Source organism: Noviherbaspirillum aridicola, assembly GCF_019656455.1.
GTDB classification, from domain to species: Bacteria; Pseudomonadota; Gammaproteobacteria; order Burkholderiales; family Burkholderiaceae_D; genus Noviherbaspirillum; species Noviherbaspirillum aridicola.
The window spans coordinates 1-113,584 of record NZ_BPMK01000006.1 but is presented as its reverse complement, the minus strand read 5'-3'; the positions used below and the strand labels follow the sequence as shown (position 1 = coordinate 113,584).

Annotated in this window: 99 protein-coding genes, 3 tRNA genes and 1 pseudogene (1 of these 103 cut by a window edge); 37 read left to right on the top strand and 66 right to left on the bottom strand. The window is 64.4% G+C overall.

Features of this window, described 5'->3' with window-relative positions; genetic code table 11:
• The 11 genes from NCCP691_RS08030 to NCCP691_RS07980 all read right to left on the bottom strand — a co-directional run.
• On the bottom strand, nucleotides 1–2,024 hold the 5' portion of the coding sequence (locus NCCP691_RS08030) for a 3-hydroxyacyl-CoA dehydrogenase NAD-binding domain-containing protein (RefSeq protein WP_220807741.1). The gene continues 55 nt to the left of window position 1, outside the view; only the first 2,024 of its 2,079 coding nucleotides appear in the window; its start codon is at nucleotides 2,022–2,024; the stop codon falls past the left edge of the window.
• A 149-nt stretch (nucleotides 2,025–2,173) separates the two neighbouring features.
• Nucleotides 2,174–2,839 carry a Crp/Fnr family transcriptional regulator gene (locus tag NCCP691_RS08025; RefSeq protein WP_220807740.1) on the bottom strand — a complete coding sequence of 222 codons (666 nt, stop codon included), beginning with the start codon at nucleotides 2,837–2,839 and terminating at the stop codon, nucleotides 2,174–2,176.
• 348 nt (nucleotides 2,840–3,187) lie between these two features.
• Nucleotides 3,188–5,458 (bottom strand): hypothetical protein, encoded by a 2,271-nt coding sequence (locus NCCP691_RS08020; RefSeq protein ID WP_220807739.1) that lies wholly within the window; start codon nucleotides 5,456–5,458, stop codon nucleotides 3,188–3,190.
• A 182-nt stretch (nucleotides 5,459–5,640) separates the two neighbouring features.
• Nucleotides 5,641–6,222, bottom strand: coding sequence for a cytochrome c3 family protein (locus NCCP691_RS08015; protein ID WP_220807738.1), 582 nt, complete (start codon nucleotides 6,220–6,222; stop codon nucleotides 5,641–5,643).
• A gap of 7 nt (nucleotides 6,223–6,229) precedes the next feature.
• Complete coding sequence (locus NCCP691_RS08010; protein WP_220807737.1) at nucleotides 6,230–6,688, bottom strand: nitrate reductase cytochrome c-type subunit; 459 nt, start codon at nucleotides 6,686–6,688, stop codon at nucleotides 6,230–6,232.
• Nucleotides 6,689–6,698: 10 nt separating this feature from the next.
• The gene (napA, locus tag NCCP691_RS08005; RefSeq protein WP_220807736.1) at nucleotides 6,699–9,194 is read right to left on the bottom strand and encodes a nitrate reductase catalytic subunit NapA; all 2,496 of its coding nucleotides are present in this window, start codon (nucleotides 9,192–9,194) and stop codon (nucleotides 6,699–6,701) included.
• A complete protein-coding gene (locus tag NCCP691_RS08000; RefSeq protein WP_220807735.1) occupies nucleotides 9,191–9,460 on the bottom strand; it encodes a chaperone NapD in 270 nt (89 codons plus the stop codon). Before NCCP691_RS08000 ends, napA begins: the two co-directional genes overlap by 4 nt.
• A gap of 8 nt (nucleotides 9,461–9,468) precedes the next feature.
• Complete coding sequence (napE, locus tag NCCP691_RS07995) at nucleotides 9,469–9,630, bottom strand: periplasmic nitrate reductase, NapE protein (RefSeq protein WP_220807734.1); 162 nt, start codon at nucleotides 9,628–9,630, stop codon at nucleotides 9,469–9,471.
• A 337-nt stretch (nucleotides 9,631–9,967) separates the two neighbouring features.
• Complete coding sequence (locus tag NCCP691_RS07990; RefSeq protein ID WP_220807733.1) at nucleotides 9,968–11,188, bottom strand: osmoprotectant NAGGN system M42 family peptidase; 1,221 nt, start codon at nucleotides 11,186–11,188, stop codon at nucleotides 9,968–9,970.
• Between the two features lie 32 nt (nucleotides 11,189–11,220).
• Entirely contained in the window at nucleotides 11,221–12,969 is a 1,749-nt protein-coding gene (gene ngg / locus NCCP691_RS07985; RefSeq protein WP_238482356.1) for an N-acetylglutaminylglutamine synthetase, read from the bottom strand.
• 53 nt (nucleotides 12,970–13,022) lie between these two features.
• Nucleotides 13,023–14,747 carry an N-acetylglutaminylglutamine amidotransferase gene (locus NCCP691_RS07980; RefSeq protein ID WP_238482371.1) on the bottom strand — a complete coding sequence of 575 codons (1,725 nt, stop codon included), beginning with the start codon at nucleotides 14,745–14,747 and terminating at the stop codon, nucleotides 13,023–13,025.
• Between the two features lie 265 nt (nucleotides 14,748–15,012).
• Here NCCP691_RS07980 and NCCP691_RS07975 point away from each other — a divergent pair, with 265 nt between their 5' ends.
• The gene (locus NCCP691_RS07975; protein ID WP_220807731.1) at nucleotides 15,013–16,083 is read left to right on the top strand and encodes a zinc-binding metallopeptidase family protein; all 1,071 of its coding nucleotides are present in this window, start codon (nucleotides 15,013–15,015) and stop codon (nucleotides 16,081–16,083) included.
• Between the two features lie 69 nt (nucleotides 16,084–16,152).
• Nucleotides 16,153–16,533, top strand: a complete 381-nt coding sequence (locus NCCP691_RS07970) for a hypothetical protein (RefSeq protein WP_220807730.1) — start codon at nucleotides 16,153–16,155, stop codon at nucleotides 16,531–16,533.
• A gap of 4 nt (nucleotides 16,534–16,537) precedes the next feature.
• Here NCCP691_RS07970 and NCCP691_RS07965 read toward each other — a convergent pair whose 3' ends face one another.
• The 3 genes from NCCP691_RS07965 to NCCP691_RS07955 form a co-directional block, all read right to left on the bottom strand.
• Nucleotides 16,538–17,074, bottom strand: coding sequence for a hypothetical protein (locus NCCP691_RS07965; protein ID WP_220807729.1), 537 nt, complete (start codon nucleotides 17,072–17,074; stop codon nucleotides 16,538–16,540).
• 21 nt (nucleotides 17,075–17,095) lie between these two features.
• Nucleotides 17,096–19,069 carry a helicase-related protein gene (locus NCCP691_RS07960; protein WP_220807728.1) on the bottom strand — a complete coding sequence of 658 codons (1,974 nt, stop codon included), beginning with the start codon at nucleotides 19,067–19,069 and terminating at the stop codon, nucleotides 17,096–17,098.
• A gap of 117 nt (nucleotides 19,070–19,186) precedes the next feature.
• Complete coding sequence (locus tag NCCP691_RS07955) at nucleotides 19,187–20,266, bottom strand: TRAP transporter substrate-binding protein (RefSeq protein ID WP_220807727.1); 1,080 nt, start codon at nucleotides 20,264–20,266, stop codon at nucleotides 19,187–19,189.
• Nucleotides 20,267–20,607: 341 nt separating this feature from the next.
• On the opposite strand from NCCP691_RS07955, the gene NCCP691_RS07950 reads away from it, so the two are divergent.
• The gene (locus NCCP691_RS07950) at nucleotides 20,608–21,948 is read left to right on the top strand and encodes a dicarboxylate/amino acid:cation symporter (protein WP_220807726.1); all 1,341 of its coding nucleotides are present in this window, start codon (nucleotides 20,608–20,610) and stop codon (nucleotides 21,946–21,948) included.
• A 60-nt stretch (nucleotides 21,949–22,008) separates the two neighbouring features.
• Here the strand turns inward: NCCP691_RS07950 and pmbA are convergent, their stop codons facing one another.
• On the bottom strand, nucleotides 22,009–23,373 hold the full coding sequence (gene pmbA, locus NCCP691_RS07945; protein ID WP_220807725.1) for a metalloprotease PmbA: 1,365 nt from the start codon (nucleotides 23,371–23,373) through the stop codon (nucleotides 22,009–22,011).
• A gap of 69 nt (nucleotides 23,374–23,442) precedes the next feature.
• On the opposite strand from pmbA, the gene yjgA reads away from it, so the two are divergent.
• Genes yjgA through NCCP691_RS07930 form a run of 3 tightly spaced genes read left to right on the top strand, consistent with a single transcriptional unit; the run spans nucleotide 23,443 to nucleotide 25,335 of the window.
• A complete protein-coding gene (yjgA, locus tag NCCP691_RS07940) occupies nucleotides 23,443–24,036 on the top strand; it encodes a ribosome biogenesis factor YjgA (protein WP_220807724.1) in 594 nt (197 codons plus the stop codon).
• A complete protein-coding gene (gene mog, locus NCCP691_RS07935) occupies nucleotides 24,014–24,667 on the top strand; it encodes a molybdopterin adenylyltransferase (RefSeq protein ID WP_220807863.1) in 654 nt (217 codons plus the stop codon). Before yjgA ends, mog begins: the two co-directional genes overlap by 23 nt.
• Nucleotides 24,664–25,335 (top strand): alpha/beta hydrolase, encoded by a 672-nt coding sequence (locus NCCP691_RS07930; RefSeq protein WP_220807723.1) that lies wholly within the window; start codon nucleotides 24,664–24,666, stop codon nucleotides 25,333–25,335. Before mog ends, NCCP691_RS07930 begins: the two co-directional genes overlap by 4 nt.
• Nucleotides 25,336–25,350: 15 nt before the next feature.
• On the opposite strand, the gene purU is transcribed toward NCCP691_RS07930, so the two are convergent.
• Nucleotides 25,351–26,220: a formyltetrahydrofolate deformylase gene (purU, locus tag NCCP691_RS07925; RefSeq protein WP_220807722.1), complete on the bottom strand. Its 870-nt coding sequence runs from the start codon at nucleotides 26,218–26,220 to the stop codon at nucleotides 25,351–25,353.
• A gap of 187 nt (nucleotides 26,221–26,407) precedes the next feature.
• The gene (locus NCCP691_RS07920) at nucleotides 26,408–26,929 is read right to left on the bottom strand and encodes a bactofilin family protein (protein WP_238482355.1); all 522 of its coding nucleotides are present in this window, start codon (nucleotides 26,927–26,929) and stop codon (nucleotides 26,408–26,410) included.
• A gap of 267 nt (nucleotides 26,930–27,196) precedes the next feature.
• On the opposite strand from NCCP691_RS07920, the gene NCCP691_RS07915 reads away from it, so the two are divergent.
• From NCCP691_RS07915 to NCCP691_RS07905, 3 genes are all read left to right on the top strand, one after another.
• Nucleotides 27,197–28,228: an NADP-dependent oxidoreductase gene (locus NCCP691_RS07915; protein ID WP_220807721.1), complete on the top strand. Its 1,032-nt coding sequence runs from the start codon at nucleotides 27,197–27,199 to the stop codon at nucleotides 28,226–28,228.
• A gap of 126 nt (nucleotides 28,229–28,354) precedes the next feature.
• Complete coding sequence (locus tag NCCP691_RS07910; RefSeq protein WP_220807720.1) at nucleotides 28,355–29,449, top strand: YjgN family protein; 1,095 nt, start codon at nucleotides 28,355–28,357, stop codon at nucleotides 29,447–29,449.
• Between the two features lie 4 nt (nucleotides 29,450–29,453).
• Nucleotides 29,454–30,443, top strand: coding sequence for a M48 family metallopeptidase (locus NCCP691_RS07905; protein ID WP_220807719.1), 990 nt, complete (start codon nucleotides 29,454–29,456; stop codon nucleotides 30,441–30,443).
• A gap of 11 nt (nucleotides 30,444–30,454) precedes the next feature.
• Here the strand turns inward: NCCP691_RS07905 and NCCP691_RS07900 are convergent, their stop codons facing one another.
• From NCCP691_RS07900 to NCCP691_RS07890, 3 genes are all read right to left on the bottom strand, one after another.
• On the bottom strand, nucleotides 30,455–30,820 hold the full coding sequence (locus tag NCCP691_RS07900; RefSeq protein ID WP_220807718.1) for a hypothetical protein: 366 nt from the start codon (nucleotides 30,818–30,820) through the stop codon (nucleotides 30,455–30,457).
• A 94-nt stretch (nucleotides 30,821–30,914) separates the two neighbouring features.
• Nucleotides 30,915–32,009 carry a GGDEF domain-containing protein gene (locus NCCP691_RS07895; protein ID WP_220807717.1) on the bottom strand — a complete coding sequence of 365 codons (1,095 nt, stop codon included), beginning with the start codon at nucleotides 32,007–32,009 and terminating at the stop codon, nucleotides 30,915–30,917.
• Between the two features lie 303 nt (nucleotides 32,010–32,312).
• Nucleotides 32,313–32,711 carry a response regulator gene (locus NCCP691_RS07890; protein WP_220807716.1) on the bottom strand — a complete coding sequence of 133 codons (399 nt, stop codon included), beginning with the start codon at nucleotides 32,709–32,711 and terminating at the stop codon, nucleotides 32,313–32,315.
• 196 nt (nucleotides 32,712–32,907) lie between these two features.
• On the opposite strand from NCCP691_RS07890, the gene NCCP691_RS07885 reads away from it, so the two are divergent.
• Nucleotides 32,908–33,366, top strand: coding sequence for an Hsp20 family protein (locus NCCP691_RS07885; RefSeq protein ID WP_220807715.1), 459 nt, complete (start codon nucleotides 32,908–32,910; stop codon nucleotides 33,364–33,366).
• 52 nt (nucleotides 33,367–33,418) lie between these two features.
• On the opposite strand, the gene NCCP691_RS07880 is transcribed toward NCCP691_RS07885, so the two are convergent.
• The 12 genes from NCCP691_RS07880 to NCCP691_RS07825 form a co-directional block, all read right to left on the bottom strand.
• Nucleotides 33,419–34,231, bottom strand: a complete 813-nt coding sequence (locus NCCP691_RS07880; protein ID WP_220807714.1) for an alpha/beta hydrolase family protein — start codon at nucleotides 34,229–34,231, stop codon at nucleotides 33,419–33,421.
• A complete protein-coding gene (locus NCCP691_RS07875; protein ID WP_220807713.1) occupies nucleotides 34,218–35,342 on the bottom strand; it encodes a DUF3182 family protein in 1,125 nt (374 codons plus the stop codon). The genes NCCP691_RS07880 and NCCP691_RS07875 overlap by 14 nt, the downstream gene beginning before the upstream one ends.
• Nucleotides 35,343–35,432: 90 nt before the next feature.
• On the bottom strand, nucleotides 35,433–36,008 hold the full coding sequence (locus tag NCCP691_RS07870; RefSeq protein ID WP_220807712.1) for a gamma carbonic anhydrase family protein: 576 nt from the start codon (nucleotides 36,006–36,008) through the stop codon (nucleotides 35,433–35,435).
• 59 nt (nucleotides 36,009–36,067) lie between these two features.
• A complete protein-coding gene (locus NCCP691_RS07865; RefSeq protein ID WP_220807861.1) occupies nucleotides 36,068–36,760 on the bottom strand; it encodes an ABC transporter ATP-binding protein in 693 nt (230 codons plus the stop codon).
• An 88-nt stretch (nucleotides 36,761–36,848) separates the two neighbouring features.
• On the bottom strand, nucleotides 36,849–37,619 hold the full coding sequence (locus NCCP691_RS07860; protein WP_220807711.1) for an ABC transporter ATP-binding protein: 771 nt from the start codon (nucleotides 37,617–37,619) through the stop codon (nucleotides 36,849–36,851).
• Nucleotides 37,616–38,920, bottom strand: a complete 1,305-nt coding sequence (locus NCCP691_RS07855; protein WP_220807710.1) for a branched-chain amino acid ABC transporter permease — start codon at nucleotides 38,918–38,920, stop codon at nucleotides 37,616–37,618. Before NCCP691_RS07855 ends, NCCP691_RS07860 begins: the two co-directional genes overlap by 4 nt.
• Before the next feature lie 4 nt (nucleotides 38,921–38,924).
• Entirely contained in the window at nucleotides 38,925–39,872 is a 948-nt protein-coding gene (locus NCCP691_RS07850; protein ID WP_220807709.1) for a branched-chain amino acid ABC transporter permease, read from the bottom strand.
• Nucleotides 39,873–39,975: 103 nt separating this feature from the next.
• Nucleotides 39,976–41,169, bottom strand: coding sequence for a branched-chain amino acid ABC transporter substrate-binding protein (locus tag NCCP691_RS07845; protein WP_373870336.1), 1,194 nt, complete (start codon nucleotides 41,167–41,169; stop codon nucleotides 39,976–39,978).
• A 319-nt stretch (nucleotides 41,170–41,488) separates the two neighbouring features.
• A complete protein-coding gene (locus NCCP691_RS07840; RefSeq protein WP_220807860.1) occupies nucleotides 41,489–42,736 on the bottom strand; it encodes a branched-chain amino acid ABC transporter substrate-binding protein in 1,248 nt (415 codons plus the stop codon).
• Between the two features lie 76 nt (nucleotides 42,737–42,812).
• Nucleotides 42,813–44,465: a 3-(methylthio)propionyl-CoA ligase gene (locus tag NCCP691_RS07835; protein ID WP_220807707.1), complete on the bottom strand. Its 1,653-nt coding sequence runs from the start codon at nucleotides 44,463–44,465 to the stop codon at nucleotides 42,813–42,815.
• 147 nt (nucleotides 44,466–44,612) lie between these two features.
• On the bottom strand, nucleotides 44,613–45,200 hold the full coding sequence (locus NCCP691_RS07830; RefSeq protein WP_220807706.1) for an HD domain-containing protein: 588 nt from the start codon (nucleotides 45,198–45,200) through the stop codon (nucleotides 44,613–44,615).
• Nucleotides 45,201–45,225: 25 nt separating this feature from the next.
• Complete coding sequence (locus tag NCCP691_RS07825) at nucleotides 45,226–46,002, bottom strand: class II aldolase/adducin family protein (protein WP_238482354.1); 777 nt, start codon at nucleotides 46,000–46,002, stop codon at nucleotides 45,226–45,228.
• A 115-nt stretch (nucleotides 46,003–46,117) separates the two neighbouring features.
• Between NCCP691_RS07825 and NCCP691_RS07820 the strand changes: the two genes are divergently transcribed.
• The 6 genes from NCCP691_RS07820 to NCCP691_RS07795 are packed head-to-tail and all read left to right on the top strand — an operon-like array spanning nucleotide 46,118 to nucleotide 50,492.
• On the top strand, nucleotides 46,118–46,870 hold the full coding sequence (locus NCCP691_RS07820) for a Crp/Fnr family transcriptional regulator (protein ID WP_220807705.1): 753 nt from the start codon (nucleotides 46,118–46,120) through the stop codon (nucleotides 46,868–46,870).
• Nucleotides 46,867–48,372 carry a protein adenylyltransferase SelO gene (locus tag NCCP691_RS07815; protein ID WP_220807704.1) on the top strand — a complete coding sequence of 502 codons (1,506 nt, stop codon included), beginning with the start codon at nucleotides 46,867–46,869 and terminating at the stop codon, nucleotides 48,370–48,372. The genes NCCP691_RS07820 and NCCP691_RS07815 overlap by 4 nt, the downstream gene beginning before the upstream one ends.
• Nucleotides 48,369–48,764, top strand: a complete 396-nt coding sequence (msrB, locus tag NCCP691_RS07810; protein ID WP_220807703.1) for a peptide-methionine (R)-S-oxide reductase MsrB — start codon at nucleotides 48,369–48,371, stop codon at nucleotides 48,762–48,764. Before NCCP691_RS07815 ends, msrB begins: the two co-directional genes overlap by 4 nt.
• A 21-nt stretch (nucleotides 48,765–48,785) precedes the next feature.
• Nucleotides 48,786–49,406 (top strand): septation protein A, encoded by a 621-nt coding sequence (locus tag NCCP691_RS07805; RefSeq protein WP_220807702.1) that lies wholly within the window; start codon nucleotides 48,786–48,788, stop codon nucleotides 49,404–49,406.
• On the top strand, nucleotides 49,403–49,675 hold the full coding sequence (locus tag NCCP691_RS07800; protein WP_220807701.1) for a BolA family protein: 273 nt from the start codon (nucleotides 49,403–49,405) through the stop codon (nucleotides 49,673–49,675). Before NCCP691_RS07805 ends, NCCP691_RS07800 begins: the two co-directional genes overlap by 4 nt.
• A 40-nt stretch (nucleotides 49,676–49,715) precedes the next feature.
• Nucleotides 49,716–50,492, top strand: a complete 777-nt coding sequence (locus tag NCCP691_RS07795; protein WP_220807700.1) for a peptidylprolyl isomerase — start codon at nucleotides 49,716–49,718, stop codon at nucleotides 50,490–50,492.
• A 310-nt stretch (nucleotides 50,493–50,802) separates the two neighbouring features.
• On the opposite strand, the gene purL is transcribed toward NCCP691_RS07795, so the two are convergent.
• On the bottom strand, nucleotides 50,803–54,822 hold the full coding sequence (purL, locus tag NCCP691_RS07790; protein WP_220807699.1) for a phosphoribosylformylglycinamidine synthase: 4,020 nt from the start codon (nucleotides 54,820–54,822) through the stop codon (nucleotides 50,803–50,805).
• 205 nt (nucleotides 54,823–55,027) lie between these two features.
• On the opposite strand from purL, the gene NCCP691_RS07785 reads away from it, so the two are divergent.
• The 4 genes from NCCP691_RS07785 to NCCP691_RS07770 all read left to right on the top strand — a co-directional run bounded on the left by NCCP691_RS07785 (nucleotide 55,028) and on the right by NCCP691_RS07770 (nucleotide 60,499).
• Nucleotides 55,028–56,341: an amidase gene (locus NCCP691_RS07785; protein ID WP_220807698.1), complete on the top strand. Its 1,314-nt coding sequence runs from the start codon at nucleotides 55,028–55,030 to the stop codon at nucleotides 56,339–56,341.
• Nucleotides 56,342–56,554: 213 nt separating this feature from the next.
• On the top strand, nucleotides 56,555–57,805 hold the full coding sequence (locus NCCP691_RS07780) for a D-amino acid dehydrogenase (RefSeq protein ID WP_220807697.1): 1,251 nt from the start codon (nucleotides 56,555–56,557) through the stop codon (nucleotides 57,803–57,805).
• Nucleotides 57,798–58,907, top strand: a complete 1,110-nt coding sequence (locus NCCP691_RS07775; RefSeq protein WP_220807696.1) for an NAD(P)/FAD-dependent oxidoreductase — start codon at nucleotides 57,798–57,800, stop codon at nucleotides 58,905–58,907. Before NCCP691_RS07780 ends, NCCP691_RS07775 begins: the two co-directional genes overlap by 8 nt.
• A 59-nt stretch (nucleotides 58,908–58,966) precedes the next feature.
• Nucleotides 58,967–60,499: an NAD(P)H-hydrate dehydratase gene (locus NCCP691_RS07770; RefSeq protein WP_220807695.1), complete on the top strand. Its 1,533-nt coding sequence runs from the start codon at nucleotides 58,967–58,969 to the stop codon at nucleotides 60,497–60,499.
• Here the strand turns inward: NCCP691_RS07770 and NCCP691_RS07765 are convergent.
• Nucleotides 60,450–61,151, bottom strand: a complete 702-nt coding sequence (locus NCCP691_RS07765; RefSeq protein WP_220807694.1) for an ABC transporter ATP-binding protein — start codon at nucleotides 61,149–61,151, stop codon at nucleotides 60,450–60,452. The genes NCCP691_RS07770 and NCCP691_RS07765 overlap by 50 nt on opposite strands.
• On the opposite strand from NCCP691_RS07765, the gene NCCP691_RS07760 reads away from it, so the two are divergent.
• Nucleotides 61,150–61,806, top strand: a complete 657-nt coding sequence (locus NCCP691_RS07760) for an arylesterase (protein WP_274387227.1) — start codon at nucleotides 61,150–61,152, stop codon at nucleotides 61,804–61,806. The genes NCCP691_RS07765 and NCCP691_RS07760 overlap by 2 nt on opposite strands.
• Nucleotides 61,807–61,848: 42 nt before the next feature.
• Here the strand turns inward: NCCP691_RS07760 and NCCP691_RS07755 are convergent, their stop codons facing one another.
• The 10 genes from NCCP691_RS07755 to NCCP691_RS07710 form a co-directional block, all read right to left on the bottom strand.
• Complete coding sequence (locus NCCP691_RS07755) at nucleotides 61,849–63,768, bottom strand: SurA N-terminal domain-containing protein (protein WP_220807693.1); 1,920 nt, start codon at nucleotides 63,766–63,768, stop codon at nucleotides 61,849–61,851.
• Nucleotides 63,769–63,912: 144 nt separating this feature from the next.
• Nucleotides 63,913–63,989, bottom strand: a tRNA-Asp gene (locus NCCP691_RS07750).
• A 28-nt stretch (nucleotides 63,990–64,017) separates the two neighbouring features.
• A tRNA-Val gene (locus NCCP691_RS07745) sits at nucleotides 64,018–64,093 on the bottom strand.
• A 173-nt stretch (nucleotides 64,094–64,266) separates the two neighbouring features.
• Nucleotides 64,267–66,603, bottom strand: a complete 2,337-nt coding sequence (lon, locus tag NCCP691_RS07740; protein WP_373870335.1) for an endopeptidase La — start codon at nucleotides 66,601–66,603, stop codon at nucleotides 64,267–64,269.
• A 307-nt stretch (nucleotides 66,604–66,910) separates the two neighbouring features.
• Nucleotides 66,911–68,179 carry an ATP-dependent Clp protease ATP-binding subunit ClpX gene (clpX, locus tag NCCP691_RS07735; protein ID WP_220807691.1) on the bottom strand — a complete coding sequence of 423 codons (1,269 nt, stop codon included), beginning with the start codon at nucleotides 68,177–68,179 and terminating at the stop codon, nucleotides 66,911–66,913.
• Between the two features lie 160 nt (nucleotides 68,180–68,339).
• The gene (gene clpP / locus NCCP691_RS07730; RefSeq protein ID WP_274387226.1) at nucleotides 68,340–68,966 is read right to left on the bottom strand and encodes an ATP-dependent Clp endopeptidase proteolytic subunit ClpP; all 627 of its coding nucleotides are present in this window, start codon (nucleotides 68,964–68,966) and stop codon (nucleotides 68,340–68,342) included.
• 32 nt (nucleotides 68,967–68,998) lie between these two features.
• Entirely contained in the window at nucleotides 68,999–70,342 is a 1,344-nt protein-coding gene (gene tig, locus NCCP691_RS07725; protein ID WP_220807689.1) for a trigger factor, read from the bottom strand.
• 28 nt (nucleotides 70,343–70,370) lie between these two features.
• Nucleotides 70,371–70,457 (bottom strand) — tRNA-Leu (locus NCCP691_RS07720).
• A gap of 180 nt (nucleotides 70,458–70,637) precedes the next feature.
• Nucleotides 70,638–73,742: an efflux RND transporter permease subunit gene (locus NCCP691_RS07715; protein WP_220807688.1), complete on the bottom strand. Its 3,105-nt coding sequence runs from the start codon at nucleotides 73,740–73,742 to the stop codon at nucleotides 70,638–70,640.
• Nucleotides 73,739–74,869 (bottom strand): efflux RND transporter periplasmic adaptor subunit, encoded by a 1,131-nt coding sequence (locus NCCP691_RS07710; protein WP_238482353.1) that lies wholly within the window; start codon nucleotides 74,867–74,869, stop codon nucleotides 73,739–73,741. Before NCCP691_RS07710 ends, NCCP691_RS07715 begins: the two co-directional genes overlap by 4 nt.
• 132 nt (nucleotides 74,870–75,001) lie before the next feature.
• Between NCCP691_RS07710 and hpnC the strand changes: the two genes are divergently transcribed.
• From hpnC to hpnE, 3 genes are read left to right on the top strand one after another with little or no spacing between them, the layout of a single operon-like run.
• Entirely contained in the window at nucleotides 75,002–75,844 is an 843-nt protein-coding gene (hpnC, locus tag NCCP691_RS07705; RefSeq protein WP_220807686.1) for a squalene synthase HpnC, read from the top strand.
• A 35-nt stretch (nucleotides 75,845–75,879) separates the two neighbouring features.
• Entirely contained in the window at nucleotides 75,880–76,713 is an 834-nt protein-coding gene (hpnD, locus tag NCCP691_RS07700) for a presqualene diphosphate synthase HpnD (protein ID WP_220807685.1), read from the top strand.
• Nucleotides 76,713–78,020 carry a hydroxysqualene dehydroxylase HpnE gene (gene hpnE / locus NCCP691_RS07695; RefSeq protein WP_220807684.1) on the top strand — a complete coding sequence of 436 codons (1,308 nt, stop codon included), beginning with the start codon at nucleotides 76,713–76,715 and terminating at the stop codon, nucleotides 78,018–78,020. The genes hpnD and hpnE overlap by 1 nt, the downstream gene beginning before the upstream one ends.
• Before the next feature lie 15 nt (nucleotides 78,021–78,035).
• Here hpnE and radA read toward each other — a convergent pair whose 3' ends face one another.
• Both radA and alr read right to left on the bottom strand, forming a co-directional pair.
• Nucleotides 78,036–79,406 carry a DNA repair protein RadA gene (radA, locus tag NCCP691_RS07690; protein ID WP_220807683.1) on the bottom strand — a complete coding sequence of 457 codons (1,371 nt, stop codon included), beginning with the start codon at nucleotides 79,404–79,406 and terminating at the stop codon, nucleotides 78,036–78,038.
• Nucleotides 79,407–79,431: 25 nt separating this feature from the next.
• Nucleotides 79,432–80,508, bottom strand: coding sequence for an alanine racemase (gene alr / locus NCCP691_RS07685; RefSeq protein ID WP_220807682.1), 1,077 nt, complete (start codon nucleotides 80,506–80,508; stop codon nucleotides 79,432–79,434).
• Between alr and NCCP691_RS07680 the strand changes: the two genes are divergently transcribed.
• Together NCCP691_RS07680 and lplT are read left to right on the top strand one after the other, a co-directional pair.
• The gene (locus NCCP691_RS07680; protein WP_220807875.1) at nucleotides 80,483–80,638 is read left to right on the top strand and encodes a hypothetical protein; all 156 of its coding nucleotides are present in this window, start codon (nucleotides 80,483–80,485) and stop codon (nucleotides 80,636–80,638) included. The genes alr and NCCP691_RS07680 overlap by 26 nt on opposite strands.
• A 27-nt stretch (nucleotides 80,639–80,665) precedes the next feature.
• Nucleotides 80,666–81,928: a lysophospholipid transporter LplT gene (lplT, locus tag NCCP691_RS07675; protein WP_220807681.1), complete on the top strand. Its 1,263-nt coding sequence runs from the start codon at nucleotides 80,666–80,668 to the stop codon at nucleotides 81,926–81,928.
• On the opposite strand, the gene NCCP691_RS07670 is transcribed toward lplT, so the two are convergent.
• The 4 genes and pseudogenes from NCCP691_RS07670 to tsaB all read right to left on the bottom strand — a co-directional run bounded on the left by NCCP691_RS07670 (nucleotide 81,929) and on the right by tsaB (nucleotide 84,786).
• Nucleotides 81,929–82,882: a DUF1853 family protein gene (locus tag NCCP691_RS07670; RefSeq protein WP_220807680.1), complete on the bottom strand. Its 954-nt coding sequence runs from the start codon at nucleotides 82,880–82,882 to the stop codon at nucleotides 81,929–81,931. It abuts the gene before it with no gap.
• Nucleotides 82,866–83,504 (bottom strand): annotated as a pseudogene (locus tag NCCP691_RS07665) (uracil-DNA glycosylase); the annotation flags it as partial. The pseudogene NCCP691_RS07665 and the gene NCCP691_RS07670, both read right to left, overlap by 17 nt.
• Nucleotides 83,505–83,608: 104 nt before the next feature.
• Nucleotides 83,609–84,100, bottom strand: a complete 492-nt coding sequence (gene rimI / locus NCCP691_RS07660) for a ribosomal protein S18-alanine N-acetyltransferase (protein ID WP_238482352.1) — start codon at nucleotides 84,098–84,100, stop codon at nucleotides 83,609–83,611.
• Nucleotides 84,097–84,786, bottom strand: a complete 690-nt coding sequence (gene tsaB / locus NCCP691_RS07655; RefSeq protein WP_220807678.1) for a tRNA (adenosine(37)-N6)-threonylcarbamoyltransferase complex dimerization subunit type 1 TsaB — start codon at nucleotides 84,784–84,786, stop codon at nucleotides 84,097–84,099. Before tsaB ends, rimI begins: the two co-directional genes overlap by 4 nt.
• Before the next feature lie 78 nt (nucleotides 84,787–84,864).
• Here tsaB and NCCP691_RS07650 point away from each other — a divergent pair, with 78 nt between their 5' ends.
• Entirely contained in the window at nucleotides 84,865–85,062 is a 198-nt protein-coding gene (locus tag NCCP691_RS07650) for a YjfB family protein (RefSeq protein ID WP_220807677.1), read from the top strand.
• A 70-nt stretch (nucleotides 85,063–85,132) separates the two neighbouring features.
• Nucleotides 85,133–85,561, top strand: a complete 429-nt coding sequence (locus NCCP691_RS07645) for a thioredoxin family protein (protein ID WP_220807676.1) — start codon at nucleotides 85,133–85,135, stop codon at nucleotides 85,559–85,561.
• Here the strand turns inward: NCCP691_RS07645 and NCCP691_RS07640 are convergent, their stop codons facing one another.
• Entirely contained in the window at nucleotides 85,562–86,320 is a 759-nt protein-coding gene (locus NCCP691_RS07640; protein ID WP_220807675.1) for a sulfite exporter TauE/SafE family protein, read from the bottom strand.
• Nucleotides 86,317–87,006, bottom strand: a complete 690-nt coding sequence (locus NCCP691_RS07635; protein ID WP_220807674.1) for a haloacid dehalogenase type II — start codon at nucleotides 87,004–87,006, stop codon at nucleotides 86,317–86,319. The genes NCCP691_RS07640 and NCCP691_RS07635 overlap by 4 nt, the downstream gene beginning before the upstream one ends.
• 108 nt (nucleotides 87,007–87,114) lie before the next feature.
• On the opposite strand from NCCP691_RS07635, the gene NCCP691_RS07630 reads away from it, so the two are divergent.
• Nucleotides 87,115–88,017 (top strand): LysR family transcriptional regulator, encoded by a 903-nt coding sequence (locus tag NCCP691_RS07630; RefSeq protein WP_220807673.1) that lies wholly within the window; start codon nucleotides 87,115–87,117, stop codon nucleotides 88,015–88,017.
• 81 nt (nucleotides 88,018–88,098) lie between these two features.
• Complete coding sequence (locus NCCP691_RS07625; protein WP_220807672.1) at nucleotides 88,099–90,012, top strand: hypothetical protein; 1,914 nt, start codon at nucleotides 88,099–88,101, stop codon at nucleotides 90,010–90,012.
• A gap of 90 nt (nucleotides 90,013–90,102) precedes the next feature.
• Here NCCP691_RS07625 and NCCP691_RS07620 read toward each other — a convergent pair whose 3' ends face one another.
• Together NCCP691_RS07620 and NCCP691_RS07615 are read right to left on the bottom strand one after the other, a co-directional pair.
• A complete protein-coding gene (locus tag NCCP691_RS07620) occupies nucleotides 90,103–90,480 on the bottom strand; it encodes an STAS/SEC14 domain-containing protein (protein WP_220807671.1) in 378 nt (125 codons plus the stop codon).
• A gap of 220 nt (nucleotides 90,481–90,700) precedes the next feature.
• Nucleotides 90,701–90,904 carry a cold-shock protein gene (locus NCCP691_RS07615; protein ID WP_220807670.1) on the bottom strand — a complete coding sequence of 68 codons (204 nt, stop codon included), beginning with the start codon at nucleotides 90,902–90,904 and terminating at the stop codon, nucleotides 90,701–90,703.
• Nucleotides 90,905–91,159: 255 nt separating this feature from the next.
• On the opposite strand from NCCP691_RS07615, the gene NCCP691_RS07610 reads away from it, so the two are divergent.
• On the top strand, nucleotides 91,160–92,863 hold the full coding sequence (locus NCCP691_RS07610; RefSeq protein WP_220807669.1) for a RecQ family ATP-dependent DNA helicase: 1,704 nt from the start codon (nucleotides 91,160–91,162) through the stop codon (nucleotides 92,861–92,863).
• On the opposite strand, the gene NCCP691_RS07605 is transcribed toward NCCP691_RS07610, so the two are convergent.
• The 3 genes from NCCP691_RS07605 to NCCP691_RS07595 form a co-directional block, all read right to left on the bottom strand.
• Nucleotides 92,845–94,563 (bottom strand): diguanylate cyclase, encoded by a 1,719-nt coding sequence (locus tag NCCP691_RS07605; protein ID WP_220807668.1) that lies wholly within the window; start codon nucleotides 94,561–94,563, stop codon nucleotides 92,845–92,847. The two genes, NCCP691_RS07610 and NCCP691_RS07605, sit on opposite strands and share 19 nt — an antisense overlap.
• A 205-nt stretch (nucleotides 94,564–94,768) precedes the next feature.
• Complete coding sequence (locus tag NCCP691_RS07600) at nucleotides 94,769–95,470, bottom strand: hypothetical protein (protein WP_220807667.1); 702 nt, start codon at nucleotides 95,468–95,470, stop codon at nucleotides 94,769–94,771.
• A gap of 73 nt (nucleotides 95,471–95,543) precedes the next feature.
• Nucleotides 95,544–96,437: an endonuclease gene (locus tag NCCP691_RS07595; RefSeq protein WP_220807666.1), complete on the bottom strand. Its 894-nt coding sequence runs from the start codon at nucleotides 96,435–96,437 to the stop codon at nucleotides 95,544–95,546.
• A 174-nt stretch (nucleotides 96,438–96,611) separates the two neighbouring features.
• Between NCCP691_RS07595 and imuA the strand changes: the two genes are divergently transcribed.
• The 4 genes from imuA (at nucleotide 96,612) to NCCP691_RS07575 (ending at nucleotide 99,915) form a co-directional block, all read left to right on the top strand.
• Nucleotides 96,612–97,361 (top strand): translesion DNA synthesis-associated protein ImuA, encoded by a 750-nt coding sequence (gene imuA, locus NCCP691_RS07590; protein ID WP_220807665.1) that lies wholly within the window; start codon nucleotides 96,612–96,614, stop codon nucleotides 97,359–97,361.
• A complete protein-coding gene (locus NCCP691_RS07585) occupies nucleotides 97,294–98,754 on the top strand; it encodes a Y-family DNA polymerase (protein ID WP_220807664.1) in 1,461 nt (486 codons plus the stop codon). The genes imuA and NCCP691_RS07585 overlap by 68 nt, the downstream gene beginning before the upstream one ends.
• A gap of 199 nt (nucleotides 98,755–98,953) precedes the next feature.
• The gene (locus tag NCCP691_RS07580; RefSeq protein ID WP_220807663.1) at nucleotides 98,954–99,262 is read left to right on the top strand and encodes a DUF2471 family protein; all 309 of its coding nucleotides are present in this window, start codon (nucleotides 98,954–98,956) and stop codon (nucleotides 99,260–99,262) included.
• A gap of 101 nt (nucleotides 99,263–99,363) precedes the next feature.
• On the top strand, nucleotides 99,364–99,915 hold the full coding sequence (locus NCCP691_RS07575) for a hypothetical protein (RefSeq protein WP_220807662.1): 552 nt from the start codon (nucleotides 99,364–99,366) through the stop codon (nucleotides 99,913–99,915).
• Nucleotides 99,916–99,963: 48 nt separating this feature from the next.
• Here the strand turns inward: NCCP691_RS07575 and NCCP691_RS21515 are convergent, their stop codons facing one another.
• A complete protein-coding gene (locus NCCP691_RS21515; RefSeq protein WP_220807661.1) occupies nucleotides 99,964–101,865 on the bottom strand; it encodes a HupA family protein in 1,902 nt (633 codons plus the stop codon).
• A 202-nt stretch (nucleotides 101,866–102,067) separates the two neighbouring features.
• Between NCCP691_RS21515 and NCCP691_RS07565 the strand changes: the two genes are divergently transcribed.
• Together NCCP691_RS07565 and NCCP691_RS07560 are read left to right on the top strand one after the other, a co-directional pair.
• The gene (locus tag NCCP691_RS07565; protein WP_220807660.1) at nucleotides 102,068–105,205 is read left to right on the top strand and encodes an error-prone DNA polymerase; all 3,138 of its coding nucleotides are present in this window, start codon (nucleotides 102,068–102,070) and stop codon (nucleotides 105,203–105,205) included.
• A 102-nt stretch (nucleotides 105,206–105,307) separates the two neighbouring features.
• Entirely contained in the window at nucleotides 105,308–105,955 is a 648-nt protein-coding gene (locus tag NCCP691_RS07560) for a HugZ family pyridoxamine 5'-phosphate oxidase (RefSeq protein ID WP_220807659.1), read from the top strand.
• A 34-nt stretch (nucleotides 105,956–105,989) separates the two neighbouring features.
• On the opposite strand, the gene NCCP691_RS07555 is transcribed toward NCCP691_RS07560, so the two are convergent.
• The 8 genes from NCCP691_RS07555 to NCCP691_RS07520 all read right to left on the bottom strand — a co-directional run.
• On the bottom strand, nucleotides 105,990–107,105 hold the full coding sequence (locus NCCP691_RS07555; RefSeq protein WP_220807658.1) for an alpha-hydroxy acid oxidase: 1,116 nt from the start codon (nucleotides 107,103–107,105) through the stop codon (nucleotides 105,990–105,992).
• On the bottom strand, nucleotides 107,102–107,791 hold the full coding sequence (locus tag NCCP691_RS07550) for a Fe2+-dependent dioxygenase (protein ID WP_220807657.1): 690 nt from the start codon (nucleotides 107,789–107,791) through the stop codon (nucleotides 107,102–107,104). Before NCCP691_RS07550 ends, NCCP691_RS07555 begins: the two co-directional genes overlap by 4 nt.
• Before the next feature lie 7 nt (nucleotides 107,792–107,798).
• Nucleotides 107,799–110,087, bottom strand: coding sequence for a TonB-dependent receptor (locus tag NCCP691_RS07545; RefSeq protein ID WP_309295111.1), 2,289 nt, complete (start codon nucleotides 110,085–110,087; stop codon nucleotides 107,799–107,801).
• Between the two features lie 107 nt (nucleotides 110,088–110,194).
• Nucleotides 110,195–111,235, bottom strand: a complete 1,041-nt coding sequence (locus NCCP691_RS07540) for a Fe(3+) ABC transporter substrate-binding protein (protein ID WP_220807656.1) — start codon at nucleotides 111,233–111,235, stop codon at nucleotides 110,195–110,197.
• A 35-nt stretch (nucleotides 111,236–111,270) separates the two neighbouring features.
• Nucleotides 111,271–111,687: an ExbD/TolR family protein gene (locus tag NCCP691_RS07535; RefSeq protein ID WP_220807655.1), complete on the bottom strand. Its 417-nt coding sequence runs from the start codon at nucleotides 111,685–111,687 to the stop codon at nucleotides 111,271–111,273.
• On the bottom strand, nucleotides 111,684–112,418 hold the full coding sequence (locus NCCP691_RS07530; RefSeq protein WP_220807654.1) for a MotA/TolQ/ExbB proton channel family protein: 735 nt from the start codon (nucleotides 112,416–112,418) through the stop codon (nucleotides 111,684–111,686). The genes NCCP691_RS07535 and NCCP691_RS07530 overlap by 4 nt, the downstream gene beginning before the upstream one ends.
• 23 nt (nucleotides 112,419–112,441) lie before the next feature.
• Nucleotides 112,442–113,134: an energy transducer TonB gene (locus NCCP691_RS21510; protein WP_220807653.1), complete on the bottom strand. Its 693-nt coding sequence runs from the start codon at nucleotides 113,132–113,134 to the stop codon at nucleotides 112,442–112,444.
• 309 nt (nucleotides 113,135–113,443) lie between these two features.
• Nucleotides 113,444–113,584, bottom strand: a 141-nt coding sequence (locus tag NCCP691_RS07520) for a uroporphyrinogen decarboxylase family protein (RefSeq protein ID WP_274387229.1), incomplete at its 5' end; no start/stop codon positions are given.

Sequence of the window (113,584 nt, the reverse complement as noted above, 5' to 3'; positions counted from 1 at the left end):
CACGCCTCGCCGTGACGGCCGCGCGCGAACTTCTCCATCGTCATCACGACGTTCTGCAGGCCGACGGTATCGGCGTAGAACATCGGGCCGCCGCGGAACAGCGGGAAGCCGTAGCCGGTCAGGTAGACCATGTCGATGTCGGAGGCGCGCTGCGCGATGCCTTCCTCGAGGATGTAGGCGCCCTCATTGACGAGCGCGAACACCAGACGCTGGACGATCTCCTCGTCGCTGATCTTGCGGCGCTCGATGCCGAGATCGGCCGAGTGCTTGATGATCATGTCGTTGACCACCTGCGACGGATAGGGCTTGCGGTCGCCCGGCTTGTAGTCGTACCAGCCGGCAGAGGTCTTCTGGCCGAAACGGCCCATTTCGCACAGCAGGTCGGCGGTCTTGGAATAGGTGACTTCGGGCTTTTCCACGTAGCGGCGCTTGCGGATGTACCAGCCGATATCGTTGCCGGCGAGGTCGCCCATGCGGAACGGACCCATCGCGAAGCCGAACTTCTCGATCGCCTTGTCGACCTGCTCCGGCAGTGCGCCCTCTTCCAGCAGGAAGCCGGCCTGGCGGCTGTACTGCTCGATCATGCGGTTGCCGATGAAGCCGTCGCAGACGCCCGAGACGACGCCGGTCTTCTTGATCTTCTTGGCCAGTGCCAGCGAGGTCGCCAGCACGTCCTTGCCGGTCTTCTCGCCGCGCACGATTTCCAGCAGCTTCATCACGTTGGCGGGGCTGAAGAAGTGCAGACCGATGACGTCCTGCGGGCGCTTGGTGAAGGAGGCGATCTTGTTGACGTCGAGCGTGGAGGTGTTGGACGCCAGGATCGCGCCCTGCTTCATCACCTCGTCCAGCTTCTTGAAGACCTGCTCCTTGACGCCCATGTCCTCGAACACCGCCTCCACGACGATGTCGGCCTGGCCGATATCCTCGTAGGACAGGGTGCCGGTGATCAGGCCGACGCGCTGGTCGAACTTCTCCTGGGTCAGCTTGCCCTTCTTCAGGGTGTTTTCATAGTTCTTGCGGATGGTCGCCAGACCCTTGTCGAGCGCTTCCTGCTTCATCTCGAGGATCTTGACCGGGATGCCGGCGTTGGCAAAGTTCATCGCGATGCCGCCGCCCATGGTGCCGGCGCCGATCACGGCCGCGCTCTTGATCGCGCGCAGCGGGGTATCCTCGGGCACGTCCGGCACCTTGCTGGCGGCGCGCTCGCCAAAGAAGGCATGGCGCAGCGCCTTGGACTCGGTGGTCTGGACCAGCTCGACGAACAGTTCACGCTCGTACTTGATGCCGTCGTCGAACTTCATCGTCACCGCGGCGCCCACGGCATCCACGCACTTGAGCGGTGCCGGGAACGGGCCTGCCATGGCCTTGACGGTATTGCGGGAGAACTGCAGGAAGGCTTCGTAGTTCGGATAGTCGATCTTGATATCGCGCACGCGCGGCAGCGGACGCACGTCGGCGACTTTCGCGGCCAGGGCCAGCGCGGCCTCCAGCACATCGCCCTCCACCACTTCATTGAACAGCGCGGTCTTGGCCAGCTTTTCCGCCGGGACCGGCGTGCCGGAGACGATCATGTTCAGGCCGAACTCCAGGCCCACCACGCGCGGCAGGCGCTGCGTGCCGCCGGCGCCGGGCAGGATGCCGAGCTTCACTTCGGGCAGCGCGATCTGTGCGCCTTTTTGCGCGACGCGGTAGTTGCAGCCGAGGGCCAGTTCCAGGCCGCCGCCCATGCACACGCTGTGGATCGCCGCGATGACGGGCTTGTCCGAGTTTTCCACCACATTGATCACGGTGTGCAGGGTCGGCTCCTGCATCGCCTTCGGCGTGTTGAATTCCTTGATGTCGGCGCCGCCGGAGAATGCCTTGCCGGCGCCGGTGATCACCACCGCCCTGACTGCGCTGTCGCCCAGCGCCTTCTTCATGCCTTCCACGATGGCGCTGCGCGTGGCGTGGCCGAGGCCGTTCACCGGCGGGTTGTTGAGCGTGATGACGGCGACCGCGCCGTTGACCTTGTATTCGGCAGTCATATCTCTTCCTTGTGTGATGGTTGTCTCTACGGGGGGATCCGGATACGTTTTATATTTTTGGAACGGCTACTATACCGCATAAAAAGCACGGTCGTGTTTTTTTCGGGCAAAAAAAACGGGCACCCGGCCCGAACTCCTGCTGCCGCGATTCAGCCGGACACCGCTGCTCGCCGCGTGCCGCCGCTTGCCCGGGCCATGATGGGACTCACCGCCACGCGCGTCGCCCCGACCATCCTCGCGATCTCCGCGTTATTGAGCCACTTCTCCGCGTCGAGACCGATTTCCCGGCATTCGCGCAGCAGTGCCCTCACCCGCCCTTCCACGTTGCCGCGCATGAGTTCTATCCTGCGCTCGGCGTCGACCTGGCGCTGCGAAATCCTGCGGGCGACGGCAAGCGCGAAAGCCGCGTTCCTTCCCATGCAGGAAAGGAAGTGTTCGCGCGGGAGCATGATGAGCTGGCACGGCGTGACCGCCAGGCTCGACGTGCTGTTGGCCGTATTCCTGACCACGCCCGATTCGTTCACCAGATCGCCCGGGCCGAGCAAGGCGACCATGACTTCGGGCCGCGCACGCATCCGGCGCTCCGGGCGGACACCGCCCGGCGGGGGAAGCTGATGCGGCCCCGATCGCACCGATTTCACGAAACCGGAGATCAGGAAAGCGATTGCATCGGACTCGCCGTTCTGGGCGGCGATGAGTTCGCCGGGCATGCATGAGCGCCAGGTCGCCACCCGCAGCAGGTCATGGAGTTCCGGTTCCGGCAGGTCGGCGAGCGGCGGTATCGCGCGCAGGGTGATGAGCTGAGGCAGTGGCATGCGTGGGTGCGGCAAGAGAAAAGCGGGCGGTTGCGGATGGCCGGGCCGCCCACGGGGCGGCGGTCATTCAGTGCCGTACAAGCTTAGCGCGGGTGTTGCTCCGGTGCAAGGCCGGAAAGGAAACGGAAACGCCTGGACGAACGGAAGCGGCCGTTCAATGATGCTTCGACTACGCCGAAAGGCAAGTTGTACCTGCACGCCTACCCGCCTCCCGCGCGCGTCATCCATTCCCGCAAAGTGGGCCGTCCGCCGCGTGCGTCCGGCGCTGCCCGCTGCGCCCCTCGTAATAGTCCCTGGAGAGGGACAACGACGGAAAGAAACGGCCCGGCAGCCCTTCGGCCTCGACGATCACATACGCGCCGCACCCGCCGACGACTGTCCGGCACCTGTCAACTGCTCGATGAGCGACTCGAACCAGGCCCGGTTGCGCGAGTTTATCGGACCGAACAGGCTGTCGTGGCCGCCGGCGGCGAATTCAGCCTGAGCCCTATCGATGGCCACCGATTTTCCTTTGTCCAGAGCAGCGAGACACCGCTGGACCGCATCCAGGTACGCCTGCCGTTGTGCGGCGGGTTGTTCCAGCAACCGGGCCGCGGCTTGGGAGGGACTGGGGCGCCTTTGCGGTTGCTGCTGCTGTCTCAGTCGGGCGCCGACGAGCGCGGAGAGTCGCGTGTAGTTGACGGCGCAGCTCGGGTCGAAATATCCGAACCGATCGCCGTATTGCTGGTTGAAGCGATCCCGGGCTTGCCCCTCCGCTGGTTTGCCCAGGCTCAGGCGGCATTCGTCAAGATGGCTCAGGAAGCTATTCAGTTCGGACCGGGGCATGCGTCCCAGATCCTGCAGTACCTCGCCCAGGGTACGCGTGCTCACTTTGGATTGCCTTTCCCTCTGTGCATAGGAACGCATTTCGTTGCACCGCTGCAGATAATCGCCGGCGCGGTCGGGATCGAATTCAATGGCGAATCGGGACGCATATTTTGTGTTGAATGCGATCTCTGCTTCCACCGCTTCCGGGAGTCCGAATTGCACGCCCGACGCCGCCGCCTGAAGCAGGTTTGCAAATTCCTCGATCTCGTCGGGCCACCAGTTCAGACGCCGCATTTCGGATAGCACATGACCCATCGCCTGCCCTCTTTCGCCAATGAACTTCCCCAGTCCGTCGTGCAAGGCCCTGTACACGGGGACGTCGTTCCGATCGAACTCGCCCCAGTCGAACTCTTCCTGAAGTCTGCTCGTCAATGCCTCCCACTCCGTACTGTCGGCGCCCAGGCGGCTATGCAGCGTAAGCAGATCGCCAAGGACGGCATGAAAGTCGATGACTTTATACAGAGGCCATCCGCGGCGGGTAATCGCGTCCATGTCCGATCTCGCCCGTTCATTCGGGGCAGACACCGCAATCCGGCTTGCGTCGATTTCCTGGCTAAGTTTTGTGAATTCGGCTCGGCGGTTTTCATCCCATGGCCCGAGTTTCTCTGCAAAGTGTTTGCCGAATTCCGCCGCCGCCGACCACTCGCCCAGTGGCTCGTCCGGATTTCGGATTTTGACCAGGGAAACCAGGATATTCCTCAGACTTTTCAGTTGCGCAGTCGACAAGCCAATGCTCCGGAGTTCTTCAAGCGTGACCGGCGGACGCTGCCCGGATGCGGTCCGCACACTTTCCAGGGTTTGCGTCAGCCATCCTCGCGCGCGGGATGTGCCTGGCGCAGCCGAGGGAAGATCAGGCCGCTTATCCAGATGAGCGTTCATCGCTTGCAGCAACTCCTTGAAATACGGTACGGTCTCCTCGTTGAACGACCGCCCGATATCATTCTCAAACGTCTCTTCCAGCTTCGCGATAGCCCCAAGGAATTTATCCGGGTGGCCATTAAGGGCATCCAGACACAGGGAAATCGTGGCGGCACATTCCGCAATCCATGCATTGCCCTTGCTGCGGGCCAGCCCCGCGACTGTCTGCGCCAGGCGCGGCTGAGAGCTCGCTGCGGGAGACGCCTGGATGGCGCGCGAAAACCTGCCTCTGCCCACAGAGGCAGGCGGCGGCGTAGCGGCCCGGGCAGACACCGGAAGGGCAGCCCTGACCCGATTCTGGCTGTCCATATCGAGAGAGTCGTTATGCCGGTTGATCAGCGCCAGTGCCGTGCCGGCAACCCCTTCACCATGCCGTGCGCGCAAGTGATCCAGGTTGGATGCAAGGAGAGTGAGTACGTCGCGCAGGGTACTTGCCTGCATGTTCGCACCGGGCGCCGCGAGGCACCGCTCCAGGTGCTCCAGCGAACGCTGTGACCTGCTCGACTTCTCGAGCAGCACCGCGGCCTGGGCGAGCGCCAGCGGCCGCAACTGGTTGCCTATCCTTTGAATATGCCCGTGGTGCGATCGGCGCTGCCAGAAGTGGCTGCGGGGATTCCGGATCCCCAGGTATTCCCTGAAGTTTTCGCTATGGTTGACGAGCGCGCCGAAGCTGTTGCGCTGCTCCGCCTCCGGGAGCGAGAGCAGATGCTGATGCAGAAGGGCGGGATCGGGCCGCTCTCTCTCCAGTCTGCGGGCATGCGCGGATGCGCCGCCTCCGCCGCCCGGGCGGAAGTGCGTGATTGTGGAAAACGCAGCGGATATTCGATTGACCATGTCACCCCCTCGAGACGGAACGTTTGCTTGAAGCCTGCGCCGGCGGTGTCGTGCGCCGCAGTCCGCTTGAGTCGTTCAGGGAGTCGTCACGGTTCCAGGCGTCGCTCGTGTCGACGGGCACAAAAGAGAACGGCGCCCGAAGGCGCCGTTCATCGTGATACACCGGTCAGTCGTTGGAACCGCTACTTCACCCCGGACATGTCCGGCAGCTGGTGCGCAATCCCCTTGTGGCAGTCGATACAGGTCTTTTCCCCGTTCGCCAGATAGGTCGAATGGGCATCCGCCGCGCGCTTGCTCTGGCGGGTGAAGTCCATCGACTCGAACTGGTGGCAGTTGCGGCATTCCAGCGAGTTGTTCGCCTTCAGTCGCTGCCATTCGTGCTGCGCCAGGGTCAGGCGGTGTTCCTCGAACTTCTCGCGGGTGTCGATGGTGCCGAAGATCTTGCCCCAGACTTCCTTCGAAGCCTGCATCTTGCGGGCCATCTTGTCGGTCCAGTTGTGCGGCACGTGGCAGTCCGAGCAGATCGCACGCACGCCGCTACGGTTGCTGTAGTGGATGGTGCCCTGCAGTTCCTGGAACACGTTGTCGCGCATTTCATGACAGCCGGTGCAGAACTTCTCGGTGTTGGTCGCTTCCATGGCGGTGTTGAATCCACCCCAGAAGACGATGCCCGCGACGAACGCGCCGATCGTGAGGAAGCCGAGGCTGAGATGCGCGCTCGGCCGCCGCAGGATCTGCCAGTAACGCTTAAGTATGCCTAGCATGACGGCCTCACTTTTTCTTCGGTTGTGCAGCGGGCTTGTTCAGCATGGCATCGACATCGACGAAGTCATTGCCGACGAGCGGCTTGAGATCGGCCTGCGGCACGTGGCACTGCATGCAGAAGTAGCGGCGCGGCGACAGCTCGGCCAGGAAATTGCCATCCCGGTCCTGGAAGTGCGTGACGCTGATCATCGGCGCCTGGCTCTCCTGGGTGCGGGTACGTGCGTGGCACATCATGCACTTGTTGGCATTCTTGTCGAGCTGGTAGCCATCCACCTTGTGGGGGACAACCGGCGGCTGCATCGCGTAGTTGCGGGCGCGGCGCACGTCGCTGTTGTCGGTGTTGGCCATCGCCGGCGGCTGCGTGGTCTGATCCAGCGGAACCGGGCCACGCATGCTGTCCACGAAGTCGGCGGCGCACAACCAGGCCGGAAGCAGGAACAGCAGGCACATCAGCAGTTTTCTCATGTCGTTCTCCTTAAAACTTGCGAATGCGGACTGCGCACTTCTTGAAGTCCGTCTGGAACGAGATCGGATCGGTCGCGTCCAGGGTTAATTTGTTGATCAGCTGGCTGGCGTCGAAGAACGGCACGTACACCAGTCCGCGCGGCGGCTTGTTGCGGCCGCGGGTTTCGACACGGCTCCGGATCGATCCGCGACGGGAAGCGATCTCGATCATGTCGCCGCGACGCGCGCCGAGGGCCTTGGCATCCTCCGGGTGCATGTAGCAGACGGCGTTGGGCACGGCGCGGTACAGCTCCGGCACGCGGCGCGTCATGGTGCCGGTGTGCCAGTGCTCGAGCACGCGGCCGGTCGACAGCCAGAACGGGTATTCCTGATCCGGCGACTCCGCCGGCGGCTCGTACGGCAGCGCGAAGATCACCGCCTTGCCGTCCGGATGGCCGTAGAACTCGAAGCCGGCACCCGGTTTGACGTACGGGTCCGCGCCCTCGCGGTAGCGCCACTTGGTTTCCTTGCCGTCGACCACCGGCCAGCGCAGGCCGCGCGTCTGGTGATAGGTATCGAACGGCGCCAGGTCGTGGCCGTGGCCGCGGCCGAACTGCGCATACTCTTCGAACAGGCCCTTCTGGATGTAGTAGCCGAAGGCCTTGGCTTCGTTGTTCTCGTAGCCGGCCTCGATGTCCGACAGCGGGAACTTGTCGACCACGCCGTTCTTGAACAGCAGGTCATACATGGTCTTGCCGCGGTATTGCGGCGCCTTGTCCAGCAGCTCCTTGCTCCAGATTTCTTCCATCTTGAAGCGCTTGGAGAATTCGGCGAGCTGCCACAGATCGGAACGCGACTCGCCCGGCGCCTGCACCAGCTGATGCCAGAACTGGGTGCGGCGTTCGGCGTTGCCGTAGGCGCCTTCCTTCTCCACCCACATCGCGGTCGGCAGGATCAGGTCGGCCGCCAGCGTGGTCGCGGTCGGGTACGGATCGGACACGACCACGAAGCTGGCCGGGTTGCGGTAGCCGGGCAGGATTTCCTGCATGACGTTGGGGCCGGCCTGGACGTTGTTGTTGCACATGATCCAGAAGGCGTTGAGCTTGCCGTCCTTGAGCATGCGCGACTGCACGGTCGCGTGGAAGCCGGGCTTTTCCGGGATCGTGCCTTCCGGCAGTTGCCAGATCTTCTCCGCGATCGCGCGATGCTTCGGGTTGGCGACCATCATGTCTGCCGGCAGGCGGTGCGAGAAGGTGCCGACCTCACGCGCGGTGCCGCAGGCGGACGGCTGGCCGGTCAGCGAGAACGGGCTGTTGCCGGGGGTGGAGATCTTCCCGGTCAGCAGGTGCAGGTTGTACAGCAGGTTGCTGCACCAGACGCCGCGGGTATGCTGGTTGAAGCCCATGGTGAAGAAGGACGTGACCTTGACCTTGGGATCGGCATACATCTCGGCCAGTTTGCGCAGCTTGTCCTTCGGCACGCCGGAGAGCTTGGAGGCGTACTCTTCGTCGTAGGTGCTGACGAACTTGGCGAACTCGTCGAAGCTGATCGGCTTGCTGCCGCCCGCTTCGGCCACGTTCTTGGCGACCTTCTGCAGCGGATGGTCGGGACGCAGGCCATAGCCGATGTCGGTGTTGCCGACGACGAAGCGGGTGTGCTTGCTGACGAAGTCCTTGTTGACCTTGTTGTTCTTGATGATGTAGTTCGCGATGTAGTTCAGGATCGCGAGGTCGCTCTGCGGCTTGAAGATGATCGGCAGGTCGGCCAGTTCGAAGCTGCGGTGTTCGTACACCGACAGCACCGAGACCTTCACGCCCGGGCTGGACAGCTTGCGGTCGGTGATGCGGGTCCACAGGATCGGGTGCATCTCGGCCATGTTGGAGCCCCAGAGGACGAAGGCGTCGGCGGCCTCGATATCCTCGTAGCAGCCCATCGGCTCGTCGGCGCCGAAGGTGCGCATGAAGCCGGCGACGGCAGAGGCCATGCAGTGGCGCGCATTCGGGTCGATGTTGTTGGAGCGGAAGCCGGCCTTGAACATCTTGGCGGCGGCATAGCCTTCCCAGATCGTCCACTGGCCGGAGCCGAACATGCCGACGCCGGTCGGTCCCTTCTCGCGCAGGGTCTTCTTGAACTGGGCGGCCATGGTATCGAAGGCGGCGTCCCAGGAGACCGGGGTGAATTCGCCGTTCTTGTCGTACTTGCCGTCCTTCATGCGCAGCAGCGGCTTGGTCAGGCGGTCCTGGCCATACATGATCTTGGACAGGAAATAGCCCTTGACGCAGTTGATGCCGCGGTTGACTTCGGCGTTGACGTCGCCGTGGGTGGCGACCACCTTGCCATCCTTGACGCCGACGTTGACGCCGCATCCCACGCCGCAGAAGCGGCACGGCGCTTTCGACCACTTGAGCTGGGTCTTGGACGCATCGGTGATCACGTTCGAGGCCAGTGCCTCGACCGGTACGCCGACCGAGGTGGCGGCGGTGACAGCGGCAGTCTGCTTGATGAAGTCGCGTCTGGTAATAGTCATTGCTGGACTTCCTGTTCCAGGGCGGAGGCGAGCTCCGCGTGTTGATAAACGAGCACCACGTCGGCGACGCCGGGCAAGGCCCGTATCGCGTCCATGATGTCGAGGGTTTTCTTGGTGCTTTCGGTTTCGAGGGTGACGATCAGCTTGCCGTCGGCCTCCCCGTGGATGTCGGCGCCGGGGACTGCCTCGATGCAGGAGCGCACGGACAGGCGCTCGGCCGGCAGCACGTAGACGACGACGCTGGCGATGTGGATTTCCGCTTCCATGTCGGACCTCAGCCTCCCGGCAGGCGGCCGGTCAGCAGCTGGAACATCCACACCAGGAAGCCGTAGCCTCCCACGGTGCCAACCGCCAGGATCGGGGCGGTGACGACGGTCAGGAACAGAAAGGCGCGCAATTCCTGTTTCTTCGTCGGGGCCGCAGTCTCTTGTTTCATGCTTGCTCCATGATTTTTCGGGCAAAAAACCACCCTGCACGCAGTGCGCATGCATCCTCGGCTCGTTTGGGGGAGTCCGGCGGGTGGGTCGTCTACTTCTGGTGTTCCGCCTCCGGGCGCGGGGTCTGGCAGATCGTCAGTCGCCGCGGTTGGGAGAGAGTATTTGTCGCTCAGTAAGAAGATGCGCCCATGCTAGCGGAGGGGGCTTTAACGCAACCTTGATGTAAATCAAGTAGTCCAGAACGGTGCATTCGCCCTGCAAAAGTGCAAAGACGAAAAAACAAAATGCCGCACGGGCGTGCGGCATTCTCGCGACATCGGGGACGTTGCCGCCTGCTCAGGCGGCTGGTTCGCCGGGCTGGTCGGCATCCCTGCCCTGCACGAGTTCGCTCGGATCGGGACGGGGAAGATCGACGCGCTGCAGCTGGTCGGCATCGAGCTGGTGCGAAAACTGGTCGACCGAATCGAGACGGTCGTGCCGGTCCTCGGGCAAGGTCGGGCCGCTCTGGATGTAAAGCGTGAGCAGCTCGGCAAGGTTCACCAGCACCGACAGCTTCGTGCGCTCGTAGCCGTGCGAGGCATCCGCGCCGAAGCAGAGCAAGGCGGTCCGCACATCATGACCGGCGCTGACGGCTGCCCCGGCATCGGAGTGATAGAAGCGGAACACATCGCGCTGACAGGGGATGCCGTGCTCTGAGCACAGCCTGAGGAGCCGGCGCGTCAGGTGATAGTCGTGAGGACCGGCGGAATCCATCAGCGGAATGGTGACGCCCTCTTCCCTGGCGCCCTGCCCCGATGCCACCGGGCCGATGTCGATGCCGATCACCTCGCTGACCATGCTTTCGATGACGGCGCGGGCGCCCGAGCCGACTTCCTCGGTCAGGGTGAAGACGATGTGGCAGTCCATCGGCACCGGCACACCGGAATCCACCACGGCCTTGGCGGCCGCCAGCATCGCGGCGACGCCGGCCTTGTCGTCCAGGTGGCGGGATACGACATAGCCGTTGTCGAGCATCTCCGGGCTGGCGTCGAAGGCGACGAAATCGCCGATCTGTATGTTGAGCGCGCGCGCATCCGCCGCGCTGCGGATGTCTTCGTCGATGCGCAGCTCCAGCTGGTCCCAGTTGACCGGCTGGCTGTCAATCGCTTCGTTGTAGACATGGCCGGATGCCAGCAAGGGCAGGACCGAGCCGCGATAGCGGCCGTTTTCGGTGAACAGGGTGACACGCCCGCCCTCGGCCCATCGGCTCGACCAGGTGCCGATCGGCTGCAGGGCGAGGCGGCCGTCTTCCTTGATCTCGCGCACCATCGCACCGAGGGTATCGAGGTGCGCGACCAGCGCGCAGGCAGGGCTGTTCTTGCGCCGCTCGGGCATGTTCCGCCGCAGCACGGCGCGGATGGTCCCGCGCCGGGTGAGCTGATAATCGATGCCCAGGCTGTTCAGCTGGCGCCCGGTGTAGTGGACGATTTCGTCGGTCAGGCCTGCCGGGCTGGGGATGGCGAGCAGCTCCAGCATCACGGTCTTCAGATAATCGGCATCGATCGGGAGTTTTTTCATCTCCCGCTCGGGCCATGCATAACGCGCGCGCATCAGCCCACCGCCGCCGTCGCAGGGAACAGCAGATCGACGAAGCGCTGCGCCGTCGGCTGCGGTTCATGGTTGGCGAGGCCCGGGCGCTCGTTGGCCTCGATCATCACGTAGTCGGGCGACGACGGCGATTCCACCAGCAGGTCGAGCCCGACCACCGGTATGCGCAGCGCACGGGCCGCGGTTTCGGCCACTTCGCGCAGCGTCGGATGCAATTCCTCCGTGACGTCGTGAATGGTGCCGCCGGTATGCAGGTTCGCGGTCTTGCGCACCTTGACCGCCTGGCCGTTGTCGAGCACCGAGTCGTAGCTCAGGCCCTGCTCGGCGAGGCAGCGCTCGGTCTCGGCGTCCACCGGAATGCGGCTTTCGCCGCCGGTCGCCGCGGCCCGCCGCGCGCTCTGCTTCTCGATCAGCTGCGCAACCGTGGACGTGCCGTCGCCGACGATTTCGGCGGGCTTGCGCAGCGCCGCGGCGACCACCTTGTAGCCGATGACGACGATGCGCAGATCCTGGCCGCTGCAGAACTCTTCGATCACCACGTGGCCGCCCTGCTCGGCGGCGCGCCGGATCGCCTGCTGCAGATGCTCCTCGCTGCGCACATCCACGCTGATGCCCTTGCCCTGTTCGCCGAGCGCCGGCTTGACCACGACCGATCCGCAGTCCTGCAGGAAGGCGCTATCCGCTTCCGGATCGCCCGCCGTCTGCTGGCGCGGCACGCGTACGCCGATCGACGCCAGGCGGCGCGAGGTCAGCACCTTGTCCTGGCACCAGGTCATCGCGACGCCTCCGGTCAGCTCGGTGAGCGACTCGCGGCACAGCATCTCGTGTCCGGCGTGGCGCAGCTTGAAAATGCCTGCCGCCGCGTCGACGACTTCCACGCTGATGCCGCGACGCCGCGCCTCATCGACAATGATGCGGGCATAGGGATTGAGGCCGGAGAGGTCGCCTTCCTCGATGAAGAGCTTTTCGTTGATCGCGTTCTTGTTCTTGACGACGAAGCCCGGCACCTGCTCGAAGCCCAGCTTCTGATAAAGGCTGATCGCCGGCTCGTTGCTGGCCAGGACGGACAGTTCCATGAAGCGCCGGCCGCGATCGGCAAACAGCGCCGTCAGGTGCGTAACCAGCGCCTGGCCGGCGCCGTAGAGACCGGTCTGCGGATCGACCACCAGGCACCACAGGCTGCTGCCCCCTTCCGGATCGCCGAAGGCTTCGGTATGGTCGACGCCCATCGCCGAGCCGATGATATCGCCGCTGCGCTCATCCTCCGCGACCAGGTATACGACGCCGGCGAGATGGCGCTGACGCCAGACCACCTGCGGATCGACCGGCACCATGCCGCGCATCTTGTAGAGACGGTTGATGGCGGCGATATCGGCACGGGTGGTGAGCGGGCGGACCACCACGCCCGGCGCCGGACTTTCCTGCGGTGCATCGTCGAGCCGGCGCCGGAAGATCAGCGACGGGTCGAGGAACAGCCGCGACGGCGCTTCCGCGAGCACCAGCTGGGGTGCATCCACATGCAGCGCGATGTCGCGCTTGCCGGCTTCTTCCTGCTGCAGCGTCTGAGCGAGCAGCTGCGGCGATTCGAATGAAGGACCGAACAGCAGCCTTCCCCAGCCGCATTCGATGATCGCGTTCGGGCGGCAGGCCCCGCCGGCCTCGTGGTCGCCGGCGTCTCCCACTGCGTGGTCCATGTACGGCGGACGCGCGCCCTGGGCCACGCTTGCCGTTTCGTGTGGGCTAAGATTCATGTCTCGTTTCCTGTAATTGATGAAATCCGTGCTGTCGCTCACATGCCGGAGCGCTACAGACCGTGGGTCTGCAGCCAGGACTCGAGCAGCGCGATCTGCCAGATCTTGGAGCCGCGCAGCGGCGTGATGTGGCTGTCCGGGTTTTCCAGCATGCGGTCGATCTCCTCGCGGCGGAACAGGCCTCGCTCCCGGGCCTTCTGCGAATCGAGCGCGCCGCGCACATAGTCGAGGAAGTCGCCGCGGAGGTACTTGAGCGCGGGCACCGGGAAATAGCCTTTCGGCCGGTCGATCACCGCGGCCGGGATCACCTTGCGCGCGGCTTCCTTGAGCACATGCTTGCCACCCTCGGCGACCTTGTTTCGCGCCGGGATGCGGGCGGCGAGTTCGACCAGCTCATGATCGAGGAAAGGCACGCGGGCTTCGAGGCCGAAGGCCATGGTCATGTTGTCGACCCGCTTGACCGGGTCGTCGACCAGCATCACGGTGGTGTCGAGGCGCATCGCGCGATCGATCACGCTGTCGGCGCCCGGTTGCGCGAAATGCGCGGCGACGAAATGGCCGCTCGCGTCCTCGAGCCGGATGTCGGGACTGAGCAGCGACAGCATTTCTTCATGGCTGCGGTCGAAGAAGACCTTGCGATAGGCCTCGACGCCCTGGGCGGGGTCTTTCACGTCGGTCAGCGGCGGATACCAGTGATAGCCGCCGAAGACTTCGTCCGCCCCCTGCCCGCTCTGGACCACGCGGCTGTGCCGCGAGACGGCCTGCGACAGCAGGTAAAAGGCCACGCAGTCGTGACTGACCATGGGCTCGGCCATCGCTTCGATGGCGTCGGGCAAGGCGCGCAGCAGATCGGTCGCGGGGATGTGCAGCTTTTCGTGGATCGTCCCGTAGTGCCGGGCCACCAGGTCGGAGTAATGGAATTCGTCGCCCGCCTCGCTGTCGACCGCTTCGAAGCCGATCGAATAGGTGCGCAGGTCACGCGTACCGGCGTCGGAGAGCAGCCCGGTGATCAGGCTGGAGTCGAGACCGCCGGACAGCAGCACCCCGACCGGCACGTCCGCCACCAGGCGACGCTTGACCGACAGCTTGAGCGAGGCGAGCACCTCGTCCTTCCAGTCCTCGAAGCTGCGCTTTTCATCGTCTTCGCTGCGCTTGAACTCGAGTGTCCACCACTGGCGGATCTTGCATTCGCCGTCAGGGTGCACGGTCATGTAACTGCCCGGCGGCAGCTTGCGCACGCCGCGCAGGATGGTATGCGGCGCGGGCACGACCGCGTGGAAGCTCAGGTAGTAATGCAGGGCCTCGAGATCGAGCGAGGTGTCGAGCCCGCCGCCGTGCAGCAGCGCCGGCAACGCCGACGCGAAATGCATGCGCTCGGTATTGATCGTGTAGTACAGCGGCTTGATGCCGAGCCGGTCCCGCGCGAGGTAGGTGACCCCGCTGTCGCGCTCCCACAGCGCGAACGCGAACATGCCGTAGAACCGGTCGAGCGCCGCGGGACCCCACGCGTGCCACGCCTTGATGATGACTTCGGTGTCGCCGGTGGAGCTGAACTGGTAGCCCTTGGCGGCCAGCTCCTCCCGCAACTCATGGTGGTTGTAGATCGCACCGTTGAAAACGATGCCCATGCCGAGCTGGTTGTCGACGAATGGCTGATGAGCGCGCTGGCTCAGGTCCATGATGCTGAGACGACGATGGCCGAAACAACGGGATCCGAGACTGAACACGCCCTCACCGTCCGGGCCTCGGCGGGACTGTGCCTCGGCCATGTCGGCCACGGCGCGTACATCCGCAAACTTCTTGTCGAAGCGAATTTCTCCGGCTATGCCGCACATAAGGGGAAGTTCTCCAGGAAAGTAAAACTGAAACGGGCTTGGACGCCGCTTATAGAATTTTCAATTTGGTAGAGAGCAAAAAAGGGGCGTTGGTTCCCCGTATTGGTGCCGCGCATCCGGTTCCGGCGCTGCAGCGGATCAACATTTGGAACGAAAGCCCCGGCCGCGGCATCCACTCGTGCATGCGTGCGGCATGCAAGGGCGAGTAATGAAAACGTTTCACTGCGATAAATGCGGACAGCTGGTTTTCTTCGAGAATGTTCTTTGCGAGAACTGCGGCGCGACGCTCGGCTACCAGCCCGAGCACCACGCGATCAGCAGCTTCGAAGCGACGGGCGACGGACTGTGGCGCAGCCTCAATCCGGCCAACGAGGGACGGCTATACAAGCAGTGCATCAATTACTCGCGCGAAGCCGTGTGCAACTGGATGCTGCCGGCCGAGTCGGCCAGCGAACTCTGCGCATCCTGCCAGCTCACCCATGTGATCCCCGCGCTGTCGACCGAGAAGAACAAGCTGTTCTGGCGCCGCCTCGAAGCCGCCAAGCGGCGCCTGCTATATACGCTGTGGGATCTCGGCATACAGCCCACGCCCAAGGTCGACGATCCGGACAGCGGCCTGGCATTCGAATTCCTCGAAGACGTGCCAGGCCACCGCGTGATGACCGGCCATGCGAACGGCCTCATCACGCTCAATATCGCCGAGGCGGATCCTTCATTCCGCGAAAAGACGCGCGAACAGATGGGCGAACCCTACCGCACCCTGCTCGGGCATTTCCGGCATGAGAGCGGGCATTACTATTTCGACCGCCTGGTTGCGGAGAGCGAATGGATCACGCCGTTCCGGGAGCTGTTCGGCGATGAGCGGGCCGACTATGGCGAAGCGTTGAAGCTGCATTACGAGAACGGCGCGCCGGAGGATTTCAACAGCCGCTTCATCAGCGCTTACGCGAGTTCGCATCCCTGGGAGGACTGGGCGGAGTGCTGGGCGCACTATCTGCACATGCTCGATACGCTCGACACCGCCTATGCCTGCGGCATGGTACTGCGGCCCCACAAGGCCGGCGAGCCGGAGCTGACGATCGAGGCCAGGCCTACGCGCCTGCCTTCGTTCGACGACATCATGTCGGACTGGTTTTCACTCACCTACGTGCTCAACAGTCTCAACCGCAGCGTCGGCATGCCCGATCCCTATCCCTTCACATTATCGACGCCGGTGATCGACAAGCTGCGCTTCGTGCATCGGGTGGTGCGCCACGCGGGCGGGCATCCGGCCGATTGACGCATCATTCCGGGGAATCTGTCGCTCGTCTGTCTGTCTCATCATGGTGCATCCGGCGAGACGACAGCAATGACCCACACCCTGAGGCCGAGGCGGCCTCCCGCATACGATCCCAATCTTTTGTTCGATGAACTCCTGCGCAGGCTGCAACTCGAGGACGACGACGCCCTCGCGCAGCGGCTTCATATCGGCCGCGACATCCTGTTCCGCATCCGGCGCGGTGAGGTCGGCCTCGGCGCGGCGCTGCTGATCCGCGTCAGCGAGCGCTGCGCGATCCCCGTGGCCGAACTGCGCCGCATGGCGGGCGACCGCCGCGCGGAGTTCAGGCTGGAGGAAGGCCGCGGCGCGGGCGGCAGGACACCTCAGCCCACGCGAGCCGGGGCAAGGCGGGAACAGACCGGCCTGATCAGGGACGACCCCGGGCTGCCGGCCAACGTGCAATGGACCTGAGTCCTCAGCCCTCCGCGGTCTCGAAAATCTCGGCCGCGCGGATCGCATCCCTCACGTCCGGGTACTTGTTCTGATAGATCGCCACCTGGGCGTCATAGGCTTCGCGTCCGATATGGTTGCCGAGCTGGCGCGACACTGCTTCGGCCAGCTGATTGCTCAATGAGGGCGACAGCAGCACGCTGCGCATGCCGCGCACCACACCGGAGGCGCGGTCGACGAGGACGATCCGCAGGCGCATGCGCTGGTCGACGTTGAGCACCGGGTCGCTCGGACGGGTCTCGGGCGGATACAGGAAGGCGTGGAACTGGGCGTCGCCCATCAGATGCTCGCCGATCTTCCACGGCACGACGGCGACATCCTCCGAGTGCAGCAGGCCGATCTCGCACGGCGCGCTGTCGAATTCGCGCACCGCTTCATCGGGCAGGCCCGAGAAGAACAGCCGCAGTTCCGGCCCGGCCTTGGAAAACTCGAACTGCGCGCCGTCCTCATGGTGCATGTTCCCGGTCCATCGCTGTCCCACCTTCAGGTCTGCCACATCCATTGTCGTTCTCCCGTGATGGTTTCAGGCCGCCCGCCGGCCCCCGCGCTTGCGCGTCGCCGCGTTCTGCGAACGCAGTATGCTGTCGATGTGTTCGGATGCCTCCCGCGCGAGATGCTGCGCCTGCTCGCCGTCCGGGAAAAATTCCGGCATCCGGTAGCCGAGCCAGGCATAGGCGGAATACAGCTTGCAGCTGTCTTCCACATCCTGCAGCGTCTGCCGGTACGGCGGCACGGATACCTGGTCGAGGCGTGAAGGATGCTTGCGCGCGACCGCCCGCGCCCATTTCTCCCAGCCCGCCTGCAGGACAGGGATGCGCGAGGAGATCGGCACCAGCGACAGCGTGAATTTCTCTTCCAGGGTGAGCGGCAGCGTGTCGAGCCACAGCGCGCGCTCTGCCTGGTCTTCCGTGATGCGGGGAATGAAGAAGCCGTCCGGGGTATCGATGTTGTGTTCGAAGCGCTTGAGCAGCCTGGCCAGCGACTGTTCTCCGGTGACCGAGGAAATCCGGTTCAGGTGCGCCATCGTCGGCGCCACCGGAAAGCCCTGCGACGGCACCGGCGGCACTTTCTCACGCAGCAGCGAGCGCAGCACATGATGCGTCTGGTCGTCGTAGCCCGCGACGAATCCCTCTTCGTGCACGCCGAAGCGGCCCGCGCGGCCAGCGATCTGCTTGGCCAGCGCCGGCGACAGCTCTTCCTCCTCGACGCCGTTGTATTTGACGGAGGTCGTCAGCACGACGCGCTCGATCGGCAGGTTCAGTCCCATCGCGATGGCGTCGGTGCCCACCACGATGTCGGCGCTGCGGTCGCGAAAGCGCGCGGCCTGCGCGCGGCGCACTTCCGGCGACAGGTTGCCGTAGACGGTGGCGACCGAATGGCCGCTCTCGGTGATGAGGTCGCGCCACATCAGCACATCGCGGCGGGAAAACGCGATCACCGCATCGCCCCGGCGCAGGTTGCGCAGCTTACGCACCGGCGATGGCTCCATGGTGAGCGGCGCCTTGCGCGACAGCACGCGCAATTCCAGCGGACAGCCGAGACGCCGCGCCAGCGCCTCGACCGCGCGCCGCGCTTCGGGCGCGCCGACGAGATAGACGACATCCGCCGGCGCGCCGCAGACCGCCGCCGTCCATGCCGATCCGCGCTCGCGGTCGCCGAGCATCTGGATCTCGTCGATGACGGCGACCGACACCCGCCTTCCCGGGTCCATCATTTCCACCGTGCTGGCGACATGCGTGGCGCCCTCCATCAGGCGGCGCTCTTCGCCGGTGACCAGGCTCACCCGCAGCGGCTCGCCGTCCTTCTCCACCGCCGCCAGCCGCTCGTAGTTCTCCAGCGCGAGCAGACGCAGGGGCGCGAGATAGAGCCCGCTCGGCGCCGCCGCCAACGCCTCCATCGCCTCGTGCGTCTTGCCGGAATTGGTCGGGCCGAGCAGCGCGATGAAGCGACGCGGCAGCCGCCGCGCGAGCTCGAAGGAATCCGGATACTCGGCCAGGTTGATGCTCTGCTTCGTACGCGCCGCATTCGCCGCGTCCTGCGCGCGCTCCACCGCATGCGCCAGCCGGTCCGAGACGCGGTCGAATACCTGGGGCGCGGGCAGTACCGACTCGGCATTCGCGAGCGCGGCGAGCAAGGGGGCGGGATCGACGCCATGGTCCTCCGCCCGGGAGATGAGATCGCCCGCGAAGGCGGCGACGGAGCGCCGCATCGCCTCCGCCGATTCGGCCCCAACCCGCTCGCGGACCAGCTGCAGCTGTTTCTCCGGGCCGAGATTGCGCCACTTGGACGTCTTGGCCAGCACACCGTCTCCAGGTATCAGCGCATAGGGAATGCGGTAGGGGCCGAGCTGGATCTCGTCGGAGAAGCGCACCATCACCCTGCCCTCGAGCTTGTCGAGGGACGCGCCGTGGCGGGCAAGATAGTCGGAGGGAGCCGTGTCATCGGGAGCGCTTTCGCCTGCCGTCCCGGCCGATTCGAGGGGATGTTGTTCTGTCATCTTGGGTGTCAATTTCCCTATTAGGCGCGGAGCGGGGGCGGCGGTTCCGTCATGCGCAGGCGAAAAAAAACCCGCAGCGAGCTGCGGGTTTCCTCGGCCCCTGCGGGCAATGCGCAATTACTTGCGGCTGATCATGAAGTTCTGCAGCGGCACTTCGGCCACGGAGAACCACTGGTTCTGGTCCTGGCGGAAGCGCTTCCACGGTTCGTAAATCTTCTTGAACTTGGCGTTCTTCGCGGCTTCTTCTTCCATCACCTTCACGGTCGCCTTCCAGCAGGCTTCCATGATTTCCTTCGGGAACTGGCGCAGCTTGACGCCGTTCTTGAGGAGACGCGCCAGCGCGGCCGGGTTGCGGGCGTCGTATTCAGCCTGCATCGTCACGTGCGACTCGTAGGAAGCGGCTTCGATCGCGGCCTGATATTCCTTCGGCAGCTTTTCCCATTCCTTGATGCCGACATAGAACGACACTTGCAGGCCGGCTTCCCACCAGCCCGGGGTGTAGTAGAACGGAGCGACCTTGTTGAAGCCCAGCTTCTCGTCGTCATACGGACCGATCCACTCGGCTGCGTCGATGGTGCCCTTTTCCAGCGCCGGGTAGATGTCGCCGCCGGCGATCTGCTGCGGCACCACGCCCAGTTCCTGCAGCACGCGGCCGGCGAAGCCGCCGACGCGCATCTTCAGGCCCTGCAGGTCCTGCACCGACTTGAGCTCCTTGCGGAACCAGCCGCCCATCTGAGCGCCGGTATTCCCGCCCAGGAAGTTGACGATGCCGTAGTCCTTGAAGAACTCGCGGGTCAGCGCCTTGCCGCCGCCCTGATCCCACCAGGCGGTCTGCTGGCGGGAGTTCAGGCCGAAGGGCACCACGCCGTCGAATGCGAACGTCGGATCCTTGCCGAAATAGTAGTAGGACGCGCTGTGGCCCATTTCCACGGTGCCGGCCTGGACGGCGTCCATGACCTGCAGTGCCGGGACGATTTCGCCGCCCGCGAACACGCGGATGTTGAACTTGCCGCCGGTGAGCGCTGCGACGCGCTGGGAAAGGGTTTCAGCTGCGCCGTAGATGGTGTCGAGCGACTTCGGGAAGCTCGACGCCAGGCGCCAGTTGATCGTGGGCTGGCTCTGAGCCAGGGCGGGCGCCGCGACGGCGCCTGCGCCTGCCGCAACGGCAGCCTTCTTGATAAACGAACGACGTTCCATTTCGTCTCCTGAGGATAGGCAATAGGGATTGTTGTTGGTGCACGGTTTGTTTTACCGCTCTGCGGATAATCGCGCGAGCCGATTCTAGGAGGGGGCTTGGCAGTCAGCAACAGAAAAACGCGGCCCGCGTAGCAGCGCTTAAGTGGAAATACGTAGGCGAATCGGCGCTCATACGAGCAGACGCATATAAGCCCGTGATAGAAGAAGTGCAACTCCCCTGATCAACAACAGGACGATTTGCACGCTGTTATTGCTCCTCGGATGTCCACAATTGCATGACACCATCGCCGGCCCGAGAATCCCGTCCTTCGCCCGACGGCATCATCTCACGGAGGAGCAACATGGCTAGCAAACCGATCTGGAAATCCCTGTATGTGCAGGTGATCACCGCGATCGTCATCGGCGTCCTGCTCGGACACTTCTATCCCTCGCTCGGCGCTGACATGAAGCCGCTCGGCGACGGCTTCATCAAACTGATCAAGATGATCATCGCGCCGATCATCTTCTGTACCGTCGTGCTCGGCATCGCCGGCATGGAGGACATGAAGAAGGTCGGCAAGACCGGCGGCCTGGCCCTGCTCTATTTCGAGATCGTCAGCACCCTCGCGCTCGTCATCGGCCTGCTGATCGTGAACCTGGTGCAGCCCGGCGCGGGCATGCATATCGACCCCAACAGCCTCGACACCAAGAGCATCGCCGCCTATACCGGACCGGGCAAGATGCAATCGACCACCGATTTCCTGCTCAATGTCATTCCCAGCAGCGCGATCGACGCCTTTGCCAAGGGCGACATCCTGCAGGTGCTGCTGTTCTCTGTCCTGTTCGGCTTCGCGCTGCACAAGTTCGGCGGGCGCGGCACGCTGGTATTCGACATGATCGAGAAAACCTCGCACGTGCTGTTCAGCATCGTCGGCATCATCATGAAGCTCGCTCCCATCGGCGCGTTCGGCGCGATGGCCTTCACCATCGGCAAGTACGGGGTCGAAAGCCTGCTGTCCCTCGGCAAGCTGATGGGCACCTTTTACCTGACCTGCCTCGTCTTCATTTTCGTCGTGCTGGGAACGATTTCGCTGCTGCACGGCTTCTCGATCTGGAAATTCATCAAGTACATCCGCGAAGAGCTGCTGATCGTGCTCGGCACCTCGTCGTCGGAGTCGGTGCTGCCGCGCATGATGGCCAAGCTCGAGAACCTCGGCGTGCGCAAGTCGGTGGTGGGCCTGGTGATCCCGACCGGCTATTCGTTCAACCTCGACGGCACCTCGATTTACCTGACCATGGCGGCGGTATTCATCGCGCAGGCAACCGACACCCCGATGTCGCTGACCCAGCAGCTGACCCTGCTTGCCGTGCTGCTGCTCACCTCCAAGGGGGCCGCCGGCATTACCGGCAGCGGCTTCATCGTGCTGGCGGCGACGCTGTCCGCGGTCGGCGGCGTGCCGGTCGCCGGCCTTGCGCTCATCCTCGGCATCGACCGTTTCATGTCGGAAGCCCGCGCACTGACCAACCTCATCGGCAATGGCGTGGCGACCGTGGTGGTGGGCAGGTGGACCGGCGACCTCGACCTCGAGCGCATGCGCCAGCATCTCAACAACGAGATCACGGCCGAGGCGGACGAGCCCGAGGCGGTGCTCGACCAGAGTGAGGCGCACATGCCGGTGAACGCGCAACGGCAGGCCGGCTGACCGGCTCCTCAAACGAAACAGCCCGCATCGCGCGGGCTGTTTTTTTATCTGGAGGGGCGCTCAGTTGCCCGCGACGGTCATGTTCTCGATGAGCACCGACCCGACCACCTTGGTGCCGCGCACCACCGTATCCGTGCCCACGCCGACGATCTGGCGGAACATCTCCTTCAGATTGCCGGCGATGGTGATTTCCTCGACCGGATACTGGATCTCGCCATTCTCGACCCAATAGCCCGACGCGCCGCGCGAGTAATCGCCGGTCACATAGTTGACGCCCTGCCCCATCAGTTCCGTGACGAGCAGCCCCGTGTCGAGCTTGCGCAGCATCGCGCTGAAGTCGTCGCCGGGCGCGGTCAGCAGCGAGGTCAGCGCGAGATTGTGCGAACCGCCCGCATTGCCGGTCGTCTTCATGCCGAGCTTGCGCGCGGAATAGCTGGACAGGAAGTAGCCCTGCACCAGGCCGTCGCGCACCACTTCCCGGCGCGAGGTGCGAACGCCCTCTTCATCGAACGGCGAGGAACCGACCGCGCCTGGCACATGCGGATCCTCCAGCACCTGGATATGCGGCGCGAACACCTGCTTGCCGAGCGAATCGACCAGGAAGGAGGATTTGCGGTAAAGCACCCCGCCCGACACCGCCTGCACGAAGCTGCCGAGCAGGCCCGCGGCGAGCGGCGCCTCGAACAGGACCGGACACTTGCGGGTGCCGAGCTTGCGGGCGTTGAGCCTGGCCAGCGCGCGTTCGGCGGCGTAGCGGCCCACTGCTTCGGGATCGGCGAGGCGCCTGGCGTCACGGGCGGAGGTATACCAGTCGTCGCGCTGCATGTTGCCGCCGCGTCCCGCGATCGGCGCCACCGACAGCGTATGGCGGGAATACGGGTAGCCGCCGCAGAATCCCCGGGTATTGGCCAGCACGAAATGCGATTGCTCCGAATAGACGCTCGCGCCCTCGCTGTTGGTGATGCGGCGGTCGACCGCGAAGGCAGCGTCCTCGCAGCGCTTCGCCAGCGCGACGGCGTCCTCGGTGGTGATGTCCCAAGGGTAGCAGAGCTGCAGGTCGCGCGGCTCCATCTCCAGCATGTCGGCATCCGGCAGACCGGCGCAGTCGTCCTCCGCCGTGAAGCGCGCGATGTTGTATGCCGCGTCGACCGTGTCCCTGAGCGAACGATCCGAGAAATCGGAGGTGCTGGCCGCGCCGCGGCGGATGTGGCGTTCCGCACCGAGATGGATGCTGACCGAAATGCCCTTGTCGCGGTTCTGCTCGATAGTCTCGATCTTCCCCTTGCGTACCGTCACCGCGAGCCCGCTGCCCTCGCTGATTTCGACGACCGCGTCGGCCGCCCCCTTTTCCTTGGCGTAACGCAGCACATCCTGTGCGATCTGCTGCAACTGTTCCTGGCTGTGGGTGAAGACGGGCTCGCTCATCTGCTGTTCTTGGTATTGATTCAAAACGGTTATCATAGCAGTCGTTTACAAGAGAGCATTGGTTTCATCATGGTTAATCCCAACAGGGGCAGCGGCGGCGTCGGTTTCAGCTCCGCCGAATTCGAGCAGAAGTACGATCGGCCGTCCAAGTCGCAGCTCAAGCGCGAGATGACCGCGCTGCAGGAACTCGGCGAGCAGCTCGTGGCGCAGCCCAAGGACCGCGTGATGCGTGTGCCGATGCCGGAAGACGTGCGCGAGGTCATCCTCGAGTGCCAGAAGATCCGGGATCACGAAGGCCGCCGCCGGCAGATGCAGTTCGTCGGCAAGAAGATGCGCACGCTGGACGAGGAGGAAATCGCCGCGATCCAGAAGATGCTCGACAGCTGGAAAGGCGCTTCCAAGGCCGAAACCGCCGCCATGCATGCGCTGGAACGCTGGCGCGAGAAGCTGCTGGCCTCCGATGCCGCCCTGACCGACCTCAAGGCGGACCACCCGCAGGTCGATGTCCAGCAGCTGCGTACCCTGATCCGCAACGCCCGCAAGGAACAGGCGGAGAACAAGCCGCCCAAGGCCTACCGGGAAATCTTTCAGATCCTCAAGCAACTGCAATCCGCGCCCTCCCGGGAGTCGGACGATGAGCATGACGAAACCGAAGAAGAATAATCCCGACGAATTGCTGATCGGCCTGGTGTCGATCTCCGACCGCGCGTCCAGCGGGGTCTACGAAGACCAGGGCATTCCGGCGCTGCGCGACTGGTTCGGCGCCGCCCTGTCGAGCCCCTGGACCATGGTGACGCGGCTGATCCCCGACGAGCAGGCGCAGATCGAGCGCACGCTGATCGAACTGGTCGACGAGGCCGGCTGCGACCTCGTCCTGACCACCGGCGGCACCGGTCCCTCCCGCCGCGACGTCACGCCCGAGGCCACGCTCGCGGTCGCCACCAAGCCGATGCCCGGCTTCGGCGAACAGATGCGGCAGATCAGCCTGCGCTTCGTACCGACCGCGATCCTGTCGCGCCAGGTCGCCGTGATTCGCGAAACGCCCGACCATGCCGCATTGATCATGAACCTTCCCGGCCAGCCGAAATCCATCAGGGAGACGCTGGAAGGTTTGAAGGACGCGGACGGAAAGCAGCTGGTGCCCGGAATATTCGCGGCCGTCCCGTATTGCATCGACCTGATCGGCGGTCCCTACATCGAAACCAACGAGGCGGTGTGCAAGGCATTCAGACCGAAGTCGGCCATACGCCCGAAGCCGGTCAGCCCGCCCGCCGCGCCGACAGACCAGGCATGAGCAATCCCCTACTCGACACCATTGAAAAAGAAACCGGGCCGAATCCGACAGCAGCCGTCATCTGGCTTCACGGGCTGGGCGCCGACGGCGGCGATTTCGTACCCATCGTCCCCGAACTCGACCTGACCGGTTGCGGCCCGATCCGGTTCGTCTTCCCGCATGCGCCGACAATGCCGGTCACGATCAACAATGGCTACGTGATGCGCGCGTGGTATGACATCATCGGCATCGACCTGGGCCGCAGGGAAGACGAAGCCGGACTTCGCAAGTCCCAGGCGCTGGTGGAGGCGCTGATCGCGAAGGAAAAGGCGCGCGGGATTCCGGCGTCGCGCATCGTGCTCGCCGGGTTTTCACAAGGCTGTGCGATGACGCTGCAAACGGGCCTGCGCCATGCCGAAAAACTGGCGGGACTGCTTTGCCTGTCCGGCTATCTGCCCATCCATGCCAGCGTGGAAGCCGAACGCCATTCGGCCAATCATGAGACCCCCATCTTCCTCGCCCACGGCCGCAGCGATCCGGTGGTTCCGGTGAGGCTAGCCGAGATGTCGCGCGACCACCTGCTTTCGCTCGGTTACCAGGTCGAGTGGCACGAGTACGCGATGCCGCACTCGGTCTGCCCCGAAGAGGTCGCCGACATCAGCCGCTGGCTCCAGCGCGTGCTGGGGTGAGCGGCTTGTCCAGCCTTACTTGAACACCACGGTCTTGTGCCCGTTGAGCAGGATGCGATGCTCGACGAACCACTTGACCGCGCGTGCCAGCACCACGCACTCCACGTCACGCCCGATCGCGGTCAGCGTCTCCGGGTCCATCGCATGGTCGACACGCTCGACGTCCTGCTCGATGATCGGCCCCTCATCCAGATCGCCGGTGACGAAATGCGCGGTGGCGCCGATCAGCTTGACGCCCCGTTCATGCGCCTGGTAGTAGGGCTTGGCGCCCTTGAAGCTGGGCAGGAATGAATGATGGATGTTGATGGCGCGACCCCTGAGCGCTTCGCACATCTGGGGCGACAGGATCTGCATGTAGCGGGCCAGCACGACGAGATCGATGTCGTTGGACCTGACGATCTCGAGCACGCGCTCTTCCTGCGCCCGCTTCTGCTCGAGCGAGGCGCCCGCCGCCAGCGGCAGATGATGGAACGGAATGTTGTAGCTCGCGGAGAGCTGGTAGAAATCGGTGTGGTTGGACACGATCGCCGAAATCTCGACCGGCAGCAGGCCGGTCTTGTAGCGGAACAGCAGGTCGTTCAGGCAATGCCCGATCTTCGACACCATCAACAGCACGCGTGGCTTCTTGCGCGCGTCATGCAGCTGGGCATCCATTTTCAGCTCCTGCGCCACCTCGGCGAAATCGGCCCGCAGCGCGGCATCGCTGACGGCCGCGTCCTCCGCGGCGAAGTGCACGCGCATGAAGAAGAGCTGCGACTGCGCGTCGCCGAACTGCGCGGAATCGATGATGTTGCAGCCGTGCTCGGCAAGAAAGCCCGAGACGCGATGGACGATGCCGCGATGATCGGGACAGGAAAGGGTCAGGATGTATTCCGGGTGCGTCATGAGATCTGGTATTTGGCGCAAGATAAAAGTCCGCTATTCTCGCACGGCTTGACGTGAACGCAAGACGAGCACGCCAGTGGTGCCCCGGAACGGGGACGACAAGAGAAAAAACCCGATCCGCTTTCGCGAACCGGGTTTACCGCAGCACGTGGGCTGCGAAGCCAAACGATGAATCAGTCGAGGTGAATCAGCCGACCTTGGCGACCGACAGGCCCTGGCCCTTGGCGGCGGTACCGACCTGGATGTCGCCGGAGAGCTGGCCGCCTTCCTCGATCACGACCTTGCCGTAACGGACCTTGCCCGATACCTTGCCGGTCGCGAAGATGATGAGCTTCTGGCGGACGGTGAGTTCGCCGTCGAACTCGCCATGGATCTCGGCGATGTCGACTTCGGCGGAACCCTTGAATGCGCCGGATTCGGCGATCTGGATGACGCGGGAGTTGATGGTGGCTTCGACGCGACCTTCGACAACCAGCGTGTCGCAATCGGTGATCTCAACACCCTTGAGCTTGATATTCGGCCCGACGATCAGCTTGCTGCCGCCTTCGTTGGTGCTGGCCATGCTTTCCGGGGTGCCCGTCGAACCGGTACCGGCGCCGGTCGACAAGCTCTTCGAAAAGCCGCCTGCCGTGCCGCCCGGGACGATGCCGCTGGTCGTGTTGAGGGAATTTCCCTGGTTGTCGCGCTTGCCAAAGAGCGATTCTCGCATGTGATCTCCTGAAAATGATCAGAGTGATGGAACGAACGGTTTCAGTGTCTTCGAGACGAACGGGCAACGGGCACGAATCGGAAACGAGCAAACACCTGAACACGCGATGCAACGAGCATTTATTGAACCGCTGCAACGTCGCGGTTCAGCTTTGTTGCTGGACGCCATAAAAAGTTCAAAGGAATCGAAAATTGTTACAAACCAACAAAAGAGCACGCTCGTTCTTTTCTGTGTATAGTGACGACTCCACAAAACCAGGAGACACGCATGAGCCAGGCCCCCGCCATCAACCACCAGGTGCGACTCGCCGCCCGCCCCGTCGGGCTGCCTCGCCAGAGCGACTGGAGATTCACGTCCGAGCCCGTGCGGGAGCCGGCCGAGGGTGAAGTCCTGATCAAGAATCTCTATCTGTCGCTGGACCCCGCCATGCGCGGCTGGATGAATGAAGGCCGCTCCTATATCCGCCCGGTCGCGATCGACGAAGTCATGCGCGCCGGCGGCATTGGCCGGGTGATTGCATCGACATCGCCGCGTTTTGCGGTCGGCGACCATGTCAGCGGCACCCTCGGCGTGCAGGAGTACTGGACCGGAAAGGCGGACGACCGCGAAGCCGCGCTGCACAAGGTCGATCCTGCGCTGCCCCTGCCGAAGTACCTGAATGCGCTCGGCATGCCGGGCATGACCGCCTACTTCGGCCTGCTGGATATCGGACAGCCCAAGCCTGGCGAGACGGTGGTCGTATCGGGCGCCGCCGGCGCGGTCGGGCAGACTGTCGGCCAGGTCGCCAAGCACAAGGGCTGCCGCGTGGTCGGCATCGCGGGCGGCAAGGAAAAATGCGATTTCGTCGTCAACGAACTGGGTTTCGACGCCTGCATCGATTATAAGAACGGCTCGGTGCGCGAAGGACTGAAGCAGCATTGCCCGAAGGGCGTGGACATTTATTTCGACAATGTCGGCGGCGACATCCTGGACGACGTGCTGGCCAAGCTCGCGATGAAGGCCCGCATCATCATCTGCGGCGCCATTTCCCAGTACAACAACACCACCCCGGTGAAAGGACCCGCCAATTACCTGTCGCTGCTGGTTAACCGCGCGCGTATGGAGGGCATGGTCGTGTTCGACTATGCCGACCGCTACCACGTGGCGATGGCCGAGATGGCCGGCTGGATGAAGGAAGGCAGCTTCAGGTCCCGCGAAGACATCGTCCGGGGGCTCGACAAATTCCCTGAGGCGCTGCTCATGCTTTTCGAAGGCAAGAATTTCGGCAAGCTGGTGCTGCAGGTCGCCGACGAGACCTGAGTCGTCCGGTCAGAAGAAGGCACGGTTCGCTGTGCCTTTTTTGCATTCGCGCCACCCATGGATTGACTAGGAGGCAATTGTTTGCCAATCTTGCATGTTGTCAGATAGTCATGCAAGGGAAAAGCCATGGGGCGAATGAATGATTTCGAGGCACCGACCACTGTCCTCTACATCGAAGAGTCCGGCTGCCACGACGAGAGGCTGGTTTTCACCGCCAGCGGCGCCGAGTATTTCCGTATCTGGATCGTCAACCTGCTGCTGACCGTCGCCACCCTGGGCATCTACTCGGCGTGGGCCAAGGTGCGCCGGCTGCGTTATTTCTACGGCAGCACGCGCCTCGCCCGCTGCGGTTTCGATTATCACGGATCCCCCGGGGCCATTCTCCGCGGCCGCATCGTCGCCCTGCTTTTCTTCGGCGCCTACAACATCTCCTGGAGCGTCTCGTCCTCCGCCGCCGTGCTCATGCTGGGGGTCATTGCGGCCCTGATGCCATGGCTGATCTGGAAGAGCCTGCAGTTCAAGCTGTACAACAGCAGCTATCGCGGCATCCGTTTCGGCTGCGGCGGCCGCCCCGGTCGGGTCTATTTCGTCTATCTGCTGCTGCCTCTGCTCTCGCTGTGCACCCTGCATCTGCTGACGCCGTTCACGCACCAGCGGATCAAGAAATTCCAGCACGAGGAAAGCCGCTACGGCGCCACCTATTTCAGCTTCCACGCGGGGCCCGCCGGTTTCTACAAGGCCTACGCACTTGGCAGCGTCGCTGCAGTCGCCGGCGCGCTGCTGATTGCACTGGCTTTCTCCGGCATGTTTTCCGACATTTCAGACGCCGGCGGACTGAAGCAGGCTGGCGGTGCGACACAGGGCACATTCCTGCTTTTCATCGCCGCCAACTACCTCTGGTTGCAGCTGCTGATCACCATCTGCAGCACCCAGATCCAGAACCTCATCTGGAACAAAACCCGTCTCGGCGGACATCAGTTCCGATGCGATCTCAAGCCGTGGAAGACGGCGTGGATCACGCTGAGCAATCTCGCGGGCGTGCTGCTGACGCTCGGACTCTTTCTGCCGTTCGCGCAGGTGCGCATGCTGAAGTACCGGATCGAGGCCATCACCTTCATCCCGGCAGGCAGTCTCGACGGCTTCATCGAAACCACGCAGGGCATCGTCTCGGCCGCCGGCGAAGGCGCATCCGACATGCTCGACTTCGATCTTTCACTGTAATTCGATGCGCGTGCCCGCCTTCTATTTCGACGGCAAGACCTCGCGCCGTCATGTCGTCACGCTGCAGATGACGGCAGATGCCGTCCTGCTCGAGGGCGAGGTTGAGCGCCGCTATCCGCTCGACGCGGTGACGCTGTCGGAAGCCTCGCGCAGCATGCCGCGCCGGCTGAGCTTCCCCGACGGGGCCAGCCTGGAAATACTCGACAACCGGGCCTTCATCAGGCTCCTGGAGGACAGTGGCCGTCCGGAGCCGCTCGTGGTGCGCATGTATCAGAGCTGGCGGGGAACCGTGCTAGCGCTGGCGATGACGGTGGCCCTGCTCGTGGCGGGGCATCAGTACGCGCTGCCACTGCTGGCCGCGCAGCTCGCCCATGCGGTTCCCGCCTCGGTCGAGCAGCGGCTCGCCCGCGACACGCTGGCCCTGCTCGATCAGAACCTGTTCGGCCCGACCGAGCTCGCGCCGGAGCGGCAGGCCGAGCTGCGCCGGCGCTTTGCCAGCCTCGCCATGCCGGAGCGGAAGGAATTGAACGTCGAGCTTCTCTTTCGCAAGAGCCGCGCCGGACCCAACGCGTTCGCACTGCCCGCGGGCCGCATCGTGCTGACGGATCAGCTGGTTGAGCGCATCGAGAATGACGAAGCGCTGGTGGCTGTGATGGCGCATGAGCTCGGGCATGTCGCGCAACGGCATCTGCTGCGTCGGCTGATTCACGTGACCAGCACGGGCGCGGCAATGACGGTGCTTTTCGGGGATTTCTCTGCCCTCGCCGCCAACCTGCCGACGGTCTTGCTCGATCTGAAATATTCGAGGGAGGTGGAGCTGGAAGCCGACGATTACGCGGTCCGGCTGCTGCGGCTCAACGGCATCGGCCCGGACGCGCTGGCATCCGCCCTGCGCTCGCTCGAAGCGTCAGCGGACCATGCTTCGGAAACCACCGGCTATCTTTCCACGCATCCGGCGCTGGCCGAGCGTATTGCCCGGCTGAGCGCGCACTAGAGACGGGACGCTCAGCGCATCGGGCGGCACTGACGAAGCTCGCAGCGCGCCAGAAAGACGCGGCCGTCGTCGCACTGCATGCGGTAGACCTCGACCGGTCCTTTCTCAGTGATCAGGCCGGCGGCGGGGCCGGAGCAGCCGGCGCCGCGCGCCAGCTTTTCGACGGTGGCCGACGACGTGCCGGGCCTGAAGGGCAGCTTTTCCACCGCCACCGTGCCGGTCTCGTCGGTCACGCTCACGACGTTGCCATGCCTGGCCCGCTTGTGCGTGTCGGCACGCTCTGCTCTTGCCGGCTCGTTTGCCACGGGCGCATTGCTTGCGCACGCGACGAGCCAGAGCGACGCAAGGCAGACGGGGATCGAAAGGATACGCTTCATGGCGACGGGCTCCGGTTGGCACATTTTCAAACGCGGCAAGTGTATCCCGAGTGGCGCGGATAGGCAAAAGCGCGACGGTTCGCTCCCCGCGCGCTCAGGCCATGAGTGCGCCTGATACGCGCTGGTCGAAGGAACTGCGGAACTGGTTCTTGCCGGCGCGCTTGGCTTCGTACATCAACCGGTCGGTCGTTTCGAGCAGCGCATCCAGGCTGATGGCGGATAGCGGATGGATGCCGATGCTGGCCGTGACCCGGACATCCGGGGAGCCTTCCACGCGTATGCCCTCGATGGCTTGCAACAGCTTGGCCGCCAGCCATTCCGCGTCGCCTGCGTCGCTGATGTTGCAGGCGATGATGCCGAACTCGTCGCCGCCGATGCGGGCGACCTTATCGGAGGCGCGCAGCGACTGCTGCAGACAGCGGGTGACAGCCCTCAGTACCGCATCCCCGCCAGCGTGGCCGCCAGCGTCGTTCACCGCCTTGAATCCATCCAGGTCCAGCAGCATCAGCACCGCGGCGGCCTGGCCCTGCCGGCATTTCTCAGCCTGTTCCTCCAGTGCGGCGAGGAAGCCGGCGCGATTGAGCACGCCGGTGAGGGAGTCGGTCTTGGACGCGAGTTCGAAGGCGGCGGCGCGGCGCTGTATGTCCTTGCGCCCGCGGGCGATGTGCTCGGCCAGCAGCGCGGCATGCCAGGGCAGCAGAACGGTGGCCAGTATGATTCCGGCCGCGATCAGCGGCAACGACTGCCAGAACGGCGAGGTGGAGAAGGCAATCGTCAGCAGCGCCGCCGCGTAGGCCGAGGCAGCCTTGGCGTAAAACGTGCCGCCGATCAGACCGCACCCGAGCGAGACCGCGATCGGCGCCCAGAAGATCGGGGCAATCAGTTCACCGTCCAGCCACAGAGCGAAGGCCAGCAAGGTCTGGTCAAGGAAAATCGCGGTGCGCATCCGCGTCTTGAGGCGCAGCAGCGGAAGCCGTACCACGGCGATCCAGACAGCGGCGTAAGCCAGGTAAAGCGCGACCAGTGCGATCAGTTCCGTACCGATCGACCGCTTGCCCCAGACGTGGAAGACCAGCAGATAAAACGCGAACAGCGAGGCCATGCACAACCGGTAGACGACGAGTCCCATCTCGAGACCGGAACGCGAGGGCTCGAGCTTCGCCGGATTCATGTAGACGGTAGGACGCATGCGGCTCCTGTAGGCAGGCTACTGACGGCATACTCCCCAAAGAGAGAGAGGAGTTGCTGTAAGGCAAATTCTATGCGCGATCGACATTTTACGCCTCCCATAAAATGGGGAAAGCCCCGGGGTGGAGCAGCGTGTCGGCGTAGATTCAGGCCACAGGAATGCCGGCGCAGCGCTTCCCCCGGCACCGGGGTCGTCCGCCCTGCCTTGATTTTGATCAGCGGAATTTTTTCCTTTCGAATCAGCGAGATCCGTAACGATCCCGCCGCTTGTCCACAGGATTGCGCACAGCTTGTGTGGGCAAGCTCATCCCTTGCGTCTGGCGATGATCTTGTCGATTTTTTCCTTCAGGGTGTTGGCGTTGAAGGGTTTGACGATATAGCCGTCCGCGCCTGCCTGGGCAGCCGCGATGATGTTCTCCTTCTTGGCTTCCGCGGTCACCATCAGCACAGGCAAGTGCTTCAGGCGTTCGTGCTCGCGAATCTTCTGCAGCATGGTCAGGCCGTCCATGTTCGGCATGTTCCAGTCGGTGACAACGAAGTTGGGGGGCACCAGCGCATCGGACGCGGTCAGAATCTTCAGTGCGTTGAAGCCGTCGTCGGCCTCGCTGATCTTGCTGAAGCCGATATCGCGCAGCAGGTTGGAGACGATACGCCGCATCGTCGAGAAATCGTCGACGACGAGAAAATGGAAATCGTTTTGCATAGGGCTCGTTGATAATGATGCAACGCCGGACTTTGCACCCGGACAGGTCCCTCAGAACCCGGCACGGAGAAAAAGTTCTGCGGGAGCAATATCGGGCAGCCCTTGAAAACGCCGTGCCCCACTCCTATATCCGGATCAGCGGATGCTCAACGAGGTCCGCTACCAACCTTTATCGCTTGATTGTGAGGATATAGACATGCGTGAATATGATTTCAGCCCCCTTTACCGTTCCGCCATCGGATTCGACCGCCTGGCCACCCTGTTCGACCAGGCCCTGCGTACCGACGGACAGCCGAGCTACCCGCCGTACAACATCGAACTCGTAGGCGAGGACAAATACCTGATCACGATGGCCGTCGCCGGCTTCGACCGCTCCGAACTCGAGATCGAGACCGAGCGCGACCAGCTGAAGGTCGTCGGACGCAAGCAGAAGGACGAAGCCAAGCGGACCTTCCTGCATCGCGGCATCGCCGCCCGCGACTTCGAACATCGCTTCCAGCTGGCGGATCATGTCCGCGTGGTCGGGGCACGTCTCGACAACGGCCTGCTCAACATCGATCTGATCCGTGAGATCCCGGAAGCGCTCAAGCCGCGCAAGATCGAAATCGGCGGCAAGGCCGACAACGTGCAGCTGCTGCAGCGCGACGCCGCCTGATCGGTATCGCCGCCATCGACGCCGGTCGCGTTTCGACGCCGCCGGCGTTTTTTCATGCCGCCGTCGGCGGCGCCTCGGGCAGTGCGGTGCCGGGCATGGTCGCTGCCTGGGTGAGGTTGGCCCGCCCTTCCCGCTCGCCGAACACCATCTCGGTGAACCAGTTCACCAGCAGCGCCGTGTACGCCCGCTGGCCCGCCTCGTCGGTGAGACCATGGTCGGCACCCTTGATCACGCGATAGGTCAGCGAGCGCGGCTTGACGCAGGCTTCGAGGTAGTTGGAGATGACGGCGTGCGGGATCACCTTGTCGCATTCCGACTCGACGACCAGCACGTCGCCTTCGAAGGCGGCGCAGGCGCGCAGCGCGCGGTTGTCGCTCGCCTGCACCAGGGACTGGCGATAGGCGGCCAGGTCCTGATCCTTGTGCAGCTGCAGCTTGGGCGTCTCCCAGTTGTTGTCCATGTACAGCGCCGGCACGCGCAGGGCCAGCCATTTCACCGGCCGCAGCGTGGTCAGTATCGCCGCCAGATAACCGCCGTAGCTGCTGCCGACCACGGCGATCGAGTCCCGGTCCACGTTGCGCTGCCCGGCCAGCCTGTCGTAGGCGGCGAGCACGTCGTGCAGGTTGTTCTCGCGCGACACCGTGTCTTTCAGCGGTTCCGTTCCCGCATGCCCACGAAGATCGAAGGTCAGGCAGACGCAGCCGAGCGCGGCGATCTCCCTCGCGCGCGCGATGTATTGGTCCTGGCTGCCGTTCCATCCGTGCACGAACAGCACGCCCGGCAGCAAGGTGCCCGGCGTGACGATCGTGCCTTCGATGCTTTCTCCGTCAACCGCTATCCGAATCCTGTCGTCATGAATGTGCATCGATACTCAACCTCGTGTACTTGGCAAGCGCTCCCACCTGCTCATCCTGACCGCGGTAATACACCACCGCATCGTCCGGCACGGCCTGACCGTCGCCGTACACTTCCACCGTCGAGGCGCGCACCGTCCGCAGTGCGGGGTCGGCCCTGAACGCCTCCAGCGCGGCGATTTCGGCGCCGCTTGCGCCGCCGGCGCGCCATGACTGCTCGAGCACGCCCGAGCGCCACACCCCTTCGCAATCCCGCCCCTGCGCGATGTCGTAGTTGCTGCGCGAGACGATCATGCCGGCGAAGCACTTTAATGCCGCCTCGTGATAGACATGCGCCTGACGCACGGCGAGCGCGATCTCGGAAGGCAGGTCCAGCCCGAGCAGCGTGTCGTAGCCGCCGCGGACGACGACCAGATCCGAGCCGCCGTAGACCTGCTCGCCGGCGTTGTTGCGGGTGAGCCGCTGGTTGCCGTAATAGCTGGCGAGCTGATCGCCGATCCTGACCTGGCCGACGCTCAGCGTCTGCACATCGTTGAGATTGCGTTCGAGGACCACGCCGCCGGCAAAGCCCCCCGCCGCCGCAACGGCCTGCAATTGCTCCTCGAGCTGCGCGGCGTCGCGGGCGACCGTCTGCCCGGCGCCGCCGATGCCGTCCGCCAGCTTGATCCGCACCGCGCCGTGCTGGAGCAGCGCGCTGCCGGCCAAGCTGGCATCGGCGAGGCTGAACGCCGATATCCCGGGCAGAACCACATCGGCGACGGATGCCGCGAAATCCCCGCACCAGCCGTCCGGAGCCTCCGCATCGTCCCCCGCCAGCGGATGGGTAATGGTCTTGGTCGCCACATGGGCAAAAGGTACGACGCCGCCGAACAGATCATGTTCCCCGCGAATGCCGAGCGACTGCGCCCGGGCAAGCGAGGTGATCGTATCGCCGGGTACAAAGTACACGGGGCAGCCATAATTGCACGCCGGGTCGTAGCGGCCCGCGAACGCCCATTCTTTCAGGTCGGCGATGCGCCGCGCCAATGTCTGCTGCGCCGCGCTCTCGTGACCCGTTTCACGGCCGTCGCCCTTGTTCGGCAGGATGACGACCGCGCCTTGCTTCCGGGTGGAATTGCTCATGATGCTTGCCTCCGCACTGGCTGATGCCGGCCCGACTACGGGCCGCTTTACCGGACGGCAAAGCAAGCAAGTTGTGCACCACTGCGCAGATCAGGGTTCGAGCAGATCCTGCAGGCGCTGCATCTCCGCCATCACCTCGGCGGGGAAGCCCGCGGCGTCCCACGCGCGATGATTGCCCTCTGCGTAAGCGAGCGCGTTGCGGTAATACATGTAGGCATTGATGCGGTTGCGCACGAAATTGTTCTGGGTCCGCGTCACCCTGCCCGGCGCGCCCATCACGATGGAGTTCGGCGGAATGATCGTGCCTTCCTTCAGGAAGGTGTGACCGGCGATGATGCTGTTGTCGCCGATCTCGCAGCCGTCCATGATGGTCGAGCCGATGCCGATCAGGCAGTTGTCGCCGATGGTGCAGCCGTGGATGGTGCAGTGATGAGTGATCGAGCAGTGGCTGCCGATCAGCGTCGGCGTGCGATCGCCGATGTGCAGCATGACGAAATCCTGGATATTGGTGAATTCGCCGATGCGGATTTCCTTGTGCTCCGCGCGGGCGACGACATTGATCCAGATGGAGGCATTGCGTCCCACGTGCACCCGGCCGTAAAGGTGGGCGCTGTCGTGGATATAGGCCGGGTTGTCGAGGACGACGTCGGGTCCCAGGACGGGCATGCTGGCATCTCCTTGAAAATGCGGACGGCCTTTCGCGGAAAGCCGTCCGGGAAGAGGGATCAGACTTCGAGCCACTCCTTGCGGATGGCGGCATTGGCGCGCAGATCCTGCGGCGTGCCCTCGAACACGATGCTGCCGTGCCCCATCACATAGACCCGCTGGGAGATCTCGAGTGCGATCGCCAGTTTCTGCTCGACCAGCAGCACCGAGATGCCCCGGTTCTTCAGCTCGTTGAGATACTGGGCGACCTGCTCCACGATCTTCGGCGCCAGGCCTTCGGTCGGCTCGTCGATCATGATCAGGTCGGGATCGCCCATGAGCGTGCGGCACAGGGTCAGCATCTGCTGCTCGCCGCCGGACAGCACGCCCGCGGCCGTGTGCTGGCGCTCCTTCAGGCGCGGGAACATCTGGTACATGTCGGCCATACTCCAGCGCGACTTCTTGCCCTTCTTTTCGCCCAGCAGCAGATTCTGCTCGACGGTCAGGGTCGGGAAGATCTCCCGGTTTTCCGGCACGTAGCCGAGACCGCGATGCGCGATCTCGAAGGACTTCAGGCCGGTGATCTCCTGTCCCTTGAACCTGATCGAGCCCTTGACCTCGACCTGGCCGATGGTCGCCTTGACCGTGGTCGAGCGCCCTACCCCGTTGCGGCCGAGCAGGCTGACGATCTCACCCTCGCCCACGTTGAGGTCGACGCCGTGCAGCACATGGCTCTTGCCATAGAACGCGTGCAGATCCTTGATTTCCAACAGTGCCAATTTGTGTCTCCTGATTGGTGATGCCGCCTCCGCGATCCGGCTGGCAGGCCGGACCGGTTATTCGGCAGCAAGGCATGCCTTGCTAAGCTGCCGCTTCAGCCGCCGGTGCGTGACCACCGAGATATGCTTCCTGAACCCGCTGATTGCCGCGGATGTTGGCCGGCGTGTCGCAGGCGATGACCTCGCCGTACACCACCACCGCGATCTTGTCGGCCAGGCCGAACACCACGCTCATGTCGTGCTCCACCATCAGCAGCGTCTTGCCCACCGTGACCTTGCGGATCAGCTCCACCGCGGCGTCGGATTCGGAACGGCTCATGCCGGCGGTCGGCTCGTCGAGCAGGATGACGTCGCAGCCGCCGGCGATGGTGATGCCGATCTCCAGCGCGCGCTGCTCGGCGTAGGTCAGGAGTCCGGCCTGGGTGTCGCGGCGGCGCTTGAGGCCGATCTGCTCCATCACCGATTCGGCCCGCTCGTGCGCGTCCTTCAGGCCGTTGAGGCGATGCCAGAACGAATACTTGTAGCCGAGCGACCAGAGCACCGCGCAGCGCAGGTTTTCATACACCGAGAGGCGGTGGAAGATATTGGTGATCTGGAAGCTGCGCGACAGCCCGCGGCGATTGATCTCGAAGGGCTTGAGGCCCTTGATGCTTTCGCCGTTGAGCCGGATGTCTCCCGACGATACCGGGAAGCGGCCGGAGATCAGATTGAACAGCGTGGACTTGCCGGCGCCGTTCGGACCGATGATCGCAAAGCGCTCGCCCCTGGGTACTTTCAGGTTGGCGCCGCGGATGATCTCCGACTTGCCGAAGCTCTTGCGGACGTCGATGAGTTCGAGGGAATACTGGCTCATGCTGCCGCCTTTCTGATCAATTCTTCGATTTCGGTGTTCACCTCGCCCCAGACTTTCGAGAAGCCGCGCTGCGTCATGCGGAACAGCCAGCCGCCGACAGCCAGCAGGCCGAGCGCGATCGCCCAGGCGGTGGGCCGGGCGGTGTCGACCATGGTGCCGAAGAGCTTCATCTCGGTGCCATTGGCCGATTCCAGCGTCAGGTGATACAGCATCTCGATACACATGATGGTGCCGACCAGTGCGATCAGCGCCGCCAGACAGACCTTCCACATCGCCGGCCACACGCGCGCGAACTTGCCGTACTTGGCCACCCGCAGGTTGAGCATGATGATGCTGGCGATGCCGCCGGGCGCATACATCACGATCATGATGAAGAAGACGCCGAGGTAGAGCTGCCAGGCCTTGGTGAAATCGGACAGCATCACCGTCAGGAACACGCCGATGATGGAGCCGATCATCGGCCCGAAGAAGAAGCCCACGCCGCCGATGAAGGTGAACAGCAGCACCGCGCCGGAGCGCACCGCCGACACGTTTTCCGCAGTCACGATCTCGAAGTTGATCGCGCCCAGGCCGCCGGAGATGCCGGCGAAGAAGCCGGACAGGATCAGCGTCAGGTAGCGCGCCCACTGGGTGTCATAGCCGATGAACTCGACCCGCTCGGGGTTGTCGCGCACGGCGTTGATGATGCGGCCCAGCGGCGTATGGGCGAATGCATACATGCCCACGGTGCTGATGAACAGCCAGAACGCGATCAGGTAGTACACCTGGACCTGCGGGCCGAAGGTGATGCCCATGAAGGGCTCGCCGTAGACCCGGTTGGTCGAGATGCCGCCCTCGCCGCCGAAGAACTCGGGGAACATCAGCGAGCAGGCAAACACCAGTTCCACGATGCCCAGCGTGATCATGGCAAAGGTGGTGCCCGACTTCTTGGTCGTCACATAGCCGAACAGCATGCCGAAGAACATGCCGGCGACGCCGCCGACGAGCGGAATCAGCGTGACCGGCATCCACATGCTGCCCGCCGATGCCAGGTTCATCGCATGGATGGCGAAGAACGCGCCGAGGCCGGAATAGACGGCATGGCCGAAGGACAGCATGCCGCCCTGCCCGAGCAGCATGTTGTAGGACAGCGCGAAGATCGCCACCGTGCCGATCTGCGACAGGATGGAGAGCGAGGCGCCCTTGTTGAAGATCAGCGGCGCCACGATCAGGATCGCCGCATAGAGGCCCCAGATGATCCAGCGTCCGAGGTTGATCGGCTTGTAGCGCAGGGTCGAGCCCGTCATCGTCATGGTATTCATCGTTTCAGCCCTCACGCGTTCCCATCAGGCCGCGCGGCCTGAAGATCAGAATCAATACCAGCAGCAGGTACGGCAGAATCGGTGCCACCTGCGAAATCGTCAGCTTCAGCACCGGATAGCCGAAGGTCTCCGGCGTGACCGTGGCGCCGAAGGAGGTGAACAGCGTCGCGATGGAATGGTCGAGCGCCACCGCGAAGGTCTGCAGGATGCCGATCAGCAGCGAGGCGATCAGCGCGCCGGCGAGCGAGCCCATGCCGCCGACCACCACCACCACGAAGATGATGCTTCCCACCGTCGCCGCCATGCCCGGCTCGGTCACGAAGGCATTGCCGCCGATGACGCCCGCCAGGCCCGCCAGCGCGCAACCGCCGCCGAACACCAGCATGAACACGCGCGGCACGTTGTGGCCGAGCGCCTCGACCATGTCGGGATGCGTCAGCGCCGCCTGGATCACAAGGCCGATGCGGGTCTTGGTCAGCACCAGGAAGATGGCCACCAGCATCAGGATCGCGATCAGCATCATGAAGCCGCGATAGGTGGGGAAAGTCGTGGTGAACAGGGTGAACAGCGGCCCGTCGAGTTCCGCCGGGATCGCATACGGCACTGCGGCGCGGCCCCAGATCAGCTGCACGATTTCGACCAGTACATAGGACAGGCCGAAGGTGAACAGCAGTTCGGGGATGTGCCCGTACTTGTGCAGGGTGCGCAGGCCGTAGCGCTCGACCATGGCACCGATCACGCCGACCAGCAGCGGCGCGATCACCAGGGCCGGCCAGAAGCCGATCTTGGTGCTGACCGCGTAGGCGAAGTAGGCGCCGAGCATGTAGAAACTGGCGTGCGCGAAATTGAGCACGCCCATCATGCTCAGGATCAGCGTCAGGCCCGACGACAGCATGAACAGCAGGAGCCCGTAGCTCAGGCCGTTCAGCAAGGTGATTAAAGTAAACTCCACGAGGCTATCCCTATTCCAATTTTCTTTACGACCGTACTATTTTTCGTCCGAAAAAAGGCAGCGTACCGCGAAGGCCCCGGCACGCCGCCTGTTCTGCGCCGGTTCAGCCGCCGGACGGCCGCTTCATCTGGCAGGACGTCGGTTGGGCCGACACGTATGTGTCGAGCTTGACGTCGGTCTTCCACCCGTAGCCGGTGTTTTCCTGGTCATACTTCACATCCTTGCCGTTGACCTTGGTCCAGGTGCTGATGTAAAGCGGTTGCTGCAGCTGGTGGTCCTGCTTGCGCATCTCCACTTCGCCGTTGAGGCTCTGGAACTTCATGCCTTCCATGGCGAACGCAACCTTGACCGGGTCGGTGGATTTGGCCTGCTTGAACGCATTGCTCAGCATCTGCAGACCGGTATAGGTCGCCATCGTGTAGTAGTCGTCGTTGTACTTCTGCTTGAAGCCCTCGACGATTTCCTTGCCGACGAATTTCTCGTTGTTGGCGTTCCAGTATCCGACCGACTTCACCCGCCCTTCGCCCGATGCGCCCATGGCGGTCGGCACGCCGGTGGTGGCGGCATAGTAGGTGTAGAAATTCGCGTCCAGGTTGGCTTCGCGCGCCGCCTTGATCAACAGCGCCAGGTCGGCCCCCCAGTTGCCGGTGATGACGGTGTCGGCGCCCGACGCCCTGATCTTGGCGACGTACGGCGAGAAGTCCTTGACCTGTCCGATCGGATGCAGGTCGTCGCCGACGATCTGCACATCGGGACGCTTGCGCTTGAGGTATTCCTTGGCGGCGCGGGTGACCTGATGGCCGAACGCATAGTTCTGGCCGATGATGTAGACCTTCTTGACGTTCTGGTCCTTGGCCATGTGGGTCGTCATGGCCTCCATCTTCTGGTCCGAGTTGGCGTCGATACGGAAGTGCCAGAAGCTGCACTTGCTGTTGGTCATGTCGGGATCGACCGCCGCATAGTTGATGTAGACGATCTCCTTGCCGGGATTGCGTTCGTTGTGCTTGTTGACCGCATCCATCAGCGCGAGGCCGGCACCGGAACCGTTACCCTGGAGGATGTAGCGGTAACCCTGGTCGATCACGGTCTTGAGCACCGACAGCGATTCCTGCGGGCTGGCCTTGTTGTCGAAGCCGACGACTTCAAAGGTATGCTCGCCAGCCCATTTTTCGGCATTGGCCTTGGCGGCGATGAATTGCCAGCTCTTGAGGATGTTCTGTCCCACGGGCGCAAATGGACCGGACAGCGGATCGATGAACGCGATCTTGACGTTCTCCGCATGCGATGCAAGCGGCATCGCGAACGCGGCGGCCAGGGAAAGCGGGATGATGAGGGGTTTGAATTGAGTAGCCATTTGTCTCTTCCTTATAGGTGTAGTGTTTCTACAGCATAGCTATGGTTAAACCCGGTGTAAAGCATCCGGAACTCAGCTGGAATCAAGCATGGCGTGTCCCTTTTTCGCGTTGGTCGATCGGACGTGTCGGTTCGATTTTGCGGCGCGCCGCACATGCGGACGTGGTGCAGGCCCCGTTGCGGGAGCCTGCGCCTTCATGTGCGAAAACCGCTTCATTGCGGGGAATGAGGACGCGGCAGCGCTGCCGCGTCTGGGTTGACGATCAGGACGGACGCGCCGGACGCTTCATCTGGCACGAGGTCGGCTGCGTCGCCACGTAGCTTTCGATCTTCTGATCGTTGCTCCAGCCGTAGCCGGTGTTCTCCTGGTCGTACTTGATCTTCTTGCCGTCGACCTTGGTCCAGGTGGAGATGTACAGCGGCTGCTGCAGCTGATGATCGGCGGCGCGCATCTCGACGTCGCCATTGATCGCCTTGACCTTCATGCCTTCCATCGCGAACGCGATCTTCACCGGGTCGGCGGTGTTGCCGTCCTTGGCCGCCTTCGACACCATCTGGATCACGGTGTAGATGTCGCTGACGTAGAAGTCGTCGTTGTACTTCTTCTTGAAGGCTTCGACGATTTCCTTGCCGGCGAAGGTCTCGTTGTTCGGAATCCAGTAGGCGATCTGCTTGACGTTGCCCGCCACCGCGCCGCCCATCGCGGTCGGCACGCCCGAGGTGCCGCCGTAGTAGGTGTAGAACTTGGCGCCCAGGCCCGCATCCTTGGCCGCCTTCACCAGCAGCGCCAGGTCCGCGCCCCAGTTGCCGGTAATGACGCTGTCGGCGCCCGATGCCTTGATCTTGGCGATGTAGGGCGCGAAGTCCTTCACTGTGGCGATCGGATGCAGGTCGTCGCCGACGATCTGGATGTCGGGGCGCTTGCGCTTGAGATATTCCTTCGCGGCGCGGGTGACCTGGTGGCCGTGCGCATAGTTCTGGCCGATGATGTAGACCTTCTTGATCGACTCGTCCTTGGCCATGTAGGTGGTCAGCGCCTCCATCTTCATGTCGGAGTTGGCGTCGAAGCGGAAGTGCCAGAAGCTGCACTTGCTGTTGGTGAGGTCGGGGTCGATCGCCGAATAGTTGAGGAAGACGATTTCCTTGCCCGGATTGCGCTCATTGTGCTTGTTGACCGCGTCCACCAGCGCCAGCGCCACGCCCGAGCCGTTGCCCTGGGCGATGAAGCGGTAGCCCTGGTCGATCACGGTCTTGAGCTGGTTGAGGGATTCCTGCGGGCTGCCCTTGCCGTCGAAGGCCTGGACTTCAAGGGTGTGGTTGCCGGCCCACTTCTGCTGGTTCGCCATCTCGGTGAACATGCGGAAGGTGTTGAGCTGGTTCTGGCCGATCGGCGCGAACGGGCCCGACATCGTTTCGATCATCGCGATCTTGATGGTGTCCGCGAAGGCCGAAGGCGCCGCGAATGCGGCGGCCACGGCTGCGCTCAAAACGAAGGGGCGAAGCGTCTTCATCATTTGTCTCTTCCTGTCTCTCGGTTTGGTTTTCTGAAACGAGCCTTTGCGGCTTCTGTTTTGCTACGTCAAGCTATCATGCGGTGGGCAGTTTGTACTCCTTGAATTGTTCGCGTATGCGATTTTTCAACACCTTTCCGGTGGCGCCGATCGGCAGCGCATCGACGAAGGTGACGTCGTCCGGCGTCCACCACTTCGCGATCTTGCCGTCATAGAACTTGATCAGTTCTTCCTTGCTCACCTCGACGCCGGGCTTCCTGACCACCACCAGCAGCGGGCGCTCATCCCACTTCGGATGGAAGACGCCGATGCAGGCGGCCTGCTGCACGGCCGGGTGGGCCATGGCGATGTTTTCCAGGTCGATGGTGCCGATCCACTCGCCGCCGGACTTGATCACATCCTTGCTGCGGTCGGTGATCTGCATGTAGCCGTCGGCGTCGATAGTGGCGACGTCGCCGGTGGGGAACCAGCCGTCCTGCAGCACGTCGCCGCCTTCGCTCTTGAAGTAGCTGCTGATGATCCAGGGACCCTTGACCAGCAGGTTGCCGTAGGTCTTGCCGTCCCACGGCAGTTCCTTGCCGTCGTCGCCGACGATCTTCATGTCGACGCCGTAGATGGCGTGGCCCTGCTTCTCCAGGATGGCCTGCTGCTTCTCGGCGGGCAGGTTCAGGTGATGCGCCTGCAGCGTGCAGGCGGTGCCCAGCGGCGACATCTCCGTCATGCCCCAGGCGTGCACCACTTCCACGTTGTACTTCTCGCGGAAGGTCTTCATCATCGCCGGCGGACAGGCCGAGCCGCCGATGACGGTGCGCTTGAAGGTCGAGAACTGCAGGTTGTTCTGGCCGACATGGGTGAGCAGGCCGAGCCAGACGGTCGGCACGCCGGCGGAAAAGGTCACCTTCTCCTGTTCGAACAGTTCATAGATCGACTTGCCGTCCAGGTTGGGGCCGGGGAACACCATCTTGGCGCCGGTCAGCGGCACCGAATACGGCAGGCCCCAGGCATTGACGTGGAACATCGGCACCACCGGCAGCACGGCGTCGCGCGAGGACACGTTGAGTGCGTCCGGCATCGCCGATGCATAGGAATGCAACACGGTCGAGCGGTGCGAATACAGCGCGCCCTTCGGATTGCCGGTCGTGCCCGAGGTGTAGCACAGGCTGGAGGCGGAATTCTCGTCGAACAGCGGCCACTCGTAGACGTCGGAACTCTTCTCGATGAGCTCCTCGTAGCACATCAGGTTCGGAATCTTGCTCTCGGCCGGCATGCGGTCGCGGTCGCACATCATGACGAAACCCTTGACCGTCTTGCAGTGGGCGGCGAACGCCTCCACCAGCGGCAGGAAGGTCATGTCGAAGAACAGGTACTGGTCTTCGGCATGGTTGACGATGTAGGCGATCTGCTCGGGATGCAGGCGCGGATTGATGGTATGCATCACGGCGCCCGAACCGGAGATCGCGTAGTACAGCTCGAGGTGGCGGTAGCCGTTCCAGGCAAGCGTGGCGACACGGTCGCCCATCTTCACGCCCAGGCCGGCAAGCGCGTTGGCCATCTGGCGGGAACGCCTGTGGCAGTCGCGATAGGTATAGCGGTGAATGTCGCCTTCAACGCGGCGGGATACGATTTCGTTGGCGCCGTAATAGCGGTCGGCATGCTTGATGATGCTGGAGATGAGCAGGGGCTGGCTCATCATCTGGCCCATGAGTGGGCTCTTGGGGTAGTCCGACATCCTGTCTCCTGCTTGTTGTGGTTGCGATGGGACCGCTGGCGCCCGCTGTGAACGGGCGCCAGGAACAAGCGTGATTTTTGAACGACCGTGCTAATGCGTCAACGACTTTCGATTGTGCGGCGCATCAATCCCGTTTGCGGGAATTTTTTATTCGGATACCGCCTTGTAGATGGTGTTTTTCGGCCTTGCCATTACGCGTCGCAGCATCGGCTCGAAAAAGGACAGCGGCAGCGTGTCGTAATCCGGATCGAAGGCCGGCGCGTCGTACTTCTCGCAAAACTCCAGGGTGCGGTCGTAGATCGCCTGCCCCGCGAACTGGTCCCGAAGGTTGCGGTTCATGCCGAGGTGATGGAAGAAGTAATAGCCCTGGAAGATGCCGTGCTTCTCCACCATCTGGTGGTTTTCCGCGCTCACGAAAGGCTTGAGGATGGCGGCGGCGATGTCGGGATGATTGAAGCTGCCGAGCGTGTCGCCGATGTCGTGCAGCAGCGCGCAGATCACATATTCCTCGTCCTTGCCGTCCCGCCAGGCGCGGGTGGCCGTCTGCAGGCTGTGGGTCAGGCGGTCGACCGGGAAGCCCCCGCAGTCGCCGTCGAGCAGGCGCAGGTGCGCCAGCACGCGATCCGGCAGATTCGCCGCATAGGCCTTGAATTCGGCGCCGATGATCTGCCAGTCCTCGGCGGTGCTGTCCTGCATGTCGCGAAAGCTCGCGCGCGGATGGTCGAGTGTATCCATGTTCTTGTGTGTCTCCGGTTCGGTATCAGGTACGGTAGGAAGGATCCTTGCGGTCCAGCCGGCGCAGCAGGCCGGGCCAGGCGAGCATGCCGCCGGCCGACTTCGTGACCGTCCTGGCCTGGGCCTGCGCGGTGTCGAGGATGGTGGACGGGATGCGGATCAGTTCCCCTCCCCCCGCCTGGGCGCGCACCTGGATCATGCAGGCCGCCTCGAAGACATACATGTTGACGAAGGCATCGGCGATGGTCTTGCCCAGCGTGAGCAGGCCGTGGTTGCGCAGCATCAGGTAATTCTTGTTGCCGAGGTCGGCGACCAACCGCGGCTTTTCATCGTCGCGCAGGGCCACGCCCTCGTAGTCGTGATACGCAAGGCTGGAGCACACGAAAATCGACTGCTGCGAAATCGGCAGCAGGCCTTCCTTCTGGGCCGACACCGCGACACCGTTGACGCTGTGGATGTGCAGCACGCACTGGGCGTCGTGGCGATGGGCGTGGATCGCCGAATGGATGGTGAAACCGGCCGGATTGACCGGATACGGCGACTCGTCGAGCTTGTTGCCGTTGATGTCGATCTTCACCAGCGAGGAAGCGGTGATTTCATCGAACATCAGGCCATACGGGTTGATCAGGAATTGATCCTCGGTGCCGGGCACGCGTGCGGTGATATGGGTGAAGATCAGGTCGTCCCAGCCGAAATCGGCGACGAGACGGTAGCAGGCGGCAAGATCGACACGGGCCTGCCATTCTTCCGGAGAAACCCGGTCTTGCATCGACGCAAAATTCAACTTCTCGGGCGCGTTCATATGGTGTCTCCTCATCTCTGTCAAAATAGGCGCGCGCTGCGCCTGCGCATGGCGGCGCGCGCATGCAGTATCTTCGCAGAGCCGCCTGCCTGACTGTCAACTACTTTACATTCGCATGCAGAACCGCATCAACGACGCGATCGACAAGTCCGCCCTGCTTCGCGCTTCCTGGCTGTCCGGATTTCCCGATGCTGTGGTGGCCGAGGCCGCCGGATGCGGCGTGCTGCGTTCCGTCGAAGACGGCGGTCTGATCCACGCGCGCGGCGCCGATGCGGACGGCTTCTACACGATCGCGCGCGGCGCGGTACGCTTTTCGCGGGCCACGGCCGCGGGGCAGTCGACGGTGATCGCGGTACTCGACGCGCCCGCGGCCTTCGGCGAAATCTCGCTGTTCGACGGCCTTCCGCGTACGCACGACGCGCACGCGTCGGGGCCGACGACCCTGCTGTTTCATGCGAGGACGGATTTCCGCCGCCTGCTGCGGACGCATCCGGCGGTCTCCGAACGTTTCGCGCGCATGCTCAGCCTTCGCCTGCGCGCCACCTTCGACATGGTCGAGGAAGCGGCCACCGCGCCGCTCGGACAGCGGCTGGCCCGACGGCTGCTCGAACTCGCGCATCTCAAGCCGTCGGCAATGAACGCGGCCACCGACAGGCACGGACGGGACGTACCGCTGACCCAGGAAGAACTCGGCCAATTGCTGGGCAAGTCGCGCCAGAGCATTTCCAGGCTCCTGCAGCAGTGGGAACAAAACGGATTGATACAGACCAAATATGGCCGTATCTCCATTCGGCGCGCGGCCGACCTCGGCGCGATCGCCTACCCCGAACGCGGCACGCTCTTGCCGCCAGAAAAGGAAGCCTCATGAATGCCCCGGAACGTACGCCGCCCCTGGCCGGCGCCGACAGCCTCGCCTTCGAAAACTCTTTCGCGGGCCTGCCGTCGGAATTCTTTACCCGGCTCCAGCCGACGCCGGTGCCGGCGCCCTACCTGGTCGGCGCCAGTCCGGGGGCGGCCGCGCTGATCGGGCTTGATCCCGCCGATCTCGCGCGCACGGAAGCGGTGGAGGCATTCTCCGGCAACCGCATCCTGCCCGGCTCGCAGCCGTTGTCGGCGGTGTATTCGGGCCACCAGTTCGGCGTCTGGGCGGGCCAGCTCGGCGACGGCCGCGCGATCCTCCTCGGCGACGTTCCGGCGCGGGACGCCGCGCCGGCCGGCCGGCTCGAGCTGCAGCTCAAGGGTGCCGGCCTCACCCCTTATTCCCGCATGGGCGACGGCCGCGCGGTGCTGCGCTCGTCGATCCGGGAATTTCTGTGCTCGGAAGCGATGGCCGCGCTCGGCATCCCGACCTCGCGCGCGCTGTGCGTAACCGGTTCGGACATGCCGGTGCGGCGCGAAACCATCGAAACCGCGGCGATCTGCACCCGCATGGCGCCGAGCTGGGTGCGCTTCGGCTCCTTCGAACACTGGTTCTACAACGACCGCGGGCAGGAGCTGAAAATCCTGGCCGACTACGTGATCGACCGCTTCTATCCCGAACTCGCGGGCGAGTCCAACCGCTACCAGGCGCTGCTGCGCGAAGTCACCCGCCGTACCGCGGAACTGATGGCGCAATGGCAGTCGGTGGGTTTCATGCACGGCGTGATGAACACGGACAATATGTCGATACTCGGACTGACCATCGACTATGGCCCGTTCGGCTTCATGGAGGCCTTCGACGCCCGCCACATCTGCAATCACAGCGACCATGCCGGCCGCTACGCTTATCATATGCAGCCGAAGATCGGGCAGTGGAACTGCTTCGCGCTCGGCCAGGCCCTGCTGCCGCTGATAGGCGAAGTGGACGACGCGCAGGTGGCGCTCGATGCCTACGGCGCGGTGTACAGTGCGAAGTTCGAAGCGCTGATGCGCGCTAAGCTGGGCCTGCGGACGCGGGAAGAGGCTGACGCGGGGCTGATCGATGCCCTGTACACGCTGCTGCAGGCCAACCACCCGGACTTCACCGCTTTCTTCCGCCGCCTCGGTGGCTTGAAGGTGGAGGACCCGGCGGCCGACGCGCCGCTGCGCGACATGTTCATCGACCGTGCCGGCTTCGACGCGTGGGCGGTACAGTATCGGGAGCGGCTGCGCCGGGAGAATTCCGACGACGCGGCACGGCGCACCGCGATGGACGCGGTCAACCCGAAGTACGTGCTGCGCAACTACCTCGCCCAGCAGGCGATCGAGAAGGCGCAGACCGGGGATTTTTCAGAAGTGGCGCAACTGCTTTCCGTGCTCGAGCGGCCGTTCGACGAGCAGCCGGAAAACGAGCGCTACGCCGACCTGCCGCCCGACTGGGCCAACGATCTTGAAGTGAGCTGCTCATCATGACCGAAAAAGTGACCAAGACCGACGCCGAATGGCGCGCCCAGCTCGACCCGCTGGCATACCAGGTGACCCGCCAGGCCGCGACCGAACGCGCATTCACCGGGCGTTACTGGGATCACCACGAGCATGGCATCTATACCTGCGTCTGCTGCGACACGCCGCTGTTCGAATCGGATGCCAAGTTCGACTCGGGCTGCGGCTGGCCGAGCTACTTCCGGCCGCTGGATCCGGACAAGGTTGCCGAACGCATAGACCGGAGTCATGGCATGATACGCACCGAAATCCTGTGCAAGGTCTGCGACGCGCACCTGGGCCATGTTTTCCCCGATGGCCCGCCGCCGACCGGACTGCGCTACTGCATCAATTCCGCCGCGCTGCGGTTCGAACCTACCTGACACACGAGGGCATGCCGCCAGATGAAGTTCCTGTTTGATCTCTTCCCCGTCATCCTCTTCTTCGCCGTCTTCAAGTGGGGCGAAGGCAATCCCGACGCCGCCCAGGGCCTGGTGCAGCAGTATCTGTCCGCCCTCGTATCGGGCAGCGGCGGCACGCTCGCCCAGGCGCCGATCATGCTGGCTACCGCGGTGGCGATCCTGGCCACCTTTGCACAGGTCGGCTGGCTTATCCTGCGCCGCAAGAAGGTCGACAACATGCTGTGGGTCTCGCTGGCGATCATCACCATCTTCGGCGGCGCGACCATCTACTTCCACAATGAAACCTTCATCAAGTGGAAGCCGACCATGCTGTACTGGTGCTTCGGCGCCGCACTGCTGGTGGCGCAGGCTTTCATGGGCAAGAACCTGATCCGGATGATGATGGAGAAGCAGGTTGCCCTGCCCGATCCGGTCTGGCAGCGGCTCAACCTGTCCTGGGCCGCTTTCTTCGGCGCCATGGGCGCCATCAATCTGATCGTCGCCTACAGCTTTTCCACCGCCTTCTGGGTCAACTTCAAGCTGTTCGGCTTTACCGCGCTGATGCTGGCCTTCATCGTCGGCCAGAGCCTGTTCCTCTCGAAGCATGTGAAGGACCAGCAATGAACGCACGCGTCGACAGGATCCGCGCACGGCTGGCCGACAGCTTCTCGCCGCTCGCCTGCGAGCTGGAAGACGAATCCCATCTTCATGCCGGCCACGCCGGTGCGGCTTCCGGCGCCGGTCACTTCCGGTTACGCATTGTTTCCGACCGTTTCGCAGGCCTGAACCGGATAGCGCGGCATCGACTGGTGTATGATTCGCTGCGCGACATGATGACCAGCGAGATTCACGCGCTCAACATCATCGCCCTTGCGCCGTCCGAAGTGGAGTGACGGCGCCGGTTTGATAACCCAACCTCTGTAGGAACAGACAATGACTTTGAAACCCGCTCGCCTGGTGATGCTGCTTGTCGCTGCCGTCGCGCTGCCTTCCATGGCCCAGAACCTCGCCGTCGTCAACGGCAAGCCTGTCCCCTCTTCCCGCGCGGATGTGATGATCAAGCAGCTGACGGCACAGGGTCAGCCCGATTCCCCGCAGTTGCGCGACATGGTCAAGCAGGAGCTGATCAACCGTGAAATCCTGATCCAGGAAGCCGACAAGCTGGGTCTGAGCAATTCGGCCGAAGTCAAGAATCAGGTTGAAATCGCCCGCCAGTCGATCGCCATCCGCGCGCTGGTGCAGGACTACCTGAAGAAGAACCCGGTCAAGGACAGCGAGATCCAGGCCGAGTACGACAAGTTCAAGGCCCAGGCCGGCGACAAGGAATACCATGCGCGCCACATCCTGGTCGAGAAGGAAGAAGACGCCAAGGCGATCATCGCCAAGCTCAAGGGCGGCGCCAAGTTCGAAGAGCTCGCCAAGCAGTCCAAGGATCCGGGTTCCGCGGCCAACGGCGGCGACCTCGACTGGGCTTCCCCGGCATCCTTCGTCAAGCCGTTCTCCGACGCCATGGTCGCGCTGCAGAAGGGCCAGTTCACCGAGAACCCGGTCAAGACCCAGTACGGCTTCCACGTGATCCGTCTGGACGATGTGCGCGCTGCCAAGCTGCCCAGCCTGGAAGAAGTCAAGCCGCAGATCGCGGACTCGCTGCAGCAGAAGAAGCTGCAGGCCTATCAGGAAGACCTGCGCAAGAAGGCCAAGATCCAGTAATCCCGGACCGGGCATTGCGAGAGAGGCGCTTCATTCGAAGCGCCTTTTTTTTCGCGCGGCTTGCAACGTGAGTCTGTTTTCTCCGGACAAACGGCGCCGGGCCGGCAGGGACGCCGGCCCTACTCGGGCCGAGCCGGTAGACCCGGCACGGAGACCATCCCACTCAAGCCGGCAGGGCCGCGTCCCTGCCGGCCCAAACGACGGCGGTCCGGAGAACGGTTAACGCAGCCGCAGCCGAACGCAGCGCCGCTTGTACCACCACCGCCAGGCCGGCACGGAGGCCGGCCCTACCCCGGCCGCAACCCTATCCTTATCCCACCCACTTGCGGGCATTGCGGAACATGCGCATCCAGGGCGAGAACTCGCCCCAGCCGTCCGGATGCCAGGAATGCTGCACCGTACGGAACACGCGCTCCGCATGCGGCATCAGCACCGTGAAGCGGCCGTCGGGCGTGGTGACCGAGGTAATGCCCTGCGGCGAGCCGTTCGGGTTGTACGGATAGGTCTCGGTCGCCTGGCCGCGGTTGTCGATCCAGCGCATCGCCACCATCGCTTCCCGGATGTCGCCGGTCTGCGAAAAGTCCGCAAAGCCTTCGCCGTGGGCGACCGCAATCGGACTCTGGGTGCCGGCCATGCCCTGGAAGAAGATGGACGGCGAGTCGGCCACTTCCACCATCGCGAAGCGCGCTTCGAACTGCTCGGACTTGTTGCGGGTGAACTTGGGCCAGGCATGAGCGCCGGGGATGATGGACTTCAGATTGCTCATCATCTGGCAGCCGTTGCAGATGCCGAGCGCGAAGGTATCGCCGCGATTGAAGAAGCCGGCGAACTGCTCCGCCAGCCGGGCGTTGAAGAGGATGGTCTTGGCCCAGCCCTCGCCCGCGCCGAGCACGTCGCCATAGGAGAACCCGCCGACTGCGATGAAACCCTTGAAGTCGTCGAGCCGCGCGCGGCCGGCGATCAGGTCGCTCATGTGCACGTCGACCGCGGTGAAGCCGGCGCGATGCATGACATAGGCGGTCTCGACATGCGAGTTCACACCCTGCTCGCGCAGGATCGCGACGCGCGGACGCACGCCGGTGGCGATGAAGGGAGCGGCGATGTCGACCTGCGGATCGAAGCTGAGCTTCGGCGACAGGCCGGGATCGGCCGTATCGAGGATGCGGTCGTACTCGGCATCCGCGCAGGCAGGATTGTCGCGCAGTCGCGCGATGCGCCAGCTGGTTTCGCTCCACAGGCGCTGAAGCTCGGCGCGCGGCTGGCTGTAGATGACCTTGGCGTCGCGCGTAAACTCGATGGCGTCGCGATCGTTGAGCTTGCCGATGATGTGGCTGCAGGCGCCGAGGTTGTAGGAACGCAGCACCGTCATCACGTCCGACTTGTGCTCGGCGCGCACCTGGATCACCGCGCCGAGTTCTTCGCTGAACAGGGCGCGCAGCGTCATCTCGTTGCGGCGCTCGGCGACCTGGCTTGCCCAGTTCTTGGAATCGCCCCAGTCCGACGCGTGCTCGCCTTCCATCGTCAGGATGTCGAGGTTGACCGAGATGCCGGCGCGGCCGGCGAATGACATTTCGCACAGGGTGGCGAACAGGCCGCCATCGGAGCGGTCGTGATAGGCGAGCAGCTTGCGCTCGATATTGAGCTGCTGGATCGCGCTAAAGAAGGCCTTCAGGTCTTCGGCGCTGTCCACGTCCGGCACTTCATTGCCGATCTGCTGCATGACCTGGGTCAGCGCCGACGCGCCCATCCGGTTCTTGCCGCGGCCGAGGTCGATGAGGATCAGCGCGGTGTCGCCGGCATCCTTGCGCAGCTGCGGCGTGAGCGACAGGCGCACGTCCTGCACCGGGGCGAAGGCGGACACGATCAGGGACACCGGCGAGGTCACTTCCTTGCTGCCCTCCGCATCCTTCCAGGTGGTGCGCATCGACAGCGAATCCTTGCCGACCGGGATGCTCACGCCGAGCGCCGGGCAGAGTTCCATGCCGACCGCCCTGACGGTGTCGAACAGCGCCGCGTCCTGGCCCGGCTGGCCGCAGGCCGCCATCCAGTTCGCCGACAGCTTGATGTCGCCGATGTCGGTGATCGGCGCGGCGGCGATATTGGTGATCGCCTCGCCCACCGCCATGCGGCCGGAAGCCGGCGCGTCGATCACCGCCAGCGGCGTCCGCTCGCCCATTGCCATCGCCTCGCCCCGGTAGCCCTCGAAGCTCATGGCGGTGACCGCGCAGTCCGCCACCGGCACCTGCCAGGGGCCGACCATCTGGTCGCGCACCGTGGTGGCGCCGACGGTACGGTCGCCGATGGTGATCAGGAAGGACTTGTCGGCCACGGTCGGCAGGCGCAGCACGCGCTGCGCGACCTCGGCCAGCTCCATGCCGGTCAGGTCCACCGCGGGGAATGCATTCTTCACGCGCTGCACGTCGCGGTGCATCTTCGGCGGCTTGCCGAGAAGGACGTCCATGGGCATGTCGACCGGGCTGTTGCCGTGCTCGGGATCGATCACCTTCAGCTGGCGTTCCTCGGTGGCGGTGCCGACGACAGCGAACGGGCAGCGCTCGCGTTCGCAAAGATACTGGAACAGCGGCAGGCTCTCGGGCGCGATCGCGAGCACATAGCGCTCCTGCGACTCGTTGCTCCAGATTTCCTTCGGCGCCATGCCGCTTTCCTCCAGCGGCACCTTGCGCAGGTCGAATATCGCGCCGCGACCGGCGTCATTGGTGATTTCGGGGAAGGCGTTCGACAGGCCGCCGGCACCGACGTCATGGATCGAGAGGATGGGATTCTCCCCGCCCATCGCCCAGCATGCGTTGATGACTTCCTGCGCGCGCCGCTCCATCTCGGGATTGCCGCGCTGGACGGAATCGAAGTCGAGATCGGCGGTGTTGGTGCCGGTCGCCATCGAGGAGGCCGCACCGCCGCCCATGCCGATGCGCATGCCCGGACCGCCGAGCTGGATCAGCAGGCTGCCCACCGGCAGGTCGTGCTTGCTCGTGTGGTCGGCAGAGATGTTGCCCAGGCCGCCGGCGATCATGATCGGCTTGTGGTAGCCCCTGACCGTGCCGCCGACGTTTTGCTCATAGGTTCGGAAATAGCCGCCGAGATTCGGACGGCCGAATTCATTGTTGAACGCGGCGCCGCCGATCGGACCGTCGATCATGATCTGCAGCGGCGATGCGATGCGCTCCGGCTTGCCGTAGATGCCGCCCTGCGCATGCGGGTCGCGCTCGGCGGTCGGCTGGGCGGCGTCGCGCGCGTTTTCCCAGGGCTGCACCGCGTGGGTGATCATCAGGTTGGACACGGTGAAGCCGGTGAGGCCTGCCTTGGGCCTGGCGCCGCGCCCGGTCGCGCCCTCGTCGCGGATTTCGCCGCCGGCGCCGGTGGACGCCCCGGGGAAAGGCGAAATCGCGGTCGGATGGTTGTGCGTCTCGACCTTCATCAGGATGTGGGTCAGCTCTTCGGACGCTTCATAGACATTGCCCGCGGCCGCGCCGCGCGGATAGAAGCGGCTGACCGTGGCGCCCTCGATCACCGAGGCGTTGTCCTTGTACGCGACCACCGTGCCCTTGGGGTTGAGCTGGTGGGTGTTCTTGATCATCGCGAACAGCGACTTGTCCTGCTTTTCGCCGTCGACCGTCCATTCGGCGTTGAAAATCTTGTGGCGGCAGTGTTCGCTGTTGGCCTGGGCGAACATCATCAGCTCGACGTCGGTCGGGTTGCGCCCGGCATCGCTGAAGGCCTTGAGCAGGTAATCGATCTCGTCGTCCGACAGCGCGAGGCCGAGTTCGGCGTTGGCGCGTTCCAGCGCCGAGCGCCCGCCGGCGAGCACGTCGACGAATGCCAGCGGCTGGGCCTGCAGTTCGCGGAACAGCCCCGACGCCTGCTGCGGGTCGCGCAGGACGGTCTCGGTCATCCTGTCGTGCAGCAGGGCCGCGATGGCGGCGGCGGACTCATCCGTGAGTTTCTTCGCGCCGCCCAGCAGGCCGGTCTTGAGCTGCACGCGGTAGGACACGCCGCGCTCGATGCGGTGGATCTGCGCCATGCCGCAGTTGCGGGCGATGTCGGTGGCCTTGCTCGCCCACGGGGAGATGGTGCCGAAGCGCGGAATGACGACGAACTGCTCGCCGCCTTCATTGCCGCCAAAGGGTTCGCCATAGGTCAGCATCGCATCCAGCCGGGCCACGTCATCGCGCCCGAGCTCGCCGCTGGCGTCGATGAAATGCAGATAGCGGCCGCTGATGCCGGTGACGGCGGGCTCCACTGCTTGCAATTGTGTCAAAAGGCGCTGGGTGCGGAAGGCGGACAGGGCGTTGGAGCCCGGCAGAATCAACATGTCGGCAAGAGTCTTGATGCAGACGGCCATGCACAACCGGCCGGCCCTGCGGGTTGGATCGGGAAACCGCGATTATACCGCGAGCCTGACGCTCGCCATCGCCCGCCCTCCCCGCGCCGGCGCCTGTGCCGCATGCCTATGCTATTGTTCCCGTGCAGTGCCCGTGCACCGATAACCGTCCTGAGCAATTCATCACGATCCCTCCATGAATCCTCTCAACGCCAGAAACATCGCCGACCTCGCAGACGTGCCGAGGCGTGCGCTGCTCGATACCTGCCTGGAAGCCGCTGCCGCATCGGCTTCCGTCTTCACCCGCCTCTATCCGGACGCAGCGCGCGCATCGGCCACGCATGCCGACGCGATGCGTGCGGCCGGCGTGACGCTGACGCCGCTGGCAGGACTGCCGGTGTCGATCAAGGATCTGCTCGACGTCGGCGGCGAGACGACGCTTGCCGGCTCGGTGGTGCTCGCGGATGCACCGCCGGCCCGGTCGGATGCGCCGGTAGTCAGCCGCCTGCGCGCGGCCGGCGCGGCGATTCTCGGCAAGACCAACATGACCGAGTTCGCGTTCTCGGGCGTCGGGCTCAATCCGCACTACGGCACGCCGCGCAACCCGGCCGACCGCGAAGTCGCGCGGATCCCGGGCGGCTCATCCTCTGGCGCCGCGGTGTCGGTGGCAAATGGCAGCTGCGTGGCGGGCATCGGTTCCGATACCGGCGGCTCCATCCGCATTCCGGCCGCACTCTGCGGCATCGTGGGCTTCAAGCCGACCGCGCGCCGGGTGCCGCTCGCCGGCGCCATTCCGCTGTCGACGACGCTCGATACGATCTGCGCGATGACGCGCTCGGTCGAGGATTGCCTCCTGCTGGACGCGATCATCGCAGACGAACCGCTTGCCGTGCCGGCGCTGCCGCTGGCCGGCCTGCGGCTCGCGCTGCCGCGCACGCTGGCGCTGGATGCCCTCGATCCGCATGTGGCGGCTTCGTTTTCGACCGCGCTGACCAGGCTGTCGGCCGCGGGCGCGCGCATCGTCGAAGCGCCGTTCGCGCCGCTGGCGGAGGCGGCCGATCTCAACAAGTTCTCGGGCGCGGAATCCTTTTCCTGGCATCGCGGCCTGCTCGCGCAGCGGGAAGCCGAGTACGACTTCCGCGTGGCCAGACGCATCCGTACCGGCGAGACCATGAGCGCGGCGGACTACATCGACCTGCATCGCCGGCGGCGCGAATGGATCGCGCGCATGGAGGCCGAACTGGCCCCGTTCGATGCGATGCTGATGCCGACCGTCCCCATCGTGGCGCCCCCGATCGCGGAACTGGAAACCTCGGAACAGGAATTCTTCCGCGTCAACGGCCTGCTGCTCAGGAACACCTCGACCATCAACCTGCTCGATGGCTGCGCGATTTCGCTGCCCTGCCACGCCGCCGGAACGCTTCCCGTCGGCCTGTCGGTCGCCGGCCCTGCGATGTCCGACGCGCGGGTGCTGGCGGTGGCGCGCGCCGTCGCCGCGGTGCTTGCGTGAATGGAAAGACAGCTGCGCAACGCTTCCCGATAAGCTGTTTTTCTTCCTCCGCAATCCCGCGGGGAACGAATAAAATGTCGGCGCAGAACCGGCCGCGCGGCAGCCGGTCTACTCTGCGCCCGTCGCGCCTCGCCGGCGCGGCGCCCGGCATTCCCTCCCGCGACAACCGGCATCCATGCCGCCACTCCCGGACAGCAATCACAGGTAGACGAAGTGACAAAACAGGTAGCAGTGATAGGCGGCGGCATCTCCGGCGTCTGTACCGCGTTCTTTCTTGCCGATGCGGGCCACGATGTCGTGCTCATCGAGCGGCACCAGAATGTTGCGCAGGAATCGAGCTTCGCCAGCTCCGGACTGGTGGCGCCGGCGTACGCAAGTCCGTCGGCGGCGCCCGGCATGCCGCGCAGGATATTGTCCAACCTGTTTCAGCCGGAAACCGGCGTCCTGCTCAAGCCCGGTCTGAACCGCCCGCTGTGGCGCTGGGCGCGGCGCTGGGTCGCGGAGTGCGAACTCGACCGCTACCGCATCAACCGCAGCCGCCTGCAGCGGCTCGGCCTCTACAGCCAGGACCTGGTGCGGCGCCTGCGCGAGTATTACCAGTTCGACTATGAGCAGACGCAGGGCGTGCTGCAACTGTTCCGCACCGACAAGGACATGAAACTGGCGGAAGCGGGCATCTCCCTGCTCGCCGAAAACGGCATCCCGCACCAGGTGCTCGATGCCGACGCCGCGCGTGCGATAGAACCCGCGCTCGCCAGCGACACGCCGCTCGCCGGCGCGCTGCATTTCCCCCAGGACGAGGCCGGCAACTGTCCGCTGTTCGCGCGCCGCATGAAGCATGCGGCCGCCGACATCGGCGTGCGTTTCAGGTTCGGGACTCAGGTCCAACGCATCGAACAGGAATCCCGCGGCCTCGCACTGACGCTCGATGGCGAGCGCGTGCCGGTGGATGCGGTGGTGGTGGCGGCCGGCGCCGACAGCGACCGCCTGCTGCAGCCGCTCGGCATCCGGCTGCCGCTCTATCCGGCACGGCAGTACGCCGCGACCGCGCTCATCCGCGATTTCGAGTATGCGCCGCGGTCGGCGGTATCGGACGAGGCATACGGCATCGAAATCGCCCGCCTCGGCAGCCGCGTGCGCATATCGGGCGTGACCGAACTCACCGGCCCGAGCCCCGCCCTGAAGGAACGCGCGCTGCGCACCCTGTTGCGCGCGGCAGGCGACTGGTTTCCGAATGCCGCCGGCTATTCGCAGGCGACCTTCTGGAGCGGGACGCGCCTCATGTTGCCGGACTCGGTGCCGCTGATCGGGCCGACGCCGGTACGGGACGTTTACCTCAACATCGCCCATGGCGAACTCGGCTGGTCCATGGCCGCGGGAGCGGGCAAGCTGGTGGCGGACATCGTTTCCGGCCAGGCGACCGATATCGACATGGACGGCCTCACCATGTCACGTTATGGATAGCATCGACTGCATCGTTATCGGCGCCGGCGTGGTCGGTCTCGCCGTCGCCCGCGCGCTTGCCCTGTCCGGGCGCGAAGTGTTCGTGGTCGAGCGCAATGCGGCCATCGGCATGGAAACCAGTTCGCGCAACAGTGAAGTCATCCATGCGGGGCTCTACTATCCGACGCACAGTCTCAAGGCGAGCCTGTGCGTGAGCGGACGGGATGCTCTCTATCGCTACCTGCAAGACCGTGCGATCCCCCACCGGCGCTGCGGCAAGCTGGTGGTGGCGACGTTGGCGCAGCAGCAGCCCAGCCTCGCCGCCATCCACGCGCAGGCGCAGGCAAACGGCTGCCATGAAGTCTCGCTGCTCAGCGCCGACGAAGCCCGCGCACGCGAACCGGCGCTCGCCTGCACGTCCGCCCTCTGGTCGCCCAATACCGGCATCATCGACAGCCATGCCTACATGACCGCGCTGCAGGGCGATGCGGAAAACGCCGGTGCGCAGTTTGCCTTCGCCACCCTCATCACCGGTGGCGAGACGACCCCTGAAGGCATCGTCCTGCGCATGCGAACCGACGATGGCGACGCCGAAGTTCTCGTCAGGACGGTGATCAACTGCGCCGGGCTATGGGCGCCGCGGCTTGCCGCCGCGATTACCGGGCTCGACGACGGCACGGTGCCCCGTGGCTACCTCGCCAAGGGCAACTACTATTCGCTGGCGGCGAAAGCGCCCTTCTCGCACCTGATCTATCCGGTGCCGGAAGCGGGCGGACTGGGCGTGCATCTCACGCTCGACCTTGGCGGACAGGCGCGCTTCGGACCGGACGTGGAGTGGCTGGATACGGATCCCGATGCCATCGACTACCAGGTCGACCCGCAGCGCGCGCAGGCCTTCTACAGCGAGATCCGGCGCTACTGGCCGGCGCTGCCGGACGGCGCCCTGCAACCGGCTTACTCGGGCGTGCGGCCCAAGATCTCGTCGCCCGCCGAACCGGCGGCGGACTTCCTGTTCGCCTCGCACGCGCACCCGGGCTATCTCGGCCTGTACGGCATGGAGTCGCCGGGGCTGACCGCGTCGCTCGCCATCGCGGATCATGTGGTGAAACGGCTGACGCCATAGCGCGCCGGCCGGCGTGGGCTTGACATACAATCTTGTCGAATCCGCTACGCCGAATTGCCATGTCCTCTCCCCACGCGCTCTATCTGACCGCCGAATTGCGCCGCATCGAGCAGGCGGCGCTGTCCGCGCTGCCGCCCGGCACACTGATGAGCCGGGCCGCCGCCGCGGTCGCGCGGCGCTCGCTCGAACTGCTCGGTGCCCGCGCGCCCGGCGCCTCCGTACTCGTACTGGCCGGTCCCGGCAACAATGGCGGCGACGCATTGCAGGCGGCCACGCTGCTGATGCAGGCAGGCGCCCGGCCCGGGGTCATGCTTTGCCCCGAGCACGCAAGACGTCCCGAGGACGCGCAGCGGGCGTTCGACCTGGCAGCGGCGGCAGGACTCCCCTTTATCGCCGCCGATCCTGACCGCATCCGGAACGGCACCTGGGACCTGGCGATCGACGGCCTGTTCGGCATCGGGCTCGCACGCGGCCTCGCCGGCGACTACCCGGCGCTGATCGACGCGCTCAACGCCCTGGCATGCCCGGTCCTGGCCGTCGACATTCCGAGCGGACTGGATGCGGACACCGGCATGCCGGCCGGCGGCTCCGGTATCGCCGTCCGCGCAACCCATACCCTGACCTTCATCGGCGACAAGCCCGGCCTCCATACCGGATACGGCCGCGACCATGCCGGCGAAGTCACCGTCGACGCGCTCGGTATTCCGAAGGAACGGTTCTTCCCCGTCAGGCTCGTCCTGAACCAACCGCCGCTGTTTGCGGAGGCGCTGCGTCCGCGTCCGCATTACTCCCACAAGGGCAGTCATGGCGACGTACGCCTCGTTGGCGGCGCCCGGGGAATGGGCGGTGCGCTCATGCTCGCCGGTCGCGCCGCCCTGCATGCGGGAGCAGGACGGGTGTTCGCCGGGTTTCTCGATGCGCCGCCCGCCTACGACGACCGGCAACCCGAACTGATGTGCAGGCGCGCCGAGGAGATGGATTTTTCGTCTGGCGTGGCGGTGATCGGCCCCGGCCTCGGCACCTCGGTGGCCGCCGCCGAATCGCTGCGGCGGGTGCTGCGTTCGACCATGCCCGCCGTGCTCGATGCCGACGCCCTGAATCTCATCGCCACGGACCCGCAGCTTCGTGCAGTGCTGCGCGAACGGCAGGGCGAGGCCCTGCTCACGCCCCACCCGCTCGAAGCCGCTCGCCTGCTCGGCACCGATACTGCCGCCGTGCAGGGAGATCGCATCGCCGCCGCGCGCCGTCTCGCGGGCGAGTGCAATGCGGTGGTCATCCTGAAGGGATCGGGCAGCGTGATCGCGTCGCCCGACGGCGAGGCGGCGATCAACCCGACGGGCAATCCGGCACTCGCCACCGGCGGCACCGGCGACGTGCTTGCCGGCCTCGCGGGTGCGCTGCTTGCGCAGGGGCTGACATCGATGCAGGCCGCGCTCGCCGCAACATGGGTGCACGGCACGGCCGCCGACGAACTGGTTGCGGAGGGAGTCGGCCCGGTGGGACTTACCGCCGGCGAACTGGCCCCGGCGATCCGGCGGGCGATCAACCGGCTGATTCGGGAGTACGCAGGAGACGGCCGGCGGCGATCGTGATGGTGCGCCCGCAGCGCGCGGCGATGGAGGGATCGTGCGTCACCAGCACCAGGGTCGAGCCCCGCTCCTGGTTCAGTTCGAACATCAGCTTGATCACGGCTTCGCCGGTCGCGGCGTCGAGGCTGCCGGTCGGCTCGTCGGCGAACAGCAGCGGCGGCTGGGTCACGAAGGCGCGCGCGAGCGCAACCCGCTGCTGCTCGCCACCGGACAGATATTTCGGATAGTGGCGCAGGCGGCTCGAAAGGCCGACCCGGCCCAGCATTTCCTCGGCCTTTTCCCGCGGCGAAGCTTCGCGACGCAACTCCAGCGGCAGCATCACGTTTTCCAGCGCGGTCAGGTGCGACAGCAGCTGAAACGACTGGAACACGAAGCCGAGCTTGGCCTGCCGCAACCCGGCCCGTCCATCCTCATCCAGTCCGTAGATATCGACGCCGTCGAGCTTCACGCTTCCCTCCGAAGGCGTATCGAGTCCGGCCAGCAGTCCGAGCAGCGTCGACTTGCCCGAGCCGGAGGCGCCGACGATCGCCAGCGTCTCTCCGCGTGCAACGGTAAAATCGACCTCATTCAAGATCGTCAACTCGCCGGAAGCATCGGCTACCCGCTTGCTCAATCGGCTCACTTCAATCGCTGGAATCGAGGAAGGCTCTTGCATGCAATCTCAGAATGGAAAATCAGGTTGGGCAGCGCGCTGGCTGCGATGGATGGCGGCGTTGTCGCTCGTCTTCGTTTCGTCGTTTGCCTATTCTGCATCAAAAACCCTGCTGGTGCTGGGCGACAGTCTGTCCGCGGAATACGGCCTGGTGCGCGGCAGCGGCTGGGTCAGCCTGCTGGAGAAGCGGATCAAGGAAGAAAACCTGCCGGTCACCGTGGTCAACGCCAGCATCAGCGGCGAAACCACCAGCGGCGGCCGGGCACGGCTGCCCGCCCTGCTCGACAAGCATCGTCCGGACCTGGTCATCATCGAACTCGGCGGCAACGACGGCCTGCGTGGCCTGCCGGTGAAGAGCGCCGAGGCCAATCTGCGCGCTATGATCACGGCGTCGCAGCAGGCGAATGCAAGGGTCCTGCTGGCCGGCATGCAGATCCCTCCCAACTACGGCCGGGAGTACACCCAGCAGTTCTTCGGGATGTACCGCAAGCTCGCGCAGGAAACCAGGGCCGCGCTGGTGCCCTTTCTTCTCGAGGGCGTCGCCGACCGGGTCGACCTTTTCCAGGCCGACCGTATCCACCCCACCGCGCAAGCCCAGCCGGTCATCCTCGACAATATCTGGCCGGTGCTCAAAGGCATGCTGCGGGCCCCGAAATAAAAAAGCCGCTCCTTCGGGAGCGGCTTGTCTGAATGCCTCAGCCTACTTCTGTTCGGTCTGCGCCTCGGCAGAGGCGGTGAACGGTTTCAGGATCTCGACCTTGTGCTTCTTCTTCAGGGCGTCGAGGTAGGCCTCGACCTCCTGCTGCGCGAGCGCACCCGCGATCTGCTGCTGCTCGTTCTGGCGACGCGCGGCGTCGGGTTGCGCCGGCTGCGAGACCTTGTTGATGCGGTAGACGCCGTAGCCGCGGCCGCCGAGTTCGACGCCGACGAAGGCCGGCAGCTTGGATGCGTCGGCTTTCATCACGGCCGACAGCGCCTGCGCCTCGATGGTCGGCGTCTTCACGCGGGACACGGTCTTCGGCTCGGAGAAGCCCTTGACCTCGCCACTGCTCCGGACGTCAGCCAGCCTGGCCTCGCCGGCCTTGCGTGCCAGTGCGAGCGCCTCTTCCTGCGTCACGCGTTCGCGCACGATGTCCTTGACCTCGTCCAGCGGACGGCGGGTGACAGGCTTGTAATCCACGACGCGGCCCGCGATCAGGGTATTCGGCGCAACTTCCACCGCTTCGGTATTGCGCTTGTTCTTGATCGCTTCATCCGAGAACAGCGCGGCAAGGAACTTCGGATGGTTGACCGGCGCGTTCTGCGCGGGGTCCGCCTTCGGCGCGCGGCTCAGGCCCTCGGCGGTCTGGATTTTCAGGTTCAGCTTGTCCGCCGCCGGCTTCAGGCTGTCGGCCTGCTCATACACCAGGTCGCTGAACTGCTCGGCCATCTCCGCGTACTTCTTCTGCGCGAGCTGCTTCTTGATCTCCGCGGCGATCTCGCCCTTGACCTGGTCGAAGCTCTTGGCCTGCGCGGGCTTGACCTCGGTGAGCTGGATGATGTGGAAGCCGAAATCCGATTCCACCACGTTGCTGATCTCGCCCTTCTTGAGCTGGAACACCGCATCCTCGAAGGGCTTGACCATCATCCCCTTGCCGAAGAAATCGAGATCGCCGCCACGCTCCGCGGAACCCGGATCCTGAGAGTTTTCCTTCGCGAGCCTGGCGAAGTCGCCCGGCGTCTTGCGCACCTGCGCGAGCAGCTGCTCGGCCTTCTGCTTCGCCGCGGCCTTGTCCACGCCCTCGCCCGTCTTGATCAGGATGTGGCTGGCGCGGCGCTGCTCTTCCTCGGTGTAGCGCTGTGCATTCTGGTCATAGTAGGACTTGATGTCCGCTTCGCTGACGCTGATCTGGGAGGCGACGGCATCGCTGTTGAGCACGAGGTACTCGGCCTTCACCTGTTCAGGCACCTCGAACTGGCTGCCGTTCTTTTCATAGTAGGCCTTGAGCATGTCGTCGGTGACCTTGACCTGGGAGGCGTAGTCCGAGGTCTTGAACAGCAGTTCCTGGACTTCCCGCTCCTGGTCGTTCAGATCGGACAGGCGGGCCGCGGTCGTATTGGGCGCGAACGCGCTGCCCTGCACCGCCGCACTGATCTGCTGCAGCGCCAGGTCCTGACGCAGCCGCGCCTCGTACATCGCGGGCGTCATGCCCTGTGCCGCCAGCAGCGACTTGTAGCGCTCGAGATCGAACTTGCCGTCGGCGCCGGTCAGGCCGGGCGTGGCAAGTATGGTCTGCTGCAGAGCCTGGTCGCTCACCGCGAGCTTTTTGTCCGCGGCCTCGGCCGCGATCACGCGCTGCGCGATCAGGCCGTCGAGGATGTTCTGGCGCGCCTCGGGTGTGTCGAGCATCTTGGGATCGAACTGCGGGCCGAACGTCTGGCGGAAGCGCTCCATCTGCTCCCGCTGGGCCATCTCGAATTCCTGCTGCGTGATCGCTTTACCGGCAACCTTGGCGATCGCATTGTCGCCCTCGCGGAAGCGGGTGTAGCCTTCCAGCCCGAAGAAAGCAAACGACGGGAAAATGAACAGCAGCAGCAGAAACTGCATCAGGCGCTGGTGCGTGCGAATGAAATCAAACATGGTCAGTTCACGGACAAATTGCAAAGCAGGCGTTCTGCGGCAGACTTCGCGTACGCCTCGCGCACGACTGCAACGAAGGTCGCAGTGTAATCCGAAGCCACATACAAAAAAAGGCGAACTTTCGTTCGCCTTTCTCTGTTTTCTTGGCGGAGTGGACGGGACTCGAACCCGCGACCCCCGGCGTGACAGGCCGGTATTCTAACCGACTGAACTACCACTCCTGAAACTGGTACCGCATCGCATGGCTGATGGTGGGTGCTGACGGGGTCGAACCGCCGACCTACGCCTTGTAAGGGCGCCGCTCTACCAACTGAGCTAAGCACCCTTCGCACTTAGTCAGCCACGCCCCGCGTTTGTCACCACGCGGGAAAAACGAGATTATATAGGATCTCCACGAAAGTTGCACTACCCAATCACCGTGAATCCTTGCACGACTGAAAGCGGCAAAAAAGAAAGCGCTCCGAAGAGCGCTTTCTTGCCGTCCCGCAGGATGGTGAATCAGTGCTTCACGAGTGCCGGGTCAGCCTGGCTGGGCTGGGCCACGGCCGACTCCACCGTAGCGGCCTCGACGTCGGTCAGCGGCTGCGGCTGACGCTCCAGCGCGACTTCCAGCACCTTCTCGATCCAGCGCACCGGGATGATCTCCAGCTTGTTCTTCACGTTGTCCGGAATGTCAGCGAGATCCTTGACGTTCTGCTCGGGAATCAGCGCAGTCTTGATGCCACCGCGATGCGCCGCAAGCAGCTTTTCCTTCAGGCCGCCGATCGGCAGGACTTCGCCGCGCAGCGTGATCTCGCCGGTCATCGCGACGTCGGCACGGACCGGGATGCCGGTCAGCACGGACACCAGTGCGGTGGTCATGGCGATACCGGCGGACGGACCGTCCTTCGGCGTCGCACCTTCCGGCACGTGGATGTGGATATCGGTCTTCGAGAACACTTCGCTCTTGATGCCCAGCCGCTTGGCGCGGCTGCGCACGACCGTGCGCGCTGCCTCGATCGATTCCTTCATCACGTCGCCGAGCGTACCTGTGCGGATCACATCGCCCTTGCCGGGCATGGTCATCGCTTCGATCGTCAGCAGATCGCCGCCGACTTCGGTCCATGCAAGGCCCACGACCTGACCGATCTGGTTTTCCTTTTCCGCCACGCCGAAGTCGTAGCGGCGCACGCCGAGGAACTTGTCCAGGTTCTTGGACGTGACCACGATCTTGCGATCCTGCTTCTTCAGCAGCAGCATCTTGACCACCTTGCGGCAGATCTTCGACAGTTCGCGCTCCAGCGAGCGCACGCCCGCCTCACGGGTGTAGTAGCGGATGATGTCGCGGATCGTCGCTTCCGGCACCGAGATCTCGTCTTCCTTCAGACCATTGTTGGTGATCTGCTTCGGCAGCAGATAACGCATGGCGATGTTGGCCTTCTCGTCCTCGGTATAGCCGGACAGGCGAATCACTTCCATCCGGTCGAGCAGCGCCGGCGGAATGTTCAGCGAGTTCGAGGTGGCGACGAACATCACGTCCGACAGGTCGAAGTCGACTTCGATGTAGTGGTCGGAGAAGGTGTGGTTCTGCTCCGGATCCAGCACCTCCAGCAGGGCCGACGACGGGTCGCCGCGGAAGTCCTGCCCCATCTTGTCGACCTCGTCGAGCAGGAACAGCGGATTGCGCACGCCCACCTTCGACAGGCTCTGCAGGATCTTGCCCGGCATGGAACCGATGTAGGTACGACGGTGACCGCGGATCTCGGCCTCATCCCGCACGCCGCCCAGCGCCATGCGCACGAATTTGCGGTTCGTCGCGCGTGCAATGGACTGGCCGAGCGAGGTCTTGCCGACGCCCGGAGGGCCAACCAGGCACAGGATAGGCGCCTTCACCTTTTCCACGCGCTGCTGCACCGCGAGGTACTCGAGGATGCGTTCCTTGACCTTTTCCAGGCCGTAGTGCTCGCCTTCGAGCACCTGCTCGGCGTTGGCCAGGTCATTGTTGATCTTCGACTTCTTCCGCCACGGCAGACCGATCACGGTCTCGATGTAGTTGCGCACGACGGTGGCTTCGGCGGACATCGGCGACATCAGCTTGAGCTTCTTGAGCTCGGACTGCGCCTTTTCGCGCGCTTCCTTCGGCATCTTGGCGGCGATGATCTTCTTCTCGAGTTCTTCGAGATCGGCACCCTCTTCGCCCTCGCCGAGTTCCTTCTGGATGGCCTTGACCTGCTCGTTCAGGTAGTACTCGCGCTGCGACTTCTCCATCTGGCGCTTGACGCGGCCGCGGATGCGCTTCTCGACCTGCAGGATGTCGAGTTCGCCCTCGAGCTGGCCGAGCAGGTGCTCATGGCGCTTGGCCACGTTGAAGATCTCGAGAATGACCTGTTTTTGCTCAAGCTTGAGCGGGAGATGCGCTGCTATGGTGTCGGCTAGGCGACCCGCGTCGTCGATCCCCGCAAGCGACGTAAGAATCTCGGGCGGGATCTTCTTGTTGAGTTTGACGTACTGGTCGAACTGCTGGACGATCGCGCGGCGCATCGCCTCCACTTCCGACTCGTCGCCCGGCTCGGATTCGACCGGGGTCAGGTCGGCGGCAAAGTGGGTGTCGAGTTCGAGGATGCGGTGGATGCGGGCACGCTGGGCGCCTTCGACCAGGACTTTCACGGTCCCGTCCGGCAGCTTGAGCATCTGGAGGATATTGGCGACGCAACCGATCTGGTAGATGTCGTTGGCAGACGGCTCATCCTTGGCGGCGGCCTTCTGCGCGGCGAGCATGATGCTCTTGCCCTGCTCCATGGCTGCCTCAAGCGCCTTGATCGACTTGGGACGGCCCACGAACAGCGGGATCACCATATGCGGAAAGACTACAACGTCCCGCAACGGCAAGAGCGGCAGTTGGGTGTGTTCAGTAACGGTTGTGGAAGTCGTCATGGCGAACCTTATGTAATAGCCTGGGATTGATGTAGGCGCGTCGGCGCGAATCTCAAGTCCAGGCGGCAAGAAAAAACAGGTGTTTCATAAAACGCAATAAAAAAAGCCACACGCGAAGTCGCCCTCGGGTGGCCTTTTTTCAGAAGCCTGAAGTGATTCCTGTGCTTCAAATTGCGTGGCTTCCAGGAAAAAACGGGCTTGAATCAAACTTCATCAAATGCATCGGTCCTTATTTAGCCCCCGAAACCTTGGGTTGCTCGTGATAGATCAGCAGCGGCTTCGCCCCGTTGACAATCGTGTTTTCGTCGATCACGACCTTGGCAACGTTCTGCTGGCTGGGAAGCTCGAACATCACTTCGAGAAGCGCGTGTTCGAGGATGGAGCGCAGTCCGCGCGCACCGGTCTTGCGTTCAAGTGCCTTTCGCGCAATCGCATGCATGGCTGCCGGCCTGACCTCAAGCTCCGCGCCTTCCATCTGCAGCAGTTTTGCATACTGTTTTATCAGCGCATTCTTGGGTTCAAGCAAGATTTGGATCAGGGCTTCCTCGTTTAGTTCACTCAGGGTCGCGACCACCGGCAGACGTCCCACCAGCTCGGGAATCAGGCCGAACTTGATCAGATCCTCGGGCTCGACCTCGAGCAGCATCTCGCTCGCGTTCCGCTCGGCCTGGCTCTTGACGCTGGCGGCGAAACCGATCCCGCTCTTCTCGGAACGGTTGGAGATGATCTTGGCGAGTCCGTCGAAGGCACCGCCGCAGATGAACATGATGTTGGTGGTGTCGATCTGGACGAAATCCTGGTTCGGATGCTTGCGTCCGCCCTGGGGAGGAACCGATGCCATCGTTCCCTCGATGAGCTTCAGCAACGCCTGCTGCACGCCTTCACCCGAGACGTCGCGGGTGATCGACGGGTTGTCGGACTTGCGGGAGATCTTGTCGATCTCGTCGATGTAGACGATGCCCTTCTGGGCCTTTTCCACCTCGTAGTTGCAGTTCTGCAGAAGCTTCTGAATGATGTTCTCGACATCCTCGCCGACGTAGCCGGCTTCGGTGAGCGTGGTCGCATCGGCGATCACGAACGGCACGTTCAGCATCCGCGCGAGCGTCTGTGCGAGCAGGGTCTTGCCCGAACCGGTCGGGCCGATCAGCAGGATGTTGCTCTTCGCAAGCTCGACGTCATCCTTCTTGCCCAGATGCTTGAGGCGTTTGTAGTGGTTGTACACCGCCACCGACAGGATGCGCTTGGCGGTCTCCTGCCCGATCACGTACTGGCCGAGCAGTTCGAAAATCTCCTGCGGCGTCGGCAGGTCCGACTTTGCGCCGGGGACTGCCTCCACGCTGGAGGCTTCGTCGCGAATGATGTCATTGCACAGGTCGATGCACTCGTCGCAAATGAAGACCGAGGGACCTGCGATCAGTTTCTTTACCTCGTGCTGGCTCTTACCGCAGAATGAGCAGTAAAGCAATTTTTCGCCGCTGGAGGATTTTTTGTCAGACATAGAGCTTGGTTTGGGTGAAGAGTGATCTGATATTACCTGCGAAATCCGGATTCGTCACGACGCTCCTCAAGAATTCTGAGGAACGGAAACTCTTCCGTCGCCATAAAACAAAACGCCCGGACGGCATGCGGTCCGGGCGTTTTTCGCGAGGACAGCCGCCTCAGGCGCGAGAACTCAGCACCTTGTCAATCAATCCATACTCGGCCGCTTCCGCAGCAGACATGAAGTTATCTCTGTCCGTATCCTTGCTGATTTGTTCCACGGTCCGGCCGGTTTTTTCAGCCAGAATGTTGTTCAGCCGGTCGCGCAGATACAGGATCTCGCGCGCCTGGATTTCGATATCGGATGCCTGGCCCTGGGCGCCGCCCAGAGGCTGGTGAATCATGATACGCGAATTCGGCAGGGAGTAACGCTTGCCCTTGGCACCCGCCGCGAGCAGGAAGGCGCCCATCGAGGCGGCCAGTCCGGTGCACAGCGTCGACACGTCCGGCTTGATGAACTGCATGGTGTCGAAGATCGCCATGCCGGCCGAGACGGATCCGCCAGGGGAGTTGATGTAGAGGGAGATGTCCTTGTCCGGATTTTCACTCTCCAGGAACAGCAGCTGGGCGACGACCAGGTTGGCCATCTGGTCGTTGACCGGCCCGACCAGGAAGACCACCCGCTCTTTCAGCAGGCGCGAATAGATATCGTACGCGCGCTCGCCGCGGCCGCTCTGTTCAATCACCATCGGCACCAGACCGAGCATTTCAGTGTCGAGTGCGGAGTTCTTCATGTTGCCTGACATGTGCTTTCCTTTTGGAGAGTGCACCAAGCTGCTTAGGCCTGTGCGTTATTGCCCATCAATTCGTCGAAGCCAACGTTCTTCTCGGTGACCTTCGCTTTGCCGAGTACGTAGTTAACGACGTTTTCTTCCAATACAAGGGCTTCCACTTCCGAGAGGCGGCGACGGTCGCTGTAGTAGAACTTCAGAACCTGCTGCGGATCCTCGTAGCTCTGTGCGAATTCCTCGACCTGTGCCTTGACCTGGTCGGCGGTCGCTTCGAGCTGGTTTGCCTTGACGATCTCGGCCAGGATCAGGCCCAGGCGCACGCGACGCTCGGCCTGGGCGGTGAACAGCTCGCGCGGGAACGGCATGTCCTTGACGTTCATGCCGCGCTGGGCCATGTCCTGGCGCGCCATCTCGACCAGGCGGTCGACGTCCTGCTCGACCAGCGCATTCGGCACATCCAGTTCGGACACCTTGATCAGGGCATCCATCACGCTGTCCTTGGTGCGCGAGCGGGTGCGGCCCTTCACCTCGCGCTCGAGGTTGGCCTTGATATCGTCGCGCATCTTCTGCAGGTCGCCGTCGGCGATGCCGAGAGACTTCGCGAATTCGGCATCGACTTCGGGCAGGTGCGCCCATTCGATCTTCTTCATGGTGATGGTGAACTCGGCGGTCTTGCCGGCCACGTCCTTGCCATGATAGTCCTCGGGGAAGCTCAGCGGGAAGGTCTTGGACTCGCCGACCTTGAGGCCGATGGCGGCTTCTTCGAATTCCTTGAGCATGCGGCCTTCGCCGAGCACGAACGGGAAATCCTCAGCCTTGCCGCCCTGGAATTCCACGCCGTCGATCTTGCCGACGAAGTCGACGGTCACGCGGTCGCCGTTCTGTGCGGAGGTGTCGGCACCGCCGTCGCCGTGGGCGCTCTGCTCGCCCTTGACGTGGTAGTGCACGCGCTGCTTGCGCAGGATGTCGATGGTCTTGTCGACCTCGGCATCGGTGATTTCGCAGACCGTCTTTTCGACTTCGACGCCGGACAGGTCGCCGATCTTCACGTCGGGATAGACTTCAAAGGTGGCGTCGAACGCGACCACGTCTTCGCCGGCGCCGGTCTTCGGCTCGATCTTCGGGAAACCCGCGACGCGCAGGTTGTTCTCGCTGGCGGCTTCGTTGAAGGCGCGGCCGACCTTGTCGTTCAATACTTCAGTCTCAACCTGGTAGCCGTACTGCTGCGCGACCATCTTCATCGGCACTTTGCCCGGACGGAAGCCGGGAGCCTTGGCGGTGCGCGCGCGGACCTTCAGGCGCTTTTCCACTTCCGTCTTGACGTCGGCCAGCGGCACGGTGATGGTCATGCGGCGCTCAAGTTTTTCCAGGGTTTCGACTGCAGTTGCCATGTGAGATGTCCAAAAATGAAAGATTCTATGGTGCGAGGAGGGGGACTCGAACCCCCACACCATTGCTGGCGTCAGGACCTAAACCTGGTGCGTCTACCAATTTCGCCATCCTCGCGGGAATGTAGCATCGCTTGCTTGCGTTGATTTGTACAAAAGCAAAGGGCGACCCTGAAGTGAATACCTGATGGTCGCCCTGCTTCGTTAGTAGCTCTTCAACTTCAACCGCGCATTTTACTTCATTTTTTTGTGCCGCTGTCCCGTTTTTGAGTACCGGCGCCTGCCGGCGCTGCGGCATTCAGGGAATGACGGCGACTTCGCCCTGGGGCCTGCGCACCCTGAACCATGCCGCATAGAGCGCAGGCAGGAACAGCAGCGTCAGCGCGGTGGCGACGATCAGGCCGCCCATTATCGCGACCGCCATCGGTCCCCAGAATACCGAGCGCGAGAGCGGAATCATCGCCAGCACGGCCGCGGCCGCGGTGAGGATGATCGGACGGAAGCGCCGCACCGCCGACTCCACGATCGCGTTCCAGGGTTCGGCGCCCGCCTTGATGTCGTGCTCGATCTGGTCGATCAGGATGACCGAGTTCCGGATGATCATGCCGAACAGGGCGATGACGCCGAGCTGGGCGACGAAGCCGAACGGCCGCTGCAGGAGCAGCAGCGCCAGCGCCGCGCCCGCGATGCCGAGCGGTCCGGTGAGGAACACCAGCAGCGAACGCGAGAAGCTGTGCAGCTGGAGCATCAGCAGCGTGAAGATGATGAAGATCACCAGCGGCACGTTGGCCGCGATCGACTCCTGGGCCTTGCCGCTGTCGGCGGCCGCGCCAGCGAGTTCGATCCGGTAACCGGCCGGGAGGTCCTGCGAGAGCTTCTGCAGCTCGGGCAGTATCTGGCTGGAGACGGTCGGCCCCTGGATGCCGTCGACCACATCGGACTGCACCGTGATCGCCCATTCCCGGCCCTCGCGCCAGACCACGCCGGGCTCCCAGACAAAGGCGACGCGCGCGACCTGCGCCAGCGGCACGGCACGCCCGCCCGACGTCGGCACGTTGGCTTCCTTGAGCGCGCTGATGGTGCCGCGCTCCTCGACCGGCTGCCGCATCACGATATCGATCAGCTTGTTGCTCTCGCGGTACTGGCCGATGGTGGTCCCGGTGAGGACCGTGTTCACGGTGCGCATCACCGACTGCGAGCTGACGCCGAGCGCGCGCAGCTTGTCCTGGTCGAGATCCAGCCGCAGCACCTTGACCGACTCGTTCCAGTTGTCGTTGACGCCCACGGTGTTGGGATTGGCGCGCATGATCTCCGTGACCTGGTCGGCAATCGCCCGGACCTTGCCGACCTCGTAGCCGGTCACCCGGAATTGCACCGGATACGGCACCGGCGGACCATTAGGCAGCAGCTTGACGCGGCCCCGCACCTCTGGGAAATCCTGCCTGAAGGCCTCGGTGATTTTCAGGCGAAGCGCTTCGCGGGCCCGCAGGTCTCTGGCCAGCACCACGATCTGCGAGACGTTCGTCTGCGGGAATATCTGGTCCAGCGGCAGGTAGAAGCGCGGGCTGCCGGTGCCGACGTAGGACGTCACGCTTTCAACGCCGTCCTGGCGGGAGATGAAGGCCTCGAACTTCCGGGCCTGGGCCTCGGTGGCGGCGAAGGAGCTTCCCTCGGGCAGCCACAGTTCGACCATCAGTTCGGTGCGGCTGGAGTCGGGGAAGAACTGCTGCTCGATGAAACGGAAGCCGAACAGGCCGAGCATGAACAGCCCGAGCGTGATCAGGATGGTGGTCTTGCGCCATTCCACGCACCAGTTCACCAGCTTGCGGAAGCGGGAGTAGAAAGGCGTGTCGAACAATTCATGCTGGCCATCGGCATTGGTGGCCGGCTTGACCTTGAGCAGCACATAGCCGATGTACGGCGTGAAGACCACGGCCACCACCCAGGAGATCAGCAGCGCCAGCGCATTGACCGAGAACATGGAAAACGTGTACTCGCCCGCCGCCGACTTCGCCAGACCGATCGGAAGGAAACCGGCCGCGGTGATCAGTGTCCCGGTCAGCATGGGCATGGCGGTCGAGGTGTAGGCGTAGGTCGCGGCCTCGAAGCGTGACAGGCCCTCTTCCATCTTCCGCACCATCATCTCGACGGCGATGATGGCGTCGTCGACCAGCAGGCCGAGCGCGATGATGAGCGCGCCGAGCGATATCTTGTGCAGGTCGATGCTGAGAATGCGCATGAACAGGAAGGTCACCGCCAGCACCAGCGGAATCGTGAGCGCCACCACGAGTCCCGGCCAGATGTCGATGCGAAACGGCCGGGTATGCAGGCCGAGCGCCAGAAAGCTGACCGCAAGCACGATCAGCACCGCCTCGGCGAGCACTTTCAGGAATTCATTCACCGAGGACGCCACCGCCCTGGGCTGGTCCGACACCCGTTCGAGGGAAATGCCGACCGGCAGCTTGCCGGCAATCTCCGCCACCGTGGCGTTGAGATTGCGTCCGAGCGCGATGATGTCGCCGCCCTTCTCCATCGAGATGCCGAGGCCGATCACTTCCTTGCCGTTGAAGCGCATCTTGTCCTGCGGCGGGTCGCGGTATTCCCGCCTGACCGTTGCGAAGTCGCCGAGCCGGAACGTGGTGCCGCCGGCCCGCAGTTCGAGGTTCTCGAGATCGCGGGCCGACATGAGGGCACCCGTCACGCGTACCTGGAGGTTGTCGGTCGGTGTCACCAGCACGCCGCTCGCCTCGACCGCGTTTTGCGCATTGATCTGGGCGACGACGGCATCGAAGGGGATGCCGAGCTGGGCGAACTTCTTGTGCGAAAACTCGATGTAAAGCTTCTCGTCCTGGACGCCGAACAGCTCCACCTTGGACACCGACGGCACCTTGAGGAACTGCTGGCGCACGAAGTCGGCGTAATCCTTCACCTCGGCGTAATTGAAGCCGTCGCCGGAGAGCGCGAAGATGGAACCGTAGGTGTCGCCGAATTCATCGTTGAAGAACGGGCCGATGACACCGGCGGGTAAGGTGGCGCGGACGTCGCCGATCTTCTTGCGCACCTGGTACCAGGCTCCCGGCACGTCCTTGGGCGGCGTCGACTCCCGCAGCTGCAGGATGATCAAGGTCTCGCCCGGCTTGGAATAGCTGCGGATCTTGTCGATGTAGGGCGTTTCCTGCAGCTTCTTTTCCAGCTTGTCGGTGACCTGGTCGGCCATCTGCAGCGCGGTGGCGCCGGGCCACATCGCCCGTACCACCATCGCGCGGAAGGTGAATGGCGGGTCTTCGTCCTGGCCGAGCTTGCTGTAACTGAGAATGCCGCCGATCAGCAGCGCGACGATCAGGTAACGGGTGAGCGGAATGTGTTCGAGAGCCCAGCGCGAGAGATTGAAACCGCCTCTCATTTGGCCGCTCCGTTGGCGGCGACCGACTCTTCGCCCAGCAGCTTCACCTTCTGGCCGGGCCGCAGCTGATTGACGCCGGCGGTGACCACGGTTTGTCCCGCGCTCAGTCCGCCGGATACCAGGACTTCATTGCCGGCGGTGCCGGACACCTGCACCGGGACCTGTCTGACCGTGCCGTTTTCGACCACCCAGACGCTGGTGCCGGACTTGTCCTGGTGGAGCGCGGTCAGCGGCAAGCGGATCGCGTTGTCGGCCGACGCGGACTGGAAGCTGACATAGGCGGTCATGCCGAGACGGATGTCGTCGGTCGCGCCCGGGATGGCAATGCGCGCGGCATAGGTGCGGGTGGCCGGATCGGCGACCGGCGAGAGTTCGCGGAGCTTGCCGTCGAAGCTGCGGTCGGGCTGCGCCCAGGTGCGGATGGAGATGTTCGTCGCCTTGCGCAGTGCGTCGACCTGGTCCTCGGGAATGCCGATCACGACTTCCTTTTCGCCGAGCTGGGCGACGCGCACGACGGGCGTGCCGGCCGCGACCACCTGGCCCACCTCGGCATCGACGCCCGTCACCACGCCGTCGGCGTCGGCCACGAGCACGGCATAGCCGGCCTGGTTGGATTGGTTGCGGAAGGCGGCCAGGGCCTGGTCATAGCTCGCCTGGGCCGAACGGAAGGCGGTCTCCTTGCTGTCGAGGACCGCCTGGCTGACGAAGTTCTTCTCGCGCAGCTCCTGGTAGCGCTTGAGTTCGGCGCGCGCGAGATCGCGGTTGCTTTCGGCGGCCTTGAGCCCGGCATTCGCCTGGGCCTGCGCGAGCTGCAGGTCGCGCGGGTCGAGCTGCATCAGCACCTGGCCGCGCCGCACCGAGGCGCCAACGTCGACCTTTCGCTCCGTGATCTTGCCGCCGACCCGGAACCCGAGGCGCGATTCCACCCTGGCCCGGACTTCGCCCGAGAATTCGCTGCCGCCGGCCACGCTGCCCGTGGCAACCCGGACGACCCGCACCGGCCGGATATCCTCGGCCTTTTCCACCTGCTTGCTGCAGGCCGACAGCGCCAGGGCTCCGGCAAGCACGATCAGGGACAGACGCGCGCGGGGACTGCGGGACGAATTGCGGGGATTCGGGGAGGCCACTTTTTTTCCTTTACTATGCGGGCTCGCGCTTGCCGCCATGCTGTCGCCCGCGGCAAACATTACTGACTCAAGGGTTAGTAATTATAAGCAGGGCTTCCCGTTTTGCATATGACTTTTTAGTCAGTTAAAGAAATGCCTGTCGAACACTATGAGAATTTTCCGGTGGCGTCCCTGCTGCTGCCGGCTCGCCTGAGGCCGCCGGTCGAGGCGGTCTACGCTTTTGCCCGCGGCGCGGACGACATTGCCGACGAAGGCGATGCCACGCCGGAGGAGCGGCTGCGCGAACTGGACCGCTACGAAACCGCGCTCGACCGCATCGCCGCCGGTACGCCCGACGCCGCCCCGCCCTTCGGCGCGCTGGCCCGCGCGATTCGGGAATACGACCTGCCGCTGCAACCGCTGCGGGACTTGCTGTCCGCCTTCCGCCAGGACGTCGTGACCAAGCGCTACCGCACTCACGCCGAACTGCTCGACTACTGCAATCGTTCAGCCAACCCGGTCGGCCGCCTGATGCTGCATCTTTACGAGCAAGCGGACGCCCGCAACCTGCGCGACGCCGACGCGATCTGCACCGCGCTGCAGCTGATCAATTTCTGGCAGGACGTGGCGGTCGATTGGGAGAAGGGCCGGATCTACCTGCCGCAGGAAGACATGGCACGCTTTGGCGTGAGCGAGGATTGCATTGCGCGCGGCGACTGCAATGCGGCATGGCAGTCGCTGATGCGCTTCGAGGTGGCGCGCGCGCGGGCGCTGATGCTGTCCGGCGCGGACCTACCCCTGCGTGTGCGGGGGCGGATCGGATGGGAACTGCGGATGGTGATTCAGGGCGGACTGCGCATTCTGGAGCGGATCGAAGCGGCCGGTCATGACGTCTTCCGGCGCCGTCCCCGGCTCGGCGCCTGGGACTGGCTGCTGATCGGCTGGCGCGCGCTCCGAATGAAAATGGGTTTGTCGCGCAGCACCCAACTCGGCTAGGATAGCGGGTTTATATACAGCCATCCCCCGCCTACATGTCGCCGGACGAATACTGCCAGCAGAAAGCCGTACAAAGCGGCTCGAGTTTCTATTACAGCTTCCTGTTCCTGCCGGCGGAACGGCGGCGCGCGATTACCGCGCTCTACGCATTCTGCCGGGAGGTGGACGATACCGTCGACGAATGCACCGACGTCACGGTTGCCCGCAACAAGCTCGCCTGGTGGCGCAAGGAAATCCATGCGATGGCCGCCGGCACGCCGTCGCATCCCGTCACGCAGGCGCTGCACCCCCACCTTGCCGCCTACTCGCTGCAGGAGCAGCATTTGCAGGCGATCATCGACGGCATGGAGATGGACCTCGACCAGACCCGCTATCTCGACTTCCCAGGCCTGAAGCGCTACTGCTGGCATGTGGCGAGCGTGGTCGGCATCCTGTCGGCGAGCATCTTCGGCGCCAGCCGTCCCGAGACCCTGCAATATGCCGAGAAGCTCGGGCTGGCGTTTCAGCTCACCAATATCATCCGCGACGTCGGCGAGGATGCGCGCAAGGGCCGCATCTACCTGCCGGTCAACGAACTACAGCAGTTCAACGTGACCGCCGCCGACATCCTCAATGCCCGGCACAGCGAGAACTTCGAGAAGCTCATGCGCTTCCAGGCCGAGCGCGCACGCTCGCTCTATGCGGAAGCTTTCGCCCTGCTGCCCCGGGAAGACCGCCGCGCCCAACGGCCGGGGCTGATGATGGCCGCCATCTATCGCGCCCTGCTCGACGAGATCGAGCATGACGGTTTCCACGTGCTCGAACGCAAGGTCTCGCTGACGCCGATACGCAAGCTCTGGCTGGCCTGGAAGACCTACGTGTTCGGCTGATGCGCCGGATCGCGGTCATCGGGGGCGGCTGGGCCGGCTGCGCGGCGGCGGTGGCACTCTGCAGGCGCGGCGACGCGCGGGTCACGCTGTTCGAAGCGTCGCGCGCGCTGGGCGGACGCGCGCGCCAGGTGAACCTGGACGGCATGGCGCTCGACAATGGCCAGCACATTCTGCTCGGCGCCTACACGGAGACGCTGCGGCTGATGCGGGAAGTCGGCGTCGATCCCGGCCAGGCGCTGCTGCGACTGCCGCTTCAGATGCGCTATGCGCCGCACGCCGGCGGCATGGATTTCGTCACCTGGCGCCTGCCCGCGCCGTTCCACATGCTGGCCAGCCTGCTGTCCGCCCGCGGCCTCGCCGCGGGCGACAAGCTCGCGCTCGCACGATTCACCTCGGCGGCGCGCTGGATGGGCTGGCGCCAGGACCGGGACGGCAGCGTGAGCGAACTGCTCGACCGCTTCGACCAGACCGAACGGCTGGTCACCCTGATGTGGCGTCCGCTGTGCATCGCCGCACTCAACACGCCGCCGGAGCGGGCCTCGGCGCAGGTTTTCCTGAACGTGCTGCGCGACAGTCTCGGTGCAAGCAGGCGCAGCGCCTCGGACATGCTGGTGCCGCGCGCGGATCTCGGCGCCCTCTTCCCGGCGGCGGCCGCAGATTACATCGCGCGTCACGGCGGCGAGGTCCGGCTCGGCTCGGCCATCAAGCGGCTGCGCCGGTCCGGCGATGCCTGGCTGCTGTCCTCCGCCGCCGGGCCTGACGCGGCTTTCGACGATGTGATCGTCGCCACCGCGCCGCATCATGCGGCCGGCCTGCTGGAAGGCCTGATCGACACGGCTCCGCTGGCGGCGATGCAGTACGAGCCGATCACCACCTGCTATCTCCGCTACGGGGACGACTGCAGCCTCGGCCATCCGATGTTCGCGCTGGTGGACGACGGCGCGCGGGCGCACTGGGGGCAGTTCGTGTTCGACCGGGGCATGCTGGATGAGCGGCAGCGCGGTCTGCTGGCGGTGGTCGTCAGCGCCTCGTCCGAGGCGATCGCGCAGGGACATGAGGCGCTGGCCGCGGCGATCGCGAGCCAGCTCGCGCAATCCTTCGGCATGCCTGTGCTGGAGCATCCGCACTGGTCGAAAGTCGTCAGCGAAAAACGCGCGACCTTCGCCTGCCGCCCGGATCTGGCGCGCCTGCCGAACGACACCGGCCTACCCGGCCTGCTGCTGGCAGGCGACCATACGACGGGCGACTATCCAGCCACGCTGGAAGGCGCGGTACGCAGCGGGCTGGCGGCCGCCGCGCTGCTTTAGCAAACAGCGCGCCGGTCAGTCGACGTCGCGCACCCGGTTGAGGGCTTCGTCGATACGCTCGACATCGATCACTTTCAGCCCCTCGATCTGCTGCTTCGGCGCATTCGACTTCGGAATCAGTGCCATCGAAAAACCGAGCTTGGCCGCTTCCCGCAGGCGCTCCTGTCCGCGCGGCGCCGGGCGGATCTCGCCCGCCAGGCCGACTTCCCCGAACACCACCAGCCCGCGCGGCAGCGGCCGGTTGCGCATCGACGAGTGGATCGCGAGCAGCACGGCGAGGTCGGCAGCGGGTTCGGTGATCTTCACGCCGCCCACCGCATTGATGAAAACATCCTGGTCGAAGGCCGCGATCGCGGCGTGCCGGTGCAGGACGGCGAGCAGCATGGCCAGCCGGTTCTGCTCCAGGCCGACCGAGAGCCGGCGGGCATTCGGCACATGCGAGGTATCGACCAGCGCCTGGATTTCCACCAGCAGGGGGCGCGTGCCTTCCTGCGTCACCATCACGCAGGAACCCGGCACCTGGTTGTCGTGCTGGGACAGGAATAGCGCGGACGGATTGGAGACGCCCTTGAGTCCCTTTTCGGTCATCGCGAATACGCCCAGCTCGTTGACCGCCCCGAAACGATTCTTGAATGCACGCACCAGGCGGAAGCTGGAATGGGTATCGCCTTCGAAATAAAGCACGGTGTCGACGATGTGCTCGAGCACGCGCGGCCCGGCGAGCGCGCCTTCCTTGGTCACATGACCGACCATGATGATGGTGATGCCGGACTGCTTGGCGACACGCGTGAGCTGGGCGGCGCATTCGCGCACCTGCGCCACGGACCCGGGAGCCGAGGTCAGCGCATCCGAATAGATGGTCTGGATGGAGTCGATGACCGCCACCTGCGGCTTGTGCTCCGCCAGCGTGTTGAGGATTTTCTCGAGCTGGATTTCGGCCTGCAGCTGCAACTCCCTGGCGTCGATCGCGAGGCGCTTCGCGCGCAGCGCGATCTGCGAGCCCGATTCCTCGCCGCTGACGTAGAGGGTTTTCTTGACGCGGGAGATATTGGCCAGGGCCTGCAGCAGCAGCGTCGACTTGCCGATGCCGGGATCGCCGCCGATCAGCACGACGCCGCCGCCGACCAGCCCGCCGCCGAGCACGCGATCGAATTCATCGATGCCGGTGCCAAAGCGCGGCACATCGATCGCCTCGATGTCGGCCAGGCTCAGCACCGGCGAGGTCTGGGCCAGCCCCTGGTGCTGCCCCGAGAAACGGTTGCCGGCCGCCTCCACCAGCGTCTCCACCAGTGTGTTCCACTGCCCGCACGACGGGCACTGGCCGGCCCACTTGCTGGTCACGCCACCGCACTCGGTGCAGGAGTAGTTCGTCTTCTGCTTGGCCATTCAGCCGCCATCCTTTTCGCTTGATTCAGTCTTCCGCCATCCGTACCCGGGGCGCGACCGCGCACATCAGTTCATAACCGATCGTTCCGGCGGCACCGGCCACCTCGTCGATCGGCAGCGACCGCCCCCACAGCTCCACCCTGCTGCCGACACGCGCCTGCGGCACGGGCGTCAGGTCGACCGTGATCATGTCCATCGACACGCGGCCGGCAATCACGGTACGCACGCCGTCCACGATGACCGGGGTGCCGGCCGGCGCATGGCGCGGATATCCGTCGGCATAGCCGCAGGCAACCACGCCCACCGTCATCGGCGCAGTCGCGGTGAAGCGGCTGCCGTAACCGATGCTCTCGCCTGCGGCCACCTGCTGCACGCCGATGATTTCGCTCTCCAGCGTCATGGCCGGCTCCAGCCCGTATTCGCGCGCGCTCCGCCCGCCGGGCGTGGCGCCGTAGAGCATGATGCCGGGGCGGACCCAGTGCGACGCCAGTTCGCGGCAGGCCAGCACGGCGGCGGAATTCGACAGCGACCGCTCGCCCGGCAGGCCCTCAGTGCCCGCGGCAAAACGCGACAGCTGTTCACGCAGCGGCAGACCGGGGTTGAGCACGTCGTCGGCATTGGCGAAGTGCGTCATCAGCGTGATGTTGCCGACCGCGGGCAGCGCGCGCAGGCGCTCCCATGCGCCCCGGAATGCGGCGGGCGTGAAGCCGAGCCTGTTCATGCCGCTGTTCATCTTCAGGTGAACGTCGACCTTCATGCCGGGCTCGGCGCGCGCCAGCATGTCGATCTGTTCATCGCAATGCACGGCCGTATCGATCTTCAGCCGGGACAGCAGCGGCAGGTCGGACGCGTCGAAAAAGCCTTCGAGCAGCAGAAGGCGCTTTTGCCAGCCCAGTTCGCGCAGCCTGGCCGCGGCCTCGGTTTCTATCATCGCCAGCCCGTCGGCATCATCGAAAGCGCGCATCGCCCGCTCGAGTCCGTGGCCGTAGGCATTGGCCTTGACCACCGCCCAGACCTTCGAGGCGGGCATGCATTGCCGGGCGACCCGGAGGTTATGACGCAGTGCGGAAAGATGAATGGTGGCAGTGATCGGTCTGGGCATGGGCGTGGCGGATGTTGGCAAGAACGAAGCAAATCAAGCAGTTATTTTACCGGACAGCCCTGCTTTCCCTCCCAGCAAATCCCCGGTGGGCTCAGGGATTCATGGTATAAAGCATGCCGGAAACAGATGAAGCGGATTGGCACGACTCAATATGCGGATGAATCGCGGGTTTTACACCATCATGGCGGCGCAGTTTTTTTCTTCGCTCGCCGACAATGCATTGCTGATCGCGGCCATCGCTCTGTTGACAACCATGAATTCCCCGGCATGGATGACGCCGCTGCTCAAGCTGTTCTTCGTGCTGTCCTACGTGCTGCTGGCCGCCTTCGTCGGCGCCTTCGCCGACTCCCTGCCCAAGGGTCGGGTGATGTTCATCACCAACCTGATCAAGATCGCGGGCTGCGCGATGATGTTCGCCGGCCTGCATCCCCTGCTGGCCTATGCGGTCGTCGGCTTCGGCGCCGCCGCTTATTCTCCCGCCAAGTACGGCATCCTGACCGAACTTCTGCCGCCTGAAAAACTGGTGGCGGCGAACGGCTGGATCGAAGGGCTGACGGTCACCTCCATCATCCTGGGTACGGTCATGGGCGGCGCCCTCGTCAATTCCCGCGTGTCCGCCGCCCTGCTCGGCTTCGATTTCCCCATGCTCGACCTAGGCATCGACACCGCGGCCGAAGCGGCGCTGACCGTCATCACGGTCACCTACCTGATCGCCGCCGCCTTCAACCTGCGCATCCCTGACACCGGCGCGCGCTACCCGCACCAGGAACGCAATCCGATACGCCTGATCGCCGATTTCGCCGGCTGTTTCACCACCTTGTGGAAGGATAAGCTGGGACAGATTTCGCTGGCGGTCACCACGCTGTTCTGGGGAGCGGGCGCGACGCTCCAGTTCATCGTGCTCAAGTGGGCGGAAAAATCGCTCGGCATGGCGCTCGACAAGGGCGCCATCCTGCAGGGCGTATTCGCGGTCGGCGTGGCGGTCGGCGCCACCGCGGCAGCGCGCTTCGTCCCCCTGCGCAAGGCGCTGACCGTCATGCCGCTCGGTGTCGCAATGGGTGTGATCGTGATGACGATGACCCTGGTCAAGAGCGTCTGGGTGGCCTATCCGCTGCTGGTGCTGATCGGTGCGCTGGCCGGTTATTTCGTGGTGCCGATGAACGCGCTGCTGCAGCATCGCGGCCATGTGCTCATGAGCGCGGGCCACTCGATCGCGGTCCAGAATTTCAACGAAAACCTGTCGGTGCTGACCATGCTCATGCTGTACGCGCTGATGGTCAAGCTCAACCTCGATATCAACTTCGTGATCGTGCTGTTCGGCCTGTTCGTGGCCGGGATGATGTTTGTCACCATGCGCCGGCATGATGCCAACCAGCGCCAGTTCGACTCGCTCTCGCTGATCGGCGAGCACAAGCACTGATCAGGGCGCTTCCCTTCGCGCGGCGGCGCGTTCGCGCCAGTCATCCGGAACGATGAAGCCGCGGTCCGCCTCCAGCAGATCCGCGCCTTCCCGGCGCAGCAGCGCGACCAGCACAGGCGCCGACGAGGCGCCGAACAGCGCCCCGAGGTTCGCCGCCAGCGCCCCGGCATCGGGAAAGACGGCGTCTCCCTCTTCCACCCGTGCGGGCGCCAGCCAGCGCAGGCGCGGCAGCACCATGAAGGCGTCGGCGCGCAGCGCGGCCACGTGGGCGAGCGGCCGCCAGAACCCGCGGCAGTGTCCGGTTGCAATGCCCGGCGGGCACTCGGGCGTGCATTCCTCGTAAAACAGCCACCCCTTCACCAGCGCCTGCGCCTGGACGACCGGCAGCGGAAGCCGCGCAGCGGGATGCGCGGACAAGGCAAGCTGTTGCTCCATGATCTTGCGCACCTTGGCGCCCAGTGTGTCGGCCAGTCCCGGCCCGACGAAATAATCCGCATGCCGGCCGTGCCCGCCCGACTCGAGCAGATACAGCTTGGTCGCGAACTCCCAGTGCACGAGAGCGTCGCCCCGCCGCAGCAGAAAATCGAACTCGCCTATCGTCTCGCCCTGGCCGGCCCGTACCTGCACGCCGTGCGCGTACAGATCGTCGCGATGCTGCAGGTACCATGCCAGCAGTTTCTCCGCATACCGTCCGAGGCGGGTGAAGGGCTGGATGTCGAGGAATTCGTGCAGGGCGTGCGGCGACTGGTCCTGCGCGCCAAGCCAGGTTCGCGTCGCCTCGTCCGCCTGCGGCAGGCTGGCGATCCTGCCCTGCCAGCGCGGCGCCGCGGCGTCCAGCAGGTTGGGTGCATCCAGCAGCCAGGCCAGATCGCGCACGTGCCGGTCGTGCAGCCAGTGCCAGCGCCGGTGAAACCCGGCCTGGTATCCGGTCTGCGCTTCAGTCGGCGGCGGCATAGGTCGCCGTCGCCAGACACAGGTCTTCCCAGGCCTTTCTCTTCTCGGGCAGGTTGCGCAGCAGGTAGGCGGGATGATAGGTGACGATCAGCGGCAGCCCGGCGTACCGGTGTACCTTGCCGCGCAGGCGGGATACCGGTGTATCCGGGTCGAGGCCGAGCAGTGACAGCGCCGCGGTCTTGCCGAGCGCAACCAGGACGGTCGGACGGATCAGCGCAATCTGGCGCTCGAGATACGGCAGGCAGGCGGCCGCCTCATCCGGCGCCGGTGGCCGGTCGCGCCCGCTGTCGTCGGTCGGGCGGCATTTGACGACATTGGCGATGTAGGCATTCTCGCCGCGACGCAGGCCGATGGCCGCCAGCATGTTGTCGAGCAGCTTGCCGGCCTGGCCGACGAAGGGTTCCCCCTGCAGGTCCTCGTTGCGTCCCGGCCCCTCGCCGATGAACAGCCACTTTGCCTTTTCATCGCCGACGCCGAACACGGTATGCGTGCGTCCCTGGCACAGGCCGCACTTGACGCATCCGGCCACGCTGGCCTTGAGCGCCGTCCAGTCCATCTCCGCCACGAGCGGCGCGGGAGGCGCCGACGGCGCAAGCGGCGCGGCATCGGCGATCGCCTCTTCCGGGGCGACCGCGGGCTGCAGGCCGACGCTCTCGCCCGAGGCATCCCGCCGCAGCCAGACCGGGCCAAGTCCCATCTCCTCGATGAACAGGGCGGTGCGTTCATTCATAGCGGCAGCCTCATCACGATTGCATCCTCGCGGGTGCCGCCCGCAGCCGGGTAATAGCCTTTGCGCCGGCCGATCTGCGCAAAGCCGTAGCGCTCGTAGATCGCCTGGGCGCGCGGATTGGACGGCCGCACTTCCAGCAGTACCGAATTCATGCCCTTCTCGCGGGCGATGGCGGCGACCCGGTCGAGCTGCATGCGGCCGATGCCGCGTCCGTGCAGATCGCGGCGCACGCTGATGTTGAGCAGGTGCGCTTCGTCGACGGCGAGCATCAGCAGGAAATAGCCGACCAGCTCGCCGGCCTCGGCGCGCAGCGTCCAGCATTCGTAGCCGGTGTAGAGCGAGTCGAGGAAATTGCCCCGGGTCCAGGGATGCGGATAGACGTCTTTTTCTATCGCCAGCACTTCCGGCAGGTCATCCACCTGCATGCGCGCAAAGCGCAGCGACGCCGGCTCGGGCGATTGCGCGCTGACCCGATAGACCGCACTCATGCCGCCGACCTCGCCATGCGCTCCGCGGTGGTCAGCGCCACCTTGTTGCGCAGATAGACCGGCTGCGCCTGCCAGGCGTCCAGTGCACGCCCGGCGGCGAGATCCCGCTCCGCCAGCACCGCGACTTCGGCGGCATGCGGCACGATGCCCGGCCTCGCATCGACGATCAGCTTCTGGTCGGCGAAAGCCGGGGCATAGGCGGCAAGCCCGTTGCCGCATGCCGTCACTTCGCCCGAAGGCCGCACATCGGACGCGGCGCTCAGCGTCGGCTCGACCACGACTTCCCAGCCGTCGGCATAGCGGTACTGGGCCCAGTAGACTTCATCCATGCGCGCGTCCAGCACGGCCAGCACCTCGCACGCGTTGTGCTGACGCCGGCAGGCCTCGGCCATCGCCAGCAGGGTCCCCACGGGGATGATGCGCAGGCCGGCGCCGAAGGCCAGGCCCTGGGCCACGCCGCAGGCGGTACGCACGCCGGTGAACGATCCGGGGCCGGCGCCGAACGCGATGACATCGCAGCCGGCGACCGTCAGCCCGGCCTCGCGCAGCGCCGCCTGCGCCAGCGGCAGCACGGCCTGCGAGTGCGTCTGCACGCCCGCGGACTCGCGCGAAATCAATTGCCCGTCCCGCAGCAGGGCGACGGAGGCAAGATCGGCGGAAGTTTCAATCGCAAGAATGGTAGGCATGGCCGGTATTCTACCTGCCGCCACCCTAAATTCGGACCCGCGGCTGCCGTAAACGGAGAACAGGATAAGGAGAAATCCATGGACGTGAACAATATTGCGGGCGTGGCAACGACCATCGCCGATACCAATACCCGCGAAGCGATCGCGGTGACCGTCCAGCGCCGGGCGATGGATATCCAGGCCAGCAGCGCATCCGCCCTGCTCGCCGCGCTGCCGCCGGTGACCAAGCCCAACCTGCCCGCCCATCTCGGCCAGAACATCGACACCAGCGCCTGAGCCGACGCGGAAGCGGCGCCGCCGGCAGGCTTCCCTTACAATAAGGCTCCCTGCCGTTCCCCGAGTTTTCATGTCTGACAACGGAATCACGCTCGACCAGAGCAATCATGCCCGGCTGGCCGACTGGCTTGAACAGGACAACTGGGTCATCGCCTGCCTGTGCGCCGCATGGTGCGACACCTGCCGCGGCTATCGCGAGGGCTTCGACCGCCTGGCGGCAAAGCATCCCGACAAGCGCTTCGTGTGGATCGACATCGAGGACGAGGCCGACTTCATCGGGGACATCGACGTCGAGAACTTCCCCACCCTGCTGATCCAGCGCGGCGACCAGGTCGCCTTCTTCGGCACCGTGCTGCCCGATCCCGGCGTGGCCGACCGCATCATCGGCGCGCAGGCCGAAAGAAGCGCCGCCGACCTCGAGCGCGACACGGCATCGTCGGCGGAGCGGCGGGCCTGGCAGCGCGACTGCAACCTGCGCGCCCGGCTCGCCGCCGAGTGATCACATCGTCTTGATGAAATAGAACACGGTCAGCATCAGCCCGACCGCGATGATGAAGCGGCGCAGCCAGAGCGCCGGCACGCGGCGCGCGATCGACGCGCCCCAGTAGCCGCCGATGGTGGCGGTGGCCAGCATCACGACCGTGTGCGGCCAGCTCACCGCGCCGGCGACCACGAAGGTCAGCACCGTGACGCTGTAGATGATGGCCGACAGCAGGTTCTTGATCGCGTTGATCTCGTGCACATCCTCGTGCCCCGCCATCGCCAGGCTCGCCAGCATCAGGATGCCCATGCCCGCGCCGAAGAAGCCGCCGTAGACCGACACCACCGCATGGCCGGCAAGCGAGGTCGCCGTATTGCCCGGCGCCGCCTTCTCGCCCCGGCGCAGCAGCGCGGAGATCCTGCCCGAGAAGGCGAACAACAGCGTTGCGAACAGCAGCAGCCATGGAATCAGGCGGGAGAACGTTGCATCCTTGGTCGCCAGCAACAGCAGGCCGCCGCCGACGCCGCCGATGAGCGAGACCACGCCGAGCGGGATCAGGTAGCGCTTGTAGCGCGCCAGCTCCTTGCGGTAGGCCCAGGCGCCCGACAGGCTGGCCGGCCACAGGGCGACGGAGTTGCTCGCGTTGGCCGCCACCGGCGGCACACCGACCGCGAGCAGCGCGGGGAAGGACAGGAAGGTGCCGCCCCCCGCCACCGAATTCATCGCTCCCGCGCAAAATGCCGCCAATCCCACCAGCGCGATCTGCCACCAGCTCATTTATTCTCCCTCAGTTTCTTCTTTACGAAATCCAGCATCGCCTTCATGTCGCGCCCTTCGGCGTCCGGCTTCACGCCCAACTCCTCCAGCGGCGCCGCCGCGCGGTTGACCCAGAACGTCGTGTAGCCGAACCAGGCAGCGCCGCATACATCCCAGCCGTTGCTCGACACGAACAGCATGTTCTTCGGCGACAGCCCGAATACATCGGGCGCCATCTGATACGCCTCGGGCGCGGTCTTGTATTTCTTCACCGCGTCGACCGACAGGATGTGGTGAAAAATGCCCTCCATGCCCGCCGCGCTCACCGCCGACTCCAGCATCTGCGGGTTACCGTTGGACAGTATCGCGAGCTTCAGTCCCATGTCCTTCAGCTTGCGCAGCACACCCAGGTTCTCGGGGAAGGCCTGCAGCCGAGCGTACTGCCCCATCAGCGCGTTCTGCGCATCCAGGGTCAGGTCGAGGCCGAGCCTGCGGCATGCGAATACCAGCGCGTCCTGGGTCACTTCCCAGAAAGGCTTGTAGGTCGAGCACATGGTGCGCAAGCGGGTGTATTCGATCTGCTTGTCGCGCCACAGCTCGGCCAGCGATGCGCCGCGTCCCGGAAAACGCTTCTCCGCGAGCGCCGAGATCGAATAGACATCGAACAGGGTTCCATAGGCGTCGAAGACGATAGCGTGCAGTGTCATGGCTTATCCGGGTAGTGCGGCGAGTATATTAGAGAAGTTTTCATCCAAACCAGCACGAACAATCATTTGATTATTGCGTTTTAGTATCAAATGCTCTACCTTTGGCGGATGGACCATTTCAAGCAGATCTCCACCTTCGTCGAAGTCGCCGCGCGCGGCAGCCTGTCGGCGGCGGCCCGGGCGGAGGGCATCGCGCCCGCGATGATCGGACGCCGGCTCGACGCACTGGAAGAACGCCTCGGCGTCAAGCTGCTACAGCGCAGCACGCGCAAGATCGCGCTCACCGACGAAGGGCTGTCCTTCCTCGAGGATTGCCAGCGCATCCTGGCCGAGCTCGAGGATGCGGAATCGGCCGTCTCCGAACGCAGCGCGAAAGCAAGCGGGCATCTGCTGATTTCCGCGCCCGCCGGCTTTGGCCGTCAGCATGTGGCACCGCTGATTCCATCCTTCCTGGCACAGCATCGCGACGTGAGCGTGACACTCAACCTGAACGACCGGGTGGTCGACCTCATCGGCGAAGGCGTCGACGTCGCCATCCGCATCGCCGCGCTGTCGGACTCGAGCCTGATCGGGGTCAAGCTCGCCGACAACAAGCGCGTCGTGGTGGCCGCGCCCTCTTATCTCCGCCGTCGCGGCGTACCCCGCTCGCTCGACGATCTCGCCGGACACAACTGCCTCGCCATCAGCAGCGAAGGCAGCCAGCGCGGCTGGACCTTCCGCCAGAACGGCAAGAACGTCACGCTCAAGGTGGGCGGCAACATGGTATGCAACGACGGCGCGGTACTGCATGAATGGGCGCTGGCGGGCGAAGGTCTGGCGTGGCGCTCGATGTGGGAAGTGGGCAGCGCGATCGAGTCGGGCGCCCTCGTGACAGTGCTGGATGAGTTCGCCGCCCCGGGCAACGACATCTACGCGGTATTCGCTCAGCGCCGGCATCTGCCGCTGCGCATCCGCGTCTTCGTCGACTTTCTGCGGCATGCCTATGCGCGGCCGGAATACTGGCGCAGATAAAAAAAATCCCCGGCATGCCTACCCGTTCTAAAAAGGTGTTGGTAAGCGGGTTGTAATTCCGTAAAATCCCTTGACGGTGTAATGCTTTCAGGGGATTTTGTTTTGCCGAAGATATTTCCGGGAGAAGATGGCGCAGAGGGAGGGGAGTCTACTGACTCGCCCGAAAAGCCGCGCTCTTCCTCGAAAAAATCAGCCGGTGCAGCAGGGTCTTCCATTCCCCGCATCCCGCCGCCGGTCGAGGGCATCCAGGTCAACTTCTGCAAGGCCCCAACCTGTTCCAACTTCGGCGTCCCGCCTAACCCCATCAGCAGGCGTGGACCGGGCTCCTCTAGCCACGACACCTACGTGCTGTCGGGCGGAATCAGTAAGCGCGGCACTCCTCGCACAGCCATCAAGTGCAAGCTGTGTGGCGATACACCCCCGCTCAAATCCAACTTGGCTATCGCTCAGGAAGTCGCGCGGCTCATGGCCTATCTCGACGGCGAACCTGAGCCGTCCTGCCAGAACTCGGCTTGTGCCCAGTTCGGCTTGGGAGTTCACTCCAACCGAAGCCGGTACATGAGCCATGGCCGTACCGCTCATGGCTCCCCGCGCTTCCGCTGCAAGGAGTGCGGGTCTACTTTTGCGGTCGGCGGCCCCACTACTGGCCAGAAGAAGCCCCATGAGAACCGGGAAATCTTCATGGAACTGGTCAACAAGGCTCCGTTCCGCCGCATCATGGAAAAGCGCGACATCTGCGCAGCCACGCTCTACGGCAAGATTGACTTCCTGTTCGCCCAATGCCTGCGCTTCCTGGGCGACCGGGAAGGCAAGTTACTGGAGCGGCTGCCTTTGGGTCACCTGTCTATTTCCGTAGACCGGCAGGACTACTACACCAACTGGACCCGGCGGGAGGACAAGCGCAATATCCCGCTACATTCGGTCGTCTCGGCCGACAACCGCACTGGCTACGTTTTCGGAGCGCACCTGAACTTTGACCCCCGCTTTGACCCGGAAGAGGTCGAAGCGGATGTCCGGTTGGACGATGACGACCTGCTGCCGCAGGAATACCGGCGTAATGCCCGGTTCTGGCTCAAAAGCGACTATGACGCTTCCATAGCGGCGACCGCTGCAAGGAAGCGGTATAAGGGGAAGAAAACGGTGCTCGATGCGGCTGCGGCTCGGTATGCCACGGCGGCCGACCGGGAGGACGTCGAGGTATCGGACGAATTTGACAGGGAGATGCAGTTGCCGGGTACCGGGATGCAGGTTCACGGTGAGTACACCCTCTACGCTCATTTCCAGGTACTCAAAAGGTCGCTGGCCGGCGCACAAAGCATCACTTTCTATCTTGACCAGGATGCTGGCATGCGGGCGGCCTGCTTTGCTGCCTTCCATGAGGAGATTCAGCACGACTTCGTTCATGCCTTCTTCGTTACGGTCAAGAAGGAAATGACCAAAGGCCAGAAGTTGGCGGCCTTCAATGAGGCGCAGAAGCGGTTTGCGGCTGCCAAGGCGTCGATGGGGCTGCTGGACGACGAGTTCATCAAGATTGCGCTCATCAAGGAGCAGTTGCCATTGATGAAGGAAATCGGCGGCTACAAAGACAAGTGGCTCCTGCATCCACTGCCGACCATGAACGAGCCTGAAAAGGCCTTGGCCTACTTAACCGCTCGGCCGGATTCCCAAGTGAGCGAGGACCAGTTGGCGAAGATGTACCTGTACGGCTCGATGTACGGGGCCGACCGGTTCATGGAGCTGATTCGCCGCCGGCTGAGCCCTTTGGAGCGAGCCCTATCAAGCTCCAGCGCGGCCGGCCGTATGTGGTACGGCTATGCGCCCTACAACCCCCGAATCATTGAGAAGCTGCTGCTCCTGCTTCGGGTCTACTGGAACTATTGTTTTGTGCCGAAGGGCAGTAAAGACGGCAAAACACCGGCTGAGCGGCTGGGGCTGGCAAAAGGGAAACTACGTGTCGAAGACATCCTCTACTTCGACGGAAACAAGAAGCCGTAGCGGGTGAAGATAGCGCGCGCAACATGAAAGACTCACCTCAGGCTCCTGTTGGCAAGGGGCAGACATTGATTCTTTAAAAGAGGGATACGTCTATATCTTTTCCTCTAGCCACAAGATTGCCTGTGCCATGTCGTTATAGAAGACTCGGTACGCACCTTCGCCGAATTGCCCAAAAGCGATTCGAGCCAGATAAGCGATACGAGTATTGGGGACCAAAACGGCTCTTCGTAGCGGAATGGGACCTATCTGTTCCCAAGCCTCCGAGTCCATTTTCTGTTGTAACAGAACCATATCGACCGTAGGGTCTTCCATCTCCAATGCGTCATATAACACCTTGACCTGACTCGTGTCCTTCACGAGTTCGAAAATACGATGCTGACACTCTTTCAATATCTCTTCATCGCATCGTCCACGTAGGCGTGCCAGAACGATTTCGCCTACCGGCTCTACCCAAAGCTGCTGATTCATCTTCAAAGTCACCGACGTTATAGCTGGACTCGATACTTTATCAGAAGCGTCGGGTATAGCGTACCTGCATCCTTGTTGGCTGTTTGACCATTTAGGCAAGAAAGCCCCCAAAACCTATCGGGTTTGGGGGCTTCTCAATCAAAATGCGCCTAAGGCTTCACCAACACCTTTTTAGAACGGGTAGCCGGCATGCCGGGGATTTTTTATCGGATCGTGCTGATTACAGCGGCTGGATCGCGGAAGCTTGCTTGCCCTTCGGGCCGTTGACCACTTCGAAGGAAACACGCTGGTTTTCCTTCAGCGACTTGAAGCCGCTCGACTGGATTGCGGAGAAGTGCGCGAACAGATCTTCGCCGCCTTCGTCCGGGGTGATGAAACCGAAGCCCTTGGCGTCGTTGAACCATTTGACAGTGCCTGTTGCCATGACATTTCCTTTTGATGTTGATATGAGCTTTCGCCCGTTGAACCTTTGAAGCCAGAAAGAAATGACAGACAGATACTGCACTACAGTTCAAACTTCAAGCGGTGGCGAATTGTACCCGATGTGGAAAACCGCGAGTGAAAATTATTGCCACTTGGTGTAAGCAGGCAATGAAGTACCGGCGGTCAATGAGCCCTGCTTCGCTCCACTGGCATGGTTGCTGCATCCGGGCGGACGAATCGCCCTATCAGCCACACCATGACCACTCAGCAAAACCCTGCCGCAGCCGGCCGCGGCAAACGCCGGCACGCCCCCATCCAGGAACATGAATTGCGCGACACCCTGCAGGAAGCCTTCGGCTTGCGCCGGCTGCGCCCAGGACAGCGCGAGGTGATCGACAGCGTCCTCGCGCGACGCCATACGCTTGCCGTGATGCCGACGGGTGCCGGCAAATCGCTCTGCTACCAGCTGCCGGCATTGAAGATGCCGGGCGCGACCGTCGTCGTCTCGCCCCTGATCTCGCTGATGAAGGACCAGGCGGAGAAGCTCGAAGACGTCGGTCTCGAGGCCGCGGAGGTCAACAGCACGCTGACGACGCGCGAGGAGGAGGAAGTGCTGGACCGCATCCGGCAGGCCGACCACGAGTTCATCTTCACGACGCCGGAGCGCATCGCGGACCCGGAATTCCTCGCCACCATACGACGCAACCCGGTCAGCCTGTTCGTGATCGACGAGGCGCATTGCATCTCGCAGTGGGGACATGACTTCCGCCCGGCCTATCTGCAGCTCGGCGCCATCGTCGCCGCGCTCGGCCATCCCACCGTGCTTGCCCTGACCGCGACCGCCACCGAAGACGTGATTGCCGATATCGGCAAGCAACTCGGCCTGGATGACATGCGTGTCATAAATACCGGCATCTACCGGTCAAATCTTCACTACCAGGTGGTCACCGCGACCGACGAATCCGAAAAGCTGTCGCACGCCGTGCGGCTGGCGCGGGACACCGAGGGATCGGGAATCATCTACACCGCGACCGTCAAGGCGGTCGAGGAAGTGCTCGGCGCGCTGCAGGAGGCGGGATTGAGCGCAACCTCCTATCACGGGCAGATGGGCACCAGGATGCGCACGGAGAACCAGGACATGTTCATGTCGGGCGCCAGCCGGATCATGGTCGCCACCAATGCCTTCGGCATGGGCATCGACAAGCAGGACATACGCTTCGTGATCCACTACCAGCTGCCCGCGAACCTCGAGGCCTATTACCAGGAGTCGGGCCGGGCCGGACGCGACGGCAACGACTCCGACTGCATCCTGCTCCACTACGCGCGGGACCGCCAGGTACAGCAGTTCTTCCTCGCGCGGCGCTATCCTGGCGCCGATGACATCAGCCAGGTCTATACCGCGCTGCAGGAGCTTGGCGCGCAGACGGGTCCGGTGACGCTGGAGCGGTTGCAGGACTCCCTCGACGACGTGCACGACAACCGCATGCAGGTCGCCCTCAAGCTGCTCAAGGACGGCGAACTGCTGCGCCAGGATGAACAGCTCGCCTACCATCTGGTTCGCGCCAATGCCAAGCCGAAGGAATTGCGGCAGCTGGTCGACGTGTATCGCGACAAGAGCGCGCGCGACCATGACGCGCTCGACCGGATGGTCTTTTATGCGCAGACCGGCTTCTGCCGATGGAAGGTGTTGCTCGAGTATTTCGGCGAAGAGGTCGAGTGGTCCCACTGCGGCGGCTGCGACAACTGCAGGCGGCCTCCGGAGCAGGACCTGAGCCCGGAACATGTGCGCCATCACGCGCCGCCGATGCAGGTGGAAAAGGGACCCGAGGTCGGGCAGGCGGTGAAGGTGGCGCGCTATGGCGAAGGCCGGGTCGTCTCGTCCGCCGGCGACAAGGTCACCATCAGTTTTCCCAACAGCGAAACCCGCACCTTCCTGCGCAACTACGTGGAACTGGTCTGAGCGCGCGCGGCCTTGCGCAGCTTCTTGGCATCGAACATGCGCTTGTCCGCGATCTTCAGCAGGGCATCGATGTCGTCGCCGTCGTCGGGGAACATCGCCCAGCCGATCGACACGCCGACGCGCGCGGTGCCGTGCTCGAGCGGCACCGGCGCCTCGACCACGTTGCGGATCTTCTCTTCCATCGCGGTCACGTCCGCGGGCTCGGTCAGTCCCTTGAGCAGGATGACGAATTCATCGCCGCCGTAGCGCGCCACGACATCGGTCACGCGCACCGACTCCTTCAGCCGCGCTGCCACGGTGGCAAGCACCCTGTCACCGGCGGCGTGGCCGTACTGGTCGTTGACGGTCTTGAAGTGATCGAGATCGATGAACAGCAGTGCGAAGTGCGGCCGCTCCCCGGCTTTCTGATCCAGCTGGCGGCGCAGGAAACCGATCTGTGCAATCAGCGAAGCGCGGTTGAATACGGCGGTCAGCTTGTCGATGCGCAGGTTGTGTTCCATCTCGCTGAACGACAGCGCCAGCTGTCCCAGCTCGTCGCGCCGGCGCAGGTTCAGGTGCGGCAGCGGCTGGCCTTCGCCGATGCGGCGTGCGGCGTCGGTGAGCTTGCGGATGTCGCCGAGCACGCGGCTGATCAGCGACATGCCGATCGCGATCGCGGCGAGTATGCACAGCACGGCGATCAGCACGCCCTGCATCAGGCTGCGCTGCACGCCCGCCGTGAAATCCGATTGCGGCACCGCCACTACCGTGAGCCAGTCCACGCCGTAACGCCCGCCGAGTTCGCCGGCGGCGATGCGCGCCTGGCCGGCGGCCAGCGTCACCGGCTCCCTGGTGCCGGCGTCGCGCCGCTTCCAGTCCTGGATGCCGAACCAGGCCCGGCTGATGAGCGCGGTGCGCATCTCGCTCACATGCATGCGCTTGGGCTGGCCATCGACCATGCGGAACGGCAGCTCCTGTCCGGAAGTCGCGATCATGTAGCCGTTGCCATCGATGACGAAGGCAATGCCGTTGTCGCTCACGCGCAGCGTGCGCAGAAAATCGGTCAGCAGCTTGAGCGTGACGTCGGTCGCCACCACGCCCACCAGGGAGCGGTCCGCGCGCCGCACCGCCTGCGCCAGCGTGATCGTCGGCTCCCTCGAACTGAAGTCGTTGTAGACCGGCGACCATACCGGCTTGTCCTGTTGCGCGGCGATGCCGTACCAGGGCCGCTTCCGGGGATCGTAGTCGTCATGCCGCAGCAGGCGCGCGCGGTCGCCGGGCCGGTTGGTGACGTGGACGCTGCGCCGGGGGGCGCCCGGGTCGCGGCGATACAGTTCGACCAGGTCGCTGCTGACGCGGTTGACACCGATGAAGCGGCCGTCCGCGCCGCCGAAGTACACGTAGTTGTTGACGTCCATGAAGAGCCCGCTGGCCACCCAGATGCGGGATTCGAGCTGATCGAGGTCGTTCGAGAATTCCTGGGGCTGAGGCAGCGTGGCGGGATCGGGGGCGATCGAGTGCAGGGCGACCAGGGCGCGCGCGAGATGCTCCTCGGTGTCGGCGCTGATGCGGCTCACCGCATCGCCGAGGATTCGGCTCGACAGATTGTCGACGGCGTCCTTGCCTGCCCGGTACGACACCCAGCCGATGGCGACCGAAACGAATATCACCAGCAGCACGTAAGGCAGCAGCAATTGCCGGCGCAATGAGCTCTTCGTCATCGTGTGTTCGAATAAAAAAAGGCCCCGACGGGCCTTGTCCCTGCATGCGTGATTTCCGCGCCGATTATATCCGGGCAACCAGAAAATTTCCTGGAGTCAACGTTCTAGTATTGAATAAAGCATATTTTGATTTGAGATTTATCAAGGCCCTCTTTGGCACTTACGCATTTGGATTTCCTCCAATTAGCTGTGTACTTCCTGTACTTCAATCAACAACTATATTTTTGAGAGGATCCAGCATGAAATATTCAGTATTGCTCGCGGCACTCGTCGCCACATTGACCCTCGGCGCCTGCAACAAGAATGACGCTGGCTCGGCAGGCGGCGAAGGCGGCACCAGCAGCTCTGGCGCTGCCGGCAGCACCGGCGGTACTGGCAGCACTGGCGGTACCGCAGGCGGCGCCGGCACCACCGGCAGCACGCCGGGCGGGGCAAGCAGCTCCAGCGATGCATCGGCAGGCTCGGCGGGCGGCACCACGCCGCCGGCAAGCGGCAGCGCAGGCAGCACCGCCGGCGACACCAGCAGCAGCGGCGCGGCCGGCAGCTCGCCGAGCGCAAGCGGCGGCACTTCCGGCGGCGCAGCCGGCGGGACCGGCAGCGACGCAAGCAGCGCGGGCGGCGCAGCCAGCAGCACCACGCCGCCGGCAGGCGGCAGCACCTCGGGCAGCACGCCGGGCGGTTCGTCGGGTGGCAGCACGCCGGGAGGCTCTTCCGGCGGCAGCAGCTCGGGCAGCTCGTCGAGCGATAGCTCGTCGGGTGGCTCTTCGGGTGGTTCTTCCAGCAGCACTCCGGGCAGCTCCTCGAGCGATAGCACTTCGGGTGGTTCTTCGGGCAGCTCCTCCAGCAGCACTCCGGGCAGCTCGTCGGGCAGCACTACCGGCAGCGGCTCGACCGGCAGCACTTCCAAGTAAAGCTGCCGCATCACTGGAAAGCCGTGCACCGCAAGCCGGGCACGGCTTTCTGCTTTTCACGGGGCCTGCTCATTCATCGGCGAGCCTGACTTCTTCCATTCGCAATTCCCCGCGCAGCATCGGCTTGACCAGTATCTTGTAGGTGTCGACGTCGAAGGAGCGCCGTGCGGCGCGGCGCGTCGGGGGCAAGCCGGCGACATCGTCGATCGAACCGAGATAGAACCAGTGGTCGACGACATGCGTCTGCTTCCAGCCATCGCATTCTTCGACGATGCCCATGGGGCCGGCCCAGGGCCAGACCACGATGCGCAGGTCGTCGAGCGCGGCCTGGAGACGCCGCCGGTGTTCCGCGAGCGGCTCGGCGCCGGTGCAGGCGCCAAGACAGCGCGAAATCTGCCGCGCGAAACAGGCGCGCCCGCGCATCGCCTGCTCCAGTCCTGTGAGGGCCGGACACAGCATGTGCATGTCCACGATCTCGCGCAGCTTTTCCAGCGCCGCCTTGCGGGTGGCGAACAGGCCGTACAAATGCTCGCTGCTGGCGAAGTCATGCTCGCGCGCATAGACGATTTCGGGCACGGAGCGGGCATCGGGCGAGAGGCGCAGCGCGCACATTTCACGGGTGCGGCGCAGCTTCTTGTTGTGCAGCGGCTGCAGGTCCTTGATCAGCCGCGACTCAAGCAGCAGCGCGCCGATGTCGCCCGCGGTGCGGCGGTATTCCACATAGCGGCTCTGCTGCAGCATGCGCGCCTCTTCGGGGGTGCGCAGATGGGAAAGCACGCGGCTGCGGATATTGACGCTCTTGCCGACATAAAGCGGCCGGTCCTGTTCGTCGCGGAAGATGTAGATGCCCGGCCGCGACGGCAAGGCGTCGAGGCTGGCGCGATCGATATGGTGCGGATAGGAGAAGCCGGCGGCGGGGTCGGGCCTGGCAAGCAGCCCGACGGAGGTGACACGTGGAGGCATCGGGGAAAAATCTTTTGCGCTCGGCGCCATGGTTCACATTCGGAACTGCGGTTTGTGAATGGTCACGGCGAATAGTATGCGAACTTGGAATTTGACTAATCGGGCCTGACATTTTACTGTATATTTGTACAGTATTGATGAGAAGCATCATCGTCCAGATTACTAGGAGGTCCGATGTCCGCATTAGTTTCACCGATAGAAAAATCCAACCGGCCCGAGCTTGTCCTGCACCATGCCGTCTGGCGCGCCAGCCAGATGGGTTCCTTCCAGGCTGCCGGCACCCCCACCGGCTATTCCGCACTCGACAGCGAGCTGCCGAATGGCGGCTGGCCCTCATCCACCCTGATCGAACTGCTGGTGCAGCAGGCCGGCATCGGCGAAATGCGCCTGCTGCGTCCCGCGCTGCGCCGCATCGCCGCGGGCCGCCGCATTGTACTGCTGCGGCCGCCCTATCTGCCGCAGGCAGCGGCATGGGCTGCCTGGGGGCTGCCTCCCGACAGCCTGCTCTGGGTGAAGGCGCCGCGCAGCGCGGATGCCCTCTGGAGCGCGGAACAGATTCTGCGCAACGGCAGCTGCGGCGCGCTGATTTTCTGGGAAGCGCATGCACGCCCGGAATCCCTGCGCCGCCTGCTGCTGGCCGCCCAGGCATCGGACATGCTGTTCTGGATGCTGCGCCCATTGTCCTGCCTGCCCCATGCATCCCCTTCTCCGCTGCGGCTGGCATTGCGCCCGGCCAGCGGCGGCATCGACATAGAAATCGTCAAGCGGCGCGGCCCGCGCCGTGACGAGCCCATCCATCTGCCCCTGGAAGATTCTCCCGCGGTAGCCGTTTCCCCTGTCTTGCCCCAGTCCTCCGATGCGCACCTGGATCAGCGTGCACCTGCCACTGCTGCCGCTCGAAACAATCCGGCCGAACTGGTCTGAAGCAGGCAGGCATGTGGTGGTCGCGCGCGGTCGCGTGGTGGCCGCCAGCGCACAGGCTGTCGAAGGCGGCGTGCGCATCGGCATGCGCAGCAGCGGCGTGCAGGCGATCTGTCCGGACGCGGCAGTGCACGAGCAGGATGCGGCGCGCGAGCAGGAAGCGCTCTGCGGGGTCGCTCTCGCGCTGCTGCAGTACACGCCGGAGGTGGCGCTGGCCGGCGAGCGCGATGTGCTGCTCGACGTCAGCGCCAGCCTGCGCGCATTCGGCGGCCGGCTGGCGCTGGCGCGCCTGGTCCGCGCCAGCGTCGACACGCTCGGCTTCACGCTGCGGCTCGGCATGGCGCCCACCGCGCAGGGCGCATGGCTGCTCGCGCATGCCGCGCAGAGGCGCCGTCGCGTGGTGCGCATGGAGCGCCTGGCGCAGTGGCTCGATGCCCTGCCCTGTCTGCTGCTGCCCGCCCTGCTGCCGTATGAGGAATGGCTGGCGGGGATAGGCTGCCGCAGCTTCGGGCAGCTGCGGCGCCTGCCGCGCGCCGGACTGCAGCGGCGCACCGATGCCGGCGTGCTCGATGCGCTCGACCGCGCCTATGGCCAGGCGCCCGAGCTGTTCGAGTGGGTGCAGGCGCCGCCGGCCTTTCGCGCCCGCCTGGAACTGCCAGATCGCATCGAGCACGCGGAAGCGGCCCTGTTTGCCGCACGCCGCCTGCTGCAGCAGCTCAGCGGCTGGCTGGTCGCGCATCAGTTCGCGGTAACCCGTTTTCTGCTGCAGCTCGAGCATGAACGCGGGCGTCAGGCCGTCGCGCCGACGCCGCTGGAGATCGCGCTGGCGGCGCCCGCATGGCGCGAAGATCATCTGACCCGGCTGCTGAAGGAGCGGCTGGCACGCATCGTCCTGACCGCTCCGCTGATCGGCCTGCGCCTGGAAGCGCTGCAGGTGGAAACGATGAAGCCGCCGACGGACTCCCTGTTCCCCGACCCCGGCGCCACGCCCGAGGAGTTTCACCGGCTGCTGGAATTGCTGGGCGCGCGGCTCGGCGATCACAGCGTGCTCACACCGGCGCTGCGCGCCGATCATCGCCCGGAGGTATGCAATGCCTGGGTGCCTGCCGCCGGGCCTCGCACACGGCGGACGGACGCGGCGCCGGAATTCGCCGAGCGTCCCTTCTGGCTGCTCGAACAGCCCATCGAGCTGATCGTGCGCGAACACCGGCCGGTATTCAGATCGCCGCTCAAGCTGGTCAAGGGGCCGGAACGGATTGAGTGCGGCTGGTGGGATGGCGGACTGATCGTGCGCGACTATTTCATCTACCAGGAGGATTCGGCCACCTGCTACTGGCTTTACAGAGAGCGCCGCGAGGAAGAAGTGCGCTGGTTCCTGCAGGGCTTCTTCGCCTGACCTCGCCCAAGGTGGTTTTTGCAAGCCTTTGCCGTATCAATGGCAAGAACAACTTTCCATAACTTCCAGGAAAATTTCCTAATTTTCATTTTCTTACGAAATTTTTCCTCTTTTTCGCGACAAGATTGCGCGCACTCGATCCGGCCCGGGGTGGCTCGGTTTATACTGTACACCCATACAGCGAGCTCTCACTATTCCCATGAAATTGTTCGAAGGTCACAAACTGCAGGCAGCCCGTGCACGACTGGCACTTGCGGTGGATGCGATCGCAGAACGCTACCGCACCGCCGGCCGTCCCCTCACCTGGCGCCTGGTTCACGAGATTGAAAAGGAAGCCCTGCAGATGCTCGAGCAGGCGGGCGATCTCGACAAGCGCTACATCCGCATGCTGCGTTCATCTCGCTGGGGCTACGTCCCGCGAGTCAACCAGCCGGCCGATCTCGAAAGCTGCGAGTCATTGCCGGTAGCGGTCAAGATGATCCGCCGTGCCTACTGCACCTATCATTGACATGACTTGATCCAGTGCCGTGCGGCGAAACCTCTTGCCGCCGGCACGACTCCAACTGCAAACGACGGAATTCCTCCGGCGTCTCCTGTCGGAGACCGATCATGCACTCCCTCATCGCAAGAATCCTTCTCCTCCTGGTGGTCTTCACCATTGCGGTGCCGGAGTCCTACGCCAAGCGTGCCGGCAGCGGCCGCTCCAGCGGCAGGCAGTCCTCCGCGCTGAAGCAAAAACCGGCAGCTCCACCGGTATCGAGAACCGCACCCGCAGCCCCTCCCGCCCCAGCGCCGATACAGCGCGCCCAACCCGACGCTCCGCCGGCACCCGTTCCACCCACCGCGCCGCGGCAAACGCTGCCGCGGGAAGCCGGCAGCCCCTGGGGCGGCATGCTTGGCGGCGCCCTGCTCGGGCTCGGCCTGGGATCACTGATGTCGTCCAATGACCGGCAGCCGGATACTGCGGCGCAGTCGGAAGGCGGCAGCGGCAGCGAAACCGGCAGCGGCGCCTCGGGCACCAGCGAAGCCGAAGCCGCCATCGAAGCACGGCAGGCAAGCGAACCGGTCCCGCAGAACAAGCTCGGACCGGTGCTGCTGCTGACGGTACTGGCTGCGATCGTGTTCCTGGCCGCACGCCGCTTCCGCGCACGCCGGCGCTGAAGTCCATTCCGTGGCGACGCCGGCAGGCCGCCGGCGCCGTCATTTCCGCTACTGCTTGCGTCCGACGAAACCGCCGACGATGGTCGCGCCGCCGCTGCCCGACAGCGTGAAGGCGCCGCCGATTTCCGCCGGCCCCGCACCGCTGCCGCCAGCGGCGACGGGTCCGAAGTAGCGTGCACCGAGACCGCCCGCGAGCGTGCCGTTGTTCACCGCGCCGTTCAGGTAGTTGGCGACGTTCGAGCCCGCCGCCCCCATCATCACCGTCGCGTTCATGGTGGCCGGGACCGGGGTCTGCGCCTCGTTGTCGGTGCGGGTGTTCTGAATCACGATGCTCGCCTGGCGCGTGGCGAAATTGACCGTCACCTGGCCGATGCCGCGATAGAAGGACGCCTCCGCGGTGCCGTTCGGCGCATACCAGCCATAAACCTGCACCGCATAGCTGGCAGTGCCGCTGGACGGCACCTGGGCCGGCGCCGTCACATTGCCGAAGGCCACCATGCCGCTGCGGCTCTGGTTGTGCTCGTCGGTGCCCGCGCCCGCGGTCCACTCGACGATCTGGACGGTGTCCTGCGTGACCCAGGCGCCCAGATTGGCGTACTGATAGCCCCAGTTGTTGAAGAAGCGATAGCCCTTCGAGCCGGGGAACGGCACGCCGGGACCATTCCCGCCGGGGAGGATGGTGGGATTGCCGTTGGCATCAGGCGGTCCGTCCCCCGCGTGCACGTCGCCGTCTCCATGCAGGCGGCTGGCTACCGTGCTGTGCGGCAGAGTGCCGCCCGACAGCCAGTCGCCGGGATAGTGCTGAATGCCGGCGGTCTCCGTGGTCGGACACGGCGTGAAGCCGCAACGGCTCGGTTCGCTGCGCGGGAAGTAGCTGTTGTTTGCATAGTTGAGCTGGGTGCCCGCAGTGCCCTTGGTGGCGAAGTCGTAGAAGCCGAGGTTGGAGCGATGCGGCAAGGCCCCGAAGGAAATCAGGCCGTTGGAATCGATGGTGACCCGGCCCTGGGCGGTGCGGAAGGTTTCGACGATGATCGGGCGCTCGACCTTGCCATCCCACGAAATGCCGAGATTGCTGAGCAGTAGCGCGGCGCTGGATATGGTGCCGTCCCCAGCCTTGGCTACCCGCACTTCGGCAAGTCCTCCGGAGGCTGGCGCAAGTCCATAGGCCGCGGTCGGATCGGCGATCGGCTTGGCGAGGTCGTTGGTGGACTTGCCGTAGGCCTGGACGCCGGATGCGGTCAGGGTCACGCCATTCTCGGTGCGCAGGATGGTGTTGCCGCTGCATTGCCAGCCGCTGCCATCGACGCAGTTCATGGTGAGCGTGGCGCCCGGCACGGGGGCCGGCATCGCGGGGGATGGCGTCGGCGCGGGCGTGGGCGCGGGGGTCGGAGATGGCGTTGGCGCCGGCGCGGGTGAAGGGGTCGTCGTCGCGTATTCGCAAATCTTGTCGGCGCCGGGCAGCGGATCGCCAAAGACTTCGTTCGAGCATTCGATCGAACCGGTCACGGTGCGCGTGGCCCAGGTGCCGTTCAGGCCATAGCGAACCTGGGTGGTGCCGGGGACCGTGCAGGTGCCGTACTCGTCGGCGCACTTGATCCATGACGGCGCCGGGGTGGGTGCGGGTGCAGGTGCAGGTGCAGGTGCCGGTGCGGGTGCCGGTGCGGGCGAGGATGTGACGGTCACGTATTCGCAGACCTTGTCGGCGCCGGGCAGCGGATCGCCAAAGACCTCGTTGGAGCATTCGATCGAACCGGTCGCGGTGCGCGTCACCCAGGTGCCGTTCAGCCCGTAGCGGACTTCACGCGTGCCGCTGAAGGTGCAGACCTGATATTCGTCCGCGCACTTGGTCCACACTTCCGGCGCCAGTCTCGTGCTGCCGCCGCTGCTTGCCTGCTCGCCGCTGCCGCTGCCGCCTCCGCAGGCACTGAGCCCGCCGATCAGGGCAAGCATGAGGCCTGACCTGGTTTTTCCCGACTTGCGCATTTTTCCTCGCTCCATGTTCGTGAATGAAAGATGTCGAAAGTCTAAGATTGGCGTTTTATTAACTCTTGAGAACAGTCAAGTGCCTACCCGATTGCGTGGCTGGTAAGAAACAAATTCGGACGGGATATCGATAATTTCGCTTATACTGGTTTTTTATACAGTATTTGCCATGTCCCCGCCCGGTCTGCCCGCCTATGCCGAACTCCAATGCGTAACCAACTTCAGTTTCCTGCGCGGCGCTTCGCATGGCGAAGAGCTGGCCGCGCGTGCCGCCCAGCTCGGCTATTCGGCGCTGGCCATCACCGATGAATGCTCGGTCGCGGGCGTCGTGCGCGCGCACGTGGAAGCCAAGAAGATCGGCCTGCACCTGATCATCGGCAGCCAGTTCCGGCTGGTCGATGAAAACGGCGAGCTCGCCTGCTCGCTGATCCTCCTGGCGAGGAATCGCGAGGGCTACGGCAATCTGTGCGAGCTGATCACGCTCGGACGCACGCGCGCGGAAAAAGGCAGCTACCGCCTCCATCCATCGGACATCGACGATCCGCGCGGCGAGCTCGCGCATCTGCGCGGCATGCCCGACTGCCTGGCGATCCTCGCGCCCGAACATGGCGTGGACGCCGGGCGGCTGGCGGCGCAGGCGCAATGGCTGCGGCGCAGCTTCCCCGGCCGGGGATGGATCGCGATGACGCTGCTGCTGCGCGCCGGCGACGACCGTCATCGCGCGACGGTGGAACAGGTGGCGCGGGCCCAGCGGCTGCCGCTGGTGGCCACCGGCGATGTCTGCATGCATGTGCGCTCGCGCAAGCCGCTGCAGGATGCGCTGACCGCGATCCGGCTCGGCAAGGCGGTCGGCGAATGCGGTTATGCGCTGGCACCGAACGCGGAACAGCATCTGCGTTCGCGGCTGCGGCTGGGGAACATCTATTCGGCCGAGGCGCTGGCGGAGTCGGTGCGCATTGCGCAGCTGTGCAGCTTTTCCCTCGACGAGCTGCGCTACGAATATCCGGATGAACTGGTGCCGCCCGGTGAAACGCCCGCCAGCTATCTGCGCAAGGAAACCTGGATCGGCGCCGAGCAGCGCTACCCCCAGGGCATTCCGCTGCAGGTGCAGCGACAGATCGAACATGAGCTGGACCTGATCGCCGAGATGGGCTACGAGCCCTACTTCCTGACGGTGTTCGACATCGTGCGCTTCGCCCGCAGCCGCCACATCCTGTGCCAGGGACGCGGCTCGGCGGCCAATTCCGCGGTCTGCTACTGCCTGCATGTGACCGAAGTCGACCCCGCGCGCGGCAACCTGCTGTTCGAGCGCTTCATCTCCAGGGAGCGCAACGAGCCGCCGGACATCGATATCGATTTCGAACACCAGCGGCGCGAGGAAGTGATCCAGTACGTGTATCGCAAATACGGCCGCATGCGGGCGGCCCTGACGGCGGTGGTGATCAGCTACAAGCCGCGCAGCGTGCTGCGCGATGTGGGCAAGGCGCTCGGCGTGGACCTGGGCATCGTCGACCAGGTGGCCAAGTCGCATCGCTGGTGGGACGGCAAGAGCGGGCTGACGGAGCGCTTTGTCGAATGCGGGCTGGACCCGGCGTCGCCGATCGCGCGGCACTGGACGTCGATCGCGGAAAAGCTGATATATTTTCCGCGGCATCTGTCCCAGCATCCGGGCGGCTTCGTGATCGCGCGCGGCAAGCTGTCGCGCATGGTGCCGATCGAGAATGCGAGCATGGCCGAGCGCAGCGTGGTGCAGTGGGACAAGGACGATCTCGATGCGCTCGGCCTGCTGAAGGTCGACCTGCTCGCGCTCGGCATGCTGTCGATGATACGGCGGGCGCTGGACATGATCAGCGACCTGCGCGGCGAACCCTTCGGCATGCAGGACATTCCGGGCGAGGACCCTGCCACTTACGCGATGATCCGCGAGGCCGACACCGTCGGCGTGTTCCAGATCGAGAGCCGGGCGCAGATGACGATGCTGCCGCGGCTGCGGCCGAGACGCTTCTACGACCTGGTGATCCAGGTGGCGATCGTGCGCCCGGGGCCGATACAGGGCGGCATGGTGCACCCCTACCTGCGCCGCCGCCAGGGCCTGGAGCCGGTCAGCTACCCGAAGGATGAAATCCGGCCGGCGCTGGAACGCACCTGCGGCGTGCCGATCTTTCAGGAACAGGTGATGCAGATCGCGATGCTCGCCGCCGACTTCACGCCCGGCGAAGCCGACCAGCTGCGGCGCGCGATGGCGGCCTGGCGGCGCAAGGGCGAGATGTTTCGATTCCAGCAGAAGCTGCGCGACGGCATGGCCAGGAAAGGCTATGAAGACGCCTTCATCGAATCCATCGTGCAGCAGGTGGAAGGCTTCGCCTCCTACGGCTTCCCGGAAAGCCATGCGGCCAGTTTCGCGCTGCTTGCCTATGCCAGCTCCTGGATCAAATGCCATGAGCCGGCGGTGTTCCTGGCGGCGCTGCTCAACAGCCAGCCGATGGGTTTTTATGCGCCGGCGCAGCTGGTGCAGGACGCGCGCCGCCACGGCGTGCAAGTGCGCCCGGTGGATGTGACCGCGAGCGACTGGGACAGCACGCTGGAAGCCGCGGACGAGGGGCACGCGGTGCGCCTCGGTCTCTCCCTGGTGCGCGGGCTGCCGCGCGAAGCCGGCTGGCGCATCGAGGAGGCGCGCGCCGTGCAGCCGTTCGCCGACATCGACGACCTGGCGCTGCGCGCGCGGCTGCCGCGTCATGATCTGGAAGCGCTGGCCAATGCCAATGCGCTGCGCACCCTGGCCGGCAACCGGCGCCAGGCATTGTGGCAGGCGGTCGCCGGCGGCGCCGGCCGGGATCTGCTGCGCGATGCGCCGGTGCGGGAAGAAGCGCTGCAGCTGCCTGCGCCGAGCGAAGGCGAAGCCATCGTCGCCGACTATCACACGCTGGGCCTGACGCTGGAGCGCCATCCGCTGGCGCTGCTGCGGCCGCTGCTGCATGCGCGGCGCTTCCTGCCGGCCGACGTGCTCAATACTTTCGCCGACGGCCAGATTGCGCGCGGCTGCGGCATCGTCACCGTGCGTCAGCGCCCTTCCACCGCCAGCGGCACCGTCTTCGTCACCATCGAGGATGAAACCGGGCCGGTGAACGTGATCGTGTGGCCCGGACTGGTGGAGCGGCAGCGCAAGGAATTGCTCGGTTCGCGGCTGCTCGGCGTCTACGGCATCTGGCAGACCGAAGGCCGGGTGCGCCACCTGGTGGCCAAGCGGCTGGTGGACATGACGCCGCTATTGGGCCGCCTGGTCACTCACAGCCGGGATTTTGCATGAATGATTTTCATGTCAAGGTCATCCAGCAACACGACCGGAAATCGCACTTGGCGCCAGTGGCGCGGGTGCCTACAATGCCTCACTCCTCTCTCTGCAGTCCTCATGAAACCCGAATTCGACTCCGTACTCCATCTGCTGCATGGCGCAGCATCCGGCACGCTTGCCACGCACTCGCTGCAACTGCCGGGGTATCCGTTCGCCAGCGCCCTGCCCTTCGTCCCGGATGAAGCGCATCGCCCGGTTTTCCTCGTCAGCGGCCTGGCCGAACACACGAAGAACCTGCTGGCCGACCGCCGTGCCAGTTTCCTCGTCACCGGCAATGGCGAATCGCTGCTCGCCGGCCCGCGCATCACCCTGCTTGGCGACGCGCTGCGCACCGATGCCTCGCCGGAGCTGCAGGCCCGCTACCTGCGCTACCAGCCGGATGCCGAGCAATACCTGTCGCTCGGCGATTTCGCCTTCTTCGTGCTGCAGCCGAAACGGGTGCGCGCGATCGCCGGCTTCGCACAGATGGGATGGCTGGAGGAAGCCGACTGGCACGATGCAACGGTACTCACGCTCGCCGACGAAGCGGGCCTGATCCAGGACTTGCTGGGCGACCTGCCGCCGCGGGTGCGGCTGCTCGGGCTGGATTGCTATGGGATCGATTTTGAACGCCAGGGCAAGCGGGAGCGTCAGCGCTTCCCGAACATGCTGGACTCGGTGGAGCAGATACGGCTGAGCGCGCGCCGGCTGCTCGGCGCGCTGTAGCCGTCCCGACGTGGTGCGGGACCCTGTGCCCGCACTACCCGAACAGTAGATCCGGGCCGGCTTCGTTCAGCGTCTTGCAGCCGGTGAGCGCCATCGCGATTTCGAGTTCATCGCGCAGCAGGCGCAGCACGTGCGATACGCCCATCGCGCCCGCATTGGCCAGGCCGAACACATAGGGACGGCCGACCAGTACCGCATTCGCGCCCAGCGCAATCGCTTTCAGGATGTCGGTGCCGCGCCGGATGCCGCCATCGACCAGCAGCGGATAATCCGCCCCCACCGCGGCGCGAATGCGGGGAAGCACCGCGGCGGTGGCGGGCATGGTGTCGAGCGTGCGGCCGCCGTGGTTGGAGACGATGACCGCGGATGCTCCGGCCGCCATCGCCAGTCTCGCATCCTCTGCATGCATGATGCCCTTGAGGATGACCGGCAGGCGGCTCGCGCCGCGCAGCCATTCGATGTCGTCCCACGATGGCGCCGTCGCGAGCAGGCCGTCGAACATCCGGCTCTGATGCGCTTCCAGCGCGATCGGCGCCTGCGGAGGCAAGCCGGCAAGATTGACCGCGGAGATACCGGCCGGCAGACGAAAACCCGTGCGCCGTTCGCGATCCCGCGCGCCGCTGCTCGGCGCATCCACCGTCACCACCAGCGCCTCGTAGCCAGCCTGTTCGGCGCGCTGCACGAGCTCCCGCGTGAAATCCCGGTCATGCTGGAAGTAGAGCTGGAACCAGAGCGGTCCGCGCGAGGCCTCGCCCAGCACCGCCTGCGCGACCTGCTCCATGGGCACGCTGGCCTGGCTGCTCAGCACCAGCCCCGCGCCGTGCGTCGCCGCCGCATAGGCGGTGGCGATCTCGCCGTCCTTGTGCGCCATGCGCTGGAACGCGACCGGCGCCAGCAGTACCGGATGCGCCAGCGTGCGGCCGAGAAGCTGCACGCGGGTATGGCCGCCGGTCAGCCGGCGCAGCACACGGGTCGTCAGACGAATGTCGTCCCACGCGGCGCGATTGTCACGCAGCGTGATTTCATCCCCCGCGCCGCCGGCGAAATAGGCCCAGGCGTTGTCGTCGAGCCGGGCACGCGCATGCTGCTCGTGGTCGGCCAGATTGACGATGCCGGCAGGGATTGCTTCGACGGCGGGGATATGGCTCATGTGTCGGCCCACATGCGCAGGAGGTTGTGGTAAGTGCCTGTCAATTGCACCACCGACGGGTCCTGCTCGCCGAGCGAGTCGCGCAGCTTGAGCAGCGCCATGTCCATCTCGAACAGCAGCTGACGCTGGTCGCCGCCGCGCACCATGCTCTCGATCCAGAAGAAGCTGGCCAGGCGCGCGCCGCGCGTGACCGGCGTGACCTGATGCAGCGTGGTGCCGGGATACAGCACGAGGTCGCCCGCCGGCAGCTTGACGCGGCGCTCGCCCTGCGGATCCTGGATCAGCAGTTCGCCGCCGTCGTACTCGTCGGGCTCGGCGAGGAACACCGTGCAGGACAAGTCGGTGCGCACCCATTGCGCCGGATTGCGCGAGTGCAGCACCGCGCCATCGATATGGGCGCCATAGTAGTTGCTGTCGCCGCTGTAGCGATTGAACAGCGGGTTGAAGATCTTGCGCGGCAGCGCCGCGGAGAAGAACAGCGGATCGCGCTGAACGGCGCCGAGTATCAGCGTCTGCAACTGGCGCGAGGCATCGCTGTCCTGCGCCAGTTGCTCGTTCTTCTTGCGGGCGACCGCCTGGCCGCCCGCGCTGACCCGCCCGTCCACCCACGCCGCCCCTGGCCCGAGCAGAGCCCGGGCCGTGGCGAGTTCGTCGCGGGTGAGGACGTTTTTCAGATGCAGAAGCATAGATTTCCTAGAACATCGCCTTGAGCGTCAGTTCCACACGACGGGGCGCGCCCGGCGTGTAAAAGCCGCGGTAAAGGGAATCCGCGTAAAGCCTGTCGGTCAGGTTGAGAACGTTGAGTTTCGCAGACCAGGTTTGGTTGATTGTGTACTCCGCCATGGCATCAAAGACGGTGAAACTGCCCGCAGTGACTCCACGGTTGCCTTCCGGAGTCTGCTCGCCGCGATAAGTCGCACCCGCGCCAAGGCGCAGTTGCGGCAGGATGCGATAAGTCGTCCACAGGCTGCCACTGTGCTTCGGCGTCAATGCAGGTCTATCTCCCTCAACCTGTGAATTACCGGCGGGAACACCACCCGGCTTGCCGACATTGCTCTCGTCAATTCGGGCGACCGGAATCCAGGTATGGTTGAAGAACACCTCCCACTTCGGCGTAATGCGCCCGGCCAGGTTAATCTCAATGCCCTTGGCGTGACGTTTCCCGGACAATAGCTGCTCCGGGTTTTCAATCACCGGATCAGTATTGCGCTCGTTATACTTTTGACTGTAGAACGCGGCTATGCCAAGAGATGCACGATTTTCAAACAATTCCCACTTGCCACCGACTTCAAAATTGCGGCTCTTCTCGGGATCCGTCCTCGCATCTTTTGCATTCGGTGCGTTAACAGCGAACTGGTAGGTATCGCCCGAGGTGTTGTACGAGGTCCCAAACGAAGTGTAGTAAGAAGAGATCGCGTTTGGTTGGTATAGCGCGCCTACTCGCGGAGACCACAGGTTGTCGCTGCGCTCGAAGCTGAAACCATTGAAGTCGCGGTACGAAGCCTTGAAGTGGTCGAAGCGAATACCGCCGAGCAGCTTGACTGTCGGGGTAATGCTGATCATGTCCTGCGCGTACACACCGATGTTCCGGGCATCAAAGGTCGTATACCGCGGCGCTCCCCGGGTGTCCCCGACGGACGCGCCGTTGTTCGGGTCGCCGACTGTCGTTCCCGGTTTTGCGACCGTAGGAACGCCGATGTAATTGTTTGCCCGCTTCGCGTCTTCGTCATAAATATCGACACCAGCCAGAATCTCATGCTGACGCCCGCCGAGATTGAATTTGCCGGAATAATCACTTGCAAGCTGCGTCGTATCGCTCACGCTTAAGCGTCCCTTCGGAGTGCGCCTGAGTGCGGTAGCATCACTGAGCGTATCCGACGTTACAGGTGAGGTAAAACCAACTGCGCTTACCCACAGATCGCGCTCGTATCGGCCGTGACGAAGCTGAGTCCTTAGCTGGGCGCCGTCGTCGAATCGATGCAGGTGCGAGACGGTGCCGTAAGTTGCTTCGCTATCAAGGTAGTCGCTGGCCAACCCGTAGTAATTTTTGGCCGACAACTCCTCCACGATGCGCCCCCGCGTATTATTGGACCGTACCGAGGTACCGTTGTCGAGGAGCCAGGGATGATTGTAGAGAGGTCTTCCGTCGATACGGAGATGATTCAGCCCTACGCTGAATTCATCTCGCGTACCGATGCCCCAACTATACGTCGGTGCAAGGCCATACTTCTTCTGTTTGGCCCCCCAGTTCTCAGCATCGTGCGCCATCACGTTCAAACGCAACGCGGCATCCTCGCCGGTCTTGAGATTGAAATCCCCCGTGACGCGATGAAGGTTGCCAGTACCGACCGTATAGCTAGCCTCGTTCTGATCGAACAAGAACGGCTGCTTGCTCACTTGGTTGACAATGCCACCCGTTGACCCCCTGCCAAATAGCATCGATGCCGATCCCTTCAGCACTTCGACGCGGTCGTAGTTGAAGGTATCGCGCTCATAAAGGGTGCTGTCGCGCAAGCCGTCACGATAGATATCGCCAGCCTGCCCAAGCGAAAAGCCGCGCAGGCGAACATCCTCCTCGCCTGTCTCGCCTGCCTGGAAGGTCACGCCCGCGGTCGTGCGCAGCACTTCGCGGAAGTCATCCAGATTGCGGTCGTTGAGCAGACGCTCGGTCATCACCGTCACGGATTGCGGAATATCGCGCAGCTCCTGCGTGCCCTTGCCGATGTTGGACGTGGTTGCGCGCAGCGATTCCTTGCTCTGCGTTTCGCGCTGCCCGGTCACCTGCACCGCGGGCAGGACCTGATCGGCGGAGGCCGGGGCCTGGGCCGTCGTTTGTGCTGTCGCCGAGACCGATGCGGCCAGCATCAGCGCGCCGAGCGGCAGACTGGCCGGCCGGCGTGTCTCGGCGTCGATCATGGTCTGGGTTTGCCGGACGTGTTGCTGCGCCTCCGGCGGCCGGCTTTTTGCTGCTTTCTTCTTCATTGGAATTCCCTGTGAATAGTTATCTGAATCGTCCGGCTGGCTATCCACAGAGACTGGCTGGCTGCGATGTCATGCAATACAAAAACAAAAGCGGAAAACGGTACGGATTATTTATAGCCGACGCGATCGAGAATCTTTTGCGCCGGGATCTGGTTCTTGCCGATGGCGGTGATCGAGACGTTTTCGGACTTGAACTTGCCCATCTGCTGCAGCACCGGATTCCTGGCGACGGCGCTGTCGACGACCGGCCATTCGTTATTCCCGTTGGCGAAATAGGCCTGGGCTTCGTCGCTGGCGAGGTATTCGAGGAACTTCACCGCAGCGTCCCTGTGGGGCGCGTTCCTGGCGATCGCGCCGCCGGCGACGTTGACATGGGTGCCGGTCGTCTGCTGGTTCGGCCAGACGAAGCCGACCTTGTTCATCATTTCGCGGTCTTCCGAATTGGTCGACCGCAGCAGGCGCGCGTAGTAGTAGGAATTCGCGAGCGTGATGCCGCACTCGCCGCTGGCGACGCTCTTGATCTGGTCGGTGTCGCCACCCTGCGGCGGACGGGCGAAGTTGGCGACCATGCCCTGCGCCCATTTCTCGGTCGCGGGTTCGCCGTTACGCTCGATCATCGCGCCGATCAGGGACAGCATGTAGGGATGGGAGCCGGAACGGGTGCAGACCTTGCCCTTGTGCGCGGGGTCGGCCAGGGATTCATAGGTGGCGACGTCGTCGCGCTTCACGCGCACCTTGTTGTAGACGATGATGCGGGCGCGGGTCGACAGGCCGTACCACTGCGCGCCCTGCCCTTCGTCGCCGCCGCGCAGGTTGGCGGGAATGCGCTCTTCCAGCAGCTTCGACTTCACCGGCTGGAACATGCCCTCGACCTGGGCGCGCCACAGGCGGGCGGCGTCGACCAGCAGGATCACGTCGGCCGGGCTGTTCTTGCCTTCGTTGCGCAGGCGCTCCATCAGGGCGGCGTCGTCGGCTTCGATGCGGTTGATCTTGATGCCGGTCTGCTTGGTGAAATTGGAATAGAGCTGTTCGTCGGTCTGGTAATGGCGGGCCGAGTACAGGTTGAGCACGCTGTCCTGGGCCTGGGCGGATACGATGGCGCCGAACGAGAACGCGGCGGCGATGGCGGTACGCAATACGGCTTTCATGGGTCTCCTGGTCGGAAATCGATAAGGATGGGCTGCTAGCGCGCAGCCTCGGGATCGGTGATGAAGCCGATCTTGTTCAGGCCGCCGGTCTGGGCGGCGGCCATCAGGCGCGCCACGTTTTCATAGGCGGTCTTGCGGTCGGCGCGCAGGTGCAGCTCGGGCTGCGGCGACTGCGCGGCGGCGGTGGCGATGCTGGCCTTGAGCGCGGCTTCGTCGACCGCATTGCCGTTCCAGCTGATCACGCCGTTGGCATCGATGGAGACTTCGATGTGCGGCGGCTTGACGTCGTTGGGCTGGGCTTCGGCGCGCGGCAGGTCGAGCTTGACCGAATGATTGATGACCGGGATGGTGATGATGAAGATGATGAGCAGGACCAGCATGACGTCGACCAGCGGCGTCATGTTGATCTCGGACATCACGTCATCGTCCTTGTCGGGACTGCCGAAGCTCATGCCTCCCCCTTGCGCAGGCTGACGACGTTGACGGTCTGGCCGCCGCCGTTCTGACCGACGCGGCCGCCGGTGATCAGGTAGGCATGCAGGTCGTGCGCGAAGTTGTTCAGGTGGGACAGCATGGCCTTGTTGCTGCGGGTGAGCGCGTTATAGCCGAGCACCGCGGGGATCGCGACGACCAGGCCGAAGGCGGTCATGATCAGTGCCTCGCCGACGGGACCGGCGACGCGGTCGATGCTGGCCTGGCCCGAAACGCCGATGCCGACCAGCGCGTGATAGATGCCCCAGACCGTGCCAAACAGACCGACGAAAGGCGCGGTGCTGCCGACCGAGGCCAGGACCTGCAGGCCGCTCTGCAGCTTGCCGGTGACGTTTTCGATCGAGCGGCGCAGGCAGCTCGTGACCCACTCGCTGAGGTTGAGCGCGCCGTGCAGGTCTTCCTTGCTCATCGCATGGTGCATGGCGGCGTTGGCGCCGTCCTCGGCGAGCGCGCGGAAGGGATTGCTGTGGCGGTCGGGCGCGAGCAGGTTCATGCCCTCTTCCAGGCTCTTGCTGTGCCAGAACTTCTCATTCGCGACGGCCGCCTGGCGGCGCAGCCGCATCAGGTTCCAGGCCTTGATGACCATGACGTACCAGGACAGGATGGACATGATCAGCAGCACGATGGCGACCGCGCGGGTGATGGAATCGCCTTGTTGCCACAGGTTGGCAATACCGTAGGGGTTGTTCATGAGCGTACTCTCGTAAAAGACATTCAGTTCAGTTTGAAATCGATCGGGACCTGCACCCACTCCGCCACCGGCGAGTCGCCGCGGCGAGCCGGGACGAAGCGCCACTTGCGCACCGCATTGAGCGCGGCCTCGTCGAACAGCGGCGAACTGCTGGGGCGCAGCACCTGCACGTCGCCCGCATGGCCTTCAGCGGTGACGAACACGCGCAGCACGACCCGTCCCTCTTCGCCGGCCCGCCGCAGCAACGGCGGATAGACGGGCGCCGGGTTGTTCAGATAGGCGGCGTTGAAGCGCGGCGGCGTGACCGGGACCGGGGCCGGCGGCGCGGGCGGTGCGGGGGGAGCCGGCGGCGCCGGTGCGGGCGGCTCGGGCGAGGCGACCGGCGCCGGCGCGGTCGGCTGCGGCTCTGCTTTTTCGGTCAGCGCCTTGTCGCTGGTCGTGGTCCTGGGCGGCTCGCGCTTCGGCTGCGCCTTGGGGATGGGCTTCTTCGGTTGCGGCTTGGGCTCGGGCGGCTGCGGCTTCGGCGGTTCCGGCCTGACCGGCTCGGGCCTGGGCGGCGCGACCATGGGCAGCATCTCGACCATCACCATGGGCTGCGGAATGACGGGCGGCACGGGAGGCTTGCCGGCGCCGAGCGCCAGCCAGGCCAGCAGACCGAGATGGAGCGCGAAAATCAGCGTCAGAACGCCGGCTTTCACGTTGAGCGATTGATTCATAGGTTTATTGTTGTTGCTGCGGCGGCCTTTGTCAGCTGCCTGCTTGCCCTGTCACCGGGGACGCAACGGCGGGATGACTTCTACCAAGAAAAGTAATGATAACAATTCTCATTTAAAAAGAAAAGCAAAGTTGCTTGACTTAAGGCAAAAATCCGTAGAAGCAGTATGGATATTTGATGCGGATCGCATCAGGCAAGACAGGCGGCTCGCCTTGCCTGCCCTTCATCATAGGAAAAGGCGGCATGGCGAACCAAGGGGGGTCGGGCGTCCCCTTGTAGTGGGAAGTCGAGACCCGGCGGGGCCTGCGGTTCAGGAGCGCATGGCGCGGCTCATCTCATGCACCGCCTCGACCAGCACCGCGACCGATTCGGGGGGCGTGAACTGCGAAATCCCGTGCCCGAGGTTGAAGACATGGCCGTGGCCGGGCGTGCCGTAGCTGTCGAGCAGCCG

Bases quoted from the DNA above. Each gene is read 5' to 3' on its own strand.
- NCCP691_RS08025 (WP_220807740.1), bottom strand. From the start codon at position 2,839: ATGCCACTGCCTCAGCTCATCACCCTGCGCGCGATACCGCCGCTCGCC.
- NCCP691_RS08020 (WP_220807739.1), bottom strand. From the start codon at position 5,458: ATGGTCAATCGAATATCCGCTGCGTTTTCCACAATCACGCACTTCCGC.
- NCCP691_RS08015 (WP_220807738.1), bottom strand. From the start codon at position 6,222: ATGCTAGGCATACTTAAGCGTTACTGGCAGATCCTGCGGCGGCCGAGC.
- NCCP691_RS08010 (WP_220807737.1), bottom strand. From the start codon at position 6,688: ATGAGAAAACTGCTGATGTGCCTGCTGTTCCTGCTTCCGGCCTGGTTG.
- napA (WP_220807736.1), bottom strand. From the start codon at position 9,194: ATGACTATTACCAGACGCGACTTCATCAAGCAGACTGCCGCTGTCACC.
- NCCP691_RS08000 (WP_220807735.1), bottom strand. From the start codon at position 9,460: ATGGAAGCGGAAATCCACATCGCCAGCGTCGTCGTCTACGTGCTGCCG.
- napE (WP_220807734.1), bottom strand. From the start codon at position 9,630: ATGAAACAAGAGACTGCGGCCCCGACGAAGAAACAGGAATTGCGCGCC.
- NCCP691_RS07990 (WP_220807733.1), bottom strand. From the start codon at position 11,188: ATGAAAAAACTCCCGATCGATGCCGATTATCTGAAGACCGTGATGCTG.
- ngg (WP_238482356.1), bottom strand. From the start codon at position 12,969: ATGAATCTTAGCCCACACGAAACGGCAAGCGTGGCCCAGGGCGCGCGT.
- NCCP691_RS07975 (WP_220807731.1), top strand. From the start codon at position 15,013: ATGAAAACGTTTCACTGCGATAAATGCGGACAGCTGGTTTTCTTCGAG.
- NCCP691_RS07970 (WP_220807730.1), top strand. From the start codon at position 16,153: ATGACCCACACCCTGAGGCCGAGGCGGCCTCCCGCATACGATCCCAAT.
- NCCP691_RS07965 (WP_220807729.1), bottom strand. From the start codon at position 17,074: ATGGATGTGGCAGACCTGAAGGTGGGACAGCGATGGACCGGGAACATG.
- NCCP691_RS07960 (WP_220807728.1), bottom strand. From the start codon at position 19,069: ATGACAGAACAACATCCCCTCGAATCGGCCGGGACGGCAGGCGAAAGC.
- NCCP691_RS07955 (WP_220807727.1), bottom strand. From the start codon at position 20,266: ATGGAACGTCGTTCGTTTATCAAGAAGGCTGCCGTTGCGGCAGGCGCA.
- NCCP691_RS07950 (WP_220807726.1), top strand. From the start codon at position 20,608: ATGGCTAGCAAACCGATCTGGAAATCCCTGTATGTGCAGGTGATCACC.
- pmbA (WP_220807725.1), bottom strand. From the start codon at position 23,373: ATGAGCGAGCCCGTCTTCACCCACAGCCAGGAACAGTTGCAGCAGATC.
- yjgA (WP_220807724.1), top strand. From the start codon at position 23,443: ATGGTTAATCCCAACAGGGGCAGCGGCGGCGTCGGTTTCAGCTCCGCC.
- mog (WP_220807863.1), top strand. From the start codon at position 24,014: ATGACGAAACCGAAGAAGAATAATCCCGACGAATTGCTGATCGGCCTG.
- NCCP691_RS07930 (WP_220807723.1), top strand. From the start codon at position 24,664: ATGAGCAATCCCCTACTCGACACCATTGAAAAAGAAACCGGGCCGAAT.
- purU (WP_220807722.1), bottom strand. From the start codon at position 26,220: ATGACGCACCCGGAATACATCCTGACCCTTTCCTGTCCCGATCATCGC.
- NCCP691_RS07920 (WP_238482355.1), bottom strand. From the start codon at position 26,929: ATGCGAGAATCGCTCTTTGGCAAGCGCGACAACCAGGGAAATTCCCTC.
- NCCP691_RS07915 (WP_220807721.1), top strand. From the start codon at position 27,197: ATGAGCCAGGCCCCCGCCATCAACCACCAGGTGCGACTCGCCGCCCGC.
- NCCP691_RS07910 (WP_220807720.1), top strand. From the start codon at position 28,355: ATGGGGCGAATGAATGATTTCGAGGCACCGACCACTGTCCTCTACATC.
- NCCP691_RS07905 (WP_220807719.1), top strand. From the start codon at position 29,454: ATGCGCGTGCCCGCCTTCTATTTCGACGGCAAGACCTCGCGCCGTCAT.
- NCCP691_RS07900 (WP_220807718.1), bottom strand. From the start codon at position 30,820: ATGAAGCGTATCCTTTCGATCCCCGTCTGCCTTGCGTCGCTCTGGCTC.
- NCCP691_RS07895 (WP_220807717.1), bottom strand. From the start codon at position 32,009: ATGCGTCCTACCGTCTACATGAATCCGGCGAAGCTCGAGCCCTCGCGT.
- NCCP691_RS07890 (WP_220807716.1), bottom strand. From the start codon at position 32,711: ATGCAAAACGATTTCCATTTTCTCGTCGTCGACGATTTCTCGACGATG.
- NCCP691_RS07885 (WP_220807715.1), top strand. From the start codon at position 32,908: ATGCGTGAATATGATTTCAGCCCCCTTTACCGTTCCGCCATCGGATTC.
- NCCP691_RS07880 (WP_220807714.1), bottom strand. From the start codon at position 34,231: ATGCACATTCATGACGACAGGATTCGGATAGCGGTTGACGGAGAAAGC.
- NCCP691_RS07875 (WP_220807713.1), bottom strand. From the start codon at position 35,342: ATGAGCAATTCCACCCGGAAGCAAGGCGCGGTCGTCATCCTGCCGAAC.
- NCCP691_RS07870 (WP_220807712.1), bottom strand. From the start codon at position 36,008: ATGCCCGTCCTGGGACCCGACGTCGTCCTCGACAACCCGGCCTATATC.
- NCCP691_RS07860 (WP_220807711.1), bottom strand. From the start codon at position 37,619: ATGAGCCAGTATTCCCTCGAACTCATCGACGTCCGCAAGAGCTTCGGC.
- NCCP691_RS07855 (WP_220807710.1), bottom strand. From the start codon at position 38,920: ATGAATACCATGACGATGACGGGCTCGACCCTGCGCTACAAGCCGATC.
- NCCP691_RS07845 (WP_373870336.1), bottom strand. From the start codon at position 41,169: ATGCCGCTTGCATCGCATGCGGAGAACGTCAAGATCGCGTTCATCGAT.
- NCCP691_RS07840 (WP_220807860.1), bottom strand. From the start codon at position 42,736: ATGAAGACGCTTCGCCCCTTCGTTTTGAGCGCAGCCGTGGCCGCCGCA.
- NCCP691_RS07835 (WP_220807707.1), bottom strand. From the start codon at position 44,465: ATGTCGGACTACCCCAAGAGCCCACTCATGGGCCAGATGATGAGCCAG.
- NCCP691_RS07830 (WP_220807706.1), bottom strand. From the start codon at position 45,200: ATGGATACACTCGACCATCCGCGCGCGAGCTTTCGCGACATGCAGGAC.
- NCCP691_RS07825 (WP_238482354.1), bottom strand. From the start codon at position 46,002: ATGAACGCGCCCGAGAAGTTGAATTTTGCGTCGATGCAAGACCGGGTT.
- NCCP691_RS07820 (WP_220807705.1), top strand. From the start codon at position 46,118: ATGCAGAACCGCATCAACGACGCGATCGACAAGTCCGCCCTGCTTCGC.
- NCCP691_RS07815 (WP_220807704.1), top strand. From the start codon at position 46,867: ATGAATGCCCCGGAACGTACGCCGCCCCTGGCCGGCGCCGACAGCCTC.
- msrB (WP_220807703.1), top strand. From the start codon at position 48,369: ATGACCGAAAAAGTGACCAAGACCGACGCCGAATGGCGCGCCCAGCTC.
- NCCP691_RS07805 (WP_220807702.1), top strand. From the start codon at position 48,786: ATGAAGTTCCTGTTTGATCTCTTCCCCGTCATCCTCTTCTTCGCCGTC.
- NCCP691_RS07800 (WP_220807701.1), top strand. From the start codon at position 49,403: ATGAACGCACGCGTCGACAGGATCCGCGCACGGCTGGCCGACAGCTTC.
- NCCP691_RS07795 (WP_220807700.1), top strand. From the start codon at position 49,716: ATGACTTTGAAACCCGCTCGCCTGGTGATGCTGCTTGTCGCTGCCGTC.
- purL (WP_220807699.1), bottom strand. From the start codon at position 54,822: ATGTTGATTCTGCCGGGCTCCAACGCCCTGTCCGCCTTCCGCACCCAG.
- NCCP691_RS07785 (WP_220807698.1), top strand. From the start codon at position 55,028: ATGAATCCTCTCAACGCCAGAAACATCGCCGACCTCGCAGACGTGCCG.
- NCCP691_RS07775 (WP_220807696.1), top strand. From the start codon at position 57,798: ATGGATAGCATCGACTGCATCGTTATCGGCGCCGGCGTGGTCGGTCTC.
- NCCP691_RS07770 (WP_220807695.1), top strand. From the start codon at position 58,967: ATGTCCTCTCCCCACGCGCTCTATCTGACCGCCGAATTGCGCCGCATC.
- NCCP691_RS07760 (WP_274387227.1), top strand. From the start codon at position 61,150: ATGCAATCTCAGAATGGAAAATCAGGTTGGGCAGCGCGCTGGCTGCGA.
- NCCP691_RS07765 (WP_220807694.1), bottom strand. From the start codon at position 61,151: ATGCAAGAGCCTTCCTCGATTCCAGCGATTGAAGTGAGCCGATTGAGC.
- NCCP691_RS07755 (WP_220807693.1), bottom strand. From the start codon at position 63,768: ATGTTTGATTTCATTCGCACGCACCAGCGCCTGATGCAGTTTCTGCTG.
- lon (WP_373870335.1), bottom strand. From the start codon at position 66,603: ATGGTGATCCCGCTGTTCGTGGGCCGTCCCAAGTCGATCAAGGCGCTT.
- clpX (WP_220807691.1), bottom strand. From the start codon at position 68,179: ATGTCTGACAAAAAATCCTCCAGCGGCGAAAAATTGCTTTACTGCTCA.
- clpP (WP_274387226.1), bottom strand. From the start codon at position 68,966: ATGTCAGGCAACATGAAGAACTCCGCACTCGACACTGAAATGCTCGGT.
- tig (WP_220807689.1), bottom strand. From the start codon at position 70,342: ATGGCAACTGCAGTCGAAACCCTGGAAAAACTTGAGCGCCGCATGACC.
- NCCP691_RS07715 (WP_220807688.1), bottom strand. From the start codon at position 73,742: ATGAGAGGCGGTTTCAATCTCTCGCGCTGGGCTCTCGAACACATTCCG.
- hpnC (WP_220807686.1), top strand. From the start codon at position 75,002: ATGCCTGTCGAACACTATGAGAATTTTCCGGTGGCGTCCCTGCTGCTG.
- hpnD (WP_220807685.1), top strand. From the start codon at position 75,880: ATGTCGCCGGACGAATACTGCCAGCAGAAAGCCGTACAAAGCGGCTCG.
- hpnE (WP_220807684.1), top strand. From the start codon at position 76,713: ATGCGCCGGATCGCGGTCATCGGGGGCGGCTGGGCCGGCTGCGCGGCG.
- radA (WP_220807683.1), bottom strand. From the start codon at position 79,406: ATGGCCAAGCAGAAGACGAACTACTCCTGCACCGAGTGCGGTGGCGTG.
- NCCP691_RS07680 (WP_220807875.1), top strand. From the start codon at position 80,483: ATGGTGGCAGTGATCGGTCTGGGCATGGGCGTGGCGGATGTTGGCAAG.
- alr (WP_220807682.1), bottom strand. From the start codon at position 80,508: ATGCCCAGACCGATCACTGCCACCATTCATCTTTCCGCACTGCGTCAT.
- lplT (WP_220807681.1), top strand. From the start codon at position 80,666: ATGAATCGCGGGTTTTACACCATCATGGCGGCGCAGTTTTTTTCTTCG.
- NCCP691_RS07670 (WP_220807680.1), bottom strand. From the start codon at position 82,882: ATGCCGCCGCCGACTGAAGCGCAGACCGGATACCAGGCCGGGTTTCAC.
- rimI (WP_238482352.1), bottom strand. From the start codon at position 84,100: ATGAGTGCGGTCTATCGGGTCAGCGCGCAATCGCCCGAGCCGGCGTCG.
- tsaB (WP_220807678.1), bottom strand. From the start codon at position 84,786: ATGCCTACCATTCTTGCGATTGAAACTTCCGCCGATCTTGCCTCCGTC.
- NCCP691_RS07650 (WP_220807677.1), top strand. From the start codon at position 84,865: ATGGACGTGAACAATATTGCGGGCGTGGCAACGACCATCGCCGATACC.
- NCCP691_RS07645 (WP_220807676.1), top strand. From the start codon at position 85,133: ATGTCTGACAACGGAATCACGCTCGACCAGAGCAATCATGCCCGGCTG.
- NCCP691_RS07640 (WP_220807675.1), bottom strand. From the start codon at position 86,320: ATGAGCTGGTGGCAGATCGCGCTGGTGGGATTGGCGGCATTTTGCGCG.
- NCCP691_RS07635 (WP_220807674.1), bottom strand. From the start codon at position 87,006: ATGACACTGCACGCTATCGTCTTCGACGCCTATGGAACCCTGTTCGAT.
- NCCP691_RS07630 (WP_220807673.1), top strand. From the start codon at position 87,115: ATGGACCATTTCAAGCAGATCTCCACCTTCGTCGAAGTCGCCGCGCGC.
- NCCP691_RS07625 (WP_220807672.1), top strand. From the start codon at position 88,099: ATGCTTTCAGGGGATTTTGTTTTGCCGAAGATATTTCCGGGAGAAGAT.
- NCCP691_RS07620 (WP_220807671.1), bottom strand. From the start codon at position 90,480: ATGAATCAGCAGCTTTGGGTAGAGCCGGTAGGCGAAATCGTTCTGGCA.
- NCCP691_RS07615 (WP_220807670.1), bottom strand. From the start codon at position 90,904: ATGGCAACAGGCACTGTCAAATGGTTCAACGACGCCAAGGGCTTCGGT.
- NCCP691_RS07610 (WP_220807669.1), top strand. From the start codon at position 91,160: ATGACCACTCAGCAAAACCCTGCCGCAGCCGGCCGCGGCAAACGCCGG.
- NCCP691_RS07605 (WP_220807668.1), bottom strand. From the start codon at position 94,563: ATGACGAAGAGCTCATTGCGCCGGCAATTGCTGCTGCCTTACGTGCTG.
- NCCP691_RS07595 (WP_220807666.1), bottom strand. From the start codon at position 96,437: ATGCCTCCACGTGTCACCTCCGTCGGGCTGCTTGCCAGGCCCGACCCC.
- imuA (WP_220807665.1), top strand. From the start codon at position 96,612: ATGTCCGCATTAGTTTCACCGATAGAAAAATCCAACCGGCCCGAGCTT.
- NCCP691_RS07585 (WP_220807664.1), top strand. From the start codon at position 97,294: ATGCGCACCTGGATCAGCGTGCACCTGCCACTGCTGCCGCTCGAAACA.
- NCCP691_RS07580 (WP_220807663.1), top strand. From the start codon at position 98,954: ATGAAATTGTTCGAAGGTCACAAACTGCAGGCAGCCCGTGCACGACTG.
- NCCP691_RS07575 (WP_220807662.1), top strand. From the start codon at position 99,364: ATGCACTCCCTCATCGCAAGAATCCTTCTCCTCCTGGTGGTCTTCACC.
- NCCP691_RS21515 (WP_220807661.1), bottom strand. From the start codon at position 101,865: ATGCTTGCCCTGATCGGCGGGCTCAGTGCCTGCGGAGGCGGCAGCGGC.
- NCCP691_RS07565 (WP_220807660.1), top strand. From the start codon at position 102,068: ATGTCCCCGCCCGGTCTGCCCGCCTATGCCGAACTCCAATGCGTAACC.
- NCCP691_RS07560 (WP_220807659.1), top strand. From the start codon at position 105,308: ATGAAACCCGAATTCGACTCCGTACTCCATCTGCTGCATGGCGCAGCA.
- NCCP691_RS07555 (WP_220807658.1), bottom strand. From the start codon at position 107,105: ATGAGCCATATCCCCGCCGTCGAAGCAATCCCTGCCGGCATCGTCAAT.
- NCCP691_RS07550 (WP_220807657.1), bottom strand. From the start codon at position 107,791: ATGCTTCTGCATCTGAAAAACGTCCTCACCCGCGACGAACTCGCCACG.
- NCCP691_RS07545 (WP_309295111.1), bottom strand. From the start codon at position 110,087: ATGAAGAAGAAAGCAGCAAAAAGCCGGCCGCCGGAGGCGCAGCAACAC.
- NCCP691_RS07540 (WP_220807656.1), bottom strand. From the start codon at position 111,235: ATGAAAGCCGTATTGCGTACCGCCATCGCCGCCGCGTTCTCGTTCGGC.
- NCCP691_RS07535 (WP_220807655.1), bottom strand. From the start codon at position 111,687: ATGAGCTTCGGCAGTCCCGACAAGGACGATGACGTGATGTCCGAGATC.
- NCCP691_RS07530 (WP_220807654.1), bottom strand. From the start codon at position 112,418: ATGAACAACCCCTACGGTATTGCCAACCTGTGGCAACAAGGCGATTCC.
- NCCP691_RS21510 (WP_220807653.1), bottom strand. From the start codon at position 113,134: ATGAATCAATCGCTCAACGTGAAAGCCGGCGTTCTGACGCTGATTTTC.